This is a genomic window from Actinokineospora inagensis DSM 44258, from assembly GCF_000482865.1.
In the GTDB taxonomy this organism is placed as follows: Bacteria; Actinomycetota; Actinomycetes; order Mycobacteriales; family Pseudonocardiaceae; genus Actinokineospora; species Actinokineospora inagensis.
The window spans coordinates 72,906-174,178 of the sequence record NZ_AXWW01000015.1; the positions used below are offsets into that span (position 1 = coordinate 72,906).

General features: G+C 69.9%; 78 protein-coding genes (1 of these 78 only partly in view). 57 read left to right on the forward strand and 21 right to left on the reverse strand.

Going from position 1 to position 101,273, the window contains the following annotated elements; all coding sequences use genetic code 11:
• On the reverse strand, nt 1-212 hold the 5' end (the start) of the coding sequence (locus H504_RS33470) for a bifunctional 3-(3-hydroxy-phenyl)propionate/3-hydroxycinnamic acid hydroxylase (RefSeq protein WP_169735332.1). It extends 1,135 nt beyond the left edge of the window; the window shows 212 of its 1,347 coding nt (coding positions 1-212); its start codon is at nt 210-212; its stop codon lies beyond the left edge, outside the window.
• Nucleotides 213-1,022: 810 nt separating this feature from the next.
• Nucleotides 1,023-2,189, reverse strand: a complete 1,167-nt coding sequence (locus tag H504_RS0105835) for an MFS transporter (protein ID WP_026422018.1) — start codon at nt 2,187-2,189, stop codon at nt 1,023-1,025.
• A gap of 139 nt (nt 2,190-2,328) precedes the next feature.
• On the opposite strand from H504_RS0105835, the gene H504_RS0105840 reads away from it, so the two are divergent.
• From H504_RS0105840 to H504_RS0105850, 3 genes are all read left to right on the forward strand, one after another.
• Nucleotides 2,329-4,584, forward strand: coding sequence for a terpene synthase family protein (locus H504_RS0105840; protein ID WP_026422019.1), 2,256 nt, complete (start codon nt 2,329-2,331; stop codon nt 4,582-4,584).
• A gap of 807 nt (nt 4,585-5,391) precedes the next feature.
• A complete protein-coding gene (locus H504_RS0105845) occupies nt 5,392-5,937 on the forward strand; it encodes a hypothetical protein (RefSeq protein ID WP_342668757.1) in 546 nt (181 codons plus the stop codon).
• Entirely contained in the window at nt 5,934-6,953 is a 1,020-nt protein-coding gene (locus H504_RS0105850; RefSeq protein WP_026422021.1) for a GNAT family N-acetyltransferase, read from the forward strand. The genes H504_RS0105845 and H504_RS0105850 overlap by 4 nt, the downstream gene beginning before the upstream one ends.
• Here the strand turns inward: H504_RS0105850 and H504_RS33475 are convergent.
• Together H504_RS33475 and H504_RS33480 are read right to left on the reverse strand one after the other, a co-directional pair.
• Nucleotides 6,937-8,133 (reverse strand): hypothetical protein, encoded by a 1,197-nt coding sequence (locus tag H504_RS33475; protein ID WP_051385531.1) that lies wholly within the window; start codon nt 8,131-8,133, stop codon nt 6,937-6,939. The two genes, H504_RS0105850 and H504_RS33475, sit on opposite strands and share 17 nt — an antisense overlap.
• A gap of 7 nt (nt 8,134-8,140) precedes the next feature.
• Complete coding sequence (locus H504_RS33480) at nt 8,141-8,950, reverse strand: hypothetical protein (protein WP_211239268.1); 810 nt, start codon at nt 8,948-8,950, stop codon at nt 8,141-8,143.
• Between the two features lie 122 nt (nt 8,951-9,072).
• On the opposite strand from H504_RS33480, the gene H504_RS38430 reads away from it, so the two are divergent.
• Nucleotides 9,073-9,810: a hypothetical protein gene (locus H504_RS38430; RefSeq protein WP_026422023.1), complete on the forward strand. Its 738-nt coding sequence runs from the start codon at nt 9,073-9,075 to the stop codon at nt 9,808-9,810.
• A 5-nt stretch (nt 9,811-9,815) separates the two neighbouring features.
• Here the strand turns inward: H504_RS38430 and H504_RS0105870 are convergent, their stop codons facing one another.
• Together H504_RS0105870 and H504_RS41835 are read right to left on the reverse strand one after the other, a co-directional pair.
• Nucleotides 9,816-10,670 (reverse strand): hypothetical protein, encoded by an 855-nt coding sequence (locus tag H504_RS0105870; protein WP_026422024.1) that lies wholly within the window; start codon nt 10,668-10,670, stop codon nt 9,816-9,818.
• Nucleotides 10,667-11,656 (reverse strand): hypothetical protein, encoded by a 990-nt coding sequence (locus H504_RS41835; RefSeq protein ID WP_026422025.1) that lies wholly within the window; start codon nt 11,654-11,656, stop codon nt 10,667-10,669. Before H504_RS41835 ends, H504_RS0105870 begins: the two co-directional genes overlap by 4 nt.
• 76 nt (nt 11,657-11,732) lie before the next feature.
• Here H504_RS41835 and H504_RS41840 point away from each other — a divergent pair, with 76 nt between their 5' ends.
• From H504_RS41840 to H504_RS0105955, 16 genes are all read left to right on the forward strand, one after another.
• On the forward strand, nt 11,733-12,116 hold the full coding sequence (locus H504_RS41840; RefSeq protein WP_051385532.1) for a YybH family protein: 384 nt from the start codon (nt 11,733-11,735) through the stop codon (nt 12,114-12,116).
• A 283-nt stretch (nt 12,117-12,399) separates the two neighbouring features.
• Entirely contained in the window at nt 12,400-13,407 is a 1,008-nt protein-coding gene (locus tag H504_RS0105885; RefSeq protein WP_026422027.1) for an NAD-dependent epimerase/dehydratase family protein, read from the forward strand.
• Nucleotides 13,404-14,384 (forward strand): glycosyltransferase family 2 protein, encoded by a 981-nt coding sequence (locus H504_RS33490; RefSeq protein WP_035303366.1) that lies wholly within the window; start codon nt 13,404-13,406, stop codon nt 14,382-14,384. Before H504_RS0105885 ends, H504_RS33490 begins: the two co-directional genes overlap by 4 nt.
• Entirely contained in the window at nt 14,381-15,595 is a 1,215-nt protein-coding gene (locus H504_RS0105895; protein WP_026422028.1) for an ATP-grasp domain-containing protein, read from the forward strand. The genes H504_RS33490 and H504_RS0105895 overlap by 4 nt, the downstream gene beginning before the upstream one ends.
• Nucleotides 15,596-15,636: 41 nt before the next feature.
• Complete coding sequence (locus H504_RS0105900; protein ID WP_026422029.1) at nt 15,637-17,184, forward strand: amidohydrolase; 1,548 nt, start codon at nt 15,637-15,639, stop codon at nt 17,182-17,184.
• A 26-nt stretch (nt 17,185-17,210) separates the two neighbouring features.
• Nucleotides 17,211-18,356 (forward strand): sensor histidine kinase, encoded by a 1,146-nt coding sequence (locus H504_RS0105905; protein WP_026422030.1) that lies wholly within the window; start codon nt 17,211-17,213, stop codon nt 18,354-18,356.
• A complete protein-coding gene (locus H504_RS0105910; RefSeq protein WP_026422031.1) occupies nt 18,356-19,000 on the forward strand; it encodes a response regulator in 645 nt (214 codons plus the stop codon). The genes H504_RS0105905 and H504_RS0105910 overlap by 1 nt, the downstream gene beginning before the upstream one ends.
• A gap of 85 nt (nt 19,001-19,085) precedes the next feature.
• Nucleotides 19,086-20,393 (forward strand): hypothetical protein, encoded by a 1,308-nt coding sequence (locus H504_RS0105915; RefSeq protein WP_245614083.1) that lies wholly within the window; start codon nt 19,086-19,088, stop codon nt 20,391-20,393.
• Complete coding sequence (locus H504_RS33495; RefSeq protein ID WP_084467408.1) at nt 20,377-20,784, forward strand: FixH family protein; 408 nt, start codon at nt 20,377-20,379, stop codon at nt 20,782-20,784. Before H504_RS0105915 ends, H504_RS33495 begins: the two co-directional genes overlap by 17 nt.
• A 33-nt stretch (nt 20,785-20,817) precedes the next feature.
• Nucleotides 20,818-21,912: a hypothetical protein gene (locus H504_RS42315; protein ID WP_026422033.1), complete on the forward strand. Its 1,095-nt coding sequence runs from the start codon at nt 20,818-20,820 to the stop codon at nt 21,910-21,912.
• 2 nt (nt 21,913-21,914) lie between these two features.
• Nucleotides 21,915-22,448 (forward strand): hypothetical protein, encoded by a 534-nt coding sequence (locus tag H504_RS0105930; protein ID WP_026422034.1) that lies wholly within the window; start codon nt 21,915-21,917, stop codon nt 22,446-22,448.
• A gap of 58 nt (nt 22,449-22,506) precedes the next feature.
• A complete protein-coding gene (locus tag H504_RS0105935; protein ID WP_026422035.1) occupies nt 22,507-23,496 on the forward strand; it encodes a small ribosomal subunit Rsm22 family protein in 990 nt (329 codons plus the stop codon).
• Nucleotides 23,497-23,669: 173 nt separating this feature from the next.
• On the forward strand, nt 23,670-23,855 hold the full coding sequence (locus H504_RS42850; RefSeq protein WP_245614084.1) for a sigma factor-like helix-turn-helix DNA-binding protein: 186 nt from the start codon (nt 23,670-23,672) through the stop codon (nt 23,853-23,855).
• Between the two features lie 87 nt (nt 23,856-23,942).
• Nucleotides 23,943-24,362, forward strand: coding sequence for an ester cyclase (locus H504_RS0105945; RefSeq protein ID WP_026422037.1), 420 nt, complete (start codon nt 23,943-23,945; stop codon nt 24,360-24,362).
• 302 nt (nt 24,363-24,664) lie between these two features.
• Nucleotides 24,665-27,058, forward strand: coding sequence for an immune inhibitor A domain-containing protein (locus H504_RS0105950; RefSeq protein ID WP_035303367.1), 2,394 nt, complete (start codon nt 24,665-24,667; stop codon nt 27,056-27,058).
• A 164-nt stretch (nt 27,059-27,222) separates the two neighbouring features.
• Complete coding sequence (locus H504_RS0105955) at nt 27,223-27,885, forward strand: DUF2306 domain-containing protein (RefSeq protein WP_035303394.1); 663 nt, start codon at nt 27,223-27,225, stop codon at nt 27,883-27,885.
• A gap of 259 nt (nt 27,886-28,144) precedes the next feature.
• Here H504_RS0105955 and H504_RS0105960 read toward each other — a convergent pair whose 3' ends face one another.
• From H504_RS0105960 to H504_RS0105970, 3 genes are all read right to left on the reverse strand, one after another.
• On the reverse strand, nt 28,145-28,627 hold the full coding sequence (locus H504_RS0105960) for a sigma-70 family RNA polymerase sigma factor (protein ID WP_026422040.1): 483 nt from the start codon (nt 28,625-28,627) through the stop codon (nt 28,145-28,147).
• 139 nt (nt 28,628-28,766) lie between these two features.
• Nucleotides 28,767-29,888, reverse strand: a complete 1,122-nt coding sequence (locus H504_RS33500; protein WP_051385534.1) for a S8 family serine peptidase — start codon at nt 29,886-29,888, stop codon at nt 28,767-28,769.
• On the reverse strand, nt 29,885-33,832 hold the full coding sequence (locus H504_RS0105970; RefSeq protein WP_026422041.1) for a type VII secretion protein EccC: 3,948 nt from the start codon (nt 33,830-33,832) through the stop codon (nt 29,885-29,887). The genes H504_RS33500 and H504_RS0105970 overlap by 4 nt, the downstream gene beginning before the upstream one ends.
• Nucleotides 33,833-33,951: 119 nt before the next feature.
• On the opposite strand from H504_RS0105970, the gene eccD reads away from it, so the two are divergent.
• The 9 genes from eccD (at nt 33,952) to H504_RS0106015 (ending at nt 52,272) form a co-directional block, all read left to right on the forward strand.
• Nucleotides 33,952-35,397, forward strand: coding sequence for a type VII secretion integral membrane protein EccD (eccD, locus tag H504_RS0105975; protein ID WP_051385535.1), 1,446 nt, complete (start codon nt 33,952-33,954; stop codon nt 35,395-35,397).
• 104 nt (nt 35,398-35,501) lie between these two features.
• The gene (gene eccB, locus H504_RS33505; protein ID WP_035303369.1) at nt 35,502-36,845 is read left to right on the forward strand and encodes a type VII secretion protein EccB; all 1,344 of its coding nucleotides are present in this window, start codon (nt 35,502-35,504) and stop codon (nt 36,843-36,845) included.
• A gap of 36 nt (nt 36,846-36,881) precedes the next feature.
• Nucleotides 36,882-37,184: a hypothetical protein gene (locus tag H504_RS0105985; protein ID WP_026422043.1), complete on the forward strand. Its 303-nt coding sequence runs from the start codon at nt 36,882-36,884 to the stop codon at nt 37,182-37,184.
• Between the two features lie 96 nt (nt 37,185-37,280).
• Complete coding sequence (locus tag H504_RS0105990) at nt 37,281-37,571, forward strand: hypothetical protein (protein ID WP_026422044.1); 291 nt, start codon at nt 37,281-37,283, stop codon at nt 37,569-37,571.
• Between the two features lie 83 nt (nt 37,572-37,654).
• Nucleotides 37,655-38,029: a hypothetical protein gene (locus H504_RS0105995; RefSeq protein WP_026422045.1), complete on the forward strand. Its 375-nt coding sequence runs from the start codon at nt 37,655-37,657 to the stop codon at nt 38,027-38,029.
• A gap of 87 nt (nt 38,030-38,116) precedes the next feature.
• The gene (locus tag H504_RS38435) at nt 38,117-40,396 is read left to right on the forward strand and encodes a hypothetical protein (RefSeq protein WP_051385536.1); all 2,280 of its coding nucleotides are present in this window, start codon (nt 38,117-38,119) and stop codon (nt 40,394-40,396) included.
• A gap of 159 nt (nt 40,397-40,555) precedes the next feature.
• The gene (locus tag H504_RS33515) at nt 40,556-40,963 is read left to right on the forward strand and encodes a YbaB/EbfC family nucleoid-associated protein (protein ID WP_051385537.1); all 408 of its coding nucleotides are present in this window, start codon (nt 40,556-40,558) and stop codon (nt 40,961-40,963) included.
• Nucleotides 40,960-41,265: a hypothetical protein gene (locus H504_RS0106010; protein WP_026422046.1), complete on the forward strand. Its 306-nt coding sequence runs from the start codon at nt 40,960-40,962 to the stop codon at nt 41,263-41,265. Before H504_RS33515 ends, H504_RS0106010 begins: the two co-directional genes overlap by 4 nt.
• 222 nt (nt 41,266-41,487) lie before the next feature.
• Entirely contained in the window at nt 41,488-52,272 is a 10,785-nt protein-coding gene (locus H504_RS0106015) for a toxin glutamine deamidase domain-containing protein (protein ID WP_026422047.1), read from the forward strand.
• A 7-nt stretch (nt 52,273-52,279) separates the two neighbouring features.
• Here H504_RS0106015 and H504_RS33520 read toward each other — a convergent pair whose 3' ends face one another.
• On the reverse strand, nt 52,280-52,717 hold the full coding sequence (locus H504_RS33520) for a DUF6292 family protein (RefSeq protein WP_051385538.1): 438 nt from the start codon (nt 52,715-52,717) through the stop codon (nt 52,280-52,282).
• 189 nt (nt 52,718-52,906) lie between these two features.
• On the opposite strand from H504_RS33520, the gene H504_RS0106025 reads away from it, so the two are divergent.
• The 3 genes from H504_RS0106025 (at nt 52,907) to H504_RS0106035 (ending at nt 58,323) form a co-directional block, all read left to right on the forward strand.
• A complete protein-coding gene (locus H504_RS0106025) occupies nt 52,907-54,526 on the forward strand; it encodes a catalase (protein WP_026422048.1) in 1,620 nt (539 codons plus the stop codon).
• Between the two features lie 256 nt (nt 54,527-54,782).
• Entirely contained in the window at nt 54,783-55,523 is a 741-nt protein-coding gene (locus tag H504_RS33525) for a GAF and ANTAR domain-containing protein (protein WP_035303370.1), read from the forward strand.
• A 445-nt stretch (nt 55,524-55,968) separates the two neighbouring features.
• Nucleotides 55,969-58,323 (forward strand): M4 family metallopeptidase, encoded by a 2,355-nt coding sequence (locus tag H504_RS0106035; RefSeq protein ID WP_084467411.1) that lies wholly within the window; start codon nt 55,969-55,971, stop codon nt 58,321-58,323.
• Between the two features lie 350 nt (nt 58,324-58,673).
• On the opposite strand, the gene H504_RS33530 is transcribed toward H504_RS0106035, so the two are convergent.
• Together H504_RS33530 and H504_RS33535 are read right to left on the reverse strand one after the other, a co-directional pair.
• Nucleotides 58,674-59,210 carry a GNAT family N-acetyltransferase gene (locus tag H504_RS33530; protein ID WP_051385539.1) on the reverse strand — a complete coding sequence of 179 codons (537 nt, stop codon included), beginning with the start codon at nt 59,208-59,210 and terminating at the stop codon, nt 58,674-58,676.
• Nucleotides 59,207-59,788 (reverse strand): TetR/AcrR family transcriptional regulator, encoded by a 582-nt coding sequence (locus tag H504_RS33535; RefSeq protein WP_051385540.1) that lies wholly within the window; start codon nt 59,786-59,788, stop codon nt 59,207-59,209. Before H504_RS33535 ends, H504_RS33530 begins: the two co-directional genes overlap by 4 nt.
• Nucleotides 59,789-59,873: 85 nt before the next feature.
• Here H504_RS33535 and H504_RS0106050 point away from each other — a divergent pair, with 85 nt between their 5' ends.
• Nucleotides 59,874-60,917, forward strand: a complete 1,044-nt coding sequence (locus H504_RS0106050; RefSeq protein ID WP_026422050.1) for an aldo/keto reductase — start codon at nt 59,874-59,876, stop codon at nt 60,915-60,917.
• Here H504_RS0106050 and H504_RS33540 read toward each other — a convergent pair.
• Nucleotides 60,901-62,235, reverse strand: a complete 1,335-nt coding sequence (locus H504_RS33540) for an MFS transporter (protein ID WP_211239269.1) — start codon at nt 62,233-62,235, stop codon at nt 60,901-60,903. The genes H504_RS0106050 and H504_RS33540 overlap by 17 nt on opposite strands.
• Nucleotides 62,236-62,285: 50 nt before the next feature.
• Between H504_RS33540 and H504_RS0106060 the strand changes: the two genes are divergently transcribed.
• The gene (locus tag H504_RS0106060; RefSeq protein WP_026422075.1) at nt 62,286-62,870 is read left to right on the forward strand and encodes a helix-turn-helix domain-containing protein; all 585 of its coding nucleotides are present in this window, start codon (nt 62,286-62,288) and stop codon (nt 62,868-62,870) included.
• Between the two features lie 7 nt (nt 62,871-62,877).
• Here the strand turns inward: H504_RS0106060 and H504_RS0106065 are convergent, their stop codons facing one another.
• Together H504_RS0106065 and H504_RS39490 are read right to left on the reverse strand one after the other, a co-directional pair.
• Entirely contained in the window at nt 62,878-63,669 is a 792-nt protein-coding gene (locus H504_RS0106065) for a helix-turn-helix domain-containing protein (protein WP_026422051.1), read from the reverse strand.
• Nucleotides 63,670-63,844: 175 nt separating this feature from the next.
• Entirely contained in the window at nt 63,845-64,090 is a 246-nt protein-coding gene (locus H504_RS39490) for a hypothetical protein (RefSeq protein ID WP_245614085.1), read from the reverse strand.
• Nucleotides 64,091-64,291: 201 nt separating this feature from the next.
• Between H504_RS39490 and H504_RS0106070 the strand changes: the two genes are divergently transcribed.
• The 5 genes from H504_RS0106070 to H504_RS0106095 all read left to right on the forward strand — a co-directional run bounded on the left by H504_RS0106070 (nt 64,292) and on the right by H504_RS0106095 (nt 66,915).
• Nucleotides 64,292-65,143 (forward strand): helix-turn-helix domain-containing protein, encoded by an 852-nt coding sequence (locus H504_RS0106070; RefSeq protein ID WP_051385541.1) that lies wholly within the window; start codon nt 64,292-64,294, stop codon nt 65,141-65,143.
• Nucleotides 65,144-65,168: 25 nt separating this feature from the next.
• Nucleotides 65,169-65,477 (forward strand): DUF397 domain-containing protein, encoded by a 309-nt coding sequence (locus H504_RS33545; RefSeq protein WP_084467413.1) that lies wholly within the window; start codon nt 65,169-65,171, stop codon nt 65,475-65,477.
• A 177-nt stretch (nt 65,478-65,654) separates the two neighbouring features.
• Nucleotides 65,655-66,149: a hypothetical protein gene (locus tag H504_RS0106085; protein ID WP_026422053.1), complete on the forward strand. Its 495-nt coding sequence runs from the start codon at nt 65,655-65,657 to the stop codon at nt 66,147-66,149.
• Nucleotides 66,150-66,211: 62 nt separating this feature from the next.
• Nucleotides 66,212-66,406, forward strand: a complete 195-nt coding sequence (locus H504_RS0106090) for a hypothetical protein (protein WP_026422054.1) — start codon at nt 66,212-66,214, stop codon at nt 66,404-66,406.
• Nucleotides 66,406-66,915: a hypothetical protein gene (locus H504_RS0106095; protein ID WP_035303371.1), complete on the forward strand. Its 510-nt coding sequence runs from the start codon at nt 66,406-66,408 to the stop codon at nt 66,913-66,915. Before H504_RS0106090 ends, H504_RS0106095 begins: the two co-directional genes overlap by 1 nt.
• On the opposite strand, the gene H504_RS0106100 is transcribed toward H504_RS0106095, so the two are convergent.
• Nucleotides 66,863-67,402 (reverse strand): dihydrofolate reductase family protein, encoded by a 540-nt coding sequence (locus H504_RS0106100; RefSeq protein ID WP_026422056.1) that lies wholly within the window; start codon nt 67,400-67,402, stop codon nt 66,863-66,865. The two genes, H504_RS0106095 and H504_RS0106100, sit on opposite strands and share 53 nt — an antisense overlap.
• A gap of 292 nt (nt 67,403-67,694) precedes the next feature.
• Between H504_RS0106100 and H504_RS38440 the strand changes: the two genes are divergently transcribed.
• The 10 genes from H504_RS38440 to H504_RS38445 all read left to right on the forward strand — a co-directional run bounded on the left by H504_RS38440 (nt 67,695) and on the right by H504_RS38445 (nt 80,470).
• Nucleotides 67,695-71,378 carry a hypothetical protein gene (locus H504_RS38440; RefSeq protein WP_051385542.1) on the forward strand — a complete coding sequence of 1,228 codons (3,684 nt, stop codon included), beginning with the start codon at nt 67,695-67,697 and terminating at the stop codon, nt 71,376-71,378.
• A 31-nt stretch (nt 71,379-71,409) separates the two neighbouring features.
• A complete protein-coding gene (locus tag H504_RS0106115) occupies nt 71,410-72,432 on the forward strand; it encodes an alpha/beta hydrolase (RefSeq protein WP_026422058.1) in 1,023 nt (340 codons plus the stop codon).
• A 104-nt stretch (nt 72,433-72,536) separates the two neighbouring features.
• Nucleotides 72,537-73,184 carry a biliverdin-producing heme oxygenase gene (locus H504_RS0106120; protein WP_026422059.1) on the forward strand — a complete coding sequence of 216 codons (648 nt, stop codon included), beginning with the start codon at nt 72,537-72,539 and terminating at the stop codon, nt 73,182-73,184.
• Between the two features lie 159 nt (nt 73,185-73,343).
• Nucleotides 73,344-74,678: a hypothetical protein gene (locus H504_RS0106125; protein ID WP_026422060.1), complete on the forward strand. Its 1,335-nt coding sequence runs from the start codon at nt 73,344-73,346 to the stop codon at nt 74,676-74,678.
• Nucleotides 74,679-74,742: 64 nt separating this feature from the next.
• Complete coding sequence (locus tag H504_RS0106130) at nt 74,743-75,726, forward strand: WxL protein peptidoglycan domain-containing protein (protein ID WP_026422061.1); 984 nt, start codon at nt 74,743-74,745, stop codon at nt 75,724-75,726.
• Entirely contained in the window at nt 75,726-76,787 is a 1,062-nt protein-coding gene (locus tag H504_RS0106135; protein ID WP_035303372.1) for a heme/hemin ABC transporter substrate-binding protein, read from the forward strand. The genes H504_RS0106130 and H504_RS0106135 overlap by 1 nt, the downstream gene beginning before the upstream one ends.
• Nucleotides 76,784-77,788 (forward strand): FecCD family ABC transporter permease, encoded by a 1,005-nt coding sequence (locus H504_RS0106140; protein ID WP_051385543.1) that lies wholly within the window; start codon nt 76,784-76,786, stop codon nt 77,786-77,788. Before H504_RS0106135 ends, H504_RS0106140 begins: the two co-directional genes overlap by 4 nt.
• Nucleotides 77,785-78,573, forward strand: coding sequence for a heme ABC transporter ATP-binding protein (locus H504_RS33555; RefSeq protein ID WP_035303373.1), 789 nt, complete (start codon nt 77,785-77,787; stop codon nt 78,571-78,573). Before H504_RS0106140 ends, H504_RS33555 begins: the two co-directional genes overlap by 4 nt.
• Nucleotides 78,561-79,616, forward strand: a complete 1,056-nt coding sequence (locus H504_RS0106150; protein WP_035303374.1) for an RAD23 family protein — start codon at nt 78,561-78,563, stop codon at nt 79,614-79,616. Before H504_RS33555 ends, H504_RS0106150 begins: the two co-directional genes overlap by 13 nt.
• Entirely contained in the window at nt 79,613-80,470 is an 858-nt protein-coding gene (locus H504_RS38445; protein WP_026422065.1) for an HtaA domain-containing protein, read from the forward strand. The genes H504_RS0106150 and H504_RS38445 overlap by 4 nt, the downstream gene beginning before the upstream one ends.
• On the opposite strand, the gene H504_RS0106160 is transcribed toward H504_RS38445, so the two are convergent.
• The 3 genes from H504_RS0106160 to H504_RS0106170 form a co-directional block, all read right to left on the reverse strand.
• Entirely contained in the window at nt 80,467-81,234 is a 768-nt protein-coding gene (locus tag H504_RS0106160; RefSeq protein ID WP_035303408.1) for an alpha/beta fold hydrolase, read from the reverse strand. The genes H504_RS38445 and H504_RS0106160 overlap by 4 nt on opposite strands.
• A gap of 1,487 nt (nt 81,235-82,721) precedes the next feature.
• Nucleotides 82,722-83,138 (reverse strand): response regulator, encoded by a 417-nt coding sequence (locus tag H504_RS0106165; protein WP_026422067.1) that lies wholly within the window; start codon nt 83,136-83,138, stop codon nt 82,722-82,724.
• Entirely contained in the window at nt 83,117-84,985 is a 1,869-nt protein-coding gene (locus H504_RS0106170; RefSeq protein ID WP_026422068.1) for a PP2C family protein-serine/threonine phosphatase, read from the reverse strand. Before H504_RS0106170 ends, H504_RS0106165 begins: the two co-directional genes overlap by 22 nt.
• Before the next feature lie 146 nt (nt 84,986-85,131).
• Here H504_RS0106170 and H504_RS0106175 point away from each other — a divergent pair, with 146 nt between their 5' ends.
• A complete protein-coding gene (locus H504_RS0106175) occupies nt 85,132-87,315 on the forward strand; it encodes an ATP-binding protein (RefSeq protein WP_026422069.1) in 2,184 nt (727 codons plus the stop codon).
• Nucleotides 87,316-87,319: 4 nt separating this feature from the next.
• On the opposite strand, the gene H504_RS39495 is transcribed toward H504_RS0106175, so the two are convergent.
• Nucleotides 87,320-87,643 (reverse strand): type 2 periplasmic-binding domain-containing protein, encoded by a 324-nt coding sequence (locus tag H504_RS39495; RefSeq protein WP_211239270.1) that lies wholly within the window; start codon nt 87,641-87,643, stop codon nt 87,320-87,322.
• Nucleotides 87,644-87,747: 104 nt separating this feature from the next.
• On the opposite strand from H504_RS39495, the gene H504_RS0106190 reads away from it, so the two are divergent.
• From H504_RS0106190 to H504_RS33565, 4 genes are all read left to right on the forward strand, one after another.
• Nucleotides 87,748-90,450, forward strand: a complete 2,703-nt coding sequence (locus H504_RS0106190; RefSeq protein WP_026422070.1) for a hypothetical protein — start codon at nt 87,748-87,750, stop codon at nt 90,448-90,450.
• Nucleotides 90,451-90,463: 13 nt separating this feature from the next.
• A complete protein-coding gene (locus H504_RS40870) occupies nt 90,464-90,604 on the forward strand; it encodes a hypothetical protein (protein ID WP_157440237.1) in 141 nt (46 codons plus the stop codon).
• Nucleotides 90,589-93,603, forward strand: a complete 3,015-nt coding sequence (locus H504_RS0106200; RefSeq protein WP_051385544.1) for a right-handed parallel beta-helix repeat-containing protein — start codon at nt 90,589-90,591, stop codon at nt 93,601-93,603. The genes H504_RS40870 and H504_RS0106200 overlap by 16 nt, the downstream gene beginning before the upstream one ends.
• A gap of 117 nt (nt 93,604-93,720) precedes the next feature.
• Complete coding sequence (locus H504_RS33565; RefSeq protein WP_084467414.1) at nt 93,721-95,658, forward strand: S8 family peptidase; 1,938 nt, start codon at nt 93,721-93,723, stop codon at nt 95,656-95,658.
• Nucleotides 95,659-95,778: 120 nt separating this feature from the next.
• Here H504_RS33565 and H504_RS33570 read toward each other — a convergent pair whose 3' ends face one another.
• Complete coding sequence (locus H504_RS33570; RefSeq protein ID WP_035303376.1) at nt 95,779-97,869, reverse strand: Hsp70 family protein; 2,091 nt, start codon at nt 97,867-97,869, stop codon at nt 95,779-95,781.
• A gap of 139 nt (nt 97,870-98,008) precedes the next feature.
• On the opposite strand from H504_RS33570, the gene H504_RS0106215 reads away from it, so the two are divergent.
• From H504_RS0106215 to H504_RS0106225, 3 genes are read left to right on the forward strand one after another with little or no spacing between them, the layout of a single operon-like run.
• Entirely contained in the window at nt 98,009-98,512 is a 504-nt protein-coding gene (locus H504_RS0106215) for a histidine kinase dimerization/phosphoacceptor domain-containing protein (protein ID WP_026422072.1), read from the forward strand.
• On the forward strand, nt 98,503-99,165 hold the full coding sequence (locus tag H504_RS0106220; RefSeq protein ID WP_026422073.1) for a response regulator transcription factor: 663 nt from the start codon (nt 98,503-98,505) through the stop codon (nt 99,163-99,165). The genes H504_RS0106215 and H504_RS0106220 overlap by 10 nt, the downstream gene beginning before the upstream one ends.
• 4 nt (nt 99,166-99,169) lie before the next feature.
• On the forward strand, nt 99,170-100,990 hold the full coding sequence (locus tag H504_RS0106225; RefSeq protein ID WP_026422074.1) for a sensor histidine kinase: 1,821 nt from the start codon (nt 99,170-99,172) through the stop codon (nt 100,988-100,990).
• The last annotated feature ends 283 nt before the right edge of the window (nt 100,991-101,273 follow it).

Below are 101,273 nucleotides of genomic sequence, written 5' to 3' on the forward strand. Positions count from 1 at the left end.
CTGACCGCCTGAAACCGCCCCAACACCCCGACGTCCTGCAGCACCCGGAGCACCTCACCGTCCAGGTGCACCGCCCGCGGTAACGGATAGGGCGCCGCATGCCGCTCCAACACCCTGACATCCACCCCGCGCCGCCCCAGCAACGCCGCCACCACCAGTCCGACCGGCCCCGCCCCGATCACCACCACCCGCACGTCACCTGTATACCGCACCACCACCCCTGATCCCACTCTCCCCTTACCGCTACAAGCTATCAAGATAATTGACAGCGAGTCGGGCAATGTGCCACGCCACACCGGTACGGCGACAGTGGGCACCCCGCCCCTTCGATTCCCACCCACCTCACAGTTCCCCTGTGCTCAGCCCGGACGACCAGAAGACCTCTGCCCTGCTCTGCCGCAATGACCAGAAGGCCCTGCTCCGCTTGCCCGGATGACCACAAGGCCCCGGGCAGCGTTGTCGGATAGCCAGAAAACCCTGCCCCTGCCTTGCCGGAATGACCAGAAGGCCCTGTCCTACTTGCCTGGACGACCAGAAGGCCTTGGCCTGCTTTGTCGGACTGCCAGAAAGCGCTGCCCTGCTTTGCCGGAATGACCAGAGAGCCTTGCCCTGCTTGCCCGGACGATCAGAAGGCCCTGCCCCGTTTGTCGGCAGCCAGAAGGCCCCTGACCTGCTCATATCCCGAGTTGTCCACAATGGCCCTACCTGTCCACAGCGGACATTCAGTGCTGTTCCGGCCGGATTCGACCCCGTAGTCTGGAATAGGGTGGCCCCCCGGGCGGGAGGGGTCTGGGTTGGGCCGGGTGCGGCGTGGGGCGGTGCGAGTTGGGCCGGTGTGGGTGAGGCCTTGCGGTCGCTGGCGGCGGTGCTCGTGTGGCGGGTGCGGGATGGGCCGGGTCTGGGGTGAGGCCCTGTGGTCGCTGGCGTCGGTGCTCGTGTGGTGGTTGTGGCGGGTCGGGGGACGACAAGGTGGCTGGTCGGTCGGCTTCCACGCGGCGGTGTCGACTCTGGCGACCGGTGGTTCAGGGGTGGTGCGAGGTGGATCCGGTTGCCATGGTCCGTCCCAGCACTACGACCACCGCGCCCGCGAGGACCACGCTCAGCAGGCCGATTCGCAGGCTGGTGGCGTCGGCGACGAGTCCGACGGCTGGTGGTGAGATCAGTGATCCGATTCGGAGCATCCAGCTCACCACCGTCAGCCCGACTCCCGCTGTCAGTCCCGGTAGTTCGTCGGCGCTGTGCATGGCGGCGGGGATGAGGGTCGCGGTGCCGAGTCCGGCCAGGGTGAAGCCCACCAGCGTCAGCCACACCGAGGGGACGGCGAGCGCCGCGCCCATTCCGAGTGCGGCGATGCCTCCGCCCCACCGCACCACTGTGCGCTGGCCGAGGCGGTCGGTGACCCGGTCGCCGATGAGGCGGCCGATGGTCATGGCGGTTTGGAGGCAGACGAAGCCGAGGCCCGCGGTGGCGGCGCCCGCGTGGAGGCCGGTCAGGTAGATGGCGGACCAGGACGAGCCCGAGTCCTCGACCACGGCTCCGCAGGCGGCGAGCACGCCGAGGGCGATCATCAGCCAGATCGCACGACCGGGGGCGTGGATGGGTGGGGTGCGTTCCGAGTCGTCCGGGCCGGGGAGCATGAAGCGGTAGCAGACGACCGCCACGAGGCTGAACAGGGCGGCGGCGCCGGTCAGGTGGGCCAGGAGCGGTATGCGCAGTCCGGCCGCCAGGGAGCCCAGTAGTCCACCGGTGACCGCGCCGATGCTCCACACGCCGTGAAACGAGTTCACGATGGACCGTCCGTAGCGGCGTTGGACGCGCAGGCCGTGCGTGTTCTGGGCGACGTCGATGACCGAGTCCAGGGCGCCGACGACGAGCAGTGCCAGGGCGAGCGGGAGCCAACCCGGGGCGATGCCGATGCCGATGACGGCGAGTGACAGCGCCACGATCCCCAGTGCGGCCACTCGGGACGACCGGAGGCGGTTGATCAACGCCGGGGCGAACAGCCCGGCGATCAGCGCGCCGAGCGGACCGGCGGCCAGCGCGGTGCCGAGCGCGGCGTTGGAGAGCGCCAGATCGGCCTTGATCTCGGGCAACCGGGGGACGACGGTGGCGTACAGCGCCCCGTTGGTCAGGAACACGCCTGCCACGGCGACCCGGGCGCGGGTGTCGGCTGTGGTCGGTGCGGGCACCGGGCCGAGCCTACCGTGGGTGGTCGTTCTGGATCTTGGACTGCTCGATCGGGTGGTTTCCGCGCCGGGGGGTTGGCCGGGCCCCGCGCGCACTGGTTCTCTTCACCGCGTCCGAAGGGTCCGCGGAGAGGGTGGGTCGATGCAGCCGTTCCAACTGCCGGAGTTCTACATGGCGTATCCGGCGCGGCTGAACCCGAACCTGGACACGACGCGGGTGCACAGCAAGGCGTGGGCGCGCGAGATGGACATGATCGATGTCCCGCAGCACGGCACGGTCATCTGGACCGAGGCCGACCTGGACGCGCACGACTACCCGCTGCTGTGCGCATACACCCATCCGGACTGCGACGCCACCGAGTTGGACCTGATCACCGACTGGTACGTGTGGGTCTTCTACTTCGACGATCACTTCCTGGAGCTGTTCAAGCGCACCCGCGACACCCAGGCCGCGCGCGCGTACCTGGATCGGTTGCGGCTGTTCATGCCGGTCGACGGCCCGATCACCGAGGCCCCGACCAACCCGGTCGAGGCGGGGCTGGCCGATCTGTGGTCGCGCACGGTGCCGTCGATGTCGGCCGACTGGCGGCGCCGGTTCGTGGAGAGCACCAAGAACCTGCTCGACGAGTCGCTGTGGGAGCTGGCGAACATCAACGAGGGGCGGGTGTCGAACCCGCTGGAGTACATCGAGATGCGCCGCAAGGTCGGTGGCGCCCCCTGGTCGGCGAACCTCGTGGAGCACGCGGCGGGGGCCCAGATCCCGGCGGTGATCGCCGGGAGCCGCCCGATGCACGTGCTGCGCGACACCTTCGCCGACGCGGTGCACCTGCGCAACGACCTGTTCTCGTACGAGCGCGAGGTGCTCGACGAGGGTGAGCTGAGCAACGGGGTGCTGGTGTTCGAGAAGTTCCTCGGCATCGACACCCAGGCCGCCGCGGACGCCGTCAACGACCTGTTGACGTCCCGGTTGCACCAGTTCGAGCACACCGCCGTCACCGAGGTCCCGCCGCTGTTCGAGGAGCACGGCATCGCCACCGAGGACCGGCTGGGGGTGCTGGCGTACATCAAGGGCCTGCAGGACTGGCAGTCCGGCGGGCACGAGTGGCACATGCGGTCCAGCCGATACATGAACGGCGGTGGCCAGGCGGGCGGCAAGCTGCTCGCCGGACCGCTGGGGCTGGGCACGTCGGCGGCCCGGATCGTGCCGTCGCTGCTGGCCACGCACCGGCAGCGGCAGCGGTCGTTCACGCACGTGCCGTACCCGGACGTGAGCGGGGTGTCCCGGCCGGAGCTGCGGATGCCGTTCCCGGTCCGGTCCAACCCGCACCTGGGTGCCGCCCGGGAGAACGTGATCACCTGGGGCAAGGCGGTCGGCATCATCGACGAGCTGCCGGGTCTGTGGGACGAGGAGAAGTTCCGCGACTACGACCTGCCGCTGTGCGCGTCGGGCATCCACCCGGACGCGTCGGCGGAGCAGTTGGACATCTCGTCCGGCTGGCTCGCCTGGGGCACCTACGGCGACGACTACTACCCGGTGCTGTTCGGCAAGGCGAGCGACTACCCGGCGGCGAAGGCGCAGACCGAGCGGTTCTCCGAGTTCATGCCGATCGACGGCGAGGCGACCCCGGAGCCGGTCAACGCGCTCGAACGGAGTCTGCTGGACCTGTGGTTGCGCACGACCGCGCCGATGACCCTGGACGCCCGCGGCCAGTTCCGCACCGCGATCGAGGTGATGACGGCGAGTTGGCTGTGGGAGCTGGCGAACTCGTACCAGAACCGCATCCCGGACCCGGTCGACTACATCGAGATGCGGCGGCACACGTTCGGCTCCGAGCTGACCATGAGCCTGTCCCGCATCGGCCACGGCCGCACGGTGCCCGCCGAGGTCTACCGCAGCCGCCCGGTGCTGGCCATGGAGAACGCCGCCATGGACTACGCCTGCATGATCAACGACATCTTCTCCTACCAGAAGGAGATCCAGTTCGAGGGCGAGATCCACAACATCGTCCTGGTCGTGCAGAACTTCTTCGACACCGACGCGCACACCGCCATGACCATCGTCGGCGACCTGATGGACAGCCGCATGCGCGAGTTCGAGCACGTGGTCACCACCGGCCTCCCCGCCCTATTCCAGGACTACAACCTCGACGCGGACGCCCAGCGCACCCTGCTCGGGTACGCCGAGGAACTGCGCAACTGGCTCTCCGGCATCCTCGCCTGGCACGAGGGCTGCCGCCGCTACGCGGAGCCGGACCTCATCCGCCACTTCCCGGACAGCCCCGGCGCCCCGAAGTCCCCCGAGGCACCCCAGGTCCTGTTCCGCCCGTCCGGCCTGGGCACCGCAGCCGCCAGGCTCATCCCGCCAACCCGAGTGGGCAGCCTGGTCGCGGGTTCCTGACCCGCCAACCAACCGGCGTGTCCACGCCGACCGACGGTTGGCTAGGGCCTCGGTACGCCCGGAATCAGCGAGTTGTCGGCATCGCTGTGTGCCGTCCATCCACAATGCCCTGACCTGTCCACCGGTCCTCCCGCCACCCCCTTGACAACCCGCTCCCCGCGCTATCTTCAGGAATGGGCCCCCGGCCCCCGGGTGGGCGGGCTCCTGCCTGGACCACGACGGCGCCGGAGTCAAGCGCGTGATCGGGTGGAAACCGGCACGGGTGGCAGCCAGGGCGAGACCGGGTGGAAGTCGGTACAGGGTGGATGAAGCCGATCCCGGGGCCAGGTGAAGGCGGTACGCGGCCTGGGGTGCTGGGCGGCGGGCGATCGGGTTGTCCACAAGGCGTGGGGCTGTCCACAGCTGGTGGTCGGGTCCCCTTGACAAGTCGTGGATCGCGGTACGGTCAGGAATGGGCCCCCGGCCCCCGGGTGGGTGGGGTCCTGCGTACTGGGCGGGTGGTGAAGTGGCAAGGGTTGGGTGGGCCACGATGTGGTTGGTTCGGCGGGGTCGTGGTGGCGGGGGGGGGGGTGTTGGGGTGGGTTTCGGGGAACTGCTGAACAGTCGGGTTCCTTAGGCCGCTCGGCGCAATCGCGGGTGAGGGGGGCTGGGTGGGGTGGGGCTCGTGGCACACTCCGGGGCGTGTGGACATTGGGGTGGCGGGCGCTTTACCGCCAGGTGGTGCGGTCGTCGTTTGCGACTGTTCCGTTTTACCGGGAGCGGTGGGCGTTGTCCGGGCGCACTGATCCGGTGGTGGTGGCGGGGCGGGTGGGGGAGCACGGGGGTGCTGTCCCGGCGGCCGCGGTGTTGGAGCGGGTGTCGGATTTGGTGCCGTTGGCGGGTGGGTCGGCTGCGGTTGATCCGTTGCGCGGGTTGGACTTCGTGTTGTACCAGTGTGCGCGGGTGACGCCGGAGACGACGGTTGTCGGGGTGGCGCCCGCGCACCATCCGCGGGTGATTGACTTCGAGTCCACTCCGGACGAGTTGCGGGGGCACGTGTTGGCGGTGGGGACGCCTAAGCAGTTGGCGCGGTTCAACCGGGATGTGCCGCAGGTGCCGTTGGTGGCCCCCAGTGAACGCGGGGACCAGGGGTTGCTGGTGGACGATCTGCTCGGGGTGCTCGGTGGGGTCCGTGATTGCGGTAACTGGCACTTGGACTGGCCGAGGGTTTACGCGAGGGAAACGTCGTTGGGTGTCGCGTTCACGTTGTTGCGGCAGCGGTCGCCGCGGTTGGTGGACATCGTGCCTGCTGGTGGTGCTGATGGTCGGGTCGAGTTGTGTCCGCGGCACCGGAGTCCGGTGATCGCGGTATGAAGGTGGATGTGTTCGACCCGCGTACCGACCCGGAGCCGGGGTACTGGGCCGGTTTGCGTGCGACCGCGGGGCTTCGGGCTGACTGGGACTGGCGGGTGTTGGCGGCTCAGGCGTGGGGTGCGCGAACCGTCCAGCTCGTCACGGTACTCAAGGACGGTGACACTCCGAAGGCGGTGGTGAACGCGGCGTGGCTGGGTGCGCCGCTGCACCGGTTTTCCTTCAACGGCGCGCGGTCGCGGCCGTGGTTGGGCGCGTTGCACGTGCGGGGACCGGGTTCCGGCGCGGTGCCGGGCTGGTGGTTGGCCGACGACGTCCCGATCACCGAGTTGACCCGCACCTACGCGCGTGCGATGCGCCGCGAACTCGGTCCCGGTTGCCTGGCCCTGGTGTTGCGGCAGGTGACCGACGAGCAGGCCGCCGCGGTCGGGAAGCTCAAGGTCGTCCGGCCGACCGAGCCGATCTGGACGTTCCCGATCCGGGACTGGACCGATCCCGAGGCGTGGTTGATGGCGTTGAGCCGCAGCAGGCGCAGCAACATGCGGGCCATCTTCCGGAAGGTGCGGGAGAACGAGAACCTGGAGATCCGCACCGAGACCGGCACGACCGAGCTGGACGAGGTGCGGGTCGTCGAGGCGATGCGGTGGAACGACGACAAGTACGGCGGTCGCCTGGTGCCGCGGATCCGGGTGCTCAGCGCGTACCTGCGGGCGTTGGCCGAGCAGCCCGATGTCCGGTCGGTCAGCTACCTCGACCGCGACACCGGCAAGCTGATCGCGTTCGGCACCGTGCTCGACCACCCGACCCGGCCGGTGGTGCGGTCGTGGACGCAGCGGCCCGCCGAGGAGGGTGGCGCGAAGTACCTGTACTTCTACCACCTGGCCAAGCAGGTCGAGTGGGCCATCGCGAACGGCAAGCAGTACGTGGAATTGGGCAAGGGCAAGTCGCAGGAGAAGCAGTCGCTGGGTGCGTTCGAGTCGGCGCAGGCGGCGATGGCGGTGCCTATCCGACCGTGGTAGGCGCGGTGGCCTCTGTGGACAGTCTGGTGTGGAGCACCGACGCCTTGGTGGCCAGTCCGACCACCAGGGCCAGGAAGACGCCGACGGCGCCCAGCGGTCCGGTGGCGGCCAGCGCGGCGATGGTGGTCGCGACGAGCGAGGCGACGGCGGCGGACGTCGTCAGCGCCAGCACCGCGCCGTTGGTGTTCTCCAGCAGGAACACGGCGTAGACCACGGCGCAGAACGACGTCATCTCGACCAGCACGACCAGGCCGAGCAGCACCCGGTTCTCCGATACCGGCGCGAGGGAACCGATGACGACGACGGCCACCACGAGCACGCTGTCGACCACCGCCGTCCACCCGGTGATCCGCTTGGCCAGCGCGCGTCCACCCGAGCCGCTGGTTCCGCGCAGCCGCAACGAGATCGCCGGTTGGATCAGCCGCAGCACCAGCACACCGAACGACCCCAGCGCGCTCGACACGAGGACCAGCACGTACACCAGCGCCGTCTCGGCGGGCTTGGCCGCCACCGCCAACACGACGTAGAGGACGGAAACCCCGGCCGCGTCGGCGACATCGGAGAATCCCAGCAGCAGCACGCGTCGGTTCAGCAGCCCGCCGAGGCCGTCGCGGTTCGGCGACGGCCGGTCGCGGGACACCAGTGCGGCGAGCACGGCGCAGACGACGACGAGTCCGCCGACCAACGCGAGCAGGTAGCCGTACGGGTGCAGGACACCGGCGACGGCGAGACCGGCCATGCCGACCACCCACGCCGCGTACGCCATGAACGCCGCCATGTCCCGACCGGGCCGTGCCGCCAGTCGGTGCAGGGCGGCCAGGACCGACAACAATCCCAAACCGGCGGCGTTGGTGGCGGCCGCCGTGTAGAGCGCGACCGAGCCGCCGACCGGGGCCGTCGCCGCTGTCGCGAGCAGACCGAGCCCGAACGGCGCGGCGGCGCGGCCCAGCAGCATCCGGGTGACCTGCGGGCCGAGCCGCCGGGTGCGGGGGACGGCGGTGAGCGCGGACTTCTCCACGCCGAGCACGAGCATCTGCAGCCAGGCGAAGGTGCCGGTGGCCGCGACGTAGCGGCCGAAGTCGTCCGCGCCCCACACCGGCAGCAGGACCAGCATCGACAGTTGGATTCCCGCTCGGGCCGCCCCCCGGCCCGCGATGACCCGCAGGGCGGCCCACTTCATCGGCGGGTCAGCCCTGCGCGGTCACGGCTGGCTCCTCGGCCTTCGCGCCGCCGTCGACTCCGTTGTCCCCGTTGACTCCGCTGGCCTTGGTGCCCGAGATCTCGGTGTTCCGGGAGCGGCCGGGGCGGAACCAGCCGCCGATCTTGCGCCAGATCCGGTCCGGCAGGGTCAGGATCAGCACCGCCAGGACGAGGTGCACGGCGATGAAGACGAACGCCTCGTTCTTGGTGGCCGGGCGGCCGAAGAACACGGTCATGTGGTCGGCCCAGGTCCACACCTGCGGGATCGGCGTCCAGGCCGGGTCCGTGTGCGGGTTGATGGTCAGGAACGCCAGGTCCTCGATGCCGGACAGTTGCAGCAGGATCATCGCGTAGCCGAGCCTGCGCGCCCCGCCGGAGGAGCCGCCGCCGAGCCGGAACGACAACGTGAGCGCCAGGATGATGAACGGCGTCAGCGTCAGCACCAGGTAGTAGAAGCTCTTGTCGTTCGCCGCGGCGAAGAAGATCTGCGGGACGAAGAAGGCGAAGAAGACCAGGAAGCAGAGCGGGATGAACAGCCTGCTGAGCTTCTCCCGCAGCGACTGGCTCAACCGCATCGCCGCGATCGCCTCGGTGGCGATCACGAACGGGACCACCTTGACGATCAGCACCCCGATGTTCGGGATGGTCTTCTCGTGCGGGAAGCCGAACCACACCGCGCCCGCCGCGGCGAGCGCGAGCACCGTGAGGATGATGAACGCCCTGTGCTCGCGCAGGCCCGCGCCCGCCCCCGTGTCACTGCCCGCCGTGCGATTGTCCACCATGCGTTTGAACTCCATGCCCCGTGTTTCCCCGATCCAGAATGGGCATAATACGCGGGAATCCCTTGTGCGGAAGGGGGATCGGCACTACGGCGCAGGCGCGTGGGGCCATTCGGAGCACCCGGACGGGAGGACGGTCGATGGGTTTTTCCCATATCGCCTGGGAACGGGCGGCCGCGGCGGTGGCGGCGCGGGCCGTGCGGGAGGTCCCGTTCTACCGCGAGCGGCACGCCCGCGGGCTCGGTGTAGCCCCGGTCCCGGCGGCCGAGTTGGAGCGCAGGCTGTGGGCGTTGTGCCCGCTGTCCCGTCCGTACAGTGCCCAGCGCGAACCGACCCTGTGGACGGGAGATCCGGCGGATCTGGCCGCAGTACTGCGGATTTCGGGTCTCGGCTGGCCGGTGGTGGAGGTTCGGTCGGCGCTGGTGCCGTGGACCCGGTTGGGGCTGCTCGGGCCGCGCTACGCGCCCGTGTTGTCCGGGTCGGCGATCGCCGTGGACGTGTCCACCACGGACGGACCGGCGAAAGCGCTGGCGGCTTCGGGGGTCTCGGTTCTCGTGTCGCCGCCCGATGACGTCGCCGACGTGGTCGCCAGGATCGGGCATCGGGGACCCGTGGTGCGCAGTCTGGTCAAGGCGGATCAGCCTGATGGTCACGCGGTTCTGCACGACCGGCACCTCGGGTACTTCGCGGAGTGGTCGACCGACTGCGCACAGTGGCATGTGCCGTGGCGCCGATTCCACGTCGACGCGGGCGAAGGCGGCATTCTGGTGACCGCGTTGCGCCGTCGTCGACCGACACTGGTTCGGGTGCTCGTCGATGTCGGGTTGGGCCGGGTGGCCGAATGCCCGGCGCACGGAACCCCGGTTCTCCTGGCCTGAATCAATCAGGCTGTCAGGGCCGCCAACACCGCCTCGCGCAACGGTTGCGCACCGGATTGGTACGCGGCCACGGCGGCGGTGATCTCGTCGGCGGTGAACAACGCCAGGAGTGCGACCGGTCGCGGTCCACCGTCCGTCCCGAACAGTCCGGCCCGCAGCACGGACGCCTCCTCGCGCTCCAGCGGTTCTCCGCGCAGGTATGTCTCGGCGGCCTTCTCGACCGATTCCGCTGACGGCGGGTTCTCGGTGGCGTGCCGGGACACGATCCAGCACTGGTCCCGCGCCGGTCCGCTCAGCCACCGCCGCGCGTAGTCGATCCGTTCCCGGGCGGCGGCATTGGTGTCGGCACTGGTATCGGCACTGGTATCGGCACTGGTATCGGCACTGTCGAGGCCCAGATCGGCCAGCACGAGGTCGACCCGGTAGCACCGTTCGTGTAACCGGCCGACTACCGCGGAGACAGCCGGTAGGCCATTGTGGACGTTGCGCCCGGCCGTTCGGTCGTACCTGGTGTGGAGTTGGTAGTAGGCGGAGCGGTCGAGCCGGTCGGCGGCCAGCGCGCGCGGAGCCGTCTTCTTGGCCCAGGCGAGCACCGGCGGCGCCAGGTACCGGGCGTGCGGCTCGGGTGGCGGTGGTGGGGGCGTGGGAGTCCGCACCGCCGCGAGGTCTCGTGTGGACGCCACCGATTCGCAGTGGGTGCACCAGATCCGTGCCGACCGGTGGCTTAACCGATACACGACGGTGGTGTCACCGCGACCGCACTGCGCGCACCGGGCCGTCAGACCGTCTCGCTCCGGCGAACGGCCCAGGGCGGTCGCGGCCATCCGGGCGTAGCCGCGCAGGCTGTCGAGCGCGCTCACCAGCCCACCACCAGGTGGTTGGCGACCGGTCGCGCCCCGAACCGCTCCTTGATCCTGGCCATGCCCTTGCCCGGTCGCAGGGTCGCCCTGCCCAGGGTGATCGTGTGCTCGACCAGGTCGACGTAGTGGTCGAAGTAGAGGTTGGGCAGTCCGCCGTCGGCGCGGTCGCGGCTGCCCCAGTAGCTCATGGTCAGGTCGGTGCCGTTGTCGTGCACGGTGGACAGCGCCAGCAGGCCGGAGTCGTCGGTGTAGGTGGCGAACCGGGTGGTCGGGTCGGCGTTGAGCTGCTCGAAGTAGTGTTCGGGGATCGGGGTGCGGACCACCCCGGGGCGCCGGTGCCGGAACCGGACCAGGTTCACCAGCCGGGCCGCCTCGACCACCGGGACGGTGTCCACGATGGCCCGCCGCAGGCCCGGCGTCGACCGCACGGTGCTCCGGATGCCGCGCAGTTGCGACCGCCACTTCGGCGGCAGTTGCGCCAGATAGCCCTCCACTGTGGACCATTCGGTCGCCAACACGGTGTCCGGGGAGACGCCGACCACCCGCCGGGTCCGGCCGGTGAAGGCGACCAGGTCGTCGCTTTCGACGTGCCGGTAACAGAACCCGGCCACCAGCCGCCGGGCCCGGACCGCCCGCTCGAAGGCCCGCACCGCGGCCCGCTTGGCGTCGTAGGTGAGCTCGCGGGCGAACAGGTGGCCCGCCACGGACGCGGGAGCCAACCTGCATTCGACGAATCCGACCCTCGGGGTCGCGCCCGCGCGGTAGTAGGTGCGGTAGTCGCGCGGGCCGAGAAACCTGGTGTGCAGCAAGGCAACCACGTCCGTGCCGTCACGAACCACGCCCAACACCGTCGCCGACTGCGACGCCCAGGCCGCCGTGGTCAACAGCGCCGACCGCCACAACACGGGTGCGCCTGCCCCGGCGGCGAACCGGTCCCAATCCGGCGGGAAGCCGGTGACCACGGGGTCGAACAGTTCCGCGCGCATCGATCCCCCGGCTAGGCTCCGCACCCGATTCCCGCGGGAGACACCCGCGTGGGCGCCACTCTCCCGGAGGACCACCGTGCATGTCCAGGACTGGCAGGCCGACGCCGAGGCGACCATCGACGCGCACCTGCGCGCCGTGGTCGGCCGCGACCTCGACACCTTCGCGGCGACCGTCCACCCGGACGTCACTGTGATCATCCCGTCCGGACGGATGCTGCGCGGCGCGGACGAGGTGGTCGGCTTCCACCGGGAGTGGTTCACCGACGGTGACTGGACTTACGCCACCGAAACGGTTTCCTCGACAACCACCGGCGCCACGGCGACCCGGGTGCTGCGGGTGACGGTGGTCGGCGAGCCCGGCGCCGAGCCGTCGACGTTCCTCATGGGACTGACCTTCGTCGCGGAGTCCGGGCGCTGGCTACTCGTTCACGACCAGTGCACTGTCCTCCGTCCGGCGTAGTTGCCCACCCCGATCACCGCTGACGGGTATTCGGCTCAACCACAACCCTTTTGCGCGGTCAGGGGCGTTGTTATAGTCCGCGCTACTTCGTGGCAAGTCCGTCTCGCCGAACCGGCGCCGAACCCACTTCGGCGCCGATCAGCCGTGCGCGCATCGCGGAACTCGAGGAGTTGAGCGCAGCGTGACCGAACCGCGGGTGTTGCGGTGACCGCCCACACCGGGTGGGGCCGTTCGACCAGGCGTGACCGACGCCGGGTCCGGGATCGAGGAGGGGTTCGGGGCAATGGGGAAACCGGTCCTGATAACGGGTGTGGCGGGTTTTCTCGGCAGTCACCTGGCCGATGATTTGCTCGACCGCGGCTACTCCGTTCGCGGTATCGACAACATGATCGACGGATTCAAGGAGAACATTCCGGCCGGGGTGGAGTTCCACGAGGTCGACTGCCGGGACGCGCTCGGGCACCCCGAGCTGTTCGAGGGCGTCGAGCTGGTCTACCACTGCGCCGCCGCCCCGTACGAGGGGCTGTCGGTGTTCTCCCCGTACCTCGTGCACGAGCACACAACCAGTGCCACGGTCGCCATGCTCTCGGCGGCGGCGCGGGCTGAGGTGGGCCGGTTCGTGCACTGCTCGTCGATGTCGCGCTACGGCGAGCTGGTGCCGCCGTTCACCGAGGACATGGCGCCGCAGCCGCTGACCCCGTACGGCATCGCCAAGTACGCGGCGGACCTGCAGGTGCGGGCGATCGCCGACGTGCACGGCATGGAGTACAACATCGCCGTCCCGCACAACATCATCGGCCCGCGGCAGCGGTTCGACGACCCGTACCGCAACGTGGCCGCGATCATGATCAACCGGGTGCTGCGCGGCAAGCAGCCGATCATCTACGGCGACGGCAGCCAGACCCGCTGCTTCAGCTTCGTCTCGGACGTGGTGTCCTGCCTGACCAAGCTGGGCGTCGAACCGGACATCAGGGGTGAGGTGGTCAACGTCGGGCCGGACGAGGGCGAGATCACCGTGCTGACCCTGGCCCAGACCATCTGCTCGATCGTCGGCGTGGACTGCGACCCGATCTTCATGCCCGCCCGGCCGCTGGAGGTGCACCACGCCACCTGCAGCTCGGACAAGGCACGCAAGCTGCTGGACTACCGCACCCAGGTCGGGCTGCGCGACGGGCTGACCGAGATGGTCGAGTGGATCGAGCGGGTCGGTCCGCGCGAGTTCGACTACAACCTGGAGTTGGAGATCGTGAACGAGCTGACCCCGCGGACCTGGTCGAGCAGGCTGATGTGACCGGCCTGACCGCCATCCTGCCCTGCTACAACGAGGGCGAGCAGGTCGACGTCGCGTACCGCTCGGTCACCGGGTCGCTCGGCGCGATCGACGGCCTGGAGTTGCTGTTCATCGACGACGGCAGCCGCGACGACACCCTCGCCCGGATCCGCGCGCTGGCCGAAAAGGACAGTCGGGTCCGGTATGTCTCGTTCGCCCGCAACTTCGGTCTGGTCGCCGCGGTGACCGCCGGGTTCCGCTATGCCTCCCGGCCGTGGGCGGTGCAGTTGGACGCGGACCTGCAGTTCCCGGCCGAGGAGACCTGGAAGCTGCTGGACACCGCCGCCGAGGGCTACGACGTGGTGTTCGGGGTGCGGCAGGACCGGCAGGACTCGTGGGTGCGCCGGGTGGGTGCGGCGGGGACGCACTCGGTGGCGCGGAAGGTGTTGGGGATCGAGGTGCCACAAGGGGCGAGTTCGTTCCGGGTGGTGCGCACGGCTGTCGGTCGCACGATCGTCAACCTGCCCACCGCGAACTCGCACTTCGTGGCGAAGGCGCCGCAGATCGGCGCCCGGTACACGACGGTCCCGGTCGCGCACCGGCCGCGGACCGCGGGCACGTCCAAGTTCCGGTTCGGCAGGCTCGCGGGCGACGCCTTCGAGCTGCTGCTCGGTTTCTCCTGGCGCCCGTTGAACTTCCTGTACGGGATGTCGGCGGTCGTGGTCTTCCTCGCGTTGTTGTTGGGTGTGCTCGGTCTGTTCGGTGTGGTGTCCGCCTCGACCCTGGTCGCGTGTGGACTGTTCGTGAGCGCGCTCGGTGTGGCGTCGACCGCTTTGGTCGGCCGCTACCTGCACCGCCGCATGCTCGACGCCCGCACCCGGCGGATCTATTACGTCCGTGAGGCCAACTTCCCGGTAGCCGACGAGGACATGCTCGACGGCGGCACCGCGTCCGTCCCCCCGCCCGCCCGGCGTTTGCCCCTTGAGGTGGCCTCATGAGTCCGTCCCTGCTCGTTCTCGGCGCGGGGGAGGAGCAGGTCGTGCTCTACCGCGAGGCGCGGCGGCGCGGCCTGCGCACGATCGCGGTCGACATGCGCGCCGACCGTCCCGGCATCGAACTCGCCGACCGCTTCCTGCAATTGTCCACAACGGACCACACGGCGATCATCGATGCGCTGGCGGGCGAGGACATCTCCGGTGTCGTGTCGACGGCCGCCGACACCTGCCTGGAGTCGTGGTACCACCTGTCCCGGCACTTCGACACCCCCTGGCAGTTTCCCGAGCTCGCCGCCGCCGTGTCGATGGACAAGTCCGCCTTCCACGCCCTCGCCTCGTCCGTCGGTGTCCCCGTCTACCGCTGGGCCCAGTCCCACGAGTTGTCGGACCTCGCCGCCGCCGCCAAGGGTTTCGGTCTGCCGCTGGTGGTCAAACCGACCGACGCCTCGGGTTGCCGGGGTGTGCTGCGGGTGGACGAACTGTCCGAATTGGACGCCGCGCTGCACAACGCCGCCGTGAACTCGCCCAGCGGTCAGGTGATCGTCGAGGAGTTGTTGCAGGGCACCGACTACACGGTCAACGTGTTCATCCGGAACGGTGACCTGGCGTTCGCCCTCATCACCGAGAAGCAGATCGTCCCCGGCCCCCGTTTCCTGATCGGCGGCCACACCGCCCCGGCGGCGCTGGACCCGGCCACCGAGACGGCGCTGTTGGCCGACGCGCACACCCTCTGCCTGGCCATGGGCCTGACCGACGGCCCCGCCAACTTCGACGTCATCGTCGCCGCGGACGGCACCCGCTACATCCTGGAGGTCGGCGCCCGCATGTCCGGCAACGGCTTCCCCCGCCTCGCGCACGCCGTGGCCGGTGTCGACTGCGTCCAAGCGCTGGTCGACCTGGCTATCGGCACCCCCTTCACCCTGACGCCGACCCACTCGGCCCAGGCCCACCTGCACGTCATCACCTCCCCGCTGCCGGTACCGGGCGAACTCACGTCCCACGCGCCTCTCGCCGCGATCCGCGCCCTGCCCGGCGTCACCGACGCCGACCTCTTCGCCGCCCCCGGCGACCTCGTCCACCCGTTCACCGAAGCAGGCCGCAAACTCGGCTGGCTGGTCGTGCACGCCCCCACCCGCCCGGCCCTCGCCGTCGCCCTCACCAACGCCCTCGCCGCGCTGGACCTCCAGGTCACCCCCGCCATCGTCCCCGTCTAGCGGCTCGACGTTCTGGGGCATGCCACCACTAGGGTGGCGGCATGCTTGATCTTCGCCTGCACGGCGCCACGGTCTACCCCGTCTCCGGTCGGGAGGTCGCCCACGAGATCGGGATCTGGCGGGGCCGGGTGGTCGGGGTCGACGAGCAGATCCGCGGCCTCCCGGCCAAGCAGGAGGTCAACCTGGACGGCGCGACGATCCTCCCCGGGTTCGTCGACCCGCACGTGCACATGGTCTGGGCGGGTCTCAAGGAGCGCACCTGGTCGATCGCGCACTGCACGACCGTCGACCAGGCGCTGGCCGTCATCGACGACGCCCGCGCGGAGGCGGAGTGGCTCGATGTCGTCGGCTACGACCAGCGCCGCCTCGGCAGGCACATCACCGCCCGCGAACTCGACACGGTCGCGCGCGGACGCAAGGTCCTGCTGCTGCACGACTCCGGTCACGCCTGCGTGGTCAGCAGTTCCGTGCTCGCGGAGCTTGATCACCCCCATGAGGACGGTTTCCTCGCCGAAGGGGGGATGGCGGCCGTGCGCGCGCTCAGGCAGCCGTACTCCTTGGACGAGATGTCGGAGGCCATCAACACCGCCGCGCTCACCTGCCTCAAGGAGGGCGTCACGACGGTGGCCGAGGCCGGTGTCGGCGGCGGGCTCATCAGCCACAGCCCGATCGAGATCGCCGCGTACCAGCGCGCCGAGGTCCCGATGCGAATCCAGTTCATGGTGGCCGGGTCCCTGCTCCGCGACCGGCACGCGCACCGCACGGACGACGTGCCACGGGCGATGGACCTCGGCGTGTACACCGGGTTCGGCGGCGACCGGTTCGGCATCGGCGCGCTGAAGATCTTCACCGACGGCGGCATGATGGCCCGCACCGCCGCCCTCACCGAGCCGTACGCAGGCGAGGACCACAATGGACAATTGTACGCCGACCCGGCCGAGCTGACCGCCCTCATCGTCGACGGCCACCGGGCAGGCTGGCAGTTGGCGATCCACGCCATCGGCGACCGCGCGGTCGACCTGGCGCTCGACGCGCTCACCGAGGCGCAGCGGCTGTTCCCGAGGCCCGCGTGCAGGCACCGGATCGAGCACGCGGGCGCGGTCCGGCCCGACCAGTTGGCGCGGTTCGCCGCGCTCGACCTCACCGCCGTGGTGCAGCCGAACTTCCTCTACTACAACGGCGACGACTACGCGGCGATCATGGGACCGGACCGGGCGCCCTGGCTGTACCGCGCGCGATCCTTCCTCGACCACGGCGTGAAGCTGGTCGGCAGCTCCGACCGGCCGGTGACCAACGGCGCCCCGCTGCGGGCGATCCAGTTCATGGTCACCCGGGAGACCGAGCAGGGCACGTCGCTGACGCCGGAAGAGGCCATCACCGTGCCCGAGGCCCTGCGCGCGTTCACCATAGACGCCGCGTACGCGTGCAACCTGGAGTCCAGCGTCGGGTCGCTCGCCGAGGGCAAGCTCGCCGACATGGTCGTCCTCGCTGACGACCCGCACACGGTCGACCCCGGGCGCATCGGTGACATCGAGGTCATCGCCACCGTGTTCGGCGGGGAGATCGCGTACGGGGACGAGTACTGGTGAAGCGACCTGCCCATACAGTGTGACCTGTGTGGGACGCGACGGCGGTGTTGCGGCGGCAAGCGCTTGTCGTGGCGCTCGTGTGTGTGGTGTGTGACAGCGGGGGCGTGATGTTGACGTGCCCGTTGACGCTGATCAGTTGGACCGGCTGGGTGATGTGGGGTGCCGCTGTCCTTGTCGACTGCGCGCTGGCGACGCCGACCCGGTGGTCGGGCGCGGTCGCGGTGGCGCACGCCCTGGTGCAGGGCGCCGGTCCGTGGGTGAACATCAACTTCGCCAGTGCCAACGCGGTGGGGTTGCTCATCGCCGGGTACCGGGCCGGTGCCTGGTTGGGCGCGCGGCAGGGGGTGGGTGCCCTGGTTGTCATCGCGGCGGGCATCGTCGCGGCGCGGTTGCCGTACCTGTCGGACTGGCGGTTGATCGCCATCAACGTGCTCGACACCGGCCTCCTGCCCTGGCTGGTGGGGCGACACACGACCGCGCGGCGCGGGTACCTGGCCGAGTTGGAGCAACGGGAGGCGCGCAGGCGGGCCGAGGAACGCGAGGTGGTCCGTCAAGCTGTCGCCAAGGAGCGGTCGACGATCGCGCGGGACCTGCATGACGTGATCTCCCACCACGTCAGCGCCATCAACGTGCACGCGGGTGCGGCCAGGTTGGCGCTCAACCACAGCCCGGAGGACCGGGTCCGCACCTCTCTTACCGCGGTCGAGACCGCGAGCCGGTCCGCGATGACCAACCTCCGCAGCCTGCTCGACCTCTTGCACCACGGCGACGACGGCACCGTTCGCCAGCCCGGCCTGGACGATCTGGACGACCTCGTGGCTCTTACCCGCGCCGCAGGGCTCCCGACCCATCTGATCACGGCAGGCTCAACGGTCACGATTCCTCGCTCGGTCGACATCGCGCTGTATCGCATCGTCCAAGAGGCCCTGACCAACGCGCTCACTCACGGCGGCGGACGTCAGGCAGTGATCGAGCTCGACAGGGGCAAGAGCGCATTGACCCTGACCGTCGTCAACGACCTGGGCGCGGATAGACCAGTTGAGGTCCGACACCGCGGGCTGGCCGGTATCCGGCACCGCGCCGCGCTGATCAACGCGACCGTAGAGTGCGGACCGGTGGGTGCGGACTGGGTGGTCCGGGTGACCGTCCCGCTCGACGGACAGGAGAACTGATGCCGATCACCGTCCTGCTCGCCGACGACCACGCCCTGTTCCGCTCCGGCCTGCGCGCGGTGCTGGACACCCAGCCGGACCTGACCTGCGTCGGTGAGGCGGCCGACGGCGAGGCGGCGGTCGAGCTGGCCGCCCGCCTCACCCCGGACGTCGCGGTGTTGGACGTGCGGATGCCACGGCTGGACGGCCTGGCCGCGGTCGGGCCGATCCTGGCCAACGGGCACACCCGGGTCCTCGTCCTCACGACCTATGACCTCGACGAGTACGTCTACCGGGGGTTGCAGGCCGGTGTGAGCGGGTTTCTGCTCAAGAGCCTGCCCCCGGAGGAGATGGTGTCGGCGATCAGGGTCGCGGCTCGGGGAGACGCCCTGATCGACCCCTCGGTCACCAAGCGGCTCGCGGCCCGGTTCACCGACAGCCTGCGCCCGGCGCACGCCGGTCCGGATCGGTTGACCTCGCGGGAGCGGGAGGTGTTGCTGCTGGTCGCGGACGCGTTGAGCAACGCGGAGATCGCGGTGCGGCTCAACATTGGCGAGGAAACGGTCAAAACCCATGTTTCCCGGGTGCTGGCGAAACTCGATTTGCGCGACCGGGTCCACGCGGTCGTTTACGCTCACCGGCACGGCTTGGTCCAAGGCCCCTGACCGGGGCAGTCCCTCGCGCGGGGGACAACGAAATCACCTCTTACCGTGACGATTCCTGCGGCTGCACACGGTAATTTTCGCGATCGTGGGGAAGGGGATACGGCGTCTCGCCGTAGTGGGGTTGGTTCTGGTTGGCCTGGTCGGGGTGTCCGGGGTCGCGCGGGCCGATGGGGCGCCGGTCGGCGCGGACGTGGCCGTGGCGCAGACGTTGGGGCCACGTGAGTTGACGGTCACCATCCGGCGCACCGACGGTGCGCCTGCCCCGCTGCACGTCGACATCGTCAGCCATGTGGGGGACCCGGTGGGCATCCTGCGGGTGCGCACCGTGCCGCCCGGCTCGCGGCCGACGAGCGAGGCCACCGCGGCTTTGACCACCGGCGCCACCGGCGTCGACCTGACCGTGGACCGCTTCGGCGCCTGGGAGTTGGAGCTCGACGACGGCACCAACACCGCCCGTATCCCGTTCACCGTGCCGCAGCGCGTTGTTCCCGCCTGGGAGCGGGTTGTCTACGGCGGGTTCGTGGCCACGGGCGCGTTCCTGTTGGTGGCACTGGTTTTCGCCGCGCGGGGCGGCCGATTCGTGCTCGTTCCCGCTGGGGGAGTGGTGGTGTCGTTGTCGGTAGCGGTAACGGCGGCGTTGCTGTCATCCACGATCCCGCCTCCGACAACACAAAACGTCGCGAGACCACCGGTGAGTCTTGTCGTGTCGGCGAACGGTCTCACCACCGGTCACCCGACCAACCTCGTACTGTCGTTGACAGATAGCGCTACCGGGCTACCCGTGGACGACTTGCTCGTGAACCACGGCGCCCTCGTCCACCTGATGGTGATGACCCCCACCGGTGACCTCGTCCACCTGCATCCCGTGCGCGTGGCCCCCGGCGACTACCGAGTCCAGTTCACCCCAACAGCAAGTGGTACATACCCGATGGCGGCCGAGCTGGCGCGTGTCGGCGGCGGCACACAGTTGGTGCGCGCCGAGGTCCAGATCACCGGGACCACAGTGGACAGTAAGAGGAAATCAGACGGGACTGTGGAAGCAGTGGAAGCAGACGCGCTCACCGCCGGTAACCCCGTCACGCTCACCGCCGATTTCACCGGCCCCGACAACTTGCAGCCGTGGCTGGGGATGCGCGGTCACCTCATCATCGTGGGTCCGTTGCCGTCGCAGGCCGTATGGGCACACGTGCACGCGATGACCACACCGACAGTGAACTCCCTCGGTTCCCAGCCCGACGAGACCGTGGCCGCCTACCCGGCGAAAGTGCCGTTCACCTTCACCTTCCCCGAACCAGGCCGCTATCACGCCTGGTTCCAGTCGGAACGCGGTTTCGAGATCCTCACCATTCCCGTCACCTTCGACGTTGGGGCTGCCCATGACACGACGCGGTAAGACCGTGGTGGCGGCGGTGCTGGTACTCGTGGCCGGGGTCGTCGGATTCCTCATGTGGGGCCGATCCAGCAGCAGTGTGTTCGACCAGCGCTCGGGCTCGGCGAACTACTCCGTCCACCTCACCATCGACTCCCCGCGCGTCGGGGACAACACCGTGCAACTCGATGTCTCGGATCTGTCTGGGACACCGGTAAAAGCGGACGAGGTCACCGTTGAGCCTGTCATGGTCGACATGGGTCACGCGCTCACTCCGACGACAGCCCTACCGGCTCAACAAGGGAACTACCGCGCCGAGCACACCGACCTCCCCATGGCGGGTCGGTGGGAACTGACCATCGCCATCCGCCGCGCCCACACCACCGAGCGCGTCACCTTCGCGCTAGTCCTCTAATCGAGAGGGGAAGACCATGAAGAGGGGAAGACCATGACGACCGCATCCGCGACGACCGCAACGGCGCCCAACACCCGCGGTCTCACCGCCGCGGTCGTGTTGCTGGCCGGTGCCCTGTGCACTCTCGTCGGCCTCACCTGGGACGTCCAGTGGCATTCCGACGTCGGCCCGGACACCTTCTTCACCCTGCCGCACCTGTTCCTCTACGCGGGGAGCGCCATTTCCGGGTTCGCCAGCCTGGCCGCCGTCCTCGTGACCACGGCGGCCAGACGCGCGGGCAAGGAGGTCGACCCGACGCTGGGCGGGGTCCCCGTCGGCGTGTTCGGCCGGGTCTTCACCGCCCCGCTCGGCTACCTGGTCGCGGGGTGTGGCGCGGCGTCGTTCCTGCTGTACGGCCTGTGGGACCAGTGGTGGCACGGGCTCTACGGGTTCGACGCGGTCATCGACTCACCCCCGCACATCGGTCTTCTGTTGTCGGTAGCGGTAACGCTCGTCGGTACGGTCATCGTGTTCGCCGCCGCGCGTGACCAACTGTGGGGTCGCGTGGGTGTGTTCACCTCTCTCGCCGCGTTGGCCGCGTTCACCACCGTCATCGCGTTGGCCTTCGCGAGCGTCCCCGCGCGGACGGTGATAGCCGTGCACGTCGCGATGGCGTTCCTGGTGGTGTTGTGCGCGTTCACCGGTGCGGCTGCCGTGCGCAAGGGCGGGATCGGCGTTGCTTTGGGGCTCGTTGTCGTACAAGCGTTGACCTGGGTATTCACACCGTGGGCCACTCGCGCTTACGCCAATGCGGCAGGTCTGCCGATTCGTGATTACATCACTGGTGTTCCCGCCATGCCCGCGTTGCTGCCGATGTGCCTCATTCTCGTCACCGCGCTCGTCTACCCGTTGACCACGATCCGCGCGAAATGGATGCCCCCCGTCGCCGGTGCCGTGTCCGCCGCGGTGGTGGCCGGTTTGCAGAGCGTCCAGAACGCGATCGTCTACGACGTCCACGTGCCCACACTCGGCAGGCTGCTGCCCACGGTGGCCGTCGCCGCCGCCGTCGGGCTGCTCGCGGGCCACCTCGGCTGGCGGTTCGGCCACATGCTGCGCCTGTCCTCGACCGCTCGACCGGAAGGAGCGTGACCGTGCGCGTCGCCGCCACCCTCGTCACCGCCGCCGCCCTGTTCGTCACCGCCGCCCCGGCCGCCAACGCCTACCAGCCGGTCGAGGTCGTGCACACCGAACAGGTCAAGGCGGGGCCCTACTCGATCGTCGTCGGGTTCAGCACCTGGCCGGTGCGGGCCATGCAGTCGCTCGACTTCACCTTCGACCCCGACGGCGGCGTGGCGGGCAAGTCCGGCACCCTCGTCGTCACCCCGCTGTCCCAACCGGACCAGGCCTGGGACGAGCCGCTGGCCCGCCACCCGCGCAAGCGCGAGGTCTGGGGCCTGGACGTGCGGTCCCTGCCGGACCCCGGCGACTACCGCCTCCAGTTCGTCGTGGACGGTCCACAGGGGCACGGCGACGGCGAGTTGCCCCGGCTGCACGTGCTCGACCAGCCGGGGCCGCCGATGGCGCTGAGCTGGTCCATCAGCGCCCTGCCCGCGCTCGGTCTCGGCGCCTTCCTGGTCGTCGCCTGGCGGCGGACCCGGCGGCGGCTGGTCGAGGTGCCCGCCTGACACCCGGTGGGCGGCCCGCCCGTGGTCGCCCACCACCGGACCGGCATGATTGGCCGCCATGCCCAGCCTGTCCGACGCCCTCGACCGCGCGCTGGCCGACGCCCTGGCCGAGGCCCGGTACCCGACCAAGCGGCTCGCGGACTCGGCGCAGGCGCTCAGCCACCGGTACCGCGCAGGCGTGGACCCCACGTCCGTCGTGCTCGACGCCGACATCGCCGCGGCCGCCTACGCCGCCTACCGGATGCCCGCCACGCACGCCGCCGTGGTCGCCGCGCTCAGCGAGGTCGCCGCGCTCGCCCCGGACTTCGCGCCCCGGACCGTGGTTGACATCGGCGGCGGCACCGGCGCGGCGGTGTGGGCGGCCGCGCGGGTGTGGCCGTCGCTGGCTGAGGCGACCGTGCTCGACCACTCCGCGCAGGCCATGTCGCTGGGGCGACGGCTGGCGGAGCGGGCCGACAGCGAGGCGGTCCGCCGTACCCGGTGGCAGCGCGCGTCCCTCGGCAACACCGAGCTACCGCCGACGGACATCGCCACCTTGTCCTATGTGCTCAGCGAGCTCACCGAGAAGGCCAGGGGCTCCACGGTCCGCGCGATGGCAGGGGCCACCCTCGCCGTTGTCATCGAGCCCGGTACGCCCGCCGGGTACGAGCGGGTCATGGCCGCGCGGGACGAACTCATCGCCGCCGGTATGCACGTCGTGGCCCCCTGCCCGCACAGTGGCACCTGCCCCATCCCGCGCGGGCAGGACTGGTGCCACTTCGCCGCCCGCCTCGGCCGCAGCGCCCTGCACCAGCGCCTCAAGACCGCCACGCTCAACTTCGAGGACGAGAAGTTCGCCTACGTCGCCGCCGCCCGCGAGCCGTGGCCCACCGCCCCCGCCCGGGTCGTGCGGCACCCGCTCAAGCGCAAGGGGCTGGTGTCGCTGCGGCTGTGCGGGGCCGACGGTCTGGCCGACAGCATCGTCAGCAAGCGGGATCCGGCCGCGTACCGGACGGCCCGCGACACCTCGTGGGGCGACCCGTGGGTAACTGGCGGTAACGACCGGTAGATCAACCGGCACTGTCCGTTGTGAACTCCCGGCTCGTGCCTGGTTGGGAAAAATCGCACGTCGGTTGCGTCATGGGTGCTCGCCGGGTGCGTCTCCAGTGCATGCGGACGCCCAAGACTCCCCACGGTCGACGGCTCGTGCTCCCGGTGCCCCGGCGCGACGGGAACGACCCGATGGCCGTGTTGACCCCGTTGCAGTTGCGCATCCTGCGACTGCGCGTGGTCGACGGCAAGACGGCCGAGGAAGTCGCCGTCAAGCTCGACATGTCGCCCACCGCGGTGCGCATCACCCAGCACCGCGCCCTGGAGCGGCTGCGCGAGCGGCTCGGCTACGACCCCGACGAAGACGCGACGGACTGAGCGGGGCCGACCGGGTCGGACCACCTGACCGGGTGGATCTTGCTCCCGCCAGTCCCCGAGGCGCGCCCCCGTCCCTAGCGTGACGGCGTGAACGCCACGACCATCCACCGGCAGCACTGGCAGACCATCCAGACCTACGACTGGGAAGCCATGCGCGCCCGCTACCACCCCGACTACGTCTACACCGACGTCACCGGCACCCGGCACCGCGAGACCGACACCCCCGTCGAGGTCATGCGCACGCTGCACGCCGCCTTCCCCGACGTCGTGTTCAGCTACGACGAGTTCCACCCCAGCGCGGACGGCGGCACGTCGTTCGTCGAGGTGCGCTGCGTCGGCCACCACCTCGGCCCGCTCGGTCCGCTGCCGCCGACCGGCCGCCGGGTGGCCAGCTTCGCCTGCCACGTGATCGAGGCCCGCGACGGGTTGATCTTCCGCGAGCGCGACTACTTCGACATGGCGGCCATCGACCGGCAGATCGCGGGCGAACTCGTCGTCGAGATCTGACCGGTCCGGCGCGTATTGTGTGATCGCCGGTCCCCACCGTTCACACCTTTCACCGTTAATTCTGTGAAACACGGCGCTGCCATTTCTGGATACGCTCATCCTGGTCGCCGTACCCCACGATTGCCCTGGTCCGGCTGGTTGAACCGGCCGTTGAGCCATTCGGCGCATCACATAGTGCTATAGCTGAATGTGATGCCCGAATTGGCTCTTGTAATCATGTTGTGATACCTGCACACGAGGTCACTCATCTACTGTTTCGCGAGGCTTCACCCGGAGTCGTCCCCACGAAATTGGAGGAATGAGTGCGCCGAAGATTGGTCGCCGCGATCGCCGCGGCGGCGGTGGTCGGGGCCGGGGTGCTGGTGGTCAGCGGTGCCGCCGACGCGGCCCCCGCGACGCCGCAGGGCTCCCCGGCCGCCAAGAGCGCCGCGGAGCAGTCCGACGAGATCGTCAACCCGCTGGAGGCCAAGCGCCGCGCCCTGCGCCAGGAGGGGCTGTCCAAGGTCCTCTCCGGCGGCGCGCAGGTGGAGCAGCGCGGGGCGAGCACCGTGGTCAAGGTCGGTGCCGCGCCCGCGGCCAAGGGCGGCAAGAAGGACGCCGACCAGTACGTCGAACTGGGCAGGGAGAAGACGGACAAGATCTTCGTCATCCTCGCCGAGTTCGGTGACCAGCGGCACCCGGACTTCCCCGACCAGGACACCAGCCCGGCGACCCCGGGCCCGACCAAGTTCGACGGTCCGCTGCACAACCAGATCCCCAAGCCCGACCGCTCGGTCGACAACAAGACCATCTGGCAGTCGGACTTCTCGAAGCAGCACTACCAGGACATCTACTTCGGCCAGGGCCCGAACGTCGAGTCGTTGAAGACCTTCTACGAGAAGGCCTCCTCGGGTCGGTACTCGGTCGACGGCGAGGTCACCGACTGGGTGAAGGTGCCCTACAACGAGGCCCGGTACGGCCGTTCCGACGGCCAGCCGTGCGCGGGCAAGATCTGCGGCAACTCCTGGTACCTCATCCAGGACGCCATCAACAAGTGGGTGTCCGACCGCAAGGCGCAGGGCGCGACCGACGCCGACATCAAGGCCGACCTCGCCTCTTACGACCAGTGGGACCGCTACGACTACGACCACGACGGCAACTTCAACGAGCCCGACGGGTACATCGACCACTTCCAGATCGTGCACGCGGGCGCGGACCAGTCCGACGGTGACCCGCTCTACGGCGAGGACGCCATCTGGGCGCACCGCTGGTACGCGTTCTCCAACTCCACCACCGGCCCGGCCGACAACAAGCTGGGTGGTGTGCAGATCGGCAACACCGGTCTGTGGGTCGGCGACTACACGATGCAGCCGGAGAACGGCGGCCTCGGCGTGTTCGCCCACGAGTACGGGCACGACCTGGGTCTGCCGGACAACTACGACACCGTCGGACCGGGTGGCGCGCAGGAGAACGGCATCAACTGGTGGTCCATCATGGGCCAGAGCCGCGTGTCGCTGGCCAACGAGCCGATCGGTCTGCGCGCCAACGACTTCTCCCCGTGGGACAAGCTGCAGTTGGGCTGGCTGGACTACGAGACCGTCGTGGCCGGTCAGGATCGGAAGATCGATCTAGGCCCGGCCGCGTACAACACCAACAAGGCTCAAGGGGCGGTGGTTGTCCTACCGGACAAGACAAAAACCACGACCTATGGGCCACCGTTCGCCGGTAAGAACATGTGGTGGAGCGACAAGGGTGACAACCTCACCAACACGCTGACCCGTTCGGTCGACCTTACCGGGAAGACCGCCGCGGAGCTCAAGCTCAAGGCGCGCTACGACATCGAGGACTGCGACTGCGACTTCCTGTTCGTGGAAGCGTCCACCGACGGCGGTGCCAACTGGACCGCTCTTGACGGCACGGCCAACGGCAAGCCGTTCATCCACAACGCGGTCGGCACCCCGGCCATCACGAACTCGACCAACAACCAATGGGTCGACGTCGCGGTGCCGCTCAACGCTTACGCGGGCAAGAACATCAAGCTGCGGCTGAACTACCGCACTGACGGCGGCTTCGCGCTCAACGGCTTCTTCGCCGACGAGATCTACGTGAACGCCGACGGCGCCGCGCTGTTCACCGACGGCGCGGAGAACGGCAACAACGGCTGGACCCCGGCCGGGTTCCGGATCACCACCGGCACCGAGACCGCGACGTTCGACAACTTCTACATCGCGGCCAACCGCGCCTACGTCGGGTTCGACAAGTACCTGCAGATGGGTCCTTACGACTACGGGTTCCCGGACCGGCCGAACTACTCGGTCCGCTTCCCGTACCAGCAGGGCCTGTTGGTGTCGTACTGGGACACCTCCCAGACCGACAACAACACGTCGGTGCACCCGGGCGAGTCGCTGTTCTCCATCGTCGACGCGCACCCGGACCCGATCTACAACCTGCAGGGCCAGCCGTGGCGGCCCCGCATCGCGGGTTACGACGCGCCGTTCTCGCTGAACAAGTCCGACTCGTTCACCCTGTACGCGGGTGGCCGGGCGAGCTACGTCCGCGGGACCCCGGCGCAGCCGGTGTTCGACGACACGAAGTCCTACTTCAACGCCGCCCAGCCGACCGCGGGCGTCAAGCTTCCGGCCGTCGGGGTGGGCATCAAGGTCTTGAAGCAGGACGGGCCGTCGATGACCATCCGGGTCTACTCGACCAAGAAGTGACCCGGCAGGCCGTGGTCGTCCGGTGCGGTGGCGGGGCATGCCATCGTTCCACAGTGGACTGATCACGGCAGGAGCGACCAGGGCCGGTGGTGGGGTCAACCCCACCACCGGCCCTGGTGCGTGCAGGCTGTCCCGGGGTCCGCGCGGTTCCTAGCGTGATCATCATGACCTGGCTGACGACCAAGGCGACCCGCGCGCCGTGGGTGCTCCCGGTTGGGGCACTCATCGCCGTATTCCTGGTGTACTCGCTACCGCCGTACCTGACCTTCGACCCGGCTCTTTCCCGCGTGCCCGCGGGGTTCTGGTTGCACTACCCGACCCTCTTACTGCACATCACCTTCGGCTCCGTGGCGATGGTGGGCGGCTTCCTGCAAGTGTGGCCGTGGTTCCGTTCAGCCCACCCGCGCCTACACGCGAAAGTCGGCCGGATCTATGTATTCGGGGGAGTCTTACCGGCCGCCACCATGGCGTTCATCCTCGGCTTCACCTCGCCCTTCGGCCCCATCACCCGCGCGAGCGACATGCTCGGGGCCGTCCTGTGGTTCACCGCGACTCTTATCGGCTACCGCAAGGCCCGCGCCAAGGACTTCCGCGCCCACCGCACCTGGATGGTCCGCAGCTACGTCTTGACCCTCTCCACGATCACCAACCGCCTCTGGGGCCCGATCGTCGCCCTCGTCCTCGCCCCCGGCCTGGACACCACCTTCGGCGGCAGCGAACTGGCCATGGGTCAGGCGATCGCGGGCATCACCGCCTGGCTGGGCTGGACGGTCCCGCTGGTGCTCTTGGAGTGGTTTGGCACCCGCAGACGGCAGGTTGCTCGGTAGTCTTACCGGTGTGGGGGAGAAAGTCCTGTTCACATAGCGGGGGACCTGGGCCGGTGGTCGCCTTCGCGGTGGTGGTGCGCAAGGCCCGCCCGCGCCGGGCGGCCGGGATTGCCGTCGTGGGCTCGGCGGACTTCGCCGCACTGGGGCCGGGCACGGCGGCCTCTACGGGGTCCGCACCACTCCCGCGCCACGGCAGGTGGACCTCGACGCGATCACCGCGGCCGTCGCCGCTGCGGCGGACATCCTGGGCGCCGCGTGATCAGGCGGCGAGGGCGGACTCGCGGAGGGCGCGCAGCGCGTAGTGCAGGCGGCTTTTCACCGTGCCGACCGGGACCTGGAGGGTGATGGCGGCGGCAGCGGCGGTGCGGTCGGCGAAGTAGACCTCGACCACGGTCTTGCGGTGCGGCTCGGGGAGGGCTTCGAGGGCGGCGTCCACCACGACCTTGTCGAGGACCTCGTCGGTGCGGGCGGGGGCGCTGGTGACGTCGACCTCGGGGAGTTCGACCTCGGCGGGGCGGGCGGCGCGGCCGCGGTGCTGGTCGACGGCGATGTTGTGGGCGACGCGCATGAGCCAGGAGCGAACGGAGCCGCGGTCCTCGGTGAGTTTCTCGCGGTGGCGCCAGGCGCGGATCCAGGTTTCCTGCACCACGTCCTCCGCGCGGTGCGGGTCACCGGTGACGCGGCGGGCGTAGGAGAGCAGGGCGGCGCGGTGGGTGGCGACGAGGGTGTCGAACTCGGCCATCGGACTTCTCCTTGCGTCGTGCTTTCCGTTGTGACACAAGGTTCTCGCTTCTTACCCCCGGTTTCGCTGGGTCAATCCCGCCAACCGCGGGGGTGGTCCCGCCCTTCTCGTGGGGGCCACCCCCTGGGGATATCCCTACCTACGCTGCTTTCCACCGTCGCCGTCGGGCACGCATGACGGCCAGGGCGGTGCCACCGCCCACGACAGCGGCACCGCCGAGCGCGGCCACGAACAGCAGGGCGGCCCGTGCGGGTCCACGGTCTTCCACCGGTGGCAACGCCACTACGACGTGTTCCTTGGACGGCGGCGCCTTCGTTTGTCCGCTCAAGAGCGTGGTCACGGCGGCGACGGGGTCCACGATCCCGTACCCGACAACAGGGTGCGGTACCTGCCCGGCTGGCTTGTCCGCGGTCGCGGTAAGACGTTTGATGACGTCGGCGGCTGACATGTCCGGATACTGCCCACGCACCAAAGCAGCGCTACCGGCCACGAACGCCACCGCCAGCTCCGGCCCCGCCGCCAACCGATGCCCAGGCCCGGACGGTCCGATCCCAACCAACTGATCGGCCGGGGCCGCCAGCATCGGTTGCGCCCCCAACGTCACCGTCTTGGCTGGCCCATCCGGTCCGACAGGGGCAACGGCCACGACACCATCCATCGATGCCGGGTACGCCCGCTGTTTGGGTTGTCTTACCGCCGCGGGCGCCACTACTACGACGTCCCGCGTCCTCGCGTAGTCCACGGCGGCCTGCAACTCAGGTGTGCTCACCGTGTTCAGGACGCCGATGGCGACAACGCGCGCCCCACTGTCGACCGCTACCCGGATTCCCGCCGCCAACGCGGCCGGGTCCACCTTGCCCGGGTCGCTGGTCACCCGCACCGGGATGATCTGGGCGTCCGGTGCCACTCCCGCGAACGCCGTCTTCGGTTGCGGCCGGGACGCGATCAGCCCGGCCAAGAACGTCCCGTGACCAGCGCAGTCGCTGTCCGCGGCACCTCCGGCGACGTCCGCTCCCGCGGTCACCGCGCCCGCCAGCGAGGGCGCCGCGGCGCTGACCCCGGTGTCGACCACCGCGACCGCGACCCCGCCGCGCGTCATCGGCCACACCCGCTCCGCCCCGAGTCGCTTCTGCGCCCACGGCTCCGGCTGCGCCACCGTGTTCTCCGGCGGCGCGCACTGCCCTTGCTGCTGCGCGGACGCCTGCTGCGGTAGCGCTACCGCCATGATCACCGCGATAGCCCCGACGAGTGCCGCCCTCATGACGGCTCCTCCGTCCACCCGATCTGCAGCGAGGTCATGTCGCGGCGGGTGACCAGCAGCGCCCGACCGGGCGGGAGCTGACGACCACGCTGGCCGTTGAGCAGCGGCATCTCGTTCGGCGGCACCGACAGCGCCAGGTCCGGCGTGTTCGACTCCTGCAACCGGCGGACCACCGCGTCCATCGACATCCGACCCGATCCGGCGGCCGCGCGGGCCAGGACCACGTGCAACCCGATGTCACCGGCCTGCGGCAGCAGTTCCACCAGCGGGTCCAGCGGCCCACCGGCGCCGTTGTTGAGCAGGTCGTAGTCGTCGACGACCACGAAGTACTCCGGGCCGGACCACCAGTCCCGCTCGCGCAGCCTGCTCGGGGCGATGTCGGCGCCGGGCACCCGGGTCTTCAGCTCGGCGGCCAGCGGCCGGATCAGCTCGGCGGCCGGACCGGCGGCGACGGCCACCCCGTGCCGGTACTCCTCCGGCACCGAGTCCAGCAGCGCCCGCCGCGAGTCCAGCAGCACGATCCTGGCCTCGTCCGGGGCGTACACGCGGGGGATGGCCTGGGTGATCAGGCGCAGCACGGCCGTCTTACCGCTACCGGTGTCACCGAGCACGGTCAGGTGCGGGCGGGCGGCGAAGTCGTGCCAGACCGGCTTGAGATCCAGTTCGCCCGCGCCCAACGCGACCCGCATCCGTCCGTCCGGCTCGGGCAGGTCCGCGGCGGGCAGCACGCCCGGCAGGGTCCGCACCTCGGGGGCCGACGGGCCGGACCAGCACTCGGCGACCGAGCGGGCCAGCTCCCTGGTCGCCTCGGCGAGGCCGTCGGCGGCGGCCTGGCCGTCGACCCGGGGCACGGCGGCGAGGAAGTGCAGCTTGTCCTGGGTCAGGCCGCGCCCAGGCAACCGCGGCACCTGGCCCGCCTTGCGCATGTCGATCACCGAGTCGATCGCGTCGCCCAGTCGCAGCTCCAGTCGGGTGCCGAGCTGGTCGCGCAGCGCCGAGTGCACATCGGACCAGCGGCCCGCGGTCAGCACCAGGTGCACGCCGTAGGCGAGGCCGCGCACAGTGAGCTGGCGGATGGTCTGGTCGTGCTGCTCGAAGTCCGCGCGCAGCGACCCCCACCCGTCGACCACGAGGAACACGTCGCCGTGCGGGTCGTCGGCGAACTCGCCCGCCGCGCGCCGCTCCCGGTAGGCGGCCATGCTCTCGATGCCGTGTTCGGCGAACACCTTCTCGCGTTGTGCCAAGACGGCCTTGACTTCGGCGATAGTGCGGCCGACTCGCTCCGGTTGCAGGCGGCCACACACACCGCCCACGTGCGGGAGCCCTTCGAGGACGGACAAGGTACCGCCACCGAAGTCCAGGCAGTAGAACTGGATCTCGGTCGGTGTGTGTGTCAGCGCCAACGCCGTGATGACCGTGCGCAGCAAGGTGCTCTTACCGGACTGGGTACCGCCCGCGATACCGATGTGCCCACCGGAGCCGGACAGGTCCACCATGTGCAGATCGCGGACCTGCTCGAACGGCTTGTCCACCACCCCCACCGGGATCTTCAGCCCGCCCCGACCGGGCCAGTCTGCGGCGGTAAGACCCAACCGGGGGTGCGGCACCAGCGGCGGGAGGAGCTGGTCCAGCGGGGGCGGGTTGTCCAGCGGCGGCAACCACACCTGGTGCGCGGGCGGCCCCTGCCCCAGCAGCTTGTCCACCGCCACGTCCAACACCGTGTCCACGTGCTCGTCGGCGACCGGTACGGCGGTGACCGCGGCGACCTCGGTGGCCGAGGGCAGCCTGCCCGCCCCGAACGCCACGACCTGCCTACGAACTTCCTCCTGCCGCTGCTCCTTCGTGCGCCGCTGGTAGCGGCCTGACACGTACGCGGCCTTAAAGCGGACGAGAGTGGCCACGTCACTGCGCAGGTAACCGTTGCCCGGCGCGCTCGGCAGTTGGTAGGCGTCCGGCACGCCGATCACCGAGCGGCTCTCCATCGCGGAGAACGTGCGCAGACCGATCCGGTACGACAGGTGGGATTCGAGCTTGTGCATGCGGCCGTCGTCGATGCGCTGCGACGCCAGCAGCAGGTGCACGCCCAGCGACCGGCCCAGGCGGCCGATCATGACGAACAGCTCGGCGAAGTCCGGGTTGGCCGCCAACAGCTCGCTGAACTCGTCGACGATGAGGAACAGCGTGGGCAACGGGTCCAGCGCCGCGCCCGCCTGGCGGGCCCGCTCGTAGTCCAGCAGCGAGCTGTAGTTGCCCGCCGCGCGCAACAGCTCCTGGCGGCGCACCATCTCGCCGTGCAGCGAGTCCTGCATCCGGGTCACCAGCGGCGCCTCGTCGGCGAGGTTCGTGATCACCGCCGAGGTGTGCGGCAGCCGGTCAAGGCCGAGGAAGGTCGCGCCGCCCTTGAAGTCGACCAGCACGAAGTTGAGGATCTCCGACGAGTGCGTCATCGCCATGCCCAGCACGAGCGTGCGCAGCAGCTCGGACTTGCCGGAGCCGGTGGCGCCGATCAGCAGGCCGTGCGGGCCCATGCCGCCCTGCGCGGACTCCTTGATGTCCAGCTCGACGGTCGAACCGTCCTCGGCGATGCCCAGCGGGATGCGGAACCGCTCGGCGCCCATCCCGGTGCGCCACAGCGACTTCGGGTCGAGCATGTCCAAGTCGCTTACGCCCAGCAGCCGCGGTAGGTCGAAGTCGGCGACCATCGGTTCGGCCACATCACCGGACGAGTTGAGGCGATAAGGAGAGATCACCCGGGCAAGAGCGCCTGCGCGCGCGACGCTAAGAGTGTCCGGACGGCCCAACAGGGTCCGTACCTGCTGGCCGGTGCGGTCGGTGCGCACGGTGTGCAAATCCTCTGGCGTCACCTCCAGCCGTAGCCGCGAACGGCCCGCGGACCCGTCGAGCGCACCGGAGATGTCCAGCACGACCGTGTTCCGGTAGCCCGCCGCGGCCAACCGCGACTCCGCGGGCACCTCGACCCCGTCGAGCACCACCACGACGTACGGCTCCTCGCGGCTGGGGGTCGCCGCCGACTCGAACCGGGCGCGCTCGTCGAGCTCGGCCGCGAGCAGCTCGGTCAGCGCGTCGACTCCGTCGGCGAGCAACCGCACCTGACCGGCCCCGTCCTGCTCCACCGGGTGCTGCGCGTGCGGGAGCCACTTCACCCAATCCCACTCGGGCAGCCGGTCCGGGCTCGCGCACACGGCGACCCGCAGGTCCTCGGGGGAGTGGAAGGTCACCAACTGGGCCAGCAACGCCCGCACGGCGCCGCGGCCGGTGTCCTCGTCGCCGGAGAGCCGCACCTGGGCGAACCCACGCAGGAACAGCGCGGTCGGCTGGTCGGCGAGGGTGGTGTAGGCGTTGATGAACCGGCGCAGCGCCCGCGCGGACAGCGGCTCCAGGTCGGCCACCGGCTTGGTCTGCATCGGCGTCATGGCCATCGCCAGCCGCTGTTGCCCGACCCCGATCCGCACCTCGGCGAAGTCCGCGTGCGCGGCCCGCCGCTCCCACAACCGGCCGGTCATCGCGACCGACCAGAGCGCTGCGGGCTCCGGGTGCCGCCAGCCGAGCGCGGTCCGCTGCTGGTCGGCCACCGCGCGGACCTGCTTGCGGGTGCCGGACAGGTAGCGCAGGTAGTCCCGGCGCTCGCCGCGCAGCCGCTGCCTGCGGTCGGCGCCGCCCCGGCCGAGCTGGTTGAACACCATCATGACGCCCATCAGGCCCATCATCCCGGCCATCATCAGCGCCATCTGCGGGTTCTGCGGCCCCATGAAGAACAACATGGCCGCGCCGCCGCCGACGGTCATCGGCAGGTACATGAGCATGCCGCCCATGCCGCCGCCGATGGTCTCGGGCAACACCGGCGGCTCCTGCAGGGACAGCTCACCGCCGGGCATCTCCGGCGGCTTCTCCCTGGCCTGCCTGCGAAACAGCGTGGTGCTCATCCGTCCACTCCCTGACATCTCACGGCGGCTGCTGCGGCCCGTCGACACCTGCAGGCCCTACACGGCTGTCCGCGCCGGAGGAGTTCACCGGAGTTTTCCGGCCGCGTCCGGTCCACCCGATGTTCACCGAACCCGCCCGAACCCGGGTGAACCGTCCCCGGGCCGCCACCCGTGTGCTGGGCATGGCCACCACCGCAGCGGCGGGTTCCGGCGAGATGTGCAGGCTGACCATCTGCGGGCCTGCTTCCCGTGTCGAACTCGCCGTCCCAGCCCACGTTCCCCTCGCCGACCTGATGCCGACCGTGCTCGGCCACCTGGACCCCGCGCTGGCCACCACCGGCCTCGCGCACGGGGGTTGGGTGCTGCAGCGCCTCGGTGAACCGCCGCTGGACGAGGACCAGGGCACCGCCGCCCTCGGCCTCTACGACGGCGACCTGCTGCACCTGCGCCCCCGCGACGCCCTGTTGCCCCTGGTCGACTTCGACGACCTCGTCGACGGCATCCACACCGGACTGTCCACACGGGACGATGTGTGGCGCCCGGCGTACACCCGGCGCGTATTCGTCGCCCTGATGGGTCTTGCCGTTGTCGCAGGCGTTGTCACCGCCGGAGCCAACCCCATCTACGCCGGTAGCCTCGCCGCGGTGCTGCTCGCAGCAGCAGCGACCGCCAGCCGGGCACTGGGCGACCGCGTCTCCGCGTTGGTCTTGGCCGGTGTCGGGGTTGTCTCGGCTGCCTTGGCCGGTTTGGGGGTTCCGACCGGCGAGCACCCGTTGGGCGGTCTTATGACCGGGCCGGGGGTGATGGCGGGCGCCGCCGCCGCGACCGTTGCTGTCGTCATCGCGCGAGTGGCCGTGGGCGGGCGGGACGCGCTGTTCATCGCGGTCGGGTTGGCGACGCTTCTCGCCACCATCGGCGGAGGCGTGGCCACCGCGACAGGCTGGGGTTCCGCTGCGGCGTCCTCGGTAGCGCTAGTCGTCGCTCTTATCCTCATCAGGGTCGCGCCACTGACAGCGGCCAAGTTGGCTGGGCTGCAGGTCGACCAGGTGCCGACGAGCGCGGCCGAGTTCCAGCAAGACCTCGATCCGCAACCCAGTGCCACAGTGCTCGACAGCGCCAACCGCGCGGACGCCTATCTCACAGCGTTCTTCGTCGCCCTGGGCACGGTTTCCGCAGTCTCTATGGTCATCCTGGCGATGAACGACAAGTGGGACGCCAAGACTCTTACCGGTGTCGCGGCCGCGCTGCTGTTGTTGCACGCCAGGGAGCTCACCGCCATCGCACATCGACTGGCCTCGCTTGTACCGGCGCTGATGGGTCTTTTCTCCCTCTTGCTGGTCGGCATAGCCGATGTGTCACAACAGTTCCACCCGTTGGTACTCGGCGGACTCGTAGTCGTCGCGGGACTCACGTTGGTAGGCGCGCACCTGACCCCCGGTCGCAAGCTCGTGCCGATGTGGGGCCGGTGGGGTGACCTCTTGCACTGGGCCACCGCCCTCGCCGTGATCCCGTTGGCCCTGTCCGTCATGGGTGTCTACACCGCGCTCATGGCCGCTTGGCACTGAGAAAACCCTTAGACCGCAAGATTCCGTGAACCATCCGGCGCCCGGTAGCCGTGTCCAAGGCAGACGGTGCGCACGACAACCCGAGGAACGAGAGGAGGCAGGTCATGTACAGCAGGCGCGACCAGGTCCAGGCCCACTCGTTCCTCGTCGGCAGGTTGAACAGCGCGGTCCTGCGGGTCGACCCCGACGCGCTGGAGCGGCCGATGCGGCGGACGGTGGCCGGGCTGGCAGGCGGCACCGCCGTCGCCGGGCTGGTGCTGGCCGGGACGCTGGTGGTCAACCTGATCGCCCCGGGCAGCGGCACCGCCTGGCGGGAGCCGGGCGCGCTGATCGTCGACGAGGGCACCGGCGGCCGGTACCTGATGGTCGACGGCAAGCTCCGCCCGGTCCTCAACTACGCCTCCGCCCGCCTGCTGCTCGGCGCCAACCCCAAGGTCGCCACCGTCACCGCCGCCGACATCACCGGTGTGCCGCAGGGCGGCCCGATCGGCATCATGGGCGCCCCGGACTCGCTGCCCAACCCGGGCGGCGCGCAACGCACCTGGACCGTCTGCGCGATGACCACCCCGGACGGACCGGGCGTCGCGCTCGCCATTGGCGTGGGCGGCACGCCGCAGCCACCGGTGGACGGGGCGCTGCTGGTCCGCGCCCCCAACGGGGGCCTGCACCTGGCCTGGCGCGACCGGCGGCTGCGGGTCACCGCGACATGGGTGCCCGCCGCGCTCGGACTCGACCCGACCGCCGCGGTCCCGGTCACCGAGTCCTGGCTCAACGCCCTCCCCGAGGGCCCCGACCTCGGCTCGCCGAAGATCAGCCGAGGTGGTTCCGGCCCGACCATCGGGGGAGAGCCCACCACCGTCGGTCAACTCCTGCAGGTCCCCGAAGCCGTTGTCGGTGAACGGTTCTACCTGGTTCAGGCCGGGGGACTGATGCCCGTCAGTGCTACCGTCGCCGCTTTGCTCGTCGCGGATCCGGCCTCGCCGCAGCCATCACGCAAGATAGCGGCGGCGGACTTGGCGACCGCGACTATGCTGCCCGCCCCCGACTGGCAGACGGGCCTACCGCCAGAGCCACCACACCAGATCGACCTCGCCGACGGCGCTAACAGCGCCCCTTGCGTGCGATGGACCGGCGACACCGCCACGCTCACCGTCGGCCCCCGCCTCACCGGCGACCCGGACCCGGCCGTGCAAGGCACCGACCACGACAACCGCACCGCCGACCATGTCACCGTCGCCCCCGGCGCGGGGCTCCTCGTGCGGACCCGACCGGCACCCGGTGTCCCCGGCGCGGGCATGTACCTCGTCACCGACGCGGGTACCAAGTTCCCCGTCGCCAGCGGCGACGCCGCGACCGCGTTGGGACAACCCGTCGAGGGCGCCGCCGCGGTTCCCGCCGACCTCATCGCACTACTGCCCACCGGTCCCGTACTGGACCGGCTCAAGTAGATCGCCCAACCCATCGCCCAACCCGAGGAGAACACCATGACCACGCCCAACCGCTACGGCTACGACGACGCCACCCTGCAGGGCATCATCAACGCCACCGAGACCAGCCTGCAGCAGATGGCCCAGCTCAACCAGAACGTGCTCAACATCCAGGCGATGCTGCCGCAGGTCAACAACTCCACCTCCGGCATGAAGCTGGCCACCGCGATCGGCGAGTGGTCCGGCGACTTCAACGTGGTGAAGAACCAGCTCGACGGCCTCAACGCCAAGGCCACCGGCCTGCTGCAGACCAACCGCTCCGCCAACAACGACGCCGACAGCGCCTCCAACGGCCGCTGAAGTATTTTCTCCCACCACCCACCCCCTCTTCCCCGCCCGGCATCGTTCCCGGCTTCGCGGGTTCGGGTCTTTTGCGGGTCTTCGAAAGGAAACGTCATGACCGCGTTCGACATCGACCACGACGGCTACCTGGAGCTCAACGAGCAGCTCTACATGTACGTCAAGCAGCTCGGTGACATCCTGACCAACCTCAACGCCTCGCTGAAGAACATCGAGGTCGCCACGCACGGCAAGGCGACGCCGCTGTGGCAGGAGGCGCAAGCGCAGTGGACGCTGACCTACTCCGACATGGAGACCAAGCTCAACGCCCACTCGCTGGCCTCGATCAACGTGCACGAGATCTTCGCCGAGGGCGACTCCCGCGGCCAGGGGATCATGCTCGGCTGACCGGCCGGGCCCCGCGCACGTCCACCGTGGACAGCGGCGCGGGGCCCCGGTCCCCGGCCAACCCAACCCAGCAGGAGGAACCCATGTCGAACATCACCTTCGACGAGCAGCGCTACAACCAGCTCATCGGCGTCCTGGACAACATCGAGAACGCCCTGCTGCACACCGCGACCGCGTCCGACACGAACCCGCTGGACGCCGACTTCACCCTGCAGCCCGGCACCCAGAAGTGGGCGCTGGCGATCAGCCTGGTCAGCAAGGGCAAGACCTTCGGCGGCTCGGTCGCCCAGCAGAACGAGCAGATCCGCCAGGCCGTGGTCAAGTTCCGCAACGCCCTGGTCGCCGCCAAGGGCGTGTTCAAGGAGACCGACGACCTGTCCCAGTACGACATCAGCCGCTTCATCGCCGAGTACCCCGACTTCAACGCGGGCGGCGGCTTCAGCGGCACCCCGCACTGATCCACTCTCCCCCGCCACCCGCCCCCTCGTCCCCACCCGGCGTCGTCCCCGACTGGGCGCGGGTCCGTTACGTTTGGAGACACGGCCATGGCCGACCCCACGATCCCCGCCACCGGGGACTTCACCACCGCCAGCTACGAGCAGATCCTTTTCGCGATCACCGGCCTGGGCAGCGACCTCATGGGCATGCTCGACAGCGGTGGCGGGATCGGGGAGTCGCCCAACACGTGGTTCACCTTCACCCCGCCCGGCTCGGCGGCGAACTCCATCTCTTACCACGCCTGGGACAAGTACTACTTCGGCGCGGACTTCAACATGGCCGCGTTCAACTCGTGGTACGCGGCGTGGCACGCGATCGACGACGCGGTGACCCAGGCGTGGTACGGCAAGTCCGGCCTGATGGACGTGCAGTTGCTGCGCGACTCCAAGACCGTCACCGACAACTACCTGACGTTCCTGACCGAGAGCCTTAACACCACGAAGTCCTGGGGGGACAGCCTCGACAGCGACGACAGCGCGTTCAAGGGAAAGGCCGCCTTCGCGATCCAGGTGAACCTGCGCAGGCTCGCGTTCACGTTCAACGACCTGCACGACCAGATCACCCTGGACCGCACCCCGTCCACCCCCACCGGCATCGACGACGCGGCCACCGCGCTGTCCACCTTCGGCAAGAACATGTGGCAGATCTGGTCCGACAGCCGCGACTTCCTGCTCAACGCGCCGATGAACACCGCGAACACCTTCGTCGCCAACGTCATCGCGCACATCAAGCACCAGGGCCTGGATGTCAGCACCAAGGGCATGGAGAGCTGGGGCGAGCCGTCGTACCTGCTCGACCAGTGGAGCGCCAAGGACCGCGGCAAGGCCGAGCAGTACATCCGCGACTCGATGGCGCTCTACGCGTCCAACCGGGTCACCCCGCCCGCCATGCCCACCGGGTTCCCCGTCGTGGACGGCGACCTGACCCGGGCCGAGACCTGGAACGCGGCGAACAACTCGATCAGCGAGGTCGCCCGGGTCGAGCTGCGCAAGATGGCCGTCAAGGCCCGTACCGAGCTCGCCACCCTGGAGGCCGCCTACCGCAAGGCCGGCCGCAGCCTCGGCGACCTGAAGACCAACCAGCCGCCGACGATCGGCAGCCCGCCGCCGGACCCCAACACCAACCCCAACGGTCCCGGCAGCGGCGACCCCAACATCCCGCCCCCGCCGAACGGGGACACCAACGTCCCACCGCCGCCCAACGGCGACACGAACGTGCCCCCGCCGCCGAACGGCGGGATCGACGGCCCCGGCGGTCCCAACCCGAACGACTTCCCCAACGGCTCCGGGTCCGGCAGCGGCCTGCCCGACGGGTTCAGCAACCTGTCCAACGACCCCAGCAAACTCGGCGATCCGCCCAACGGCGGCACCAACTTCCCCGGTCTCAACGACGCGTTGAACCCCAACGGCGGTACCAACGGCGGGGGCCTGCCCGGCGGCGGCGACGGCGGAACGGGTCTGCCCTTCCTGCCGAACCTGCCCAACGGCGGCAAGAACAGCAACGGTGGTGCCAACGGCGGCACGAACCTGCCCAACCTCCCGAACGTCGAGAACCCCGGCGACGGTCACATCGGCGACGACGGGTGGGAACCGAACCAGCCGAACGGTTCCACGCACCTGCCCGGCGGCACGAACCTGCCCGGGTCGAACGGCGGCGTGCCCGGGTTCCCCGGCGGTGCCCCGGGCGGCCCCGCCAACGGCGGGATCGGTCTTGGCCCCGGTTCCCTCCCCGGTACCGGCCCGGTCACGGGGCTCAATGGCATCGGCGGCCTGCCCGGCGCGGACGGCTCCATCGGCGGCGCGGGCGGCGGCCTCGACTCGTGGGGCGCGGCAGGCGGCGGTGCCGGGGTCGGCGCGGACGGTTCGTTCGGCGCGGGTGGCGGCTTCGGTGCGAACGGCGGTGCGGGCACGGGTGCCGGTTCGCCGTTCGGGACCGGGTCGGAGACCGGTTGGTCGGACTGGTCCGGCCACGGGTCGGACGGCGCCAACGCCGCCGGTGGGCCCGGTGGCGCCGGTGCCGAGCACGACCAGCGCGGCGGCATGCCGTTCTTCCCGCCGATGATGGGTGGGATGGGCGGCATGGGTGGCCGCGGCAGCGAGGAGAAGGAACGCGAGCGCACCACCTGGCTCTCGGAGGACGAGAAGATCTGGGGCACCGACACGGAGATCGGTTTCGGCGTCATCGGCCGACCCGACTCCGGCGCCCCGGAGATCGACGAGCCGCTGGTCACCACGCACGTCCACCTCCGGTCGACCACGTCGAGCACCCGCCAGGTCGAGCGCGAGACCCGCCAAGAGGCCGAGGGCACCGCGACCGCCAACGGCTGATGGCAGCACGGCCGCCCGGGATTTCCCGGGCGGCCGTGAACCCTGCCCCGTCCCCTGATCGTGTGATGTGTGTGCCCGCCCGTCCGGGGCGGGGCTCTGTTTCAGCGCGACCGGGCACAGCCCCGGCAACCCAATCCCGGCACCCGAGAGGACGAGACCGTGTCCACGCCACTGCACAACGAGTTGGCCGCCGCCGTGGCCGAACTGCGCGAGCAACAGGAGAAGATCAACGCCGCGGTCGCCAAGGTCGCCGCGGCCACCACCACCCTGGCCACCGAGGACCACATGGTCGAGGCCACCGTGGACGGTCAGGGCAAGCTCACCGGCCTCAAGTTCCACGGCCGCCGCTGGCGCGACCTCGCCCCCGCCGAACTGGCCACCCGCCTGGTCGAGCTGATCGGCAAGGCCCAGGACCAGTCCGCGCGGACGACGGCCACCCTGTTCGCCGAGATCATGCCCGCCGGTGCGGGCGTGCCCGACCTGGCCACCCTGTCCGACCCGGACGCCCTCACCGCCGAGATCGACGCCATGATCAACGCCGTTGTCCGCGAGGAGACCAGCCGATGAGCCACCTGTCGGTCGACCCGGAGAAGCTCCGCCTCGGCGGCGTCAACATCGACCACACGGTCGACCTGGCCGTGGAGATCTGCAACGACCTCTACCTCGCCACCGACCAGAACCGCGGCGCGGGCGGCACCGGCGAGATGGGCAAGAAGTTCGACTCCGGCTACCGCCCCGGCGAGCAGGAGGCCCTGAAGTTCCTGCGCCTCATGCAGAAGACCATCGGCGAGGCCAGCGCCCGCACCATCAAGACCGCGGGCGTCTTCACCGAGACCAACGAGGACGCGGACAGCACGGTCCGCCCTTGACGTCCTGACAAGACGATGTCCTGACAAGACTTCCGAGTACCCGAGGGGAGGGTCGACCGACGGCCTTGGTGCTGCCGGACAAGAGTGGACGGCTGTTGTTGATGATGGCGGGCCGCTGAGCGGCGAAATGCCGCAGTGGACGCCTGTGCGGTTGTTCGGCGAGCTGGGTGGTTTCGATTCTGGTGCGAGTTCACAGTGAGTGCGTGAGGGGAGGGTTGACCGATGGCGATGACGGTGCCGGACGAGGTCCGCGGGCTGTTCCTGGTGCTGACCGGCGATGAGTGGCCGGATGCCAACGAGGACAAGCTGCGTGCGCTGGCGGACGCGTGGGACCGGGCGGCGGACCGGCTCAGCGGCGAGTTGGCGCCGGAGTTGCGCACGGCGGTCAACGCGATCCGCTCGACCTTCCGGGGTGCCGCGGAACTGGCGTTCGCCAACCGGATGGCGCCGTTCGTCGAGGGCGGGGACAACTACATCGCGGTGGCGGACCAGCAGTTCAAGGTACTCGCGAAGTTCCTGCGCGACCTGGCGCTGGAGGTCGAGTACACCAAGCTGGTCTCCATCCTCTCGATCATCGCCCTGATCGCGGAGATCGCCTGGGCCATCGCGAACGCCTTCTTCACCGCGGGCGCCAGCATGGCCTGGCTGGCGGCGCGGATGGCGATCGTGCGGTTCCTGCTCAAGTCGCTGCTGGGCAGGCTGCTGCTCAAGGTCATCCAGGCCGAGGTCATCGGCATCGCCTTCCAGTTGATCATCGACATCGCGGCGCAGCTCATCCAGTTCGCCATGGGCACCCGGCACGAGTGGAACACCCAGTACACCGCCAGTGCCGCCGCCGTCGGTGCCCTCGGCGGCGCGCTCACCCTGCCACTGGCGGGCATCGGCCACGTCATCTCGCACCTGACCACGCACGGCCTGGACTCCTGGCTCGGCAAGGTCGCCAAGAACAAGTTCGACTGGCACCACGCCATCCCGGAGAACGTCGTCGAGATCGGCGTTGAGGCCTTCCACGAAACCCTCACCGAGGCCCTCTACAAGTACGCCACCGAGGGCGAGTTCGTGATGAACCCGTTCTCCGCCACCTCCGGCGCCATCTCCGGCGTGGGCGGCGTCGTCGGCGCCGCCATCGGCAACTCCGTCGCCACCTCCCTCGGCGTCGTCAAACCCCCCGCCCACACCCCGCAGTCCAAACCCACCACCCAGATCGACGGCACCCGCGGCCCCGCCCCCACCCCGCCCCCCACGACAACCACGACCACGACCACAACCACTCCGATCCCCACCCCACCCGTGGTCGACCAGGTCACCGGCCCCAACGGCATCCCCACCCCGACCTCGTCGACCACCATCCCCACCCACACCCCGACCACCACAACCACGTCCGCCACCACAACCACGTCCGCCACCACAACCACGTCGACCGGCACCACGTCCACCGGCACGTCTTCCACCAGCACGACGACAAGCACCACGCCGTCCACCCACTCGACAACCACCACCTCGACGAGCGCCACCACGCCGTCCACCACCACGCCGTCCACCTCGACGCCGTCCACCACCACGCCGTCCACCACCACGCCGTCCACCACCACGCCGTCCACCTCGACGACGAGCACCAGCCACTCCACCGTGCTTCCGTCGAGCACGAACACCCACACCCCCGGCCAATCCGGCCCGGTCACCACCACAACCCAGTCGTCCACCACGTCAACGTCATCGACGAGCCAGTCCACCCCTGGCCAGTCGAGCACCACCGGCGCCCAGTCGACCACCAGCAGGCCCACCCCCTCGACGACAAGCACCGGAACGAACACCACCAGCACGACGTCCACGACCACGAGCTCCACGCACACCACTCCGACTGGGACGAGCTCCAACCCAGCCACCAGCGCCACCACAACCTCCAGTACCGCCAACTCCACCACGTCTTCAACTACCGCGTCTTCAAGCACCACCTCTTCAACCAGCACCAGTTCGACCACCACGAACTCGAACAGCACGAACTCGAACACCGGCTCGCAGACCGCCACCACCAAGTCCCCGGCCACCCAGGCTCAGACCAGCACGACTCAGACCAGCACGACTCAATCCGGCACGACTCAGTCCAGTTCAACGCAGTCCAGCTCAACGCAATCGAGCACGACCCAGTCCGGCTCGACCCAGTCGAACACCACCCAGTCGAACACCACCCAGTCGAACACCACCCAGTCGAACGCAGGCCAGGCCAAGACCACCGAGACGACCACCGGTCAGGGCAAGCAGAACCCGAGCACCACCGTCGCCAGCACGACCGCCCCCAAGTCGCCGACCTCCACACCGAATCCCGTCACCGCCACCGCGACCGCCGGGCAATCGCAGACCGCGAAGACCCCCGCCGCGCCCACCGAGTCCGCCCGACCCACCACGACCACCAGACCGACCACGACCACCGGCTCCACCAAGGTCACCAGGCCACAAGAGTCCACAAAGGTCTCGAAGCCCGCGACGACCTCCACCACCGAGGCCCCCAACCAGGTCGCGAAACCGGTCAAGCCCCAGCAGGCCACCGCCACGGCCACCGTCGGTGTCACCCCGGCGAAACGACCCCGCCGCGAAGGGCCCGCTGTCCCGCCGAAGGCGAAGAAGACCGGCGAGCGGTTCACCGACTTCCGCCGGTGGGTCGGCGGTATCAACAACGCCAAGGGAACCGTCAACTGCGTCAACGCGGCCGTGGCGTTCCACGAGACCTGGCGTGGCAACCCGAGCAGCGCCGGTCCGGATCGAGCGGGCACCGCGCACGCCAGTGAGCGCACCGGGTACGCGCCGCAGTTCCTCGGGGAGGGCAGGCGTGCGGTCAACGAGGTCGTCAAGCGCGTTCGCGCGGGTGGGCACGGGTCGGACGCGATCGTGTTCACCACGCCGCCGGGCGCCAAGGACGGGCACGCCTGGAACGTGGTGAACCACAACGGCGAGGTGTTCCACGTGGACGCCCAGGACGGGACGTGGTCGACCGACATCCCGCCGTCGGGCAAGGTGTGGGCGATCGTGCAGGACCCGCAGGGCTCCTTCATCGACGGCACCACCGTCGACAACTACGGCAGCACGGGTCCGCAGGCGATCGGTGACTCATTCGGTGTCCGACCGCCCAACAACATCGTCGCTGTCGCGCAGCAGGGTGTCCGCGACGCGCAGGGGCATGTGGACACCGCGGCCGATCAGGTGCGGCGGGCCGAGTTGTCCCAGCGGTCGGCGCGGGCGCAGGAGTTCGCGGCGGAGGAGTCGAACCGGCAGGCGCAGGCCGCCGTCGTCCCGGCGAACACGGCCGCGGCGCCGGTGATGCAGCAGTTGAACCACGTGCGCAACCAGATCAACACCGCGATCGGCACGTTGACCAACCAGATCAACGCCGAGGGCTTGCTGCAGAACCAGGTCGACACCGCCGACGACGCCGAGGCCGACGCCCGCGACGACGTGCGAGACGCACAGCAGGTCCTCGACAACGCCGCCCCCGACGACGTGGCCAACGCCCGGCGCGCACGGGACGGAAGGCAGGCCGCGCTCGACACCCTCGTCACCAACCACGGGCCGCTCCGCCTCCAACTGCAGACGGCCACGCAGACCCGCCAGGCCACCCAGGTCACCATCGCGAACCTGCGCGTCCAGGAGGGCGCCGCGCACGCCGCCGCGCGTGGACCGCACGCGTCGGCCACCCGGGCGCTGACCAACGCCAACACCGCGAACACCCAACTGCAGAACGCCACCCAGGCGGCCACCGACACCGCCACCCAGGTGCAGACCGCGCGGACCCAGCGGCAGAACGCGGCGACCGAGCACGCCACCGTCACCCGGCTCGCCCAGGAGATCCAGCACCACTCCGGGTTGGAGACCGCCGCGCACAACACCGCCGTGCTGTCGAACGCGGCCGCGACGAACGAGGAGAACCGGGCCACCGGGCTCGAACAGCAGGTCCAGCAGCTCGACCGGCAAATCGGCACGCTGCAGGACCAGGTCAACACCAACACCCTCGAGGTGGCCCGGCAGCGGCGCGAGGTCGCCGAGGCCCGCGCCGAGCTCGCGCGCCAACACGCCGCCAGCCAGGCCGCAGGCCAGGGCACCAGCCAGGCAGGTGCCAACCAAGCGGCCGCCACCCCGGCCCCGCAGACCACCCCGGCGATCACCCAGCAGGAAGCCGCGATCACCCGGCTGGAACAGCAGATCACCCAGGACCAGGCCCAGATCGTCACCCTCACCGGCCAGCGCAACACGACCAACGGCCAGGCGGGCACGGCCCGCACCCAGGCCACCCGGTTGCGCACCCAGGCCGACCTCGACCAGCAGGCCGCCGACGCCGCCGCCGACGAGGTCAACAACCGGCACACCGAGCTCACCACCGCGCTCGGCCGCGCCCAGCAGGCCGCCCAGAACGCCACCGCCGCCGCCCAGACCGCCGCGACCCGGGCCAGGGACACCGCCACCGCGGCCACCGCGGTCAAGAACGCGGCCAAGCAGGGCAACGTCGAGCGCGGGCTCACCATGCTCGGCGACGGCCCGTTCGCCGACCGGATCGTCGTCGAGGAACTGGGCGACACCACCGGCGTGGTGAACTCCGTGGCCGGTCTGTTCGGCGACCACCCCGGCGTCGCGAACCAGGCCGGTCGGACCGCGGCGACCGCCGTGGAGCGGCACCTGACCGAGATCATCAACCACGGCCACGAGATCACCGTGGACCTGCCCAACGGCAACCAGGCGCGGGTGCTGCTCACCGGCAGGCCCAAGCGCCCCGAGGACACCCGGGGCTCGTCGACCGTCAACGCGGTGCCCAACGCGCACCCGGACATCGTCAAGACCACCCGCGACGACCAGCACAACCCGGTCACCGTCACCGGGTCCAGCAGCCTGCCCATCCGCATCCCGCTGATCTCGTTGGCCCCGATCGTCGACACAGTGCCGTTCCTGCGGCCGAACGCGTCGGTCGGGTTCACCGCCCGCCGCAACCAGGGCGAGACGTCCAACAACTCCAGCAGGCCGGGTGTGCGGACCGGCGACCGGCCGTGGGTGAACGCCGACATCGAGATCGTCGCCACCCGGATCGGCAACCCGAACCCGGCGACCAGCACGGTCCACGCGGGCATGCGGGTCCCGGCCGTCGTGCCCGCGGTGGCCAACGCGCAGCCGCTGCCCGTCAACGGCCGCGACCAGTTGACCTCGGACGCGACCCACGTGCCGGTTCCGTTCACCGACGCGGTCAACACCGCGCTGGGTGGACAGCACCGGGGCGACGTCACCGACCTGCTCAAGTCCCAGCAGGTGCGGCGGATGGCCAACAACGGCCAGGTCAACACGACCATCGGCGGCACCGGCGTCAACGTCACGGCCACCGGGGCACCGCAGGTCACCTTGGTCGGGCCGTCCAACCGGGTCGACGAGCAGCGCACCGCGCACGTCCCGTCGTCGGTGGTCACCAAGGGCAGTGACGTCACCGCGGGACTGGGCATGGCGGCGGGCATGGACACCGGCACCCTGCAGTGGTTCGTCGGCCTGTTCAGCGACTTCTCCAGTTCCCGCAACGGCGGCTACAACCGGGGCAACGAGTCCGCCGTCGAGCGCAACGCCACCCAGGCCGAGCTGGTCTACCGGATCACCCGGCCGCTGCAGGTCACCGTGGCGGGTCAGCCGCCGACCAACGGCACCATCACCGAGCTGGTCACCGTCCCGGTGGACGTGGCGCGGAACCTGAACCTGGACATCCCGCAGCAACTGGACCCGACCGCGGTACAGCCCCGGCCGCCGGGCAACCAGCCGTACATGATCGGCACCGACGACATCACCGCCGTGCCCGGCAAGGCGCAGGTGCTGACCTTCATCAACACCGGTCTGGACGCGACCGGGCAGGCCGCGGTGAACGAGAAGTTCGACACCGACCCCAAGACCGTTACCGCGATCTTCAACGCCATGCACGGCGGCGAGGAGGTCACCTGGGTCGAGGGGGGGCAACTGCACAAGCTGGACATCTACGTCAAGATCCGCCCGCCCGCCAACACCTTCGCCTCCGGCCAGGCCAAGGCGACCGTGCAGGACCACGTCACCTCGCAGCGCAGGCGCACCGACCAGATCGGCCGTACCGCGCGGCTCGGCGTCGGCGGCGAGGTCCGCCCCACCTTCGGCGACCGGCCACCGGCGAGCGAGCACCCCAAGGGCGGCGCGACGACCTCAACCGCTCTGCCCCGCGTCGTCGTGTCCGGCACTTACGAACGCACTCGGGCCTCCGCGGTCGGCACCAACGGCCGCGACGGCCGCATCACCGCGTACGGCGGCGAGTACCGCGGCTTCGACGGCGACATGGAGGTCGTCGTCGTGCACCGGCAGACCCCGGTCCCCAACTGGTTCCGCCGGGTGTTCCTGGGCGGCCGGATGACCTTCGGCACGGCCTCGCCCGACCGGCTCAACGAGCCGACCAGCGCGGCGATCGACACCGCGCGGACCATGAACACCAACCCGGTCAACACCCCCCAGTTGCGCAAGCAGACCGTGCCCGCCGCCGTCACCGTCTCCGCGCCGGTGGACAAGCTCGCCTGGTCCGACCGGCCACCCGCGCCATCCACGATGAACGCTGGCCTCTACGTCGGCACCGCGCCCGCCATGGCCCACGGCACCGTCGTGGTGGACCCGGAGCTGTTCGGCGAGTTCGCGGGTGTCGAGCACGTGCGGGTCACCCCGAACAGCACCGAGGCCGTCAACATCGCGCTGGCCAAGAGCGTGCGGCAGATCCCCCCGCCCGGCGCGCCCGGTCGGCCGCCCGCGCCGGAACGCACATCCCCCGGGATGCTGAGCGGGACCTGGCCGTCCTGGGGCACCAGGACCGTCACCGAGTCCAACCGCGGTGGGGTGAACCAACGCCAGTTCAGCTACAAGCTCTCCACACTGACCAAACCCGGCACCACCGCGGGCGACGCGATCCGCGGGTTCGTCTCCCAGGCGGGCAGGCGCGGTCTGGCGGTGCTCGGCCTCAACGGCGAGCAGGGCGGCCCGCACAAGCTGTACGAGCCGGGGCGGCTCACCGACATGAACGGGTCGATCAGCGCCGCCGCCACCTACTCGTCCCCGCGCGTTGTCGACGTCCGCAAGGACGGCCAGTTGCAGCGGCGGCAGGACGGCGACCTGGTCGTGAACAACAACAAGCAGCGCCAGTTCGGCGTGGAGGCCGAACTGGCCGTCGACGTGCTGCCCCGGCGGCTGACCAAGTTCGGCAACCGGGTCCGGCTCGCCTTCGGCGGCAACCGGCGCGGCGGCCGGGCCAACATCGACGAGCTCACCCCGGGCGGCCGCCAGCTCTACAACTACAAGGGTCCGACGGTGTGGCTGACCATGGACGTCCGCTACAACTACACGGGCAACCTGAACATCCGCAACAGCGTCAAGACCTCGACCGCCGACCCGGTGTCGGTCTTCGTCGACGAGCCGGACGGCATCCTCGTCCAGTTGCCCGCGCGGACCGCCGCGGAGATGTTCACCGCCAACGGTTTGCCGGTCCCGCCGGAGATCCAGGCCGTGCTGCCGCCCGCCCCGGCGCCCGCGCCGCCCGCGACCACGCAGACCCTGCTCAGCGACCCGGCCAACCCCGCGTACAACAACTACGTCTCGCACGGCACCACCACCGTGTTCAACTCCCGCCTGCACGGGATCAACCCGCTGCAGGACGCGCGGACCCGGCTCACCACGATCGGTGTCACCGGCAAGTGGCAGGCCGACGTGATCGAGCGGATCACCGAACTGCTGTCCAGCCCGCGCGGTCACCTCTCGCTCAAGGACGTGCTCAGCGACACCGGGGTGATCTCCATCCCGAACAACGACCCGTTCTACGCCGACGTGGTCGACGTCCGGATCGTCGCGACACCGACCCAGGCCGCCCCGGCGCACGCCGCGCGGCCCGCGCCGCAGAACACCCCGCTGACCCCGAACTCGCAGACCACCTACTCCTACATCAACACCGTCGACTCCGTGCAGAAGACCAAGTCGCACGCCTACGCGGCCGGTATCCAGAACGACCTCATCATCCGCGAGGCCGCCCCGCGCGTCACCCAGCCCGACGGCAGTGTCGTCGTCCAACCGGGCTCGACGGCGGGCAACCTGGGTGCCCTGCTCGGTGTCGGCAAGCAGGTGTCGGAGTCGGAGACCCTGCCGGGCAGCACGCAGCTCAAACCCATGCGGCTGTTGACCTTCGACCAGCTCGACCGGTCCACCCACGACGTGACCTACTCGCTGGAGATCTCCCGCATCCGCACCCCGATGCCCGCCCCGGACGCGTTGACCCTCACCGCGATCCGCCACTTCAACCGCGACGAGATCGCCACCGCCCCGGTCCACGCCTACGGTTCGGTCGACCTGGTCGCCCCCAAGCCGCGGTCGTCACCGCCGATGAACGCCCCGGTCGCGCCCACCTTCGACGTGCTCACCACCAACCCGCTGAACCTGCCCGCCGCCGACCCGAACCGGGTCAACCAGCGGGTGCTCGACCCGGACGGCATGTGGCACATCGAGTCCCTCGGGTCGTCGACGGCGAGGGCCATCCGGGACGCCGCCTACGCCCAGGCCTCCGCGGCACCGGTCGCGGTGGGCAACAACGTGCCGCAGGGCAACTTCGTCAACGCCCGCAACAATCCCTCGACCTACACCAGCAAGGGCACCACCTCCGAGTACGCCGTGCACACCCTCACCACCGGCACCGGTCTGCACAACGGCGGCTGGTCGATGTTCACCGGCGACTCGTACTCCACCAAGGGCATCGTCGGCGCCAAGCACACCTTCCACGACGACCTGCTCGACGTCTCCGTGCAGGGCCGGTTCGTGCCGGGCTCGTTCACCCTGGTGCCGCTGAACAACCCGGGCAAGGTCGACCACGGCCGCGAGACCGAGGACATCACGCTCACCGGTTCCTCCCGCACCGTCACCTGGTCCCGGGGCGCCACCGCCGCCGGTCTGGGCGGCGGCACGGCGCGGCACCCGAGCGACACGCTCACACCGGGGCCGGTGAACCTGCAGACCACGCCGACCATGGGCGCGGAGAGCGCCACCGGCGTGCCGGAGGCCCAGACCAACGCGGTCTTCGACCTGACCGTGGTCGCCCAGGGCGGGCGGTCCTACCTGTTCGACGCCAACGCCGAGTTCTACGTGCAGACCACGCCGCGCGCGTCCAACAGCGTCATCCCCAAGATCAAGGGCTGGTTCGGCCGCAGGCCCGCCCCGACCACGGTCAAGATCACCGCCACCAACGACGTCCGGGTCCGCGTCTGGGAGGCCGACGCCCTCCGCGAGGGCCTGATCAGCCTGGGCGACGTCTACGCGACCACCAACCCGACCGTGCCCGGCGGCCTGGCCGTCACCCGCTCCAACGACGGCGCGATCCTGCACCCGAACACCGGCCCGGCGCCCGCGGTCGTCGCCCCGGCGGTCGGCCGGGAAGACCAGGGGCGCACGCTGCACATCGCGCCCGGCGTCACCCAGAACGAGGTGGTCGACTTCGTGCACGGGTTGCCGATCGACACCCGCCCGCACACCTTCGTCGTGCCCAACGGGTCGACGTTCACCGCGCAGGACATCGCGGACGGAGTGGCGGCCCGGTCCGCGCCGGGGGACGTGACCGTCAACCCGACCCAGCCGGACCCCGTTGTCCCGCCGCGGGCTCCGCGTGTCCGCGCGCCGCGGGTGCGATTCGCCCAGGCCAACCCGAACGGCGCCACCGACACGGTCACCGGGCCGTGGAGCGAGAGCGCGCACACCGGACCCGAGTCGGCAAGCACAGATCAATCCACAGTGGACAACTCCGGCGATCGGGGGTCACGGGGGACCAAGCGGTCGAGGGACGAGTTCGAGTCCGACGCCGGACCGGTCACCCACCCCGAACCGCCGGGCACCCGGTCCAGCCAAGACGTGCTCACCCCGGCGTCCACCCAGGACTTGGCGGCCCTCACCGCCGCCGTGCCGCCCGGGAGCCGGTTCACCGACCCCAGTGGCTGGGTCGACCTGATCAACGGGGATCGCACCGTGCCCGGTCGGGACGTCAACTGCGTGGACGCGGCGGTGGCCTTCCACTCGACCTACCACGGTGAACCGCGGGTCGCCGGGATCGGCATGCCGGGGCAGGCGCCCCGCGGCGCGGTGAGCCGGGCCGCCGAGTGGACCTCGTACGCGCCGGAGTTCGTCGGCATCGGCCCGGACGCGTTCGCCGAGGTGATCGACCGCGTCACCCGGGCCGGGCACGGAGCCGACGCGTTGCTGATCGCCTTCGGCGCCAACAGCGGTCGCGGGCACGCCTGGAACGTGGTCAACCACAACGGGCAGGTCCTGCTGGTCGATCCACAACAGGGGACCGTCGTGCCCGCGAGCCCCGACGCCATCCCGGGGGTGGGGCGGGTGCACGCGATCCCGCTCGACGCGAACAACCAGTTCATCCGCGGCAACCAGGTCCCCGGCCTACCCAGCGGTCTGCCCACCGGGATCGCCGCCGGTCACGCCGCGACCGCCGCCTCGGACACGCCGAACTGGTCCGCGCACATCGACGACGTCGGCCACGAACTCGACACGCTCCTGGACGTGGTGGACGACTCGCCGGTGGCGCGCGCCCAGGCCGAGGCGCTGTCGCTGCACCTGCGGGACACCGACATCCAGCGCATGCGGTCGCTGTCGGAGCGGAGCGAGATCATCACGTTACGCGGGTCGACCGACCGGCTGGTCCCGTTCCGCGACGGCTACCTGCTCGAGTCGGACGGGCCGGTCGACCCCGGATTCGTCGCCGAGCTGGCGGCCGCGATCCTGCGCAAGCGGATCATCGCCCTGGTCATCGGGCCCGACGCGGAACTCCCGGACGTGCTGGAGTTCCCGCCACGCGGCCGCCCGCTGCCGATCGACGAGTCCGACCTGGTCACCGACAGTGATATCGAGGACGATCTCGGCATCGACCCGAACGGAGACGACGACCAGAACAGCGGTGACCACGACCCGGTGCCGGTGGGCTCCGGGAAGGGTGACTGATCGCTGGTCAGGCCGCCCAGGTGACGGCGGGGGAGCGGAACTCGTCCACCAGGCCGTCCAAGCCGGTCGGCTCGCGCAGCAGTGGGGGCTCGGTCACGCCCACGGTCAGGCCGCGCTGGAGGGCGTTGACGAACCGGGCGACCGCACCGGCGGTCGGCGTCGCCGCGCCGCCCAGGTAGCACAGCACGATGAGGTCCTCGCCCGAGTACGTCTCGATCGCGGCCGCCCAGCCGGACCGCTCGTCCCAGAGCAGGGCGACGTCACGGCCGGGGTGGCTGGGCAGGGTCACGTCGAGGGCGAGGTAGGCCGACACCGGGGTGTCCAGGTCGACGGTGACCGACTCCAAGCCCACGCCGACCTGCGCCGCCACCCCGTGCAGGTACTCCCGCAGGGCGCGGTGGGCCGGGTGCTGGTAGCCGAGGGACAACTCGAGGACCGCGGTCACGGTGGAACCCTTTCTCGGATTGGTGGTGCGCCCTCCTAGTGCCCCGTTTCCCGCAGGCCTAAGCCGACCAGGGCACGGATCACCCGGTCCGGGTGACCGGCAACACCTGCTGTGACCGGTTGACCCGCCGATCGTGTCGTTTCCACCAGCCCGGCGGCGGGGTAGCCGCCAGCGACGAAGGGACCAGCGATGACCAGTGAGCACGTGCTGACCGATCGGCAGGGCCACCCCGTCCACGACAACCAGAACCAGCGCACGATCGGCCCGCGCGGCCCGGCGACGCTGGAGAACTACCAGTTCCTGGAGAAGATCGCGCACTTCGACCGGGAGCGGATCCCGGAGCGGGTGGTGCACGCCAGGGGCGCGACCGCGTTCGGCTACTTCGAGACCTACGGCACCTGGGGCGACCAGCCGGTGGAGGGGTTCACCCGGGCCAAGCTGTTCTCCGGTCCGGGCAAGCGGACCCCGGTGGCGGTGCGGTTCTCCACGGTGATCGGCGGCCGCGACTCGTCCGAGGTGGCCAGGGACCCGCGCGGGTTCGCGGTGAAGTTCTACACCGAGGACGGCAACTGGGACCTGGTCGGCAACAACCTGGCGGTGTTCTTCATCCGGGACGCGATCAAGTTCCCCGACGTGATCCACGCGCTCAAACCGGACCCGGTGACCTTCCGGCAGCAGCCGAACCGGATCTTCGACTTCATGTCGCAGACCCCGGAGTCGATGCACATGCTGGTGAACCTGTTCAGCCCGCGCGGTATCCCGGCCGACTACCGGCACATGCAGGGCTTCGGCGTGAACACCTACAAGTGGGTCGCCGCGGACGCGACCACGCACCTGGTCAAGTACCACTGGTACCCGAAGGTCGGGGTGGCCAGCATGACCGCGGCCGACGCCGCCGCGGTGCAGGCCGACGACCTCGGGCACGCGACGCGGGACCTGCGGGAGGCCATCGAGCGCGGCGAGTACCCGGAGTGGGAGCTGCGGGTGCAGTTGATGAGCGACGACGAGCACCCGGAGCTGGACTTCGACCCGCTCGACGACACGAAGGTCTGGCCGGAGCACGAGTTCCCGCCGCAGCCGGTGGGGCGGATCCTGCTCAACCGCGCCGTCGAGGACACCTTCACCGAGAACGAGCAGATCGCTTTCGGCACCGGGGTGCTGGTCGACGGCCTCGACTTCTCCGACGACAAGATGCTCGTCGGCCGCACGTTCTCCTACAGCGACACCCAGCGCCACCGGGTCGGCCCCAACTACCTGCAGCTCCCGGTCAACCAGCCCAAGACGGCCGTGCGCACCAACCAGCGCGACGGGGCGATGGCGTACTCCACCGACGTTGATGGCGGGAACCCGCACGTCAACTACGAACCATCGATCACCGGTGGCCTCCCCGAGGCCCGGCCGCCCGCGCCCGACGAGCGGGGCCCGTTCATCGAGGGCCGACTGACCCGTCGCCGCATTCCGCGGACGAATGACTACGCGCAGGCAGGTCAGCGTTACCTGTTGATGGAGCAATGGGAACGCGACGACCTGGTCGACAATTTGTCGGTACAGCTCGCGGAATGTGACCGGCCCATTCAGGAACGCATGGTGTGGCATTTCCTGCTGGTGGAGGACGAGCTCGGCACCAGGGTCGGTGAACGCCTCGGAATCAGTCCCGGCGATGTGTCCCGGTTGCCGCCGCTGGCAACGCAAACACTCGGCCCGGCCGAGCAGAAGCGCCTCGCCGCCCTCGGTTCCAACGGTCCCCGACCGACCGATCGCCTCACGATGACCCACTGCGTACCCAACGACCACGCAAAACGCGTCTGAACCCATCCCCGACCACCCGACGACTGAGCCGACAGTGGTCCGCGCCGATAGCGCGGTGTCCCTCAATGCCCCCCTCGGCCGATATGCCCGACCCGCCCCCGCGGGGGTCGACCCACCCGTCCCGCCGGTTGCCTGTGACAGCCACCCGCCTGGCTAGGATCCTTCGCGAACAACTCCCGCGTTGAGCAGCCAGCGCCGGACCGGGTGTGAGCCGGGGCCCCCGTGGCCCCGCAGTCGGAGCTGGAGGGCAGGCGGCGTGGCTGTGGGCAAGGAGTCGGAGGACCTGGGCGTCCTGGCGAGCCAGTTGGTGCGGTTGACCGAGGACCTGCTCGCCGCGGGCAGCCTGGTCGACGTGCTGGAGCGGGTGGTGCAGACCACCAAGGACGTGGTGGGTCCGGTCGACCTGGTGAGCGTGACGCTCCGCTCACCCGATGGCAGTTTTCACACTCCCGTGCTCACCGACCTGGTGGCTGCGGACCTGGACCTGTTGCAGTACGAGTTCGGCGAGGGCTGCTGCGTGGAGTGCGCCCGCCCGGACGGTCCCGCCGCCGCGCACAGCTCCGACCTGGGCACCGACACCAGGTGGCCGCGGTTCGGCCCCGCAGCCGCCGAGCGCGGGTTCCACTCGCTGGCCTCGGTCGCGCTGCTGCCGGAGGTCCGCGCGCCGCGGTTGTCCGGCGCGCTCAACGCGTACTCGCGCGAGCGCGGCGGGTTCGACCCGTCCGATCGGGACGCGCTGATGCTGCTGGCCACGCACGCCTCGCTGGCCCTCGCCGCGAGCGAGGGCGTCACCAGGGAGCAGTTGCGGATCGAGCAGTTGCGCGCCGCGCTGGACACCAGGGACGTCATCGGCCAGGCCAAGGGCATCCTGATGGCCCGCCGCGGCATCGACGCCGACGAGGCGTTCGACACGCTGCGCCGGACGTCGCAGAACATCAACGTCAAGCTGCGCGACCTGGCAAAGACGCTGGTCAACCGGCACCACCTGCTGGACTGAGGGCCCGCGCGGCCGATGGGACCGTCCGCCGGGCCGCGGCCCGACGGACGGTCTTACATTGAGCCCCCGTGCTGCTGCTTAACACGCGAGGCTCAAGACCAGCGGGCCAACGCGCGCACGAGGACGCCCCAGACATACCCAGTCGCTGATCTTCCACACCACGGGTTCACCCCCGTCCGTGTGACGCGGGCGACACGGACGTTGGTAAAGTTTCGACAAAGGGTTGTCAAGTGATCGATAAAGTATAATTCGATGGTCGTGTTGATAAATTTTCCTGCATATTTGCCTCGATATGGTGGCGCGCTATGGGAAATGCCATTTCGGCACACTGGCAACTGTGAAGTTCCGGCGAATCGCCCACCGGCGGTGTGGGCTGGGCTGATTTCATTGACGACGTTATTGATGGCCCATACATTGACCGTCCGAGTTCTTCGGTATTCCCTGCATGCCTGAGGAGTTTGGCTTGAAACGCACCATTGTCGCCCTGGTTGCCGCGGGCGCGGCCACCACGGCGGTCTACGCGGTGACCTCCACCGCGACCGCGGCCCCGGCCGCGCCCCAAGCGCCCGCTGCCGCACAGACCCCGGTGGCCCTCGCGGTCGCCGCCGCCGACAAGGCCGCGGCCTCCGGTCTGGACGCCCTGGCCAAGGGTCCGGACGAGCAGTTCACCCGTCGCCAGGTCTACACCGGCGGCATCCCGGGTCGTAAGGACCTGTTCTACGTGTCCTACGACCGCACCTACAAGGGCCTGCCGGTCGTCGGCGGCGACGCCGTCGTCGCCACCGACGCGGCGGGCAACACCCTGGACACCGTGGCCGCCCACCAGGGCGCCATCGCCGTGTCCACCAGCCCGAAGCTCTCCGCGGCCCAGGCCGAGAAGGTCGCCCGCGGCGAGCTGTCCTCCGTGGACAAGGTCCTGTCCAACGACCTGAAGGTCTACGCGGCGGGCAAGGGCACGCTGGTCTACGAGACCGTCGTGACCGGTGTGCGCAAGGGCATCCCCAGCCACCTGCACGTCTACACCGACGCCCAGACCGGCGCCGTCGTCGACACCACCGACGACGTCCGCGCGGGCACCGGCCAGTCGCAGTGGAACGGCCCGAACCCGCTGAACATCGACACGAGCAACCACCAGACGGTCGACTCGACCCGTCCGGGTCTGAGCTGCGTCGACCTCTCGACCAAGCAGCCGTTCACCAAGTCGAACGACAGCTTCGGCACCGGCAACGCCTCCTCCAAGGAGACCGGCTGCGTCGACGTGCTGTGGTCCACCCAGCACGAGTGGGACATGCTCAAGAACTGGCTGGGCCGCAGCGGCATCGACGGCAACGGCCGCGGTGTCCAGGTCCAGGTCGGCCTGGCCGACATCAACGCCTACTGGACCGGTGACCACATCGAGGTCGGCCATAACCAGGCCAACCAGTGGATCGCCTCCATGGACGTCGTCGGCCACGAGCACGGCCACGCGATCGACCAGTACACCCCGGGTGGCGCGGGCACCGAGGCGGGCCTGGGCGAGGGCACCGGTGACATCTTCGGCGCGCTGACCGAGGCGTACACCAACGAGCCCGCCCCCTACGACACCCCGGACTACACCGTGGGTGAGTCGGTGAACCTGGTCGGCCAGGGCCCGATCCGCAACATGAAGAACCCGTCGCAGGTCAACAACGACCCGAACTGCTACTCCTCCAAGATCCCCAGCACCGAGGTGCACGCCGCCGCGGGCCCGCTGAACCACTGGTTCTACCTGCTGGCCGAGGGCTCGGCGTCGGGTAGCCCGACCTGCAACAGCTCCACCGTGTCCGGCATCGGCATCCAGGCCGCGGGCCGCGTGTTCTACAACGCCATGCTGCTCAAGACCTCCGGCATGAGCTACTACAAGTACCGCACCGCGACGCTGACCGCGGCGAAGAACCTGGACCCGACCTGCGCGCAGTACAACGCCACCAAGGCCGCTTGGGCCGCGGTCAGCGTTCCGGCGCAGTCCGGTGAGCCCACCTGCACCAGCCAGCCGGGCAACGACTTCTCGCTGTCGCTGAACCCGTCGTCGGCCACCGTGCAGAAGGGGTCGTCCGCGACGACCACCGTGTCGACGCAGACCACCTCGGGCAGCGCCCAGACCGTCGCGCTGACCGCGACCGGCCAGCCCTCGGGCGTGACCGTCGCGTTCAACCCGGCCTCGGTGCAGTCCGGCTCGTCCTCGACCGCGACCATCACCGTCGGCGCCAACGTCGCCAACGGCACCTACCCGATCACGGTCAAGGGCGCGGGCACCGCGACGCACACCGTGACCTACAACCTGACCGTCAGCGGTGGGCAACCGCCCACCAACGACTTCTCGCTGTCGCTGAACCCGGCCTCGGGCAACTCGGCCGCGGGCGGCACGGTCAGCAGCACCGTCAGCACCGCCACCACCACTGGCTCCGCCCAGACGGTGGCCCTGAGCGCCTCCGGCCTGCCCTCGGGCGTGACCGCGACGTTCAGCCCCACCTCGGTCCAGTCCGGTAGCTCGTCGAGCCTCACCCTGTCGGTCGGCGCCAGCGCCGCCGCGGGTACCTACTCGATCACCGTGACCGGCACCGGCTCGGCCGCCCACTCGGCGACCTTCACCCTCACCGTGACCGGCGGCAACCCCGGCGGCTGCGGCAGCGTGACGGCGTGGTCCTCGTCCCAGGCCTACGTGCCGGGCGATGAGGTCTCGTACAACTCGCACAAGTGGAAGTCCACTTGGTACTCCACTGGTGCCGAGCCGGGTGCGCCTGGTTCGTGGGCTGTGTGGCAGGACGAGGGCGCTTGCTGAGTTGAGTTGATCGCACTTCAGGACCCCGCGGCTGTTGTGGCCGCGGGGTCTTGGCGTGTGGGGGTTACTGGGCCTCGGGTGCGCCTCGGGGTTCGGCCTGGTCGCCTTCGGCGACGCCGGCCTGGGGCGCCGGATTTTTCGGGCTGTGCCCGCTGGGGTGAAGTTGTTTTGTTTGGGGCCCCTAGCGGTGGCCTGGGTAAGGCTAAAAGGCGGGGCCACTGGAAAGACGTGGCCTTACCCGCCTGCCGGCTTAGGCCACCGCTCCCCCCAAACAAAACAACTTCACCCCAGCGGGCGGTTGGGATCGGCGGCTTCCGAGGAGCGCGGTGCAAGTGTCGTGTGGTGGGTTGTCATAGGCGGTTGTGTTGGGGTGTGGGGGCGGTCGTGTCCTGGTTGTTGGTGGGTCGTTCGAACTCGATCTGGGGTAAGGGGTTGCCGTCGCCGAAGTCGCGGGGGTGGGTGGCGCCGGTTTTGGTGAAGCCGCATTTGGTGTAGAAGCGGAGGGATTGTGGGGTGTCGCGCAGGGTCCATAGGTGGACGTGTGAGTACTTGTCGGCGCGCAGTGTGGCCAACAGGCCGTCCATAAGGACCTTTGCGACGCCCGAGCCCCAGGCGGCGGGGTGGGCGTAGAAGCTGTAGATCTCGGCTGAGCCGGGGCGGGTTTCGGAGGGGACGGCGTAGGTGAAGGCCAGGGGGCGGGTGTCGACGGCGGCGAGCAGGAGGTGGCCGGTGCCGACGCGGGGGTGCCATCGCGTTCGTCTACTTGCGACTTCTCGGGTGGCGAACTCCGCGTCGAAGAACGGGGCGTAGGCGGCTTGCCAGGATGCGGCGTGGATTTCGCCGATCACGGTTCCGTCGGCGGGGGTGGCTTCGCGTACCTCGATCATGCGGACGACGGTAGCCGGGGGGTACGACACAAACCGTCGATCAGGAGGTCGACCATGCGTCGGGCGTGCCCCGGACGGGTGATGTCGTCGAAGAAACACAGGTTTGCCACGGCGGGGAGCAGGTCGTCGGGGTCCACATCGGGCCGTGCTTGTCCGGCGGCGACGGCGGTGTCCAGGAGGGACTTGAGGGCGGGGCGCAGGTGGTGGTCGAAGTAGCCGGGGAGGGCGTCGAAGGCGGGGTCGCCGGAGTGCAGGGCGGCGGCGAGGCCGCGTTTGGTGGCGATGAACTCGGTGTAGCGCCGCAGCCAGCGGGCCAGGGCCTCGCCAGGGGTGTGCTCGGCGGCCAACTCCGCGGCGGCGGCTGTGCAGGCGTCGACCTCGTGCTGGAAGACGGCGACGACCAGGTCGGAGCGCTGGGGGAAGTGGCGGTACACGGTGCCGACGCCGACGCCTGCACGGGCGGCGATGTCGCGTACGGGGGCGTCCACGCCGGAGTCCGCGAAGGCTGCCTTGGCGGCGGCCAGCAGCGCGTCGATGTTGCGTCGGGCGTCGGCCCGCACCGGTCGTGACCTGGTCATACCGCTCCCTCGGTTGCCAAAGCGGAACATAGTTCCGTATAGTTCCGGAACGTTGTTCCGATTGATCGTACGGGAGGAACGCACGATGCAGTACCGCGCACTCGGCCGCACCGGCATCCAGGTCAGCCCCTACTGCCTGGGGGCCATGATGTTCGGCTCGCTCGGCAACCCCGACCACGACGCCGCGATCCGGATCATCCACCGGGCGCTTGACGCGGGGATCAACTTCATCGACACCGCCGACGTCTACTCGCGCGGGGAGTCCGAGGAGATCGTCGGCAAGGCGCTCAAGGGGCGCCGTGACGACGTCGTCCTCGCGACCAAGGCACGCCTGCCCATGGGCGACGACCCCAACCGGCAGGGCGCGTCGCGTCGCTGGCTGGTCCGCGCGCTCGACGACTCACTGCGCAGGCTTGGCACCGACCACGTGGACCTCTACCAGATCCACCGCCCCGACGACTCGGTCGACGTCGAGGAGACCCTGTCCGCGCTGTCCGACCTGATCCGCGCGGGCAAGGTCCGCGCGGTCGGTTCGTCTTCGTTCCCGGCCTCGGACATCGTCGAGTCGCACTGGGTCTCGGAGCGCCGTGGCCTGGAGCGGTTCCGCACCGAGCAGCCGGTCTACTCGATCCTCAACCGCGGCATCGAGCGCGAGGTCCTACCCGTGTGTGAGCGGTACGGCATGGGTGTGCTGGTGTGGAGTCCCCTCGCGGGTGGCATGCTCACCGGCCGTTACCGCAAGGGCCAGGCCGCCGACACCCACCGGTCACGGTTCGGCTTCCGTCAACTGACCGACGACCAGCGGTTGGACGTTGTGGAGCAGTTGATCCCGGTGGCCGACGAGGCCGGGATGTCCCTGACCCACCTGGCCCTGGCCTTCGCCATCGCCCACCCCGGCGTCACCTCGGCGATCATCGGGCCCCGCACCGCCGACCACCTCGACGACCTCTTGGCGAGTGTGGACACCGCTCTCACGGACGACATCCTGGACCGCGTCGACGCGATTGTCCCGCCGGGCACGGACATCGGCGTCCTCGACACCGCCCACACCCCACCGTCGATCACCGACCCCGCCCTCCGCCGCCGCCCCATCGCACACCGGTCGGCTGGGTCTACGCAGGCCGCTTAAGGGCCTGCTTTGCTTGGGCTACCTGCTTAACCACGGCGATACCAACTGCCACGACGATCAGGGCCGCCGCGACGGCGAAGGTGACGTGCATACCGGTCGCGACAGCGTCACCGGACGCGGTGGTCACGTCGTGCGTAGAGGCGCCAAGGGCGAATACGGCGCCCATGACGGAGGTGCCGGTGATGAGGCCGAGGTTGCGTGACAGGTTGAGCATCCCGGACACCACTCCCCGCTGGTCCGCACTTACCCCCGCCATCACGGTCGTGTTGTTGGCGGCCTGGAACTGGGCGTAACCGCACGTGGTGACGACAAGAGGCACCAGGTAGCCGAGGAGGGTCTTTGGCATAAGAGCCAAAGCGAGGCAACCGACGACCATGGCCGTTAGACCGACGACGGTCATGGTCGCGGCTCCTATCCGGTCGACCACGCGACCGGCTGGGATGCCGGTGAGCGCGGAGACCACGGGACCGGCTGACATCGCCAGGCCCACTGCGGCGGGCTCCAGGTTGAGTGACCGCGACAGGTAGAACGGTCCGACGACGAGGGTCGACATGACCACGGTCGACACCAGGAAGCTCATGGCCAGGGCGGGGTCGTGTAGTGCTGAGAGGCGTACGAGGGGTGCGGTCGTGCGGGACTCCACTACGACGAAGACCCCGGCGGCCACGACTGCCGCGACGAGTAGGAGGACCGTGTGCCCCACCGTCATCGCGAGGGCGTAGGCGGTAAGAGTGATGGCCAAGAGAACCGTGCCCAGGCTGTCGAACCTGGTGGGTGTGCGCTCACTGGACGACAGCGCGCGAATGAGAAGCAAGACCACCACGCCCAGGACAGCCGTAACGACGAAGATGCCGCGCCAACCCACTACGGCGATGGTGAGGCCACCCAGCGTCGGACCACCGGCGGTGCCTACGGCCGACATCGTGCCTAGAAGTCCCATAGCGCTACCGGTCTTCTCGCGCGGCACGGTGCTACCGATAAGAGCCATGCTGAGCGCCAGCATCACCGCGGCCCCGAGTCCCTGACCCACCCGCGCCACTACGAGCACGCTGAGGGACGGCGCCACCGCGCACACGACTGACGCGACGGTGAACAGGGCGGTTCCGGCTCGCAGGAGCCGCCCACGGCCGATGATGTCGCCGAGCCTGCCGACGCTGACCAACAAGACCGTGCCGGCCAGCAGGTACGCGAGCACCACCCACTGCACGGCCTGGAAGGTCGCGCCCAGTTGGTGCGACAGCGTCGGCAACGCGACGTTCGCGACGCTGGTCCCCAGGGAGGACAGCAGCACCGCCAGTGCGAGCCCCGTTTTCGTCATGCGCACAGCGTGCGCCATCTCGGCAACCACCGCGAAGTAAAGTTGCGGATATGGCAAACGACGACGAGGACGTCCTGGCGTCGGTCGGCCACCGCCTGCGCACCCTGCGCAAGCGCCGCGGCACGACCCTGGCCCAGCTCGCGGAGACCACCGGCATCTCCGTCAGCACCCTCTCCCGCCTCGAATCCGGCGAACGCAAACCCAACCTGGAGCTGCTGCTCCCGCTCGCCCGCGCCCACCAGGTCTCCCTCGACGACCTCGTCGGCGCCCCACCCGTCGAAGACCCCCGCGTCCGCCTCAAGCCCTACACGAAAGGAGGCGCCACGATCTACCCGCTCACCCAGTACCCCGGCGGCCTCCAGGCGTACAAAATGGTCATCCCGGCCGCCCGCTCCACCCCGGACCTCCGAACCCACACCGGCTACGAATGGCTCTACGTCCTGTCCGGCCGCCTCCGCCTCGTCCTCGCCGACCACGACGTCGTGCTGAAAACCGGCGAGGCCGCCGAATTCGACACCCGCCTACCCCATTGGTTCGGCTCGACCGGCGAAATGCCCGTGGAAGTCTTGAGTCTTTTCGGCCCCCAGGGCGAGAAAATGCACGTCCGCGCCCGCCCGCGCGGTGGTGAGAACTGAAGAACGGTCAGCCCGTGACGACGGGGTCGGCCAGGGCGGCGAGGAGGTCGCGGCTGCGGTCGGGGGTGAGGCAACTGTCGGTGAGTTGGGTGGCGGTCTTGGTGTAGCGGTTGATGGTGGGGAGGGCTTCGAGGAAGAGGGCGGCGCCGGTGAGGTCGAGGTGGATGACGGGGCCGTGGTCGGTGACGGTGATGAGGCGGAACGGGATGTCGTGGGTGAGGACGGTGTGCGGGATCACCTGAATGGTGACGTTCGCGCGCGTTGATTCCCAGAAGAGGTGGCGGGCCTGTTCTTGGATTACCTGCGGGGGCAGCGCAGCGGGGGTGAGGGATTGGCGGCTGATGAGGAAGTGCCAGTTCGTCGGGAGGTCGCTGTCCAGGGTGTGCCTGCGCGGGGTGGTGCCGAGCATGGCGGCGTATTCGTCGGTTTGGAGTTGGGTGGGGAGGGTGGCCGGGGTGAATGCCGTGATGGCGTCGGACTGGGATTCGAGTTCGTCGAGGGTCAGGGAGTACAGCGGGGACTCGTTGCTGTCGTGCCACCACTCGTCGCGGCGGGCGTCGGTGTTCAGGTCGAGGTAATGCTGGCGTTGGGCGCGCGTGTCGACGCCGCAGGTGTAGAGGAGTAGGCCGAGTTCGGGGTTGGGGATGCCGCGCTGGCCGTTGAGGAAGCGGGACAGGTCGGAGCGGTGCCAGTTCAACTGCTTGGCGATGTCGCGGTGCGGGATGCCGGTGCTGTCGATCAGGGAACGCAGGCGGCGGCCGAGCAGCCAGGTGCGCAGCGAGGGGATGCGGGAGGTCAACGCGGGGGTCCTTTCTCGGGGAGTGGCCACGAACCGGTCCGCGCGGGGAAGGTCGCGCGGACCGGTCGGTGGACGCCGGTCTCCGCGGGCCGGGCCGCCGGGGCATGACGGGCCGGGGGAGCGACGGCGGGGGAGCGGCGCGCGGGCGGGGAGGTAGTCGCCCGCGCGCCGCGGGTCACGGGTGGTCCAGGGCGGTGCAGCTAAGAGCAGCATCCCGGAGCGCGGCACGCAATCTGCCTACTCTCAACGGGTGAATCAACCACGGACCCGGGGTCGACGAGGTCACCACGACGCCGTCCTTGGCGATCTCGACCGTGATCGACGCGCGGTTGCCGGACCCGTCCCGGCAGGGGATCGACCATGCGTCCGGATGTTGCCGCCATCCCCACCGGGACAGCAATTCCTGCACCTTGCTGGTCACCGGGTCCTCGCTGGGGAAACGGGGGGTCGGTGTTCGGGACGTCGTACGCCGGGTGTCCAATAGCTAGCCATGGCGGCGCTCACCACCTCATACGGGGAACTGGGTCGCTGAGAGTAGACCGTACGGCACGTACGTACGCCACGAAAATACCTCGATCGTGTGACTACCGTACGTATGTGAGCGACCGGCACACTGTGCGCCATGAGTGAATCCGATGACCTGACCCCAGGCTCCCTGGTGCGTCGGTGGCGGCTCGGCAAGCAGTTGCGCGAGCTCCGCGAGGCCGCGGGCAAGTCCCAGGACGACGCCGCGGACTACCTCGGCGTCAAGCGACCAACAATCAGCCGCATCGAGAACGGCAGGCACTCGATCCTGCCGAAGAACGTCCGGTTCCTCTGCCAGCTCTACGAGATCGGCGCCCCCCAGGTGGACACGCTGATCCGGCAGGCCGAGGAGAGCAACGAGCGTGGCTGGTGGGTTAGCCACAGCGACACCATGCCCGACTGGCACGAGACCTACGTCGGTTTCGAGGCCGACGCCAAGGCGATCTGCGTCTACGAATCGGAGCTGGTCTACGGCCTGCTCCAGGTCCCCGGCTACACCCGCGCGGTGCGCTCCGCGTTCGTGGACCAGATCGACGAGGCCGAGCTGTCCAGGTTCCTCGGCTTCAGGGAAGAACGGCAGAAGCGCCTGGACAACAGGCAGCCCAACCTGCGCGTGATTCTCAACGAGACCGTGGTGCGGCGTCAGGTGGGCGACATGCGCGAGCAGTTGCTGCACCTGGTGAAGGCTTCCGAGTGGCCCTACCTGACGCTGCAGGTCCTGCCGTTCGCGGCCGGTCCGCACCCTGGCATGACCAATTCGTTCTCGCTTCTCACGCTGCCGGAGGAGCCCGCCCCGAACTTCGTGTATCTCGAACACGCAGATGGGGCGATCTACCTGGAGCGCCCCGCGGATCTGAAGCTGTACGCCGCCAACTTCGACCGGATGTCGGAGCAGGCGTTGTCACCGGATGACACGCGGGCCTTCTTGGTTAGCCTGGTCGACGGTTAGGCCAGTGCTACCAGGGAGGACACAGATGGATCAGGACAGGTGGCGCAAGAGCTCCTTCAGCGGCGGCAACAACGGCAACTGTGTCGAGGTCACCATGTGGCGTAAGAGCAGCTTCAGCAGCGGCAACGGCGGCCAATGCGTCGAGGTCAACCTGTGGCGCAAGAGCACCTTCAGCGGCGGCAACAACGGCGAGTGCATCGAGCTGGCCCCCACCCTCGGCGGCGTCCGCGACAGCAAGAACCCATCCGGCCCCATCATCACCGCCCGCATCGACGCCCTCATCACCGCCGTCAAGCACGACCAGGTCCGTCACGCCCGCAGCATCGTCAGGTAGACGAACCCCAGCACGTCCCGCCACCAGGCGGTCCGGTGCGCGTCCGCCTGCCGCACCTCGTCGCACTCCGGCGCGCCCGGATTCGCCGCCAGCCAGCAACCGCCCGCCGACGTCCAAGACCTCGGCGGCCTTCGCCAACGTCGTCGCCGTGTGTTCCGCCTCCGGCCCACCTCAGATGTGCGTGGCTCCGTTGACCACCAGCACATCGGCCCGGCCCGCCCACGTGCTCGCGTCGCCAACCTCCTAGGTGACCGCCAGATCTCCCACCCGGCTCCGCCCGTACTCGATCGCCTCCGCATCGAGGTCACCCCCGTACCCCGTTGCCCCGCGGGCACTCGCGACCGTGCGCAGCAACAGTTCCGCCCGCCCGCACCCCAGGTCGACCCGACCGCGCGCGCCGTCTACGGCGGCGGCGAGGTCACCCGGCACGAACTGCTGGGCAAGTGGGACACCGTGCCGCACTGGACCGTGACCCATACCTCCGATGACGTCGTGGTCGCCAACCCCGGGAAGTTCTTGAACGCCAACGTATCCGTGTCGTTGCTCGCCGCGGGACCCGGCATCAAGCCGTGGATCGACGACAACCAGAAGGCGGGAAACCTCCTCGGTCAACTCTGCAACCGGGACCGCCTCGTCGACGGTGACGCGTTCTACGTGCACATCAACCCCTGAGTAGGCTGGTTCGTCGGGGCGTGGTGTGGGGCGCTCCGACGAACCAGCGGCAGGAGGCGCCCATGTCGGCACTCGGGGAGTTCCTGGTCCTCGCCGACCGCAAAATGCTCTCCTTCCACGACCCCGCCGTGGACGCCCTCGCCCCGGACCTCGCCCTCCGCCGTGGCGCGGTCGTCGCCGACACCGACCGGTTGTGCCTGCGCACGGCCCGGGACGACACCCGGATCCGGCTGGTTCTGCACGTCGGGCGGGCGTGATGGTCGCCAGGGGATGGGTGCTCATCGGCCTGTTCGGGCTGCTGGTGCTCGGCGCCGCGTTCGTGCCCGCGGACACGCCGGTTCGCTTCCAGGACTACCAACCGCTGTCAATGTCCCATGTGGACTGGTACTGGATCGCGGCGACGGTGGTGGGCGGCGTGGTCGCCGCGTTCTCGTTGACCCCCCGTCGCTGGTGGGCGCTCGTCGTGGTGGCCGGGCTGGCGGTGGCGGGGATCTTCCTGCAACCCGGACCGTATGCGCTGGCCGCGTTGTTGGCCGCCGTCGCGCTCAACAACCGGGACATCGCGGTCGGGGTGGCCGCCGTGGTGCTGGCCGCCGTCCGCTTCTTCACCCGACCGGACTCGTCGAGCGGCATGACCTTCATCAGCCGGGACGAGTTCACCACCGGCCACGGGCCGCTCATCCCGGGCATCGCCGTACTGGTCGTCGCCGTGATCACGCTCCTGTGGCGGGTCGGTACCGGAGGTTCACCCCGGCGTTCGGGGTGAGGTGGATCGGGGTGCCGCCCGGGTTGTCGTAGAGGCGGATGCCGTCACCGAGCAGAACGGGCGCGACGTGGATGTCGATCTCGTCGATCAGGCCCTCGGCGAGCAGTTGGCGGCCGATGGTGGGCGAGAAGACCTCCAGGTTCTTGCCCGCCGCCGCCCCGAGCCCGATCTGGACTGCCTCGGCGGCGGAGCAGTCGAGGAACGTGACGCCCGGGGTGGGCGTGGCGTCCTCGGGGTGGTGGGTGAGGATGAAGATCGGCCCAGCCCAGGCCCCGCCGTACGGCCGAGCGCCGCTGATCTTGTCCCACCCCGCGCGACCGCCGAGGACCGCACCGGTGGTCGCGGTGTACTCGGCGATCAAGCCGGGTCGGGTGGTGAGGCCGGACAGCCAGTCCATGCTGTGACCAGGCCCGGCGACGAACCCGTCGAGGGACATCGTGAAGTGCCAGAGAACCTTGCCGGACGCGGTCTGCGGCGGGAACTCCATGGACCCCTCCTGGGGTGCTCGCGGTGTACGACCGGCCGGACCCTAGTGCAGGTGTTCGACAACCCAGGCGATCACCGCCTTGACGATCCCGGAGACCACACCCGCGATCACAGCGCGGCGGACGGGGTGACGCTCTTTCATCGCTACCTCCTGGTTGGGTGCCGCCAGGGTTCCCCGCTGCGCCGTTCGGGTGGCCGATTCCCGGTCGAACCCGGTCGGCACGAGTGCGTGCGCTGGTCAGCGCTAGATTCCTGCCTGGGACTCCGGTCAAGTCCGGTCAGGGGGGACGGTAGTGCGCGGCCTGATCGACTCCTTCGCCACCGACCTGCGTGAACTGGTCCGCTCAGCGGGAAGTCCGAGCTTGCGGGATCTCGCCAAGGCGAGCGGGGTGCCCGGGTCGACCTTGGGAGACCTGCTGGCGGGGCGGTTCACCCGGGTGCCGCCGTGGGATCGGGTACGGGCAGTCGTCGAAGCCTGCGGGCGAGGTGAAGACCTCGGTTGGTGGCGGAAGCGGCACGGGAGCCTGGAACGCGACCTGAGCCGATTCGAAACCAACTCGCATCCGCCGATTCGGACCCGCTATCTCCACCAAGTCGCCCGCATCGCTCCGCCGGAACTTCTCGGCCGTGAGACGGAGTTGTCCGACCTGGCGGCCTTCTGCGCTGGTGACGAGTGGTACCAGTGGTGGCGGGCGCCTGCGTGGGCGGGGAAGTCGGCGCTGATGTCGTGGTTCGTGTTGAACCCGCCGCCGGGAGTGCGGGTGGTGGCGTTCTTCGTCACCGCGCGGTTGGCCGGCCAGGCGGACCGGGTGGCGTTCGTGGACAACGTGCTGGAGCAGTTGTTCGCGTTGTCGGGGGAGCAACCGCCGCAACTCCTGTCGGCCGCGACCCGGGAATCGCACCTCCTCGGGTTGCTGACCGATGCTGCCGCGCGATGTCGGAAACGCGGGGAGGTCTTGGCCCTCGTTGTCGATGGGCTCGACGAAGACCGCGGGATCACCACCGCACCGGACTCGCACAGCATCGCCGCACTGCTGCCCGCGCATCCGATCGACGGTCTGCGGGTTGTTGTCGCCGGACGCCCTGACCCGCCCGTCCCCGCTGATGTTCCGCCGGACCACCCCTTACGTGATCGGTCGATCGTCCGGGAGCTGTCGGTGTCTCCGCGCGCGAACGCCCTGCGCGTGGAGATGGAGCGTGACCTCCGACATCTCGTGCACGGCTCGCCCCTGCAGCGGGACCTGCTTGGCCTCCTCGTTGCCGCAGGCGGCGGCCTGACCGCCGACGACCTCGCCGTCCTCACCGACTCCAGCACCTGGGAAGTCCAAGACCACCTCAACACGGTGACCGGCCGCAGCTTCACCCGCCGCGACGACGCCTACCTCCTGGCACACGAAGAACTCCACCGCACAGCCACCGACATGCTCGGCCGCCACCTGGACACCTACCGCGATCGCCTCCACGGCTGGGCCGACGGGTACCTCGCCGCCGGATGGCCTGTCGACACCCCGGACTACCTTCTCCGCGCTTACCACACCACCCTCCTCTCGGCAGGCGACCTGGCCCGCGCCACGACCCTGTGCCTTGACAAGTCCCGCCGTGAGCGCATGCTCGAATCGACCTCCGGCGACCACGTTTGCCTGGCCCAGATCGTGGCCACGATCGACGCCCACGTCGCTCTTGATCCTCCCGATCTGGTCACGATCAGCCGACTGGCCGTCCACCGCGACCACCTCGTCGACCGCAACGCCCACATCCCGGTGGAACTCCCCGCCCTCTGGGCGCGGTTGGGCAACCCGAGGCGGGGCATCGCCCTGGCCCGCTCGATCTCCGACGACCGTGCGCGTGTGTGGGCCCTGGTCGCCTTGCTGCCCGAGTTGGCCAAAGCCGCTGCCCTGTCGGATGAACTGATCGATGAGTACATTGTGGAGGCTCAACAGTGGAGCGGCGGGAACAAGGTGTCCGCGGTGGCCCGAACCCTGGCCACCGCCGGTCAAGTCGACCGAGCGGTGGAACTCGCCCGGTCGACACCCGATCCCGACGAGGCCGCGTTGTGGGGCGTGGTCGACATGGCGGTGGCGGCGGGTCAGGTCTCACGTGCGGTGGAGATCGCCCAGTCACTGGAGATACCGGTGTGGCGGGCCAATGCGCTGGCACGGGTAGCTCCGCACCGGCCGGAGTTGCTGGAGGACGCGATGGCGGCAGCCTGCGTGATCACGGAGCCGTTGGCGCGGGATGAGACGCTGATGTCGGTGGCGCGGGTACTGGCCGAGTGCGGTCACCGTGACCGGGCTGAGCACGTGGCACGGTCGATCCACCAACCCCGCTCACTGTGTTACGCGCTCTTGGCGGTGGCGAAGGCGTCGACCAACGCGGGCGAACCCGATGTCGCCCGCCGCCTGCTGGATGAGTTGGCCAGCCAGGCCGGTTCCCTCGATGACTCGTTGTTCGCCCTGGTCAGTGCCTTGATCGAGGACGGGCAGCACGACCGCGCGCTGCGGATCGCGAACTCCAGGGACGATCTTGATGACAGGCTGCTGATGATGGAGGAGGTCGCTTGCGCGTTGGCGGTCGGTGGTCAGGTGGATCGAGCGCTGGCCGTGCTCGCGGCCATGGAGAGCATCGACGAGGGCCGGGTGGTCGGGGCGAGGGCGTCGATCCTGGCCGCCATCGGGCGATTCGACGAAGCTGTCAGCACCGCGTTGTCGATCGACCCCCACCGCCAGAAGGACGTGATGGCGGCGGTCGTCGCAGAGTTGGTACGAGTGGGACAGACCGACCGGGCGATTGAGGCGGTCAGGTCGGTCGGTTGGGTGGGGGATCGCAGTCGGCACCTGGTGTCCTTGGCGGCCCTGCTGGTCGAGGATCGCGATCAGGCAACCGCCCTGCTCGACGAAGCCGAGCGAACCGCCCGGTTGTCCGTGAGTGGCTACCACCGTGACCACGCATTGGTACCCGTGGTGCGTGAGTTGGCCGGAGTGGGGCTGCTCGACCTCGGGTGGGCCGTCGTTGACTCGTTCGGCCAGCCACAGGTCGAGAGCATGGCGGTGGCGGAGATCGCGAAGACGCTGTACCTGGCCGGCAGGCGCGGGGAGGCGTTCGCCTTGGTGGACCACGCTGAGGACTTGGCGGACGTGACCGGGTCGGATGCCGCTCTGGCGGGTGTGGCCCAAGCGCACCTGGAGTTCGAGCGCTCCTCCAGGGCACGCGAGGCGGCTGTTGCCATCGGCGACGGATTCCTGCGCGGTCGATCACTGATCGCACTGGTCGAGGGATTGGCTCGCACGGGACAGCTCGACGAGGCCATGTGGGTGGCCGAGGAGTCGATCGTCGGCTCGTACCAGTTGGACGCGTTGGTCTTGGTCGCCGAGGCAGCCGTTGCCGCCAGCCGTGAAGACCTGGCCCGGACCGCGGTTGACCTGGCGGAACACGGTCACGACGGGTCCGGGTGGTCCACGGGTCTGGTCGCCGTGGCGGCGGTGCCGGCCAAGCTCGGGGAACACGATCACGCCAGGCGCCTGCTGGCCGGGGCCGAACGCCGTGTCCGCTCGGAGACCCTGGAACCGGGAGCGGCGCAGGCCATGTTGGCCATGTGTCTCGCGAACGCGGGGTTCCTCGACGACGCCCGGCGAGTCATGCGGTCGATGCCCGACCACGCTGAGCAGGCCGGTGCAGTGTGGGGGCTGGCGACCGCATTCATGGCCGACGGCCGGTTGGCGGAAGCGGCAGCGAGACGGCTTGGTCTGGTGGGCAGGTATGAGGACGCCTTCGACTTGATTCGGTCGGCGAGGCGGGATGACCGCTCTGGACAGGCGTTGCTCAAGCTGGCTCGTGGGGTGGCTGATCCGGCACGGGCGGCGAGGCTGGCGGCGTTGGGTCTGCAGACCGCGCCGTGGATCGCCGCAACCGAGAACCTGTGCCACGTCTCGATTCCGGCGGCGTTGGCCGTGGTCGACGAGTCGGCGCGGGTGGGTTGACCGGCTCCAGGGCCGTGTGTTGACTGGCCGCATGCTTCCCTGGGACTCGGAACTGGCCGGCACGCTCAACCGGCACACCATTGACTCTGTGCTGTTGCGGGACAATCACCTGGGCGATCCGCGCGAACGACCGCTGTGGGTCTACACGCCGCCTGGCTACGACGGGTCTGACGAGCGGTATCCGGCGGTCTACGTGTTGCAGGGGTACACCGGGCACCTCGCCATGTGGGGGAACCGGATGCCGTTCCGGAGGCCGTTCATTGAGACGGCGGATGCTGTTTTCGCGGGTGGGGCGCCGGGGTGTGTGGTGGTTTTCGTGGACGCGTGGACGAAGTTCGGGGGGTCGCAGTTTGTGGACTCCACCGGCACCGGTGCGTACCACTCGTACCTGTGTGACGAGGTGGTGCCGTGGGTGGACGCGCACTACCGGACGTTCGAGCGGCGGGAGTCGCGGGCGGTCAGTGGGAAGTCGTCGGGTGGGTACGGGGCGATGATCACGCCGATGTTGCGGCCGGACCTGTTCGGGGCGTTGGCGTCGCACGCGGGGGACAGCCTCTACGAGCTCTGCTACATCAAGGATTTCGGGGACGCGGCGAGGATGCTGCGCAAGTACGACGGCGACCTCTTCCGGTGGTGGGAGGAGTTCCAGGGGCGGATCGCGTTCACCAAACCGGAGGACGAAACCCTGCTGATGATCCTCGGGGTCGCGGCGTGTTTCTCGGCGGACGAGAAGGGCACGCCGGAGTTGCCGTTCGACCCGGTGACGGGGGCGGTGCGGCCGGAGGTGTGGCAGCGGTGGCTGGACCTGGACCCGGTGCGGATGGCGCCGAAGCACGCCGAGACGCTCAGGTCCCTGGAGGCGGTGTGGCTGGACGCGGGGACGCGGGATGAATGGTTCCTCGACCTGGGGGCGGAGGCGTTCCGGCGGGAGCTCGCGGCGGCGGGGTTGCCGGATGAGCGGGTCCACTTCGAGCTGTTCGACGCGGGCCACGGGGGCATCGACTACCGGTACCCGTTGGCGCTGGAGTGGCTGTCGCACAGGCTTGCCCGGTAGCGGCCATCACGTGCGGTAGCCGATCAGTCCGGAAACTCGTACTGGTTTCAACCAACTGTTCCGCTTAGGGTTAGGTTAGGCAACCCTTAGCGAAATGGTGGACGATGGCTGTGCTGGACGAGGGGTTCGCGACCCGGCTGCGGATGGCGACGCGGGACGAGCACGAGCGGGCCGAGCGGTCGGTGTTCGTCGAGGCGCTGCTCGACGGCAGGCTCGGGCGCGCGGCGTACGCCGGGCTGCTCGGCCAGACCTACCTGTTCTACGAGGTCCTGGAGGACGCGGGCGAGTCGTGGCGGGGCGACCCGGTGATCGGCGAGTTCGTCATCGACGGGCTGCTCCGGCGCGACTCGCTCGCCCGCGACCTGGCCTACCTGAGCGGCCCGAACTGGCGGGACGCGGTCACGCCGCTGCCTGCCACGCTGTCCTATGTGGACCGCCTCAAAGAGGTCTGCTTCAGCGACCGGGGCGCGTTCGTCGCACACCACTACACCCGTTACCTGGGCGACCTTTCCGGCGGGCAGGTCATCCGGCGGCGGATGCGCGAGGTGTACGGGCTCGACGACGACGGGGTGCGGTTCTACGTCTTCGACCTGATCCCCAAGGCCAAGCCGTTCCGCGACCACTACCGGTCGCTGCTCGACGGGGCGCCGTGGCGCGATGGTGAGCGTGAGGCCCTGATTGGCGAGGCGAACGTCGCCTTCCGGCTCAACCGCGCCGTGTTCGACGATCTGACCACTGTGTACTGCCGATAATCCAGTCGGGACAAGGGGTTCAGCGGTGAACCCCTGTTTCGCGCTGCCCGGGTAATCCTCTGTGGACAGTGTGTCGATGGTCGCTCTTGCCAATGGCCGGGCTCGCTAATTAGGTTAGGCTTGCCTAATTAAAGACCGGTCTGACGCAGGAGGAAACACATGGCTGGACCACACGCGGCCAGGGCGCTCGCCGTGGGAGCGGCGGCCGCGCTCGCCGCCACCGTCCTGGGCGCCACGCAGGCGTCCGCCGCCACCAAGACGGTCACCGACGCGACGTTCGTGTGGGGCCTGAGCGGGTACGCGCAGGTCGGCGTCTTCGGTCCGTGGAACTTCAAGGACCTCACCGGCAACGCCGCCCTGCTCACCGGCTCGGTGTCCGGCGGGACGCAGACCGAGTACGCGGTCGGCCCGATGCCTGCCACCTCGATGCCGGTGTCGTCGCCGCAGAAGACCGCGAACGCGGTGAAGTTCACCAAGGGCACCGGCACCGTCGACCCGGCCACCGGCGCCGGTCAACTGACCTTCACCGGCAGCTACACCGTCAACGCCTACCCGGCGCAGTTCAACGCGCCCAACGAGATCTACAAGAACCCGGTGGTGACCGTGGCCGCCGACGGCTCCGGTTCGCTCTCGGTCGAGTACGGCCTCGGCGCGGGCATCGACATGGCGGGCAACCCGACCCCGGCGCAGGACTTCGGTCGGCTCACCCTGGTCGGCTATGACGCCGGCTCGCTCAGCGGTCTTAGCGCCACCGGGTTCCGGGTCACCCCGGACTACCAGGGCGTGCAGGTCGACGTGCCGGACGGCACCGCGCAGACGCGGAGCTGCACCACCGGTACCGGCTGGTGGGGGTCGTGGGCGCCCGCGTTCGTCACCAAGGTCCCGTCGTCGATCCGGCCGCACTTCTACTCGACCGGCTGCGGCGGCACCCAGGACTACAAGCCGCCGCTCCCGTTCGACATCGGTTACACCGTGTCCACCACCCCGGACCCGGGCCAGCCACAGCCGTCGGCCAACCAGCAGGAAGTCCGGGTGACGGTGCCGGAGAAGGTCCAGCCGGGCGAGTTCGTCTGGACCATCGACGGCACCAACGGCCTGGTCGACCTGGGTACCGCCCAGCTCGCCGGTGACCACTACCTCGCCACCGGGACGATCAACCCGGTCCGGGTGACCGACACCCGCGCGGGCAAGCCTGCCTGGTCGGTGTCGGCGCAGGTCAGCGACTTCGCCGCGAACGGCACCTCGTTCGACGGCAAGTACCTCGGCTGGACGCCCAAGGCCACCGAGAACACCGGCGGCGCGGTCGCGGGTGTCAGTGTTGCCAACGGATTCGACGGCGGTCCCGGCTTGAAGCAGCCCGCGACCCTCGGTAGCGCTCCACTGGAGCACGCGTCCGGTTCGGTGCTGCTGGGCGCGGACCTGCGGCTCAAGGTCCCGGCGAGCGTGGGTTCGGGGACCTACGACGCCACCTTGACCTTGACCGCCCTGAGCTAGCCCCCCGGTTGTGGGCGCCGTCTCCAGCGGCGCCCACAACCCTCCCCGAACTGGATTCCCCACCATGAAACGCCTTCTTACCGCGATTGTCGCGGTGTTACTCGTCCTGGCTGGTCCTGGGTTGGCCGCGGCGCAGAACGTCACTTGGGGTGTGCGGCCCGCGGACTCGTCGCTCGGCGCGAACCGACCCAACTTCGCTTACTCCGTCGCGCCCGGTGCCGAGTTGACCGACGCGCTGCTGGTGAGCAACCACGAACAGCGCGCGTTGACCTTCGCGGTGTACGCGGCGGACGCGTTCACGACCGCGTCCGGGCAGCTCGACCTCCGGCCCGCCGGTGAGCCGTCGACCGGGGCGGGCGCCTGGGTGCGCTTCGACGCGACCACGGTAACTGTCCCGAGTGGACAGACGGTGTCGGTTCCGTTCACCGTCGAGGTTCCCGGCGACGCGACGCCGGGGGATCACAGCGCGGGGGTGGTCACGTCGTTGCGGGTGGAGTCCGGGTCGGGGATCTCGGTCGACCGGCGGCTGGGGGCGCGGATGCACCTGCGGGTGGCGGGGACGTTGACGCCGTCGGTGGAGATCCGCGGGCTGTCGGTGAACTACGACGGCACGGCGAACCCGGTCGGGAAGGGCTCGACCAGTGTCAGCTACACGGTGGTCAACACCGGCAACACCAGGTTGACGGCGACACACGGCATCCACCTGGAAGGACCGTTCGGCTGGTTCGGGGCGGACGCGGTCGTCGACCCGCTGCCCGAGTTGTTGCCGGGGGAGAGCATCGCGCGCAAGGTCACGATCGGGTCGGTGCCCGCGGGGCGGCTGTCGGCTTCGGTCACGGTTTCGGCGGCCGTGCCGGGGGGTGCGCAGGTCGAGCCGGTGAGCGTGTCGGCGGCGACGGTGGCGATCCCGTGGTCGGGCGCGGTCTGCCTGTTGCTTTTTGTGTGCCTGGTGTTGGCGTTGCGCGCGCGGGGGAAGGCACGGGTCGTGGGGGAGAAGAAGCGGATCGAGGCGGCCGTGGCGGCGGCGTTGCGCGAGAAGGAGGCCTGATGCGCGCGGTGGTGCTGGTCGTCTTGCTGGTGCTCGCCGGGTGCTCGACTCCGCCCGGTCGCGCCGGGCTGGGACCCGCGCAGGCGGGGGAGCGGCCGCCGTTGTCGTCGGTGTCGCCGGTCGCGGACCCCCGGTCGGTGCAGGGGCCGACGACGGCGCTGGTGGCGCACAACGACATCGTTCCTGTTGGTAGCCCTACGCCTCAACTGCCTGTCACCGTCACCGACAACCAGGGGACAAGAGTGACGGTTACCGACGTCAGCCGGATCTTGGCGTTGGACGTGTCCGGCACTCTTGCGGCGACGGTGTTCGGGCTCGGGTTGGGTAATCGGGTTGTCGGGCGGGACATCTCGACGGGCTTCCCGGCCGCGCGGCAGTTGCCGTTGGTGACGGTCAACGGGCATCAGTTGAACGCCGAGGCGATCCTGCGGTTGCGCCCCACCGTGGTGCTCACGGACACGACGCTGGGGCCGTGGGACGTCGTACTGCAACTGCGGGACGCGGGCGTGCCGGTCGTGATCATCGATTCCACCCGTGGCCTGGCGACCAACGGGCCGATCGTGCGCGCGGTGGCCGCTGCCCTGGGTGTGATCACCGCCGGCGAGCAACTGGCGAACCGTCTGGAGACCGATATCGCCGACACGGTCGCCCAGATCAGCCGACTCGCGCCCGCTGAGCAAGACCGCAAGCCCCGAGTGGTGTTCCTGTACATGCGCGGCCAGGCGGGGGTCTACTACCTGTTCGGCAAGGGGTCCGGGGCGGACTCGCTGATCCAGGCGCTGGGCGCGGTCGACGTCGCCACCGAGGCCGGGCTCGACGGGATGCGGCCGATCAACCCGGAGGCGCTGGCCAAGGCCAAACCCGACGTCATCCTGATGATGACCGACGGGCTCGCGTCGGTCGGCGGCGTGGACGGCGCGCTGAAGGTGCCCGGGGTGGCGCAGACCCCGGCCGGGCAACACCGCCGGTTCGTCGACATGGCGGACTCGGTGGTCCTCGGGTTCGGGCCGCAGACGGCGGCCGTGCTCGACGGGCTCGCCAGAGCGTTGTACGCGCCGTGAACCGGCGGGTCGTGGTGCTGTTCGCCGTGCTCGCCGCAGGTCTCGTCGTGGTGTCGCTGATGTCGGCGGGGGCCGGGCAATACGGGCTGCCGGTGTCGGACGTGGTGCGGGCCCTGGTGGGCAAGCCGCTGTCCGACCCGTACGCCTCGGGGGCGCTGTGGGCGGTCCGGTTCCCGCGCGTGGTGATGTCGTTGCTGGTGGGCGCCGTGCTGGGGGTGTGCGGGGCGCTGATGCAGGGCACGTTCGGCAACCCGCTCGCCGAGCCGGGGATCGTGGGCGTGTCGTCGGGGGCGGCGGTCGGGGCGTGCCTGTCCATTGTGTTCGGGTGGACGTTCCTGGGTGCGTTCACCGCTCCGGGAACGGCGTTCGTCGCCGGGCTGCTGACCACCTTGGCCGTGTACGCGTTGTCCCGGTCCGGCGGGACGACATCGATGATCCTCACCGGGGTGGCGGTCAACGCCGTCGCGGGGGCGGCGGTCGCGCTGCTGATGTTCGTCGGCGACCAGGCGGCACGCGAGCAGATCGTGTTCTGGCAGTTGGGGTCGGTCGCCGGGGCGCGCTGGTCGTACGTGTGGGTGGTGGCACCGCTCGTGGTGGTCACGGTCGTGGTGTCACTGGCGGTGGCCCGACGACTGGACCTGCTGGCGTTGGGCGATCGGCAGGCCCGGCACCTCGGGGTGGACGTCGAGCGGCTGAGGCTCGTTGTCGTGTGCGCGGTGGCGGTCGGGGTGTCGGCGGCGGTGTCGTACGCGGGGATCATCTCGTTCGTCGGCTTGGTCGTGCCGCACCTGGTGCGGATGGTGGTCGGGCCGGGGCACCGGGTTCTCGTGCCCGCCAGCCTGCTTGGCGGGGCGGTGCTGCTCGCGGCGGCCGACCTGGTGGCGCGGACCGTTGTCTCGTACGCGGACCTGCCGATCGGGATGGTGACGGCCTTGATCGGCGGGCCGTTCTTCTTCTGGCTGCTGCGCCGGACCCGGACGCGGGGAGGTGGGTGGCTGTGATCACCGCTGCTGGGGTCAGCGTCCGACTTGGTGGCGCGCTGCTGGTCGACGACGTGTCCCTGGAGCTGCGGGCGGGCGAGGTGCTGGTGCTCGTCGGCCCGAACGGGGCGGGGAAGTCGACGTTGCTGGCGGCCCTGGCTGGGGATCTGCCATTGGCGGGCGGACAGGTGCTGTTGGACGGCAGGGGAGTGGGCGAGTGGGGGGCCGTCAATGCCGCGCGGCGGCGAGCTGTGTTGACACAACACAATCCGGTCTCGTTCCCGTTCGACGTGCTGTCCGTGGTCGAGATGGGGCGGGCGCCGTGGCGGGGGATGGCGGAGGAGGACGACGATGACTCGGTGATCGCGGCCGCGCTGCGGGACACCGGGGTCGAGCACCTGTCCGCGCGCGCGTATCCGACGCTGTCGGGTGGTGAGCAGGCGCGGGTGGCGTTGGCGCGGGTGTTGGCCCAGCGCACACCGGTGTTGTTGTTGGACGAGCCCACGGCGGCCTTAGACGTTCGACACCAGGAACTCGTGTTGTCGTTGGCGCATCGGCACGCTCGTGGTGGTGGGGGCGTGCTCGTAGTCCTGCACGATCTGGGGTTGGCCGCAGCGCACGCGGACAGGGTCGCCGTACTCGATGGCGGCAAGGTGGTCGCGGTAGGGCCACCGGCCGAGGTGTGCACCGCCGAGCTTCTTAGTGCCGTGTACCGGCATCCCGTTGAAGTGTTTCCGCATCCGCGCACCGGGCTTCCCCTGGTGCTGCCCGTGCGGTCTCGAGAGGAGGATGGATGTCAGTCGTAGCAAGGGTTATCGCGGTCGCCCTTGTCGTAGGTGTCATCTGGCCAGGTACGGCCAACGCCGTCGGACGGGTCACCGTGTCGGTATCCACGGCCGACCCCGACTACGCGACACCGGTTGACCTGCGCGGGACCGGGTTCCAATCCGTCCCCAAGGGGCACGGCGGCATCTACGTGCTGTTCGGCTGGGTCGACTCAGGCAACTGGCAGCCGAGCGAGGGCGGCGCGGCGGGAACCACATACCGGTACGTGCAAGACAGCGAGGCCAAGGACAACAACGGATATCAGCGGTTCGTGTCGTTCCCGGGCGGTGACACGGAGGCCAGCGCCAACGGGGGAGTCGTGACGGCGGACGGCACCTGGAGCACCCGGCTGGTGGTCCCGGGCGCCCGGTTCAAAGCGGTGGACCGCACCGGCAACGCCTCCGAGGTCGACTGCACCAAGGTGACCTGCGGGATCATCACCATCGGCGCGCACGGCGTGGTCAGCCCGACCAACGAGACCTTCACCCCGGTCCGCTTCGCCGCACCCGCCAAGAACACCGCCCCCGCGGCCACTACCTCCGCGAACACCGCCCCTGCGACTACTGCTCCCGGCGATCCCCCCAGCGCGGTGCCCACCGGCGCTCCGATCCCCGCGCGAGCGGCGGCGCTGACCGCTGCGGCGAGCGCGGTCGCGGCCGGGGGATCGGTGTCGGTGAACGGTTCCGGGTTCGCGGCGGACGAGCAGATCAACGTCGTCCTGCACTCGGACCCGTTGTTCCTTGCTCCCGCGCACGCGGACGCCGCCGGGGCGGTCGCGTACACGGCCAAGCTCCCGGCCGATGTGCCTGCCGGTGCGCACACATTGGAGTTCACCGGCACCAAGTCCGGCGCGGTGGGGACGGTGGCCGTGACCGTGTCCCCGGCCGCGACGCCTACGGCCGCCCCCGTCGCACAGGCCGTGCACGAAGAGTCCAGCTTCCCGTGGTGGATCGTCGTAGTGGGCGTGGTCGTAGCGCTCGCTCTGGTTTTTGTACTGCGCAAGCGAAAGAAGGTTGAGGCGTGAGCATCCCCGTCGTCGCCGGGCTCATTTTCCTTGCCGCCGCACAAGGTCCCACAACAACAACGACCCCGGCTGTCGCCCCCGGGTGTGACCTGACCACGGCCACCGCTCAGCACGGCGATCTCTTGTGGGGTTTCAAGAAGTCGTTCCGCCAGTACGTTGGCAGCGGCTCCGGAAACTCCATCACCGCCACCAACGGCGCGACCATCACCACCATCGATGAGGCTCTGCACAACAGCGTGCCCACCGGGGCCTACCGGTTCACCTTCGGCTCGGCGGAATACACCAGCCCGTCACAGTTCACCGTCCACTACAAGGGCACGGTGACGTTCTCTTACCCCGCGCACTTCTTCACGCTGTTGCTGTCCAACCCCTCGGTGACAACCGGCGGCGGTAGCGCCACCCTGCACGCTGACGTCGAACTCAAAGCCTCTCCAGGCTCGCCGTCCCCATCGAGCAACCTGCCCAACGTCGACCTGGCGCACCTCGCCGCGCCCGCCGCGTCTCCCGTGAACGGTCTGCTGATGTGGTCCGATGTTCCCGGCACGCTCACCAGCGCAGAGGCCTTCGCGGGCTTCTATCAGGCAGGCGCCCCGTTAGACCCGGTGACTCTTACCCTCGCCGCCGACTGCGCCAGCACACCGAAACCGCCGCCTACGGCCACCCCTGCGCCCGCCGCCACTGCGGAAAACCTGGTCCCCACGGCTCGCTACCGACCCACAACTTCCCCTACGACTACTGGGGAAGCTCTCGCAGCCACCGGAGTCGACGCCGAACACGGTCTGTGGGCCGGCGTGGTCCTGTTGCTGACGGGCCTGTCGTTGGTTCTTGCCGCGTACCGCCCCCGCCCCGACTAGCCAAGGAATTCCACTACGAGCGGACCCGCGACAGCCCGGAACTCCTCGAAGTAGGCGTGCCGGGTCCCGGGGATGATGTGCGCCACCGCCCCCGGAATCCGTCCAGCCACCAACTCCGCGTTCGCTGTCGGGTTGAACCGGTCGTTACCGCCGTGCAGCACCAACGTCCGCGCGGTGATGTCCGGCAGCACCGCCCACGCGTCATGCCGGTCGCTGGCCAACAGATGCCCCTTACGAGCAAACGGCGGCATGCGCGGATCGCCAAGCGTCTGGTATGGGCCGGGGTGGTTGGCCAGCCACCCGGGCGTGTACATCAGTTCCAGCAGAGCCCGCCTGGCCGCGCGCTGATCCAGTTGCCCCAACGCTTTCCGCACGTCCGCCCCACGCTCGAACCCATGCGCCCCACCCGGCGACGTGCATCCCAGCACCAGAGCATCCACCCGGTCGGCGTGCCGAGCGGCCAACCACTGGGCCACCCGGCCGCCCATGGACGTCCCGTACACATCGGCCCGATCGACCCCCAGGTCGTCCAACACGGCGACGACGTCACCGGCGAAGATCTCGGTGCTGTAGGCGTCCCGGGGCTTGTCGCTGTCGCCGGTACCCCGGTAGTCGATCGTGATCGTGGTGCGGGTCGCCTCGAAGTCCTCACGGACCCCGTCCCACCAGTGGTGGCTGTTCGCCTGCCCGGCCAACAAGATCAACGCAGGCCCGCCACCCGCCACCTGGTAGGCGACCCGGACGCCATCACCTGCCTTGGCCATGCCCTGCACGACTTCCCCCGTTCCCGGCGCGGCCTCCTGGCCCCGGGCGGCCCCCACCCTTCCCGGGGGGCGTCCCCGAGGCCAGTCTACCGGGATGGCGAGATCGACGGGGGTGGGGTTGGTGAGCTGTGGGCTGCTGGGCGGGATGTGGATAACTCGGCGTCGGTTCTGTTGACCGTCGAGGTTCCCGGCGACGCGACGCCGGGGGATCACAGCGCGGGGGTGGTCACGTCGTTGCGGGTGGAGTCCGGATCGGGGATCTCGGTCGACCGGCGGCGTCAGGTGAGTCTGAGCCCGTCACCTCGTCTTCCCCGATCGCTGTCGCGTTGGGTTCGGTGTCTGTTCGGCGCGATTCTGACCTGCGTGATTGTTTCGGTCGGATTACCGGTCTGCGGGACGCGCGGGGTGTGTGGCACTCGCCGGCCTCGGCGGCGGCGGTCGCTGTTGCCGTCGAGGCTCGTTCGATCACGGTGATCCGGGACTGGGTCGCCGGCGCCCCGCGGTGAGGGTGCGGTGGGATCCGCGGCCGGGTGTGTCGCGTTGCGCCGGGGCTGGTGGGCGGGGGTCTGCTCGACACCGTGGTCAGTGCCTGGATCCTGGACCGGTGCGAGCCCACGGGGACGGCTCATCGCGGTCGTCCTGGACGGCGAATCCTTCGCCCGCGGGTGCACCTGATGGTCGGGATCACCCGTGACACCGGCATCGTGATCAGCCGACGACTCTCGCCCCTGGGGGCGGCGGCGAGATCACCCGGTTCGCCCCGGTCCTCGACCCAGTCCCGCACACCACCCGGGAACACGCCACGTCCTCGGCGGGCAGCACGCGTTCACCGTGAGGAAACAAACTCCACCGCCCGCCCGCCCCGCCCCACGGTCTGGAACGGTCCCGCGCCGAGACCCGTTCCAGCCACGACACCGGACACAGCCACACCGAGCACCCGCACCCCGCGGAATCCTCCCCGGCACCCGAGAACATCGACTTCCCCGACGCGGCACATGCCTGCCGCGTCACCCGCGAACGAACCGACAAACACGAGACCCACAACCCGGACCGGTCCGACCGACCTCCCCACCCCACCCGGATCGCCGTGCTGCCACCTGGCCCCGTCGAGAACCGACCACACTGGGTCCGCGACCTCACCTACCGCGAAGACCACTCCCGCGTCCGCACCGCCACACCCCGCACCACAGCCACCCCGCGCGACCTCGCCATCAGCGCACTCCGCCCCACCGCAACCACCCAAGCCCCGCACACCACGCCACCACACCCACCCGAAATCCCCACCCCAACCAGCACACACCCACTTCGACGGGAACCCCACCCACACCCCGGGCGGCCCCCACCCTTCCCGGGGGGCGTCCCCGAGGCCAGTCTACCGGGATGGCGAGATCGACAGGGGTGGGGCTGGTGAGCTGTGGGCTGCTGAGCAGGATGTGGACAACTCGGCGTCAGCCTGAGCCCGTCGTCTGGCTCGTTCCTGCCCGTGATCAGTGGTTTGGCTGTGAGTACCAGTAGTCCACGGCGCCCTGCAGCACCGTGCGGAACAGCGCGAAGTTGACCGGTTTGTAGATGTAGCTGTCCGCGCCCGCCGCGTAGCAGCGGTCGATGTCGGCGGAGGTGGTCGACGACGTGAGGACGATGATGGTCAGCGACGCGAAGTCCGGGTCGGCGCGGACGGCGGACAAGACGGCGTAACCGTCCGTGCCGGGCATGGACAGGTCGAGGAACATCAGGGCCGGGCGGGCGCCGCCGCGGAGGCGGTCCAGCACGGTGTTGCCGTCGGCGAGGAACTCCAAGGTCAGCTCGGGGTGCGACCGGGACAGGGCGCGGTCGATGGCCTCGCGGTCCACCTCGCTGTCCTCGACCACGAGGACGAGGCGGTTCAGGCCGTCAGATCGGTCCACACCGAGCCTCCGTTCGGATCCGGGTGCAGCCCGAGCCGCGCCCACGTCGAGTCGCCGGTGATGGTGACCCGGGTGGGGCCGGTGACGAGCAGTTGGCCTGCGCGCAACGCCGGGTTGAGGTCGCGCAGCGCGGCGGTGACCGCGTCGGCCACGTCGGCGGCGGGCAGCACCTGGTCGAACAGCGGCGGGCCCAGGTAGCGGATCGCGAGCACGGCCACGTCGTCGTTGACGTGGTAGCGGTCGGAGCCGGAGATCAGGCCGTCCACCAGCGACGGCAGCGGCAGCGACCGCAACTCGCGCAGGCTGCGGGCGAGTTCCACGTCACCGAAGAACCCGCCCGCCGCGTCGCGGGCCTCGATCAGGCCGTCGGAGAACAGGATCACCAGGTCACCGGGGCGCAACCGGTCGCGCCAGCCGCGCAGCCGCAGGTCGGCCAGCACACCGAGCAGCCGACCGGTGCAGCCCGCCTCCTCGACCGCCCCGTCCCGGCGCACCACCAGCGGCGGCGGGTGACCGGCGGAGAGGGCCTCCAACTCCAGCACCCCCTCACCCGCGGTCAGGGTGGCCGTGGCGATCGTCAGGAACCGGGAGATCCGGTTGTCCAGCATCTTCTGGTTCAACATGCCCAGCGCGTGCCGGGGTGAACCGCCCTCGGCCAGTACCGTCTCCAACGTGTGCCGGGCCAGCCCGGTCAGCGCGGCGGCCTGCGCGCCACGACCGCACACGTCGCCGACCAGCGCGACCACCTCGCCGCCCGGCCGGTCGACAACGCCGTAGAAGTCGCCGCCCACCTCCAACGTGTGGTCGGCCGCGTTGTACCCGGCAGCCAACTCCAAACCGGGCACGGTTGGCAGCACGGCGGGCAACAGGTGTTGCTGCAGCGACAAGACGTCTGCGCGGCGCTGCTCGTAGAGGGTCGCGTTGTCGATCGCCAGCGCCGCGCGCCCGGCCAGGTCGCGCAGGAACTTCGTCGAGTTCTGCCTGCCCGAGTCGCGGCGGTCGAAGAACGTCAGCAGGCCCACGTCCCGGCCGCGCGCCCGCAACACCCCGGTCGTCATCGTGTCCAGGCCGACCTCGGCGGGCAGGCCGGACGGGTGCGGCTCGTCGGTCGCCACCGGGTCACCGGTCACGTGGCCCAGGTGCTTGACCAGCAGCTCCTCCCGCTGCGCGTTGACGTGGGCGGCGGCGATCGGCACCATCCGCCCGTCCCGCTGGATGTGGATCGCGGCGCCGTCGGCCAGCGCGGGCACCACCAGCCGCAACACCGCCCGCAGCGTGTCGGCGATGTCCAGCGAGGCGTCCATCCGCAGCGACGCCTCGGCCAGCAGCGCGTCGACGGCCTGCTGGTCCTCCATCTCCCGCTGCTCGCCGATGCGCCGCTCCGCCGCGTCCACCACCTCCTTGGCCTGCGTCAACGCCACCAGGACCGCGTCGTCGGGCGGGCCCGCGGTGGCGAGTCCGAGCAGTCCGAGCCCGCCGTCCGACACCTCGAACGCGGTTACCAGCAGCCCGTCCGCGCCGCACGCGGCGATCCGGGTGGCGATCCCGGGCAGGTCGGTCACCGGCCGGTGGGCGAGCTCGCCCAGCGGGAACGCGGCGGGCAGACCGGACACCTCGTCGGACAGACCGGCCGGGCCGGTCCGCAGCCCACCCGCATCAGCCCATCGGGTGACCTGCGCCGCGCCTGCCGCCGTGTACCGGACCCCGAGGATGCCGTGCACGCCCGGCAACGCCAGCAGACCCGTGTACAGCTCGTCCGCGAACTGCCGGGTGTTGACGGCCGCGAACGCCGACCGCCACAACGAGTGCAGTCGGTCCGGCCAGCGGTTGTCTCGGTTCGGGTGCACTGGTCCACTCTGTCGTCCACCGCGCGGCGGAGTGCGCGCTGACCTCAACTCTATGACCGGTGGACCGTTCGGTCCGCGCGACCGGGTGCTCCCGCCAGTAGGGTTCGGACGCCGCACCAACGGCGGCTGTGCAGGAGGTGTGACCAGTGGCGGACGACGTGACGTGGCAACCCGACGAGCGGGAGCGGGCCGCCGAGGTCGAGTCGGGCACGCCGTTCGACCTGTCGGTGTGCCTGAACGAGCCGATCCACCGGTTGGGCGGCATCCAGTCGTACGGGGCGCTGGTCGCCATCGGCGTGGACGGGCGGATCGAGGTCGCCAGCTCCAACTGCGCGACCGTGCTGGGGCGCGGTGACCTCGTTGGGACGCCCGCGGAGGCCCTGTTCGGGGCGGACGCGCTCGACGCCGTCCAACGCACCCTCGCCGCGCCGACCGGCGACCGGGGCCTGCTCCCCGTCTCGGTGGGGGACCGCGAGTTCGACGCCACGGTCTACCGCTCCGATGGGCGGATTGTTGTCGAGGTCGAGCCCGCGACACAGGAACGGCCGTTCGTGTTCTCCCAGTTCTACCCGGCTGTGCGCACCGCTCTGACCCGGTTGCAGCACGGTCGCACCGTCATGGACGTGTGCGCGGCCGCCGTCGCCGAGATCCGGGCCCTGACCGGGTACGACCGGGTCGTCGCGTACCGGTTCGAGGGGTCGGCCGGGCCGGGCGAGGTGATCGCCGAGTCGGTCGCCGACGGGCTGGAACCGTGGCTCGGGCTGTGGTTCCCCGCCACCGACATCCCACCGCAGGCCCGCAGGCTCTACGAACGCAACTGGATCCGGGTCATCCACGACGTCGACGACCACACGGCCCAACTGCTGCCGCAGGTCACCGCGCCGCTGGACCTCTCGGACTCGACCCTGCGCACGGTGTCCGGCTTCCACCTGGAGTACCTGCGCAACATCGGCGTCCGGTCCTCGATGTCGGTGTCGCTGCTCAACGGCGGCAGGCTGTGGGGGCTGATCGCCTGCCACGGCCTGGCGCCCCGGCGGCTCAGCGCGGAAGTGCGGGCGGCCTGCGAGTTCTTCGGCGTCACGCTGTCGCTGCAGTTGGCCGCGCTGCAGGAGGCGGAGGCCGCGCAGGCCCGGCAGCGGGCTCGCGAGGCACTGCTCACGCTGGTCACCGAGACGAGCGACCTCCTCCGGCACAGCGCCGACCTTGCCGCGCTTGTCGGCGCGGACGGGGTCGCGCTGCGGGTGGCCGGGCAGGTCACGGGCGAGTTGCCGGACGCCGTGTGGGACCACCTGCCGCCGCTCGCCGCCGGGCAGGTGCTGAGCTGCGACAGCCTGGCCGACCTCCACCCCGACCTGCGGTCCGACCAGGTCAGCGGGGTGCTCGTGCTCGCGCTCGGCGACGACGACCTGGTTGTGTGGACCCGTCCGGAACGCCGCGCGTCGCGCACCTGGGCCACCGACCCCGAGCGACCGGTCCGGGTCGGCCCACATGGTCAACGGCTGACCCCGCGCGGGTCGTCGGCGGTGTACCAGGCGGTTGTCCGGGGCCGCTGCCTGCCGTGGACCACCGCGGACGAGGCGGTCGCCGAGGAGTTCGGCACCGCCGTCCGCACGGCGGCGTTGCGCCGCGCGACCCAGTTGGCGGCGGTGAACGAAGAACTCCGCCGGGCGAACCGCGACCTCGACACCTTCACCCACGTCGCCGCGCACGAGATGAAGGAACCACTGCGCGGCATCGCCACGACGGCCGCCTTCATCAACGAGGACGCCACCCTCGACGACCTGACCGTCCGCCGCCTCGACACCATCCAGAACCTCGCCCAGCGGATGGACGAACTGATCAACAGCCTGTTGCACTTCGCCCAACTCGGCCACGGCGACCTGCGCCGCGCCGACGTCGACCTGCGCGCCGCCACCATCCGCGCCCTGGAGATCGCGGGCGCCCGCCTCGCCGAACGCGACGTCGAGGTCACCCTGCCCGCCCCCGGCACCACGATCTCCGCCGACCCCGAACGGCTCCAGGAAATCCTGATCAACCTCCTGGTCAACGCCGCCAAGTACGCCGCCCCGGAGCCACCCCGCACCGTCTCGATCGGAGCCGCCGACGGCGCGTTTTACGTGCGGGACAACGGCATCGGCATCCCCGAAACCCACCGCGAAGACGTCCTCCGCCTCTTCCGCCGCCTCCACCCCCGCGACTCCCACGGCGGCGGCCACGGCGCGGGCCTCGCCATCGTCGACCGCATCGTCCAACGCCACGGCGGCACCCTCCGCATCGACTCCACCCTCGGCGAGGGCACCACGGTCTGGTTCACCCTGGACGACCACTGACCGCTCACCCTCCCGAGACGCCCAGGTTCTCGAGGAACGCTGAGGCGGCCGGGGTGCGGGTGGGGCTCCACACGACGTATTCGACGCGGGCGGGGGCATCGGTGATGGTGATGGTGGCGATGCCGGTCAGGTGGGGGACGTAGGCGGAGGGGAGCATCGCGATGGCCATACCCGTGGTCACCAGACGGGAGATGTAGTCGGCGGTGGTGACCTCGAAGGCGAAGACCTCCTCGGACAGTCGACGGAGGGGCCGACGGGGGCGGCCGTGTTCGACTGGATCAACGACCACGGGTTCCGCGCCGACATCGCCGCCCTGCGTGGCCTGCACCCCGGGTTGCTGGACCTCGACACGTGGCTGGGGGTCCGCCGGGTTCGGTGAACCATCCGCCGGTCCCCATCCGTGCAGTGGGTGAGCACGGAAGGAGGGACATCGTGGCGATCGCGGTGGAACGGACCGGGCACGCGCTGGTCCTGCGCGAACCGGGGGCCGACGAGCAGGCCGCGGCGGTGGCGGCGGGGCTGCCCGCCGAGCGGCACCGGACGGCGGTCGTGGTCGGGGCGTCCGCGTGGTCGGCGCTGTCCCGGCTGGACCCGTGGCTGGTCGCCGACCTCGACGAGTCGGTGGACACCGGGGTCCGGCTGCTGGCCGGGCACGCCTCGGCGATGTCGGCGGGCGAGGTGTCGCTGGCGCGCAGGCTGGCCGACCGGCTCGGCGTCGAGGTCATCGCGCCGGACGGCGAACTGTACACATTGGATGGTGGGCACGCCTTCGCAGGCGGCGCCGGGTGGGTCGCGCACGGGGCCGGGTCGGACCGGCGGCGGCTCGGGCACCGGTTCCCCGAGCCGTGGTGGCAGGGCTACCTCCCCGAGGGGCACGAGCAGATCCCGCTGGGCCTCTGGGTGCGCGAGCCGGGCGGTGACCCGCGCGCCGACGACCCGCTGCGCTGGGTGCCGCCGGACCCCGAGCGGCCGACCGTGGTGGTCGGGGCGCCGGGGGAGCCGAACCCCGAGGTGTCCACCGTGGTCGATGTGCTGGAGTCCGTACCCGCCGACATGCGCGGCCGGGTCGTGCTCGCCTGCTACGGGGCGGACATGGCGCAGGCCGTGGCGCGGGAGCGGGGGACCGCGGTCCGCGCGCTGCACGGGCTGCCGAGCTCGCGGGGCCTGGTCCGGCTCGACGAGAGCGGCCGGTTCGCCTGGTACCCGTTCGCGGTGGAAAGCGTGTACCGACCGGGCTGCGGGCCGGTGCTGGACCGCTGGATCGCCCCCGCCCCGACCATGGCGATGATCACCCCCGCCCGGTACCGGCTGGCCCCCGGCTGGTCCCTGGACATCCTCGCCCGCGGCCTGCTCGCCAGGCCGGACACCCTGCCGGTCGACCCGACCTGGCAGACGCCGACCTCGGCGGTCCCGGACCTGCTCGTCGCCTGCGGACCCGGCGTGCCGACCGCGGTGCTGACGGCGTTGACCGAGGTGATCGACCACCTGCCGGAGTCAACCAGGTCACGGCTGCGGATCGTCGCGGCGACCCCGGGAGCGACGCTTCCGGTACGTGAGCTGCGTGATCACGTCGCGGGCAAGGCCGCGGTGCCTGCGGAGGAGCGCACGAGCCGCATTCCGCACCCGGGGATGTGGCAGTCGGAGCCGCTGCCCTCGGTGACCGCGGGGGCGAGCCTGCTCAGCGCGGACACCGTGGGGATGGACGAGGAACCGGCGGTGGCTACTGCTGGGCCGGAGTCGAAACGGCTGCCGTTGGCACCGTCGAGGGTGGTTTTGCCGGTCGCGGACAGGGCCGTCGAGCCGAATAGGTCGGTGGAGCAACCGAAGGTGGTTGAGGAACCAGTCGTCGCGGTGGTTGCTGCTGAGTCGAGGCGGCTGCCGTTGGCGCCGTCGAAGGTGGTGCTTCCGGTTGCGGACAGGGTCGTCGAGCCGATTGAGCCGGTGGAACAACCGGAGGTGGTTGAGGAATCAGCCGTCGCGGTGGTTGCTGTTGGGGCTGAGCTGAACCGGCTGCCGTTGGACCTGTCGAGGGTGGTTTTGCCGGTTGCGGATACGCCTGTCGAGCTGGCTAGGCCGGTGGAGCAACCGAAGGTGGACGAGGAGCTTGTCGGCGCGGGGTCAGCGTCGAAACGGCTGCCGTTGGAATCGTCGAAGGTGGTGCTGCCGGTCGCGGATAGGGCCGTTGAGGCGGTGGGGCGACCGGAGGTGGTTGAGGAATCAGCCGTCGCGGTGGGTGGGGCGGAAGTGAAGCAGGGTCCCACGGAACTGCCGTTGGATCGGCCGAAGGCAGTGCTGCCGGTGGCGGATACGCCTGTCGAGCAGCCGAAGTCGGTTGAGTCAGTCGAGGCGTCGAAGTCTCTTGGCGGCGGGCTTTCTTTGCCGTTGAAGCCTTCTACCGTGGTAGCGCTGCCGTCTCTCTCCGCCGCGTCGGCTGTGCCGTCTGCCAACACACCCCAGCCGGATAAGACCGCAGAAGACAAGCCTGTCCTGCTCGATGAGCCTGTTGTGCCTGCCGACGCGCGGAGTTCGGAGGCGCAGCGGCGGGCCGTGCGGGCCAAGCTGGGGACTCGTTACGACTCGGCGACCCGGGCGGTGGTGCGGTTGCTCGCCGAGCGACCTGGCCTGCGCGCCGCCGCCGACCATGCCGCGCTCCTCACCGAGTTGGCGGTGGTTCGGGTCTTCGCCGAGGAACCCGGGCCGTACGACACCGCCTTCCACACCTGCCTGACCGCGGGGCTGCGCAGGTTGCCGACCACACGCGGGATCGTGGTCGCGGGCGGGCGGCAGTCCACTCACGACGAAGGCGCCCTCTTACACCTGCCCGGCCCGATGCTCGCCGTCGCCGCGGTGGGGGCGGCCGTGCCCGGGGAGGTCGAACTGCTGATCTGGACCTCCACCGCCCGCCGCCTGGAGGGCCTGCTCGACAATGACCGCAGCAACGACGTCGTGCTGCCCGCGCACACCGCGCTGCGCGTGCTGGCCAGAGCGGGCGACCGCCTGCTGCTGGCCGAGGACGGTGCCCCCGTCGACCGGGCGCTGACCAGCCTCCGGGCCGCCGCGTCCGCCAGGGCTGCGGTCGAGGTCCCCCGCCACCCCAACCCGGCGCGCTGGTTCGGCGCGCTGCCCGCCGCCTGACCGGAGAGCCGCCGTGTCCACCTTGCTCGCGCACCCACCCGCCCCCGAGCCGGAAACGATCGCCTGGGACCCGTCGGTCGACGCCCACCAGCGGCTGCTCGACTTCCTCGCCGGGTCCGACCTGGAGGAGGTCCCGCCGTGGCGAGCAGGCTGAGCGCCGTGCGGTCGGTGCTCGCGGTGTCCGCGACCGACCCGGATTGTTTCCGCACCATCAACGACGCCATCGCGGCCGCCGCGGACGGTGACGTGATCGCGGTGCGGCCCGGTACCTACCGCGAGACCGTGGTCGTCGAGCGGGAGATCACCCTGTCCGGCGCGGGCGCGGCGGGGGAGGTGCGGATCGAGGCCGTCGGCGGTCCCGCGCTGCACCTGTCCACCGAGCACGCGACCGTGTCCGGGATCGTGCTGGCCCACCGCGACGGCGAGGCCGCCGTCGACCTGGCCGCCGGGACGTTGCGGATGGACGAGTGCACCGTGGCGGCTGAATCGTCCGTGGCCGTAGTTGTGCGAGGCGGTGCCGAATTGCACGCGCGAGACTGCGCGGTGTCCAATCCCGGCGGCGCGGGGCTGCTGGTGTTCGACGGTGGCGGCGCCGAGGTCAAGACGACGTCGTTCACCAACATCGCCACCACCGCCGTGGTTGCCCGGTCCGGTGGGGCGCCGCGGTTGGTCGACTGCGACGTATCCGATTCCGGCGGCGCGTTCCTGGCGGCTGACAACGCCGGTGGCACCGTCAAGAACTGCCGCGTGGAGCGGATAAACGGTCCCGGTATCGTCGTTGAGGAGAACAGCACTCTTAGCGTCTCCGGCACCACCTTGTCCGAAGTCGAAGGTGTCACTGTTCTTGTAGGCGCGGGATCGTCCCCCACCCTGCAGGACTGCGTCATCGAGGACGCACAGGCGCAGGCGATCGTGTTGGTGCAGGGCGGCACCGCGGTCGTCGAGCGGGTCAAGGTGCGTGGCGCGCGCGGGCACGGCGTCCACGTCTTGGACTCGTCACGTGGTGAGTTCATCGACTGCGTGTTCATCGACTCCGGGCACGACGCAGTCCTCGTTGCCGGTACCGCGTCGGTCAATCTGAACAAGGTCACCGTCACCGGTGGCACCGGGTCGGCCATCATCGTGGAGGACAACGCCGAGGCCGATCTGACCGACCCCGCCATCGACCACACCAAGTCCACCGCGCTGGTTGCCCGAGGTGCCGCCCGGCTAAGAGTCGACGGTGGCGCTATCCGCGAGTGCGGGACGGGAGTTCTCTGGGAAGGTGCCGCCAGTGGGCAACTTGCCGGGGTCGTCGTGGAGAACAACCTCGGCGACGGTGTTGTGTTGCGTTCCAGCGAGCCCATCGAGCTGCGTGGCTGCCGCATAGAGCGCAACCGCGGCAAGGACCTCCGTGACGACGCGGGCCTGGCGGAGATCGAGGCCCCTCAGGAGCCCGAGCCGCCCAAGGTGGAGAAGAACGACGACATCGCCACCCTGCTGGAGGACCTGAACAAGCTGGTCGGCCTCGACGGCGTCAAGCGCGAGGTCGAGACCCTGGTCCGCCTGCACCAGATGGCCGAACGGCGCGCGGCGGCCGGGCTACCGTCGCCCCCGCTGGGCAGACACCTCGTCTTCACAGGCTCACCCGGTACCGGTAAAACCACGATCGCGCGCCTCTACGGGAAAATCCTCACCGCACTGGGAGTCCTGCGCACGGGACAGCTCGTTGAGGTCGCGCGAGCTGATCTCGTTGCCGCTGTCGTCGGCGGTACCGCCCTCAAGACGGCCGAGAAGTTCGAGGAAGCCCTCGGCGGCGTGCTGTTCATCGACGAGGCGTACACGTTGTCGGCAGGTGGGGGCGGTACCGGTCCCGACTTCGGGCGTGAGGCCATCGACACTTTGGTGAAGCTCATGGAAGACCACCGGGACGACGTTGTCGTCATCGTCGCCGGTTACACCAACGACATGCGCACGTTCATGGCCGCCAACCCCGGCTTGTCGTCGCGCTTCACCCGCACCATCGAGTTCACCGACTACTCCGCGCCCGAGCTGGTGACCATTGTGGAGGGTCTATGCCGCGCGCACGACTACCGGCTGGAGTTCGAGACTCGCTCCGCCCTGCACAGCTACTTCACCAAACTGCCGCGAGATGCCTCTTTCGGCAACGGCCGCACCGCGCGAAAGGTGTTCGAGGAGATGGTTGGCCGACAGGCCTACCGGCTCGCCGAGGACGAGGATGTAAGCGCTGTCGCACTGACAAGACTGCTGCCCGAAGACCTGGGACCGTTGCCCGGCAGCGCTATCGGCGCCGGGGCGGGTCGGGTGGACGAGGAGCAGGTGGAGCAACTTCTCGCCGACTTGCGTGCGCTGGTAGGGCTTGAGGACGTCAAGCGCGAAGTGTCCAGTATGGTCGACCTGCTCGACTCGGCCAGGCAGCGCAGGGAAGCCAACCTGCCCGTGCCCTCTCTCAGCAGGCACCTTATCTTCGCCGGGCCGCCTGGCACCGGTAAGACAACCGTCGCCAGGCTCTATGGTTCCATCCTGGCCGCGATGGGTGTGTTGGCGCAGGGGCAAGTCATCGAGGTGAGCCGGGCGGACCTGGTCGGTGAGTACATCGGACACACGGCCAAGCGAACCACCGAGGCCTTCGACCGCGCCCGCGGCGGTTTGCTGTTCATAGATGAGGCGTACACCCTGTCCAGCCGTTCCGCGGGCGGACAAGACTTCGGCCGCGAAGCCATCGACACGCTGGTGAAGCTCATGGAGGACCACCGGGACGAGGTCGTCGTCATCGCGGCGGGCTACGCCAACGAGATGGCGGGCTTCCTCGCCGCCAACCCCGGCCTGCAGTCCCGGTTCTCCCACCACGTGCGGTTCGCCAACTACACCGCCGACGAGTTGGTCACCATCGTCAGCCAACACGCCACGAAGATCAGCTACGAGTGCACGGCCGCCACCGTCGTCGCGCTGCGCAACCACTTCGCGGCCACCCGGCGGGACGAGTCGTTCGGCAACGGCCGATACGCCCGCCAGGTACTGGACGAGGCCGTCACCCGGCACGCCCGCCGGATGCGCGGCATCACCACGCCCACGATCACCGACCTGTGCCTGCTGCTGCCCGAGGACATCCCGGCCGCGCGCGCGGACGGCGGACCACCCGGCCGCGAGTAGGCCTTCCTTAGGGCAAACCGACCTGCCCGATCGGCGGGTTGTGCGGTCCGGTTCCCGGGTGTGAGCCTTGTCCCGACCGTCGCCCGCGTGGAGGCGACTGTGGGGGAGGGGAACCCCGTGTTCGCACACAAGAGACGTAGAACGCTGTCCTTGTCACTGGCGGCCGTTGCCGCCCTGTCCGTGCTCACCCCTTCGACGTCCGACGCATCACCCACTCCGGCGAAGCAGCCCGCGAAGACCTCGTCGGTCGTCGATGGCAGCTACATCGTGGTCTTCAAGGACAAACCAAGCCCGGCGACGGCGATGTCCAGCGCCGCGGCCACCTTCGCCGCCCGGTTCGGCGCGCACGTGACGCAGACGTACCGCTACGCCCTCAACGGGTTCGCGACCCACGTCGACGCCGAGACGGCGCGCAAGATGGCGACCGATCCCACCGTTGCCTACGTCAGCCCGGTCCGGAAGCTGCACGCGATCGGCACGCAGGTGGCCACACCTTCATGGGGACTGGACCGTGTGGACCAACGGGACCTGCCGCTGGACCACACTTACAACTACGCCAACCAGGCCCCCAACGTCACGGCCTACATCATCGACACCGGCATCCGCACCACCCACCAAGACTTCGGCGGGCGCGCGGTCTGGGGAACCAACACCTCCGGCGACGGCAAGGACAAGGACTGCAACGGGCACGGCACGCACGTGGCCGGAACCGTGGGCGGCGCCACCTACGGTGTCGCCAAGGGAGTGAAGCTGATCGCCGTGAAGGTGCTCGACTGCTCCGGTGAGGGCGACACCACCACGGTGACCGCCGGAATCGACTGGGCGACCGCCAACCACGCCTCCGGCCCCGCCGTGGCCAACATGAGCCTGGGCGGCGAGGGCACCGACCAGGTGATCGAGGACGCGGTCCGCAACTCCATCAGCGACGGCATCACCTACGCGATCGCCGCGGGCAACAGCACCGAGGACGCGTGCGACTTCACCCCGGCCCGCACACCGGAGGCCATCACGGTAGGAGCAACGGGCAGCGACGACCGCATCGCGGACTTCTCCAACTTCGGCAGTTGCGTCGACGTCTTCGCACCCGGCGTCAGCATCACCTCCGCCTGGAACTACGACGACGCCGACTTCGCCACCATCGACGGCACCTCGATGGCCGCACCACACGTCACCGGCGCCGCCGCGCTGCTGCTCTCCCAGGAACCGACACTGACCCCCGCGCGAGTGGCCGAAGCCCTGACGCTGGACGCCACCCCCGGTAAAGTCACCGCCGCCCGCGTCGGATCACCCAACCGGCTGCTGGCCACCAACACCGGCAACCGACCCGGCTATCCCGTCATCACCAACCCCGGCTTCCTCGACGCACGTATCGGCACAGCCTTCTCGTTGCCCCTAACGGCAGCAGGTGGCACCGGCCCGTACAAGTGGACGGCAAGCGGACTTCCCGCCGGCCTCGCGGTGAACGCCACAACAGGCGTGATCTCCGGTACTCCTACCGCCGCCACCACCGCGACAGTCACGGTTACCGCCACCGACACCGCGAACCGCGCACGCTCACTCGCGTTCACACTCGCCGTGACACCCGCCGCCGGCAGTTGCTCCAGCTCTGGGCAGAAACTGCTCAACCCCGGCTTCGAAACCGGCTTCGCGCCGTGGGTTGGCGACACGGAGGGCATCGGGGTGTTCCCCGGCGCTCCGTCCGCCCCACGCAGCGGAACCCGAGCCGCCGTGCTCAACGGCTACGGCAGACAGTCCGAGCAGACCGTGTACCAGGCCGTCCTCGTCCCAGCGGGCTGCGTGCACTCGACGCTGTCCCTGTACCTCAAGGTAACCACGGAGGAAACCGACCCAGTCCCCTACGACGTGGTGACAGTCACCGTCAACAACACCATCGTGGCCACCTACAGCAACCTGGACGCTGGCCCCTACACCCTCCGCACCTTCCCCCTCGGCGCCTACGCGGGCCAAGCAGTGGTGATCACCCTACGTGGCCTGGAAGACGCCGCCGCCTCAACCTGGTACGCCTTCGACGACCTCACCGTCAACGCCGCCTGATCTTCCAGGGCGAGGAGGGCAGCGCGGGGCCACAACCCCGCGCTGCCCGGCCGCCTCCACCGTCGACAGCGAGGGGGGTGAATACGTCGGACCACGGGGACAGCACCGTTGACGGCTGGGTCAGGCCGTCTTGAGGACGGTGACGGAGTCGGCGAGGCTGTTGGTCACGTAGGTCTCCCGGCCATCGGGGGAAACCGCGATGAACCACGGTTCACGCCCCGTCTTGATGGTGGCGGTGACCTCGTTGCGGTCGGTGGCGATCACGGAGACCGAGTTGTCGCCGTTGTTGGCCACGTAGACGTGTTTCCCGTCCGGGGCGACCGCCAGCGCGAGGGGGTGGGCGCCGACCTGGATCGTGTCCACCGTTCGTTGGCCTGCTGTGTCGACCACCGAGACGGTGTTGTCGTCGTAGTTGGCCGTGTATGCGGTGTTGCCGTCTGGGGACAGGGCGATGGCCAGGCTGCTCTTGCCCACCTTCACGGAACCGGTCACGCGGCGGCTGTCCAGGTCCAAGGTGGTTACCTGGTTCAGGTCCACACTCACCACGTACACATTGGTGCCGTGGATGGCGAGGCCGCGTGGTCCGGTGGGGACCTTGGCGAACGGAGTGGCCACGGTGCTGTCGGTTTCAAGTTCGATGATCTGGGCAGTGTCCTGTTCGGGAACCAGGAGACGCTTACCGTCCGGGGTCACAGCGGGGACGAACATGGAGCGGCCGGCGGGGACCGTGTTCACGACCTCGTCGCGCGTTGTGTCGATGACGGCAATGGCGTTGCCCGGGTCGAGGAGGGTAACGAACGCCTTATCGCCGTCGAGGACGACGTACTGGGGCGGCGAGGGCACCGGGATGGCCTTGAGCACCTTGTGCGACATGCGGTCGATGACCGACACCGTGTTCGACAAACTGCTTGGTACATAAGCCTTCGTCGAGGACACTGCCACACCGCGCGGGCGTCGCCCCAAGCCGGTGATGGTCTCGGTGACCACGGGCTCGTCGAGGCTGGCCACCGGGCTGAGCATCGCGTCCGGCTGAGAGGAGTCGGGCGTGTTGCCGCTACTGCCGGATAGGGCGGCAACGCCTCCGCCAACTAACGCCAAGGCGGCGACAGCGGCCGCGGGGATAAGAAGCCTCCGGCGGCTTATGCGCGGTGCTGACCGATGAACCCGACGGGCGGCGATGGCCGCGGCACCTAACGCGACAGTGAACTTCGGGTGTAGTCCAGTCCGTACTGGCCTACCGAAGGCTCCTGAGACGACCTGGTCGACCAAGGGGATCCGGGACGAACCACCGGCCAACAACACGGCGGCCAAGTCCGCGGGGGTCAGTCCGGCTGATGAGATCGTTCGGTGGAGGGCGTCGACCGTGAGGTCCACCGAGGGACGGATCATCTCGTTGAAGGCCAAGCGGGTGACGACGACCTCGCGTTGGCCCGACAGGAGGGGAACGCGCACCCGGACATCGGGCTCGATCGACAACTCCTCCTTGGCCCGTACGCACGCTGCCCGCGTGAACGTGAGCACAGACGCGGCCTCGGGGTCGGCGGGGTCCATCGCGCTCAAAGCGCCGTCAAGGGCGTTGTCGACGTAGGCGAACAGGGCCTCGTCGAAGTCCATGCCGCCGAGGCGTTCGATGCCCTCGGGAGTACCGACGATCTCCATACCGTCTTCGCGAGCTCGGAGGATCGTCGTGTCGAAGGTGCCGCCGCCGAGGTCGTAGACGGCGACGAGTTCACCGACGCCTAACCGTCGCTCGGCTGCGTAGTGGGTCGCGGCTGCCTCTGGCTCGGTGACCATAACCGCGTCCGTTAGGCCTGCCAGTCGCGGAACCTCGTCGAAGTGTTCGCGCCGGTAGGGGCCCCACACAGCGGGACACGTAAGCACTAACGACTCGACAGGCGCTCGCACGCGGGAGACAACGACCCGCAACTGTGCTGCCAACAGCGCGGCTGGGGAGTACGGGGACCCACCCACCACCAACGGCGTCGGATCACCCAAACGGCGCTTGAACCCGCGGGCCAACCGGTGCGGCTCACCCCTTCCGGCGTCCACCGCCGCGTCACCGGTGAGCAAACTCCCGTCCACCCCGGCGAAAACCACGGACGGCTCCACCACACCGACCCGACCCAACGGGACCATCGAGGTGCCGTCCGGACCGGAGACGGCGGCGCCGGTGAAGGTGGTGCCCAGGTCGATGCCGAGGCCGAGGCCCATGAAAATCTCCCAGATCCGCGCCCGCACAAGCCGTCGCGAACTCTAACGGCGGGAGATCACGGTTCGGTAGGGATATCCCTACCCCGGCGGGGGGCAAGCCCCGTTGTCCGCCCGGCCCCCGACGGCGCACGATGGGGCGATGAGCCCGATCACCCGGTGGTGGCGCCGGGTCCGCCCGCTGCGGTTGCGGCCGGTGGACCCGACGACCTGTGCGCTGCGGCGGGGCCTGGAACGCGAACTCAACGACGGACCGGCGCAGCGGGTGGCCGCGCTGGCGGTCGAGCTAGGGTTGCTGTCCGTGGACCTGCCCGACGACCCCGCGCTGACCGGGCGCGTCGCCGAGCTGCAGGGCGGCCTCGCCGCCGTGCTGGCCGAGCTGCGCGAGATCGGCGGCGTCCTGTTCCCCCCGGTGCTGGCCAGCGACGGTCTGGAACCGGCGCTGCACGCCGTCGCCGAGCGGCGCGGCGTCGCCATCGCCGTGCACAGCGACCTGGTCGACCAGGCCACCGCGCACGCGGCTGGTCTCGCGGTCGCCGACCACCTGCGGTCGGTGCCCCGGGACACCCAGGTCGCGGTCCGGGTGCGCAGGCACCGGGGAACGGCTCGGGTGGACGTGACGGAGGAGCGCGGGCAGTGCGGGTAGCGATAGCGGACGACGGGGCACTGTTCCGCGAGGGTCTGGTGATGCTGCTGCGCGCGGCCGGGCACGAGGTGGTGGGCTCGGTGTCCGACGGCGACAAACTGGTCGCGCTGGCCACGTCCGAGCCGGTGGACGTGGCCATCCTGGACATCCGCATGCCACCGGAACCCGACGGCGGCCTCGCCACCGCCGAGCGGCTGCGCGCGTTGTGCCCGAGTACCGGGTTGTTACTTCTGTCGCATTACGCGGAAACGCACTATTTGATGCGAGTCCTGGAGATCGGCACCGAGGGCGTCGGCTACCGGCTCAAGGAGAAGGTCGCGGGCGTGCGGGTGCTCGACGACACGCTCAGCCGGATCGCGACCGGCGAGATCGTCATCGAACCGTCACTGGCCAAGCGCCTTGTGGAGCGGCCTGCGGGCGGGGCCGGGCCGGTGGGGGCGCTGAGCGAGCGCGAGCACGACGTGCTGCGGTTGATGGCCGAGGGGCGCACCAACAACGCCATCGCCAAGGAGCTGTTCGTCTCGGCGAAGGCGGTGGAGAAGCACATCGCCGCCATCTTCACCAAGCTCGACCTGCCCGGCGACCCCAGCGTGCACCACCGCCGGGTCCTCGCCGTGCTGGCGTACCTGCGGGCCAGGCGGATCGACGGGTAGCGGCGTGGACGTCGACGCGCTGGTCCGCGAATTGGCCGATGCGACCGGCCACGCCGCCGCCTACTACGCGCCTGAAGATGACGGGCTCGTGGTCGCGGCCTCTTGGCCCGGTCAAGCCGCACCCGCCGATCGCATAGAGGCGATTCCCGGTGTCGTGGAGCCGGTTCCCGGTGGGGGCGCGGTGTCGCTCGCCGCAGCCGGTCCAGGCGACTTGGACCGCTTACGCCAAATAGCCCACCGCATCGCTTTGCTCGTCGCGCAGCAACGCCTGCAGACCGAACGCGAACGGTTGACCGAACGAGTGCGAGTGCTCGAACAGGACGTCCGCACCACCCGAGACAGACTGGCCGAGGTACGTGAGCTGGAACGCCGTCGTATCGCCGGATCTCTTACCGCCGTCACAACCCGCGACTTCGGTGACCTTCGCTCCCTCTTAGCCGATCTGGACGACGCAGGCGACGACACCACCCGCGCGTTAGGCATCTTCCGCACCACCCTCGACGACGTCATCGACCGGTTTCGCACCGTGGTCCGGGGCGTCCACCCGGCCATGCTCCCCGAACGCGGTCCTCTGGCAACACTGGAAGAACTCGCCGGAGACTTACCCCGCCCAGTCCGCTTCACCGGCGACCTGGGCCGCCGAGTGGGCTGGGAGGTCGAGTCAGCGATCTACCACGCGTCTGCCGCCGTCCTGTCGTTGTTGGCGGAGAACACATCCCAGGAACCGGTCCAGGTAGCACTATCGCGCGCAGACGGCGCTTTGTCGTTGACGTTCACGGACCCCGTATCCCCTCTTACCGCCACGGACACACGGAACGCGCTGATCGATGACGCCGACCGCTTGGCTGCCTTCGGCGGCGTACTCGACTCTTGGGTCACCAACGGACAAGCCGTCATCCGCGTCTGGTTGCCCGAGCGCCTGGACGGAACCGTCACGGCCGCCGTCACCGAGGGCACCCTGCTGACCCGGGTCCGCGAGATGGTGACCACGGCCGTCGCCGAGTCGGTCGCGGGCTGGTCCGAAATCGCCGAACGCCTCGACCAACCCCCCACCGTCGCCCTGGTCTCGCTGACGGGTGCCGTGGAACTCCTCACCGGCTACGCGTTCGCGGGCTCGGGCACCGTCACCTGGTACGTCCACGGCCGCTCCCGCGACGTCACCTTCCACCGCCCCGGCCTGCCGCCCGTCACCACCCCGGTCTCGGTCGCTGGCCTGACCCGCCCCGCCGACGCCACCCACCTGGTGATCCGCTGGCCCGCCGACATCCTCCGGCACATGACCCTGGTCGACATCCCCGGCACCCCCACCACCATCACCGGCTACGACGTCATCGTCCTGCCCCACCCCGACCGGACGTTCCTCCGCACCTTCCGCGGCCAGGCCGACATCGTCATCGCCCCCACCAACGACCTCCACACCCTCCTCCGCCGCCACGTCATAGACCGCGCCGACCTCCTCATCGCCCGCTCCGCCCTCGCCGCCGCCCGCCGCGCCCCACGCCCGGCACCCCTCGCCCGCCTCTTAGACCGCATCGAGGCCGACGCCCACGAACTCGCCGAACTCGCCCTCCTCAACGACATAGAGTCCGGCCACCTCACCCTCCCCTGGAACCCCCAACGCCTCCTCGGCGCCCACGGCCGAGCCCCCCACACCCGCCTCGGCCTACCCCCCGCCACCCCACCCGACGAGATCCGCCGCACCGCCATCACCGCCACCGCCCTCTGGCGCACCCGCGCAAGCAACCCCGCCCTAAGCCCCCACCACCGCGACGCCTGCCTAACCCTCATCCGCACCTGCGAGGGCCTCTCAACCCACTGGACCTGATTTCTCCCTCCTCCCCCCTGCAACCCCACCCACGACCAACCTGCACCGCGCACCTAAAAACCCACCACCCCATCGACGAAACACCCCACCCGCCCCACACGCCTTCACCCCCCCAGATCGACGAAGCACCACCCCTACACCGCGCGCCTCGAAACCAACGCCAAATCAACGAAGGCCGCCAGCCCGCCCCGCGCGCCTCAAAACCCACCCCTCATCGACGAAGCGCCACTCCCGGCACCGCGCGCCTCAAAACCCACCCCTCATCGACGAAGCGCCACTCCCG

Bases quoted from the DNA above. Each gene is read 5' to 3' on its own strand.
- H504_RS0106010 (WP_026422046.1), top strand. From the start codon at position 40,960: ATGAGCCACCTGTCGGTCGACCCGGAGAAGCTCCGCCTCGGCGGCGTC.
- eccD (WP_051385535.1), top strand. From the start codon at position 33,952: ATGTTCACCGAACCCGCCCGAACCCGGGTGAACCGTCCCCGGGCCGCC.
- H504_RS0105970 (WP_026422041.1), bottom strand. From the start codon at position 33,832: ATGAGCACCACGCTGTTTCGCAGGCAGGCCAGGGAGAAGCCGCCGGAG.
- H504_RS0106100 (WP_026422056.1), bottom strand. From the start codon at position 67,402: ATGGAGTTCCCGCCGCAGACCGCGTCCGGCAAGGTTCTCTGGCACTTC.
- H504_RS33570 (WP_035303376.1), bottom strand. From the start codon at position 97,869: ATGGGCCTCGGCCTCGGCATCGACCTGGGCACCACCTTCACCGGCGCC.
- H504_RS0106130 (WP_026422061.1), top strand. From the start codon at position 74,743: ATGAAACGCCTTCTTACCGCGATTGTCGCGGTGTTACTCGTCCTGGCT.
- H504_RS0105995 (WP_026422045.1), top strand. From the start codon at position 37,655: ATGTCGAACATCACCTTCGACGAGCAGCGCTACAACCAGCTCATCGGC.
- H504_RS0106095 (WP_035303371.1), top strand. From the start codon at position 66,406: ATGGTCGCCAGGGGATGGGTGCTCATCGGCCTGTTCGGGCTGCTGGTG.
- H504_RS33500 (WP_051385534.1), bottom strand. From the start codon at position 29,888: ATGAGGGCGGCACTCGTCGGGGCTATCGCGGTGATCATGGCGGTAGCG.
- H504_RS0105910 (WP_026422031.1), top strand. From the start codon at position 18,356: ATGCCGATCACCGTCCTGCTCGCCGACGACCACGCCCTGTTCCGCTCC.
- H504_RS0106135 (WP_035303372.1), top strand. From the start codon at position 75,726: ATGCGCGCGGTGGTGCTGGTCGTCTTGCTGGTGCTCGCCGGGTGCTCG.
- H504_RS0105900 (WP_026422029.1), top strand. From the start codon at position 15,637: ATGCTTGATCTTCGCCTGCACGGCGCCACGGTCTACCCCGTCTCCGGT.
- H504_RS33545 (WP_084467413.1), top strand. From the start codon at position 65,169: ATGGATCAGGACAGGTGGCGCAAGAGCTCCTTCAGCGGCGGCAACAAC.
- H504_RS33480 (WP_211239268.1), bottom strand. From the start codon at position 8,950: ATGGAGTTCAAACGCATGGTGGACAATCGCACGGCGGGCAGTGACACG.
- H504_RS0106035 (WP_084467411.1), top strand. From the start codon at position 55,969: ATGCCTGAGGAGTTTGGCTTGAAACGCACCATTGTCGCCCTGGTTGCC.
- H504_RS0106070 (WP_051385541.1), top strand. From the start codon at position 64,292: ATGAGTGAATCCGATGACCTGACCCCAGGCTCCCTGGTGCGTCGGTGG.
- H504_RS33475 (WP_051385531.1), bottom strand. From the start codon at position 8,133: ATGAAGTGGGCCGCCCTGCGGGTCATCGCGGGCCGGGGGGCGGCCCGA.
- H504_RS0106090 (WP_026422054.1), top strand. From the start codon at position 66,212: ATGTCGGCACTCGGGGAGTTCCTGGTCCTCGCCGACCGCAAAATGCTC.
- H504_RS0106115 (WP_026422058.1), top strand. From the start codon at position 71,410: ATGCTTCCCTGGGACTCGGAACTGGCCGGCACGCTCAACCGGCACACC.
- H504_RS0106050 (WP_026422050.1), top strand. From the start codon at position 59,874: ATGCAGTACCGCGCACTCGGCCGCACCGGCATCCAGGTCAGCCCCTAC.
- H504_RS0105840 (WP_026422019.1), top strand. From the start codon at position 2,329: ATGCAGCCGTTCCAACTGCCGGAGTTCTACATGGCGTATCCGGCGCGG.
- H504_RS0106025 (WP_026422048.1), top strand. From the start codon at position 52,907: ATGACCAGTGAGCACGTGCTGACCGATCGGCAGGGCCACCCCGTCCAC.
- H504_RS38430 (WP_026422023.1), top strand. From the start codon at position 9,073: ATGGGTTTTTCCCATATCGCCTGGGAACGGGCGGCCGCGGCGGTGGCG.
- H504_RS0106160 (WP_035303408.1), bottom strand. From the start codon at position 81,234: ATGGCCAAGGCAGGTGATGGCGTCCGGGTCGCCTACCAGGTGGCGGGT.
- H504_RS0105985 (WP_026422043.1), top strand. From the start codon at position 36,882: ATGACCACGCCCAACCGCTACGGCTACGACGACGCCACCCTGCAGGGC.
- H504_RS33495 (WP_084467408.1), top strand. From the start codon at position 20,377: ATGACACGACGCGGTAAGACCGTGGTGGCGGCGGTGCTGGTACTCGTG.
- H504_RS0106120 (WP_026422059.1), top strand. From the start codon at position 72,537: ATGGCTGTGCTGGACGAGGGGTTCGCGACCCGGCTGCGGATGGCGACG.
- H504_RS41835 (WP_026422025.1), bottom strand. From the start codon at position 11,656: ATGCGCGCGGAACTGTTCGACCCCGTGGTCACCGGCTTCCCGCCGGAT.
- H504_RS38435 (WP_051385536.1), top strand. From the start codon at position 38,117: ATGGCCGACCCCACGATCCCCGCCACCGGGGACTTCACCACCGCCAGC.
- H504_RS33530 (WP_051385539.1), bottom strand. From the start codon at position 59,210: ATGATCGAGGTACGCGAAGCCACCCCCGCCGACGGAACCGTGATCGGC.
- H504_RS33535 (WP_051385540.1), bottom strand. From the start codon at position 59,788: ATGACCAGGTCACGACCGGTGCGGGCCGACGCCCGACGCAACATCGAC.
- H504_RS0106060 (WP_026422075.1), top strand. From the start codon at position 62,286: ATGGCAAACGACGACGAGGACGTCCTGGCGTCGGTCGGCCACCGCCTG.
- H504_RS42850 (WP_245614084.1), top strand. From the start codon at position 23,670: ATGGCCGTGTTGACCCCGTTGCAGTTGCGCATCCTGCGACTGCGCGTG.
- H504_RS0105935 (WP_026422035.1), top strand. From the start codon at position 22,507: ATGCCCAGCCTGTCCGACGCCCTCGACCGCGCGCTGGCCGACGCCCTG.
- H504_RS0105895 (WP_026422028.1), top strand. From the start codon at position 14,381: ATGAGTCCGTCCCTGCTCGTTCTCGGCGCGGGGGAGGAGCAGGTCGTG.
- H504_RS0105885 (WP_026422027.1), top strand. From the start codon at position 12,400: ATGGGGAAACCGGTCCTGATAACGGGTGTGGCGGGTTTTCTCGGCAGT.
- H504_RS33540 (WP_211239269.1), bottom strand. From the start codon at position 62,235: ATGACGAAAACGGGGCTCGCACTGGCGGTGCTGCTGTCCTCCCTGGGG.
- H504_RS42315 (WP_026422033.1), top strand. From the start codon at position 20,818: ATGACGACCGCATCCGCGACGACCGCAACGGCGCCCAACACCCGCGGT.
- eccB (WP_035303369.1), top strand. From the start codon at position 35,502: ATGTACAGCAGGCGCGACCAGGTCCAGGCCCACTCGTTCCTCGTCGGC.
- H504_RS0106125 (WP_026422060.1), top strand. From the start codon at position 73,344: ATGGCTGGACCACACGCGGCCAGGGCGCTCGCCGTGGGAGCGGCGGCC.
- H504_RS0106215 (WP_026422072.1), top strand. From the start codon at position 98,009: ATGAGCCCGATCACCCGGTGGTGGCGCCGGGTCCGCCCGCTGCGGTTG.
- H504_RS0105960 (WP_026422040.1), bottom strand. From the start codon at position 28,627: ATGGCCGAGTTCGACACCCTCGTCGCCACCCACCGCGCCGCCCTGCTC.
- H504_RS0106015 (WP_026422047.1), top strand. From the start codon at position 41,488: ATGGCGATGACGGTGCCGGACGAGGTCCGCGGGCTGTTCCTGGTGCTG.
- H504_RS0105990 (WP_026422044.1), top strand. From the start codon at position 37,281: ATGACCGCGTTCGACATCGACCACGACGGCTACCTGGAGCTCAACGAG.
- H504_RS0106150 (WP_035303374.1), top strand. From the start codon at position 78,561: ATGTCAGTCGTAGCAAGGGTTATCGCGGTCGCCCTTGTCGTAGGTGTC.
- H504_RS0105955 (WP_035303394.1), top strand. From the start codon at position 27,223: ATGACCTGGCTGACGACCAAGGCGACCCGCGCGCCGTGGGTGCTCCCG.
- H504_RS0105850 (WP_026422021.1), top strand. From the start codon at position 5,934: ATGAAGGTGGATGTGTTCGACCCGCGTACCGACCCGGAGCCGGGGTAC.